The sequence below is a fragment of the Bacteroides sp. 224 genome, from assembly GCF_010500995.1.
Taxonomy (GTDB): Bacteria; Bacteroidota; Bacteroidia; order Bacteroidales; family Bacteroidaceae; genus Bacteroides.
This window is the reverse complement of record NZ_QVMK01000009.1, coordinates 577-99,032: the sequence shown is the minus strand read 5'-3', so window position 1 is coordinate 99,032 and position 98,456 is coordinate 577. Positions and strand designations below refer to the sequence as shown.

Here is a 98,456-nt window from a genome sequence, read left to right as displayed (position 1 = left end):
AAACAAAAATACTCAATTGAAAAATCCAATGTGAGCACGATAACTATGCCTTGTGATGTATTGAAGAGGAAGAGAAAATTATCCCGAATTCAGGTTATAGGTAAAGTTTTGATAATAAATAAGTTTTGATAAGCTTCTTTTTCCCCGCATAAAGCCCCGCTAATTGCTCATGGAAAAAGAAGTCCGGGCAAAGTTTCCCTGCCCGGACATAAGTTCTGAAAGTAGCTCCCATAGGTATTTACAGCCCATTTTCAACCATATATTGCAGCCGACCAGCTACCCAATGGGCAGAGGGACTGCGTGGATAATGGAACGTTCTACGCGCAATATTTTCGATTATAACAACATCCTGTCGGAGTTGTACCGTTTTACAGTCGGGGTCTATCTCGTGCAAAAGTTCCTCCAGTTCGTAATATTGTTCTTGCGTGACAATAACAGGATTGCCGATATATGCGTCAATCCTCATAGCTTTATTGGTCTTCTACGCTTAATCTCCCGCTTGTGGATGGTTTCAAACCGATAGCGATTTTCTTCGCACTTCGGGCAATAAAACGGATAATCCAATTGCGTTTCTTTCCTTATGGCGCAACCGCAAAACCTGCAAACTCTGTGTGTTTTCATACCTCATCGAATTTATCAAGTTCGCACTCAATGATAACTACTTCCACATCATGGGTATATAGCCCGATTCCTTTGGCGTGGTCTATCGCTCCCGCTTCGGTGCTGAACACTCCGCAAAATACACGACTTGCTCTTGTGCGGTAAATATCCGTCTGGAATAGTACAAATACTGTCATAATGATAAATTTATGGAGCGGGATTTCTCCCGCCCCTGTTAATACTCTGTTTATGCGGGTTGCGCTACTGCTACCGCTTTAACTTTCGGAATTACCGCTACGGCTGTGGTGGTCGCTTCGGTCGATTTCTCGGTTTTCTTCGGCTGTTTTCCGTCCGATTTAGCGGGTTGCTCGGCTTTGGCGGGTTGCTCTTGCTTTTTTGTCTTGGCTTCGGTTTTCGCCTTTTTATCAGCCTTTTTCAGTCCTGTGATGCGTTCGTCCAATCGTGCGTTCTTCTTGCCGTATTCCTCTTTGCGCTCCGTTTCTATCTTCGCCGTCTGTTCGGGCAAGTGTTGCTTTGCAAATGCTTGTAACATACTTCCTTTGGTGTCGGCTACGGTGGTCGTTCGGTCGGTTAGGTGGCTATACAGGTAGTCGCGCCGAATGATTGTTTTCTGCTCTTCGGTCAAGGTGGCGACTATTTTCAGCCGTTTCTCGTCCGTCAGATATCCGTAATAGTCGTTCTCTTTCAGTCCTACGGCTTTGTAATTGTGTCTGCGCAACTTGGCAAGCATAAAGAAATATACCGCCTGTTCTTCTTCGGGTGTGAACGCCGATTGCGGCAACTGCTCCGAACGTAACAGTTCCTTTATGTCGGTAGCGGTCTTTTCCGCTTGTATCTCGGTGTTGCGCTTCTTCTTGACGGTCAGTTCCTCAATTACTTGGGCGTTGGTCTTGGTATCTTTGGTTGCCACTTCCTTGTAATGGAGTTTTACGCCGTTATCGCCGATTTTGGCATACACACGGATTTTGCCCTGTTGTTTCAGTCTTTCAATTTCCTGTGTTTTATTCTCGAAATAGGTTTGTTCCTTTTCGTGCCGTATTTGCGCCTTGTCGAAATCTTCGGGTTTTGCGTACTCGGATACTTCGGGCGGTGTCGGTGCGGTCGGGTAGCTGTTCAGATTGTAGGTTTGTACATTCTTGAACTCATACCCGCCTTTACGGATTTTCTGCGTGGCTTCATTCTCATAACCGTATTGTTCGCCGACAAAAACAAGTTTGGGGTCTGCAAGGGCGACCGCTTCGGCTTGGGCTACGACAAACGCCATATTTTTGTCTTGCAAACATTTCTTATTGGTACACTTCCCGCACCCTGTACCCTCTGCGAACAGGTCGAAATTATTAGAGTTGTGAACGCATTTCAAACACGCCGTTTTGTCGAAGTCGTAATTTGAAAGGTCGTTTGTGTACCCGCTTTGTATCTTCCTGTCCAACACATGGGCGGAGACATGACACCATTCGCCGTTACCGTCCTCGCCTAAACGGTCTTTCAAAATTTCAGCCTGTATCTTCTTGTCGTACTTACTTACGACTATTCCCGCCGATGCTGTCAGCTTGCCCCCTCTTACGAGTTCGGCAATGCCTTTTATCAGGTCGCAAAGTTTGAGCGTTTGGTAAACGTGTTTTTCGCTCTTGCCGAATTGCAGGGCGAGGCTTGCCACATCGTACCGCTTTGTGTCGATAAGGCGTTTATAGGCTTTGGCAGCTTCCATTGGTGGCACGTCCTCACGCTGTAAGTTTTCCGTGATTGAAAGGTCATACGCCTGTTCGTCCGTTGCTTCCCGCACAATAGCAGGGATTTCTTTCATGTTCAGCATACGGCAGGCACGGAAACGGCGTTCCCCGCAAATGATTTCGTAATGTTCGTCTTTCTCGCCTTTACGCCGTACCGTTATGGGCTGTATCAGTCCATGAACGGAGATACTTTGCATCAACTCTTTCAGCGCATCGGCATCAAACGTTTTTCGGGCGTTGTAATTGCTCGGCTCTATGAGGTCTGACGGAATGTTTACGGCTTTCTCCACACTTTTAGCGGGTGCGCCTGTTGCTACTACTGCGTTTTCTGTTACGCTTTTGCTGTTCTCGGTTGTCTGTACTGCTATGGCAGTGTTTTTTACTTTCGTTGTCATAATTCTAATTATTTGATTATTAAAATGTTGTGATGATTTTCAGATGATTGTTTCGATTTCCTTTACAGGAGTATTTTTCATAAGCCACTCCCTTACATACTCCATGTTATATTCGGATGTGATAATGGCGCAATATTCGCCGATTTGCGTAAACCTGCTACTTTCATAGCTATCGCACCATTCTTTCAGATTGACTACGCCCCAAGTCTTGTAATCACTTGTAAACATTCGGTTTATCTCCCTTATGGACTTCTCAAATGCTACTTTGACGGTTTTATATTGGTCGTCTATGATTTCCAGATATTGGAGAGAGCCAAATTCATCATGTAGTCGGGCGTGTGCCCAATCATATTCGTATATCTCGTTTCCCCACGAGTGCGGTTCATCGAAACGTACCATTACCTCTGCGCTGTATTTGTTTACGTTTATGCTCTCGATTACCCCTGTAACCATTAAGCCTGTAAAAACGCATTTGCACCGCTTGCCGATTATGCTATCGTTTATTTCGTTCGTTTTCATCTCTTTAACCGTTTTAATGATTATTCTTATCCAAAAGCCACTTATCCCGCTCTTGTCTGCACCTTTCGAGGGTCGGCAATACGATAGAAAAAAGTTCGCCGTCTGTGTGGCGGTAGTCGTATTGATAAAACCACTTGCCCCGCCTTGCCTCGAAGCGTTCGTAATTCTCCTGTCCTGTGGCGCATACTGATACGCCGTTTACGGTCATTTTACTTGCTGTCATATTACTGTCTGTTTTTAGGGTGGTTTGCACAAATGGGGCATACTACAAGAATATCAAGTATATCATTGTCCTGCCTGTCCGTTACCTCGTATGCTATTCTTACCGTTTCACATTCACATGCTCTCGGCTGAGGGATTATAATAAAAGTGTGATGCGGGAAAATTTGCACATGGCTTTCAATAGAGCCTACCGAATTAAAATACTTTGCTTTCATACTGTTGATATTTAGAAAATTAATACTATTACAAGGCAGATAATGACAGCCAACACAAGAAGCGACACAAGGCACGAAAGCACCGTTTTTGCAATCTCCCAAAGGATGCAAGCACCCACTACCACCGCCACGAATGACCAACCCCAAAGGGCAAACCCTGCTACGGCAAAGGCTACTTTCAAAATCCACCACATGCTGATTGGAAGGAAGGTGAATCGCTGTTTCGATATTTTTTCTGTCTGTTTCATAATTTCTGACCTTTTTTTTAATCGTCATGCTGCTCGGAGCCGTCGGAGTTATCGAGTTTCGGGGGCAAGACAAGTCCATGTTCAGACCACGCAAGGTTTTCGGGAACAAATACGCTCGCCCGAAAGGGAAAGAGGAAGATTTTTCACGAAACCGAAGGCTCGACCTTGCGGGGGCTTTCCGAACATGGGAATACTTTCGCGCCTGAAATCGTATCACTCCCGTGGCGTTTCATCAGCGGCAGGTGTAGCTAAAAAGGGGAAGAAATTATAAAGAGAAACAGACTGGAAAAATCCACATTCACCACCGTAACATTTTATGGGCGGAGAATAAAATCGGCTCAAACGGATAGCCGTATAAAAGAAATCCGGCTTTTGACCAAGACAAAGCCGGACATAGGTACGCAGGACGTAAACGATTGATATACTGCTGGTATTATTACCATATCTTTGCTATCCCCGTGCAATAAGTACAAACGAATAAAGAAAAAAAGATATGGAAATAGTGAGTATAGAAGCCGGAACATACAGGGCGATGATGTTTCATTTTGAAGCGTTTGCCCGGAAAGTGGAAGCGTTGTGTGAACCGCACGTTGGCAAAAGGCTTGACGAATGGTTGGATAATCAGGACGTGTGCCTTATTCTGAATATCAGTCCACGCACCTTGCAGAACTTGCGTGAAACGGGAAAGTTGCCATACAGCCAAATCAACCGGAAAATGTATTACAAGCCGGAAGACGTGGAAAAAGTCATTAACAATGTTGGATTATAATGGTATGGAAAACAAAGTTATAACAAAAGAAAATGAGCAGATTAAGGCATTTTTCTGTTCACTCGACAAGATGCTGGATAAAATAGAAACAGCATTGGCAGATTATAGACCTACCCTGAAAGGGGAACGGTTTCTGACCGACACACAGGTTTCGGAGCGGCTTAAAGTGAGCCGCCGGACGTTGCAGGAATACAGGACGGAAGGACGAATCCCCTACACTCACTTCGGCGGTAAGACCTTGTACCGGGAATCGGATATTCAAAAGATTTTGGATAAGGGCTACCGCGAAGCATAGGAGTGGCTTACTTTTCAATTAGAATAATACCCCCGGATTCAAGCGAATTTCGGGGGTATTACTGTTTGGTGCTTCACGATACTTTTCTGCGGGCAATCAGTTTATCCATATCTTCCGATATTTTATCGTCTGTTACTCTGGCGTAAACCTGTGTAGTGGATATATTGGAATGCCCCATCATCTTGCTGATACTTTCAATGGGAATACCCGCCGAAAGTAGGAGCGTCCCGAAGGTATGGCGGCTTTGATGATAGCTTAAATTGCCCTTGACACCTGCAAGGAAGCCGATTTCATTAATGCAGTACCATATCTGGTTGCGGTTTGGCAAGGGAAATACGGGCTTCGTATCGTCCTCCGTATTGTAAAGAGACAGGATTTGTTCAGCGACCGGATGCAACGGGATAAATGCTTCGACCTCTGTCTTTTTACGGTAAATCCTTATGTAACGCCGCCCGTCGGCTGTCCGTCCGATATGCCGGGGGTATAATCCTTTCACGTCCACGTAGGCAAGTGCCGTGAACGCAGAAAATATAAAAGCTCTGCGTGTCAGTTCCTGCAACCTGTCGGACATAGGGTTCTCCATAATCGTTTTTAACTCATTGCGGCTAATGTGTTGTAGCTTGGGCGGTTCTTTTTTCTCATACGGAACATCGGCAATCGGATTGAAACGAAGTATTTCCCGGTCAACGGCAATATAAATCAATCGGTTCAGCCATGTGAAACAATGGTTGATATGCCCCGGTTTGTACTCTTTGCATTTCAAAAAGAGTTTATAGCCCGCTCCAAAATCTTCGGTAATATCTGTAAAGGCAATATCTTTCATCTTCAAGGTAAGAAGATATTCACGCAAATTCCTTTGGGAAATTTTCGATTGCCGGTAGGTGGAGGTTGAATCTATTTCGATAGAACGCAATCTTAACCGCTCCCGCTCAACTTCGCCAGCCTGTAAAAGCATGGTCGGAACTGTGTTTATTTCGGCAATCGTATTTTTGAGCAATTCCGCACTGATAACGCCCTGTTCTTTCAGTATGTGTTCATACGCCTGTTCAATGCTCTGGCGGAATTTTTCTAAGTTGCTGTTTGATACGCTGTCCCGGATTTCTCCTTTGCTGCTGTTCCAATCATTAGGACGACAATAGATACCTGTTGTGAGAACAGTCTGCTTATTATCGACTGTGATACGGCACAGGACGGGTGTAGTGCCGTCAGTTTTTACCTTACCCCGGTTGATATAGAATAATATTTTAAATGTACTACGCATAATATTTGTTATTAAAGGGTTAATACTAAATCTTGGGTTGCTTCGATATACTTGTCCATGTCCTCAAAAAGTTTCTTCGGGGTAACACGGGCGTAAATCTGCGTTGTCTTTATGTCGCTATGACCGAGCATTTTTGAAACGGTTTCAATGGGAACACCTGCTTCGAGCGTGATTAAACTTGAAAACGAGTGGCGTCCCATGTGATAACTCAAAGTTCCCGTCATGCCTATCATTTTACGTATGGTTTGAAGTTTCCATTTCAGGGCGTTGTATTCCATTTTAGGGAATAACGTCTCTCTTGACGGATCACTGTATTTTTCTATCAGTTCGATAGCTTCGGGCAATAATTTTACCCGACTGAGTTTACCGTTCTTTCCGCGTTGGTATTTGAGCCATAAAGCACCCGCATCATCTGTGGAAAGGTTGTCATTCGTAATGGCAACCACATCGACATATGAAGTTCCGGTATAACAGGCAAAAAGGAACATATCGCGGGTAATTATGTGGGACTGGTGGTGTTCCTCAAATTCTAAATCCCGTATCTTTTCAAAATCCTCCCGGCATAATGCTCGTGGCGGATTATTTTTTTGCTTTAAGAGCGGGTAAGTAGAAAAATAATGCCTGTCTGAATGCCCTTCTTTGAATGCAATTCGGCATATCTTTTTCAACAAAGCCAGATAATGCCGTGCTGTTTCCACGCCCAATCCTCTATCGATTATGACAAAATCCTGATATTCGCGGATAAACTGCTCGTTAAGTTGTCCGAAAGCAAGGTCGGAAGCATTGAATTTTTCTTTTATAAATTCACCCAATTTTTTCCGGGCATAATGGTATTTAGGCAGAGTGCGGTGGGATACATCTATACCGACACGGGTTTTGAGTTCTTCGATATGGCGGTCAAAGAGCCGGAGCAACGTCATTTGTTTTTCCATGCTTCCCTGAAACAGATTCTTGACCGCTTCGGCATCGAACGGATTATTACGCTCAATCAACGTGTTGTACGCTTCATTGATGGAGAGCAGCAACTTATCCAGTTTCGTATTGCATGTTACCGCTTCCCTGCTCTTTCCGTTCAAGCGGCTCTCGCGGGGATTCCACAGCGAGGGAGTACAGGATAGTTTGCTACTGAACTGTGCCATTGACTGGCCAACAGTGATGCGCCCCATAATCGGGGTCTTGCCCGACTTGTCGGGAGAACTCTTTTTCAGGTAGAGCAGAACCTTGAATTTTTCTACTTTCATACGCTTATAATTTTTATGGTCTTTGCCGTCAATTTCCTGACGGCAAAGTTACCTGTTTTATAAGCGCTCATTGCTATGCAAATCACAGCATATCAGAACATTAGAACCGTGTCTCGTAATTCTTCACTCTGCTGTTGTTACCCATTTACCTTCGGTAACTGGCAAGGTAACGATTTGGTAACTGAAACTCTTCGTAGAACTGCTTATGTTCCAAACTTCAATTTCACTCAAATCGCTGAATTACAATGGTATTATCCGATTCGCTTCTTACCTTCTCATACCTATTCTGACTACTAATTTCCCATGTCGCGCGGCACACAATGGCCACGACTATTGCCTTATCTAATGGTATGCCGATGGAAAGTCTTGCTAAATTATTAGGACATAAGAATGTACGAACAACACAGATCTATGCTCGAATTACGGATACAAAGCTTAATGCTGATATGGAATCGTTGGAGGAAAAGCTGGCAGATTTTCAGTTGTAAGCACGAAATAAACTATTTGTCTATTCTCAACTCACAAAAGTTTGAAAATAGCATGGATGCTTCAAGCTACAAATCCTCGTTCTTGTCTATATTTTAATGGCGATTAAAATAATCGCCATTAAAATAACCTGATATACATAGTGGCGGATTGAAATATTCTTCTTATTTTTGTAACCGCCATTAAGATAATGAGTATTAAATAACATGAGATATGAAGTTTTATAACAGAACAGCGGAGTTAGATATATTAGCCCGTACATTGGAGCAATCGAAGAGAAGTTCCTGTTTTACGGTGATGGTTGGTCGTCGTCGTATCGGCAAGACCTCCCTTTTACTTGAATCTGTAAAGGGACAGAAGTATCTTTATCTGTTTGTTTCCCGTAAAAGCGAACCGCTTCTTTGCGAACAGTTTCAGAAAGATGCAGCAGATGTTTTAGGATTGCAAATATTCGGCTCGATTACCCGATTCAAAGACCTTTTTGAACAGTTGTTGATTTTTGCCACAAAGGAACATTACACGCTTATCATTGATGAATTTCAAGAGTTTGATAATGTAAATTCGTCCATATTCAGCGATGTTCAGAATCTTTGGGATCAGTATAAAGACAAGACTAAGATCAACTTCATTGCTTCCGGTTCTATCTATTCGATGATGATGAAGATTTTTGAGAACAGGAAAGAACCGTTATTCGGGCGACTTACCTCAAAGATAACACTGCAACCTTTCGCCGTTAGCGTAATAAAAGAAATCCTGAACGATTATAACCCTAAATATACATCGGAAGATCTTCTGTGTCTCTATATGCTGACGGGTGGCGTTCCCAAATACATCGACCTACTGATGGAAGGCGGAGCTGTAACAAAGAATAAGATACTGGATGTGGTTACACGTCCTGATTCTCCCTTTATCGGGGAAGGCAAAGAATTGCTTATCTCTGAATTTGGAAAAGAGTATGGGACTTACTTTTCCATTCTGCAATTAATCGCTTCCGGGAAAACGACCCAAAGTGAAATAGATTCCATTATCGGAAAGAATACGGGGGCATATCTGGTTAATTTAGAAAAAGAATACTCTCTTATTACAAAGAACAAGCCCATGTTCTCGAAGCCGGAAAGCCGAAAAGCTCGTTGGAGTTTAAATGACAACTACCTTCGTTTCTGGTTTCGGTTCATTTATCCGAATCAGTCATTGATTGAAATGGGGAAATATGACTTGCTTCGTGAGTTTATTGATAAGAACTATGAGCAATATAGCGGTTTCACTTTGGAAAAATATTTTCGGGCTAAAATGGCGGAAGAGGAGAGGATAACCGCTATTGGTAGCTATTGGGACAGTAAAGGAGAAAATGAGATAGACCTGATTGCTCTGAATGATTTGGATAAAACGGCTATTGTTGCCGAGGTAAAGCGTAACCCCAAGAAAATTGACATGACTTTACTTCAGGGAAAAGCCGATTCAATCAAAAAAGAACTTGCAAAATATAAGATTGAATTAAGGGGCTTATCTATGAATGATATGTAAAGCTCAGTGCAAGGTGCAGCCTATATATAAATAGGCTGCACCTTGCACTGGAGAACGACTTGATATTCAATTAATTTTTGTAAGATTCAAAAAGTTCGTATATTTGAACCTGAAAGCTGATATGAAGCTTGTGGACAAGAAAAGACAGTCGAAAGTCAAGACTGGACAGAAATCAGTTACTAAATAGTTACTAAAGAAAAGGCGAAGTAGCCTTAACCTCGTATCATACAGGACAATCGGGATTTATCGTTCCGTTCCCTCTCTCCTTATCTGATATGAAAAATAAGATGGAAAAAAACCAATGGAGAACTATTTTCTATGAGTTCAAATAGTGTCTATTTCTATTTTGTGCTACATCTTATACTCAATAGTACGGGTTGGAGCCTGATTAATCCTTAATTATTTATCCGCTCACGTATTTTATTCCATGCATGAGTGTCAAACAAACTGCTTTCTCGCATGGTATAATACATTTCCTTAAATCGGGAAATAGGTATTACAAAACTTAGAATATTAGCTTCTACATGAGGGCGGACAGAAGGATCGAAAAGACCGATAAATGTTCTCTTTCCTCCCCTGCTATTCTCAATAACTGCATTGGTTGCCACAGCCGAACAGCCGGAGCCGAACATGGAAGTGACTGCATCTTCCGAATTGTTGTCGAAATAAGCCCATGTCGTTAGTCCGGATAAGATATCGGGAGTTGCCAAGAATAAGATGCCTTCCACTTCGTTAAAAGTTTCAACCCTGTCGATACGGACAAAATTCAGATACTTCCGGTTAGTAAGTGGTACGCCAAGCTGTTCTATAAACTCAACCACCATTTCAGGTGTCTTTTTATATTTTTCTTTCAGCGAAACGAAGTTGGGTACTCGTTCGGGCATTTCCGTAAATCCGGTATAGAACTTTCCTCCTCCGCAACCTATGACTTCGGCGTTCAAACTTATGGGATTTCCTTCTCTTACCGTTTTCAGCCCTTTGAAGAAACAACCGTTTATCTTTTCGGTATTGGCAAGCGGGGTGTCGGAATACCAAAACACTATCGGAAGTTCGGCTTTTTCGCCGAACGCTTCCCTGTAATTTTCAATAAATACTTTTACTTCCATAATTATGCTATTTTTTCTTTTTCCACGGTTTTTGTACGGATATAACAATGAGGGTTAATAACAGAAATGAAAAATTAGCTGATGTTCTGATAAAGCTTTTCAAGCACGCGGATTACAGCATTATATTCTTCATCACTTATACCTGCCAGGTAGGAATTCTTCGAGTTTTCGAGGTAAGATATAACGCGTGGCATCAGCTCCCGTCCTACCGGAGTGATAATCACGCTGTTCTTTTTCATATTGGCAGGAGCAGGAGTGCGTTTAATCAGGCCTTTTCCCTCCAATATATCCAATGTTCTTTTAACGGCAGCCGTATCTTTGAAAGCCCTCTCCGCTAACTCCTGCTGGCTTATACCATCTTCGAGGTAAAGCAAACGTAAGACCAAATATTGCGAATGAGGAAGGTCTATCCTCTCTTCCTGTAATAACTTATTCAAATGCACAGACATGGCTTTTGACGTCCGTGCCAATAAGAATCCCAAGGTATGCTGATTGTCTTTCATACCTGCAAAGATAGGGATTTTATTGATTAGTCAATAATGTAATAAAAAACATTCATAGTGTTAATTCATACTCCGAAATTCCATCGGGGTTTGCCCTGTTTTGCTTTTAAATAGACGACTGAAATAATGCGGGTATTCGAATCCGAGTGAAAAGGCTATCTCGTTAATTGAAAGTGAAGTTGTCAATAACAGGCTTTTTGCACGTTCAATCAAAAAGACGTGAATATGCTGTTGCGTATTCATGCCTGTAATATTGCGTAGAAGATCGCTCAAATAATGCGTGGACATAGCCAACTGGGAAGCAATATCGTTCGCCGTAATCAGTTTGTCTTTGTTATCTTCAAAATGATTGTGGAGTATGGATTGGAAGCGTGTCAAAATATCCGACTCTACGCTATTCCTTGTTCTGAACTGCCGTGTATAAAACCGTTCAGCATAATTCAGAAGGACATCCAGTTGAGATACGATTATATCCTGACTGTGTTCGTCAATGCTCCGCTTATCTTCACTTTCGATATTTTGCATAATACCTTCAAGCATCGACCGCTCGGAATCGGATATATGTAAGGCTTCGTTCGTTTCATACGAAAAGAACTTTAGCTTTCCGATTTTCGCTCCCAAAGGATATTTACGGATAAAGTCGGGATGAAATGTCAGCATCCAACCCCATCTACCGGAGTTTTCTGCTTTTACATCCCAAGAGTGTATTTGCCCCGGTGCAAAAAAGTTTATAGCTCCTTTCGTGAAATCATAATCACGCCAACCATATGTAGAAGTACAGTTTGTTCCGTCTTTCATTACGATTGAATATAGGTTTAGCTGTACGGGTTTGCCGATAGGAGTATAATCTATCACATCCTCCAAACGACAGATAGCTATTAGCGGATGATTGGCAGGCGGACACCCCAATAATTGTGTGTACCGCTCAATCGTATTTATTTTAATTATTTGGCTATCGCCGATTTTCAATTCGCTTGTTTCCATAAACTTAACTCATATGTTTGGCAACCACAAAAATACGGAGAATTATCTGTATTGTAAGTATATCATCAGATAATTGGATTTTGTCTTATCAGTTTCCATAACTGGCTGTCTGAATCCTGCTTTGGCATAAGAACAATATCAGAATCGTTTTCGTCAGATGTGGCAGTTAAATACAGTTCCGTATCTTTCAGGCGTATCAAATAGTTTTCGCCCAATTGCTTCACAAACTCCCAATATTGTAAACGGCTCCCGCCTAATGTTTGTTGCCACAGTGTTACGCCCGTTGCCGGAGCCGAAGAAGGCTCGAAACTCTTTTGCGTATATAGGTTTTTGAGTAAATATACATTTTCCTCCAGTCCTATTAACTGCCATGTAATACACTCCCAATTATTATGACTGTATAGGATGATTTTTGTCCCGTCCTCGTTTCCTGCATTATGCACCCGAATATCTTTACCATTTCCAATATTCTGTATTGCATAAGTGTTCTCATAGTTGCGCTTCTTCTGAATATCTTTATGTATTCGAGGGCCGAACATGAATGCGGCAACGCCTATCAGAGCAACTAATATGATAAAAGCTATTTTCATCGGTAATCCTCCGTTACTTTTAGACAATAATCCCAAATTATCTGTTCGTTTTGGGTAGAATAATATTTGTCGCTAACCTTTTCTTCGCCTTTAGGCCCGAAATACTTACCTGTAACACCTTCCAATTTCGGAGATACGCCAGCTTCGATACTGCTTTTAGCACCTTTGGCAAGGCTTATCAACATTGGTTTCCAAAGAAACATTATGATCCGAAACCGAAGCGAAGAAGAAGATTCTCGTGCAAGGTTTGTTTGTGTAGAAGCCGGATGCACGCAATTAAATGTGATATTGTTTATTCCTGCTTTTTTAGTTTCAGTTATGAAATGCCGCATGACCCATATCACATACAATTTTGAAAAGCCGTATGCTCTCGACATTGTATAGTTGTTTTTCAATTCTATATCGTTGAGATCGGGTTTCCCGCCCATTTTGTGAGAGGCGGACGAAACAGTTACGACCCTTGCAGACGGACTTTTTTTGAGCAAGTCGAGCAAAAGTGTAGTCAAAAGAAACGGAGCGAACACGTTTATCATCATTGTTTTTTCGTGTCCGTCAATGGTAGTTTCTCTTTTGTCGGTAAACTGCGCTCCCGCATTATTAACGAGTATATCCAAACGGTCGTATTTCTGCTTTATAGTATCTGCAAAGCGTTTTATTTCGGCAAACGACAGAAAATCGGCTGTGAACATATCAATATTGGTATTACCTGTTTCAGCCTTTATATCGTTATAAACAGCCTGCAATTTCTGCTTGTTACGCCCGTGAATGATAATCGTATGCCCCTGTTTTGCGAGCGTCATGGCGGTTTCTTTTCCTATACCGTCGGATGCTCCTGTAACCAGAATGATTTTACTATCCATTTTGTTCCTGTTTTAATGTTTATGCAAAGGTATGGAGTGGTCGTACCCTAACGACTATACAAAACGGAGATTATTCAACACAAAACGGAGATGTTATCAAAATAGATTCCAACGCCACACGCTGCCAAACCGAAGCCACATACTGCCAGCTGCCTAAAAACCTGTTTTTATACTATGGCTTGACTAAAATTACTCGGTGTTACTCCGTACTGTTTCTTAAATGCAGTAGAGAAATGAGAGAAGTTCTTAAAACCCACTTCAAGATATACATCCGAAACCGACTTTCCTGTTTCTTTTAGTTTATCATAAGCGGCTTCAAGCCGACGTTGAATCAGCCATTTTTCGGGAGACAAGTCACTTATCTTCTTAAAATCTCGCTTAAAAGTTGAAAGACTTCGTCCTGTAAAAGAAGCCATCTCTTCCATCGAGAGGTCGTACATATAATTCTTGTCCATAAACTCAATAATGTCTATTTTCCAAGGTTCGGCAAAGTCGAAAAGTGTTGCGTAAAATCGTTCATCAATACGCAACAAGGCATGAAGACCTTCCAGCATTTTCAAACACATGATATCATCCGAAGGCTTGATGGAAGAATCAAAGTAAGGAGTAATGGACAGGAATAGACCTTTAATATCGGGCGTTTCAGGCAATTTGATAACGCTCTGTTTATGTTTACTTGCTTCAATGGGTAGTTTGCCTTTCTCAAACTCCTGAAAAACTTTACGCAGAAAATCCCGTTTGTAACAGATGAATATTCCCATAAATGGTTCGCCGTTTTTCGGCTGTTTTGCCATCTCTACACGGTTATCTCTGCGCAAAAACACACATTCTCCCGGACGCACTATGGTTTTCTTTTTGCCTTCTTCCAACACATATTCGCCGGAGTAAACATAGACCAGAAAGTGGTCGCGCACCATCTTCGAACACATACAATCATCGCTGAAGTAGTAGCTATAAATGATGTCTGAATAGTTGAACGTAACGTATGTTTCTTTTCCTGTTTCCATAACGATTCTTTTCTACAAAGATACTATTTTGCTGAAATATAGTGAAAGCCGAGAGCAATCGAAAACTCGTTTTCAGATTGCCGAAGCGCATCCTATATTATGTAAAAGTCCAATTATTTAATTACTCCTATTTCTCGAAGCCATTTCTCAATAGCTGCTTTTGAAGAATTTGCTTGGCTTCCACTGAGACTTAGTCCCTCTTTATGGTTTGATTTTGGAGTTAAATTTTTCACATCATTAAAACCTTGGTCAACACCACCTCCGCCATGTGTACAAAATGGAATGATGGTTTTATTTTCCAGATTGTGTTTTTCAATGAAAGAAGCAATTGCCATCGGGTAAGTACCCCACCAGATAGGAAAACCAATAAAGAGAGTATCATATTGATTGATGTTCTCCACTTTCTCTTTTATCTCTGGGCGGGCATTATTGCTTTTCTCTTCCTTGGCAACCTCCGTAGTTTCTTGATAACCTTTGGGATACGCTTTTACCGTCTCCAAGCGAAAAATATCGGCATTTGTCAGCGTCTGTATTTGTTTTGCTACGGTTTCTGTGTTCCCTGTACGGGAGTAATAGACTACCAATGTTTTATTATTTTGCCCATAGGCAGAAATAGTTGTTGCCATGATAATAAATGATAGGATAATTGTTTTCATATTCTGTTGATTGTTTGTTATACATTCTTTCCGGCTTGATAGGCTTTCTCTACGGCAGGATTTCCGACAATATCTCCCTTGTTCCATGCTTCATAGCCAATGATATATTCTGCTTCCTCTACATTATCGAGACAATCCATAAATCCACGGAAAGCAGCAATAGTACCTGCCATCGATTCTTCGCCTTTATCGGCAAGGGTAGCTATAAGATAGGCTTTGCCCTTTAGCTCGGTATAGCGGGGAACGGTGCGGTCTATCAGGGTTTTAAGCTGCGCATTCATGGTATAGAAATAAACGGGAGTGGCTAAAACCAATACATCTGCATTGACCATTTTGTCCAGCACCTCTGCCATATCATCTTTCTGTACGCATTTGTGGGTTTTGTAACAGGCTCCGCAACCCAAACAATAGTTTATCTTTTTATCGTGGAAAAATATCTTTTCCGTTTCATGCCCGGCTTCTTTTGCCCCACGTATAAACTCATCACATAGATAATCGGAGTTTCCTTTCCGTCGGGGACTCGCCGACAGGACTAATACTTTTTTGCTCATAATATATCGTATTAAATATCAAATTTATAATTACCTAACCATTTTACAAACTCAACGTCGCGATGGTCGAAGAAGGCACTTTGCCCCATATCGAGTGTTTGGATGGCGGTCATATCGTCTGCCGATAGTTCAAAATCAAATACATCGAAGTTCTCCGCCATACGCTCTTTACGAACGGATTTTGGAATAACGACTACATCACGCTGTATCAGCCAACGAAGGATAACCTGTGCTACCGACTTTCCGTATTTGTCGCCGATAGATTTCAGAACGTTGTTATTGAACATATCGTTTTTCCCTTCAGCAAACGGCCCCCAAGACTCGATTTGCACACCGTTTTCTTTCAGAAACTGTCCGGTGGCGATTTGCTGATTAAACGGATGTGTTTCAATCTGATTAACGGCAGGAACTATTTCGTTGTGTTGAATAAGATCAAGCAACCTGTCGGGATAGAAGTTGCTGATACCGATAGCCCGTATCCGTCCCTCTTTATACAACTCTTCCATTGCCCGCCACGAACCGTAATAGTCGCCAAATGGTTGGTGGATAAGGTAGAGGTCGAGGTAATCCAGTTGTAATTTCTTTAAAGATACCTCAAATGCTTTTTTCGCATTGTCATATCCGGCATCCTGAATCCAGAGTTTGGTTGTAATAAATAGTTCTTCGCGAGGAATACCACTCCGTTTTATGGCACGCCCGACAGCCTCTTCATTCATATAAGCTGCCGCTGTATCAATCGAACGATAGCCCACTTGTAAGGCATCAAATACCACATTTTCTGTTTCAGAGGGTTCAACTTGATAAACACCGAATCCTAAGATTGGCATTTCTACTCCATTGTTTAATTTTACTGTTGTCATATCATTTTTCCTGTTTTCGACAACGTCTTTAATTATTTCTTCAACCTTCTGATTTTCAATTAATTAATTTTTCAAATTTGCTTATTTGGGTGTCCCGCCTTAAATTTGCACATGTTTATTCGTCAAAAGCGTAACAAATCCGGCAGTATCAGCATCCAGATCATCAGTAAATCCGGAGGTCGTTATAAGGTTGTTCAGAGTATCGGTTCAGGAAAGAGCGAGCAGGAGCTTTCCGTTTTGATGCTCAAGGCTCGTTCGGTCTTAAAACAGTTAGAGGGAAATTTGGAATTGTTTATCGACGAGGAAGAGTCCAACTATGAATATATTCTTTCTTCCATTAGCAACAATCAAATACAAGTGATAGGTCCGGAGCTAATTTACGGCCGGCTATTTGATAAAATTGGTTATAACCAAATAGAAGACAAGTTGTTCCGTCATCTGGTCATTACCCGTTTGTATAATCCCGGTAGCAAGCTGAAAACGATTGATTATCTTAGCAACTATCTGGGCGAGAATCACCAGATACAAGAAATATACCGTTTTCTAGATAAGCTAAGCGATCGGTTCAAACAAGAAGTTGAAGATATTACTTTTATCTACACCAAAGGCATTCTGGGTGGCAAGGTCGGTGTAGTATTCTACGATATGACTACTCTTTATTTTGAATCAAGCGATGAAGATGATCTTCGCAAGACAGGTTTTTCTAAAGATGGAAAGCACCAGTGCCCTCAGATATTTCTGGGGTTGTTGGTTGGTTACGGAGGTAATCCCATAGGCTACGACTTATTTGAGGGTAATATCTTTGAGGGGCATACGCTCATTCCTGTGTTAGAGAAATTTCAGCATCGCTTCGGATTGAATAAACCCATTGTCATTGCAGACTCCGGCCTTCTTTCTAAAAAGAACATAGACCTCTTATCGGAGAACAACTACGAATATATTTTGGGAGGTAGACCTAAAAACGAATCGAAAGAAATTCAAGCCCAAATACTAAAGTTGTCGCTTCAAAACGGACAAAGTGCTGTTATTCAAAGAACAGAATCTCAGCGTATAATTGTTTCTCTTTCTCAAAAGAGGGCATATAAAGATTTACAGAATCGTTTGCGAGGGCTCCGAAAATTAGAGAAGAAGATAGTAAGTGGAAAACTGACCAAGTCCAATATCAACAATCGTGGATACAATAAATACTTGCGAATGGAAGGTGAGGTCAAGGTAGAACTCGATTATGAAAAATTCAATGAGGACGCCAGGTGGGACGGTATAAAAACCTTTGTGACCAATAGTAAACTCAAACCGGATGAGATTATAAACAATTACCGGCAACTGTGGTTTATTGAAAGGGCTTTCCGCATGAACAAGACGGATTTAAGAATACGCCCCATATATCATAGACTCAGGCACAGGATTGAAGCACATATTTGCATATCCTTTACAGCATATACTATCTTGTTGGAATTGGAGCGTATTTTGAAAGCTAATGAATCCACAATAACACTCAGCAAAGCTGCAGAGTTGACTAAGAGGATGTATCAAATAAATGTAATGTTGCCATCTTCTGGGAAGGCTAGGAAGTACCCACTAACAATGGATGAACAGCAGAGGGAATTATACTTAATGGTACTCAAAAAAACGTAGGGTGTCCCATTGGCGAAAACAGGAGAGGGTTCAACTTGATAAACACCGAATCCTAAGATTGGCATTTCTACTCCATTGTTTAATTTTACTGTTGTCATATCATTTTTTATTTTAAGTGCTCTGTAAAGAAAGACTCTAACTTATCGAATGGAATAACATCCATACGGTCATATAAATCTACATGAACAGCATTAGGGATTATCATTAACTCTTTCGGTTCAGTAGCCGCTTTGTAAGCATCTTCGCTAAAATAACGTGAATGTGCATTCTCTCCGGCTATCAACAATATGGGTCTTGGGGAGATTTCGTTGATATAGGTCAGAATTGGCATATTCATAAACGATAGCGTATTAGTCGCTGTCCACGCACCATTTGAGTTGATTGAGCGCGGATGAAAGCCCCGATCCGTTTTGTAATAATCAAAATAATCTTTCACGAATTGAGGTTCGTTTCCTTCTATTTTGTCCGGCAATCCTTTGGGAGCTAAAGCAAACGTTTCGTCTTCCGCATCTTTCCAACGTTGTTCGCCTAATTGCTCCAACATTTCGCTTCGCTGCTCCGGTGTCATTGCATCAAAATACCCCCTTGCGTTCACTCTCGACATATCGTACATACTTGCGGTCGCTACTGCTTTGATGCGTTTATCAACGGCGGGTATAAGACGGGTCAAAAGCAAGCGTAACAAACCCCTGTTCTGCCATCCGGTTGGCGTACAATCCCGATGATTGCTCTTTTACAGCACCGAAGGGACCGCTAACGGCAATAGCAGGAAAAGTTTCACTACCTGATTTTTGGGGAATGTATAAATCTCCCGTTAGTGCTATTCCATAACGGTTTGTGAAAGTTACTTTCCGGCGTGTTACATTATCACTTAGTTCAAAAGTATATTGTTCTTGTTTTTCTGTGCCGTTCATAGTATAACTGTTGTATTCTTCATCTGAAACGGCTCCATACCAAATGGCTGCGCCTTTATCTGCCTGCGTAGTAATGCCTATATGAACAAATTCGCTATCGGGAGTAGCACCGTGCCAGTGAACAATATCGGGTTTTATCTCTACTACATCGCCCGGTTGGAGCAGTTGTATCGGTTTGCCTTTCTCCTGATAATAACCTTTGCCGGAAGTTATCAGTAATAATTGTCCACCCGGATGTGAGTGCCAGTAATTGCGGCAGCCCGGTTCAAAGCTTACATTATAAACCTGCGTATTAAAGGTTGTGTCGTCTGTCACTAACATTTCAACATAAGCCGTACCTGTGAAATTGGCCTCCGCTTTCTGCCCTTTCGGGAAAATTTCGTTTGCGGTCATATTATTATTGTTATTAGAATTATTGCTGTTGCAGCCTGTAAGGAATAAAGCCATACAAGCTATTGTGAAGTTGAATAGTGTTTTCATTCCTTTATCGTTTTACATTATACCTTAATCATTAGTTATTCATCTGAATTTACAATGCAAAGATAAAGTGAAAGTCGTTAAGCGAATTTGTTCAACGGCTCAAATTGTTTTGCTCAAAAGGTCAATATTGTTTTTGTCAAAAAACGCTGTTGATTTTGATTCTTAATTCGCTTACAACGCCACATGCTGCCAAATCGAAGCCACAAGCGTCCACCTGACACCAAATCCTTGATTGTTATGCACAGTGCATTGTTTGTTTTTTACCTGCGGAGGAATACAAAAATACAATTATTTATTATATGTCTGATAAATATCTCTTTAGATTATCTTTATTTGATTGGCGAAGATACAAAGTAGAACATTCAAAGGGCAGAGTGAAGTTTCTAAAGAGTCTTTAAGGTGTTTGTTCCTTTTATTATTCAATTTTATACAATGCCAAATACGAGGCACAAATATGATAGTTCAGTACAAAAAGTTCCTTTTTCCCATTTTTATCCAAATCATATTCAAAAAAACAAAGGTTTCCAATGTTGGTAAACATTAAGCTGTTGCCATTATGTTGTATTTCAAAAGGATTTTTACCTGTATCGTCGCATCCACCGCTCTCTCGTTTAAGTTCGAGTGTTCCAACGTCTGTTTGAAAATACTTTTTTCCTAAATCATAGTTTACTTTAGAAGTTCCGTCGGGAAGTTTCTGCATACTGCGATTTGTCGTGAAAACATGAGTATCAATGACTTTTTTCTCAATTAAAAGTGTTGGTTTTTCTTTTATTTCCAACCTATCGGGAAATACTAACAAGCAACTTTCATCAATGTAAATTTTCAAAGGATTTCCCTCAAAGACACGAATGTTGGCATGGTCGCCAATAATTTTTGGGGCAAGACTATCGGTAATATTATTGAAAAGACAATATACATCCAATAAGGTGTTATTTGTAATCACTGCATTGGCAAAGTTGTCGCTATCATTTACAAGCAATTCGGGGAAACAGGTATAGGAGATTGAATTTTTCTGTGTACATGAACATATTATTGTTGAAATGGATATGATAATTACTGATTTTATAATATTCATTTTTTGTTGATTTATTTGTTGTAAAATTGAACAATAATTCAATACTGTAATACGAGATAATATAAGAATGAGAAAGCCTAATATTTTTACTTTCATTTTTTATTTCTTCGATAATCAAAAATAATTCCCCAAACAACTGTTCCGATAAATGCTACGGGCACTGCTATGAGAAAAGAAAAATCATTGGACATATCATAATCTTCCGACCCGCGAACTAAATCGACCATCGCACTGATTAACAGATTTTGCAATATCAAAACTGAAATTATAAAAGGAATGAGTTTATAATGAAAAAATCGAAATAATAGATACGATACAATTAATAATGCAATTAATATAAAATTAACATAATATGGAAATTCATTTGTTGACAAGTTAACACCAAAAGTGTTAAACAATACATTACTCATAAAAATAAGAAGTAATGTAACAATAGCAAGAATAACTCCAATATGTTTATTTTGTTTTTTTAGAGGTCGCTTCATTTTACTGTATATTGCAATTGTCTTTTGTTTGTTTTTCCGATTCTTCAAGTTTCGAAGACAACGGATTATTTCAGGATTTTTATTTTTCAATTTTGAAAGGACGTTTCGGGTTGCACACGCATTGTGCATAACGTCCGTCAGCTTGGTGCAGTATCCCGAAGGGTATTGCACCAAACTGACAGTTGGGTGCAGGCATTTCAACCAATTTTCTTAAACATATAATCAGGTATTTTCCATTTTATAGGTTTTACTTCTTTGTTAGGGTCGTAAGCCAATATCTCCTTATATTCGTTGTTTTCTAATTTATGTACAATTTTCTCAAGCACTGGTTTAATAATCAGCCAATCTGTGGCATACAATGAAGAATTGCTATATTTATCAAGAAGCCAATAAATGATAAGAGCAATAGCTTTGTCACACAAAGGGTGTTCAAGGATTTTTTCATAAACATTGATTTCTCTGTGTTTGAGAGATACTGCGATATTATAAAGTTCAATAGTCGTATCACAACGGTTTATTTTGCTGACTAAATAATCGCCAAACCATGAATGTACTTCCTCTTTGTCTATGTAAATGTATGGTTCTTCGCCTTTACTGGCTTGTAAAACAACTTCCGGAATAAATTTTGTTTTGGATATTACCTCACTTGGGTCATACTTAATATCTGTTTTCAAATAAAATCCTTTTTCAAAATTATTGATAACAGTTCGAATAATATTGAATACATCTATGTCATTACCTGTTTTCTTATTCCAACTATAATTTAAAAAGTCTGCAGGACAAGCATTCCAAAAAATCATCAATGCAGTAGCCTCGCTACATAAGTCGCTCTCAACAATCCATTGTTTAATTTCGTACAAACATCGACTTGCTATATCATGCAATTCACAAGGTGTTGAGAATTTTTGAAATTCTTCAAATGTTAATCTCGAATAATCTGAATAAATTTGTTTCTCCATATTTATTTCTCATTTTACGCTTTACCTCATTCTGCTCACTGTCCCCGCATTGCCACCAACTTATAAATAAATGCAATAGTTATCCGAAATACACATTGCATAAAAAGAATAACTGTATCAGCCGACAAATTTAGCAAATATTTAAGATACAGGAAACTATCTCCCCATGAACGCCACATATATCCAAATGTCTCAAGTTGGGTAAACTTGGGAAGTTCTATCTTCCTTTTTTATAGTATAAGTGAATTATAGATTGATCCCTGCTTTGCGAGCTTGTGAGTGTTGCAGCCGGCGATTAATATTGTATAGTTTGTTGTCTTTAATGAATTTGGCTCCGGTTTGCTTGAACCAGAAAGATACGTTTTGCTCTACACACAAATTATGTAACTCCATTATCCAATCGAAATTGCAAGGGCGGGCATTATAGCCGGATTCTCCTCCAACAACAACCTGTTCCACCCATGAACCGATATTGTATGGCGTAAGGTCTATACGTTCTAATAGCGGTTCGCAGATAATGATTTTGTGTTTTATAGGTGCCTCTTTATAGATGGGTAGGCGGTAATCGGCACGGTCTTGATTCTCAACAGTACAGCAGATGGTTACATGCTCGTATCCATCACCCCAATCATCGGGCAGGGAGACTTGCAAGCGGTCGATGCGTTTGGTAATCATCATAAAGCGTAAATCGCTGCGAAGACGTATCATCTCCCATGCCTCCCTGCGCCACTCATCGGCATCTTCTACAAAGAAATCGGAAGTGAAACAGGTATAGACCAACGAACCGGATGGGATCTTATACTCACCGTTCCGCTTCTTTTGTATGGGTAGGTCGAAGTTCTTGGTTTTGGTAACGATATTACTATCAACACCCCGTTTGGCATCGCCACGGTAAACGTAGCAATGCTGGCAACCTGCGCTTAACTTATGACAGCCATGCCACAGGTTCCACATCTTCGATTTGGGTTCGATAGCGTTTTTAGGCATAAGTACTTAAAGTGGCATGCAAAGATACAATACCTATTTCGGATATGGTTGTCCAAAATAGGCATCTTTTTCCTTACAATGGCTTCACCGGGATGCAGATATCGACGATATGCTTCTGCTCGGGATGCGTTGTGTAGTCATTGTGATAAAGCTCGTAGGTACAGCCGTCGCCTTGTTGATAGCCGCTTTCTACAAACCAGTTGCACATGGAGTTCCATGCTTTCTCAAAGTCGGCAAAGCCCAGTTCAAAGTGTCCGACGGCATACTTCCCGCCGGGAATGGTGAGTTTACCGATTTCGCCATCGACTTTCACGTCTTCTTCGATAATGATACAGGCGCTTTGGCGTACTTTCTCCAGTTCGGTTACTGAAGGATCGTCATGGGTGATGGATGCGGACTTCGATACATTTGGGGTGTACAACCCACGGGGGTATGCCCATTTGAATAGCTTTTCGTAGGCCTGACCGATTTGATTGAATGCTCCGATGTGGCGCACATACACTGCCTTCATTTCAGGCATTTCCTTTACTTCAATGTTTGCTTTCATAAAATAAAATTGATTTGATTCGACGATACAAAGGTCGGCGTTCTCGCCTGTATCGCTTTTCAAATTCTTGCGGAGCATTTGTCCATTCTTGCTAAACAGCTTTCCGTTTTGCGAATAGACGGGTTTATCGGCTTTGCTGAACTGACTGGGCGTCATGCCGAAGTGTTTTTTGAAAGTCCGGCTGAATAAAGAAACGCTTCCAAAGCCACAACTGTAGGCAATTTCGGTGATGGTTTCAGGAACAGCTTCGCGGAGTTTCCAGGCGGCTTTCTCCACCCGCAGGCGTTGGATGTAGTCGATGGGCGTTTCGCCAATCAGGAAAGAGAAAATCCGGTGAAAATGAAATGGGGAGAAGTTGGCAACGTCGGCGATGGTTTTCAACTCCAACGGTTTGTCGAGGTGTTGGTCGATATAATCCATCACCCGGTTAATACGTGCACGGTATTCTATACGGCTGTTTTCCTGTATATTCATAATCGGCAAAGGTAGTCGGAAGGGAGGAGATAGAGTGTTCTATTCTTGCTACTTTTTGAGTATCCTCTTTAAGTTCTCAACACTCAACAGATTCACCGTTTCGAATTGTTCTTTATAAAACACCGCCCAGTTGTTGAAAACGCAAGGCAATTCTTTCGCTTTTTGCAGTGTATCCACTTGAATTAAAGAGGCGGGAATATCGTGCGTGTCGCAATACTGCCTTAACACTTCAATGGTTTGGTAGACAAACGGACACTGCATACTATAGTAAATAATCAGTTCTTTATTGTTTATTTCTTGTGTCTTAACGTTTTGTGCGAACTTCGGTGTTGTTCCGTCGAAAGAGAGTGCAAGTAATTCATAGCCGTTATCAGTCGTATCAACCACTTCAAATCCAAACCTCTTGGCAAACGATTGGTCGGAAAGCCAAGCCTTTTGCTTTGTTGATCCGAGCATACAAATGCCTGATTTGCCTTTCGCTTTGGCATCAGCCACGCAATACTCCAACAGCGATTTTGCATATCCTTTTCCTTTGTAATCACCCAAGACCCACAAGCAATAGAGATAAATGTAGTTGTCGCCGACGATGGGAACCCAAGCTGTTTCGAGCGGAGCGTATTCGATGAAAACTGTTGCTTTTACATTCAATTTTCTAAATACATGACCTTCGGTTAGTCGATCAGTAAGCCATTGTCGCTTTGCTTCTATACCCGGGTGAGTTACTTTGCTACGGATAATACAGCATAGATGCTCGTCGGCAAGGTTTTCGGGTGTTATGTTTATGAAATCGGCATTCATATTATTGCTTTTCTATAATCTCCGTCTTTCTTTTTCATAAATCCATTACTTAATAATGCCTTTATGGAGAAAGTGTTTTCTTCCAAAGGGTCTGCTGTTATCTCACGTCCGCCTAAAGCTGTGATTTTTTCTTCTAACTGCTGAATAACAATTTTGCTGATGCCTTTATTCAGATACTCCTCTTCCCCAATCAGGTAACCTATTTCAAAGGTATGGTTTTTCTCTGTTACATCCCCATATAAGCTTTCAAAATCATGCCCTTCCTCTTCTAAATCTTTCAGAAAGAAACAGTCAGCATAAAGGCAGTAGCCTATTTTACGCTCGTTGTGGTAGACAATAAAGTGGGTTAGAAAATTGTACTTGCCGTCTTTGTTGTTAACTTCTTCTAACCAAGCTTTGCGTTGTTCTTCTCCATCGGGACAGAGCCATTTATAAACATAGCCTTTATTGAGCCATTCCTCAAATAAAGGCATATCTTCTTTAAGTAGAGGCTTTAATAGGATGTTTCTTTTGTTTATTACCATGCATTCTATTCTTTTATTGCATCTCTTATTTCTTTTATCAATTCATAGAAGCTTTCTTCTGTCGATTTACCTGCTGTATCAATCAGGATTCTATCTGTCGCCCATGCATGATACTCCCTACTTTGGATTTCATTCCATGTAGGGAGTTTTAAACCTTTCACTTCAGTGCATCGGTTTTCAGCTCGTTTTTTATGTTCTTCTTTATCCGAACAGATTACTTCGATATTAATGTACCGGCTATTGCTTTGTATAGTTACTTCTTCCCATTCTCTACGGGTAAGGTCTATCGGATTGCATGAATCGGCAACTACATTATGCCCCAAGTCCAGATTGTTGCTTGCTATGCGGTAAGCCAAACGGTATCCTTCGCTTTGTACATTGTAGTTGCATAAATCTCGCAATGCTTGTTCTATGGTATCAATTCTCAGATAGGCAGCATTGTACTCCTTGACAATCAGTTTTGCCAGACTTGATTTTCCCGAAGCGGGCAATCCCGATAGAATAAACAGTATGGGTTCTGAAGCCTTCATTTTTCGATTATTAATTTTTATAGCTCTGATTGATTCAGTGGAGAATACAACTCTATCAGATTCTCTTCCGGGTCGTACAGATGAACAACACGCATTCCCCAACCGGGCATATCTGTTGGTTTATTAATAAATTTAATTCCTTTTGCTGAAAGTACTTGATAAGTCTCATCTACATTATCAACTTCAAAGGATATCATCGACTTCTCACGATAGCCAACGGGTTGTGTTTTGTCGGCATTACCAACGGCAGGAGCCATATAGTCGGATGTAAACAGGGCAAGGCCCTCTATTCCGTCGGCTACTTTGAAGCTGGCATAACATTCTCCAACATCCCAAGCGGCTTCCAAACCAAGTTGCTCGGTGTAAAAATTGAAACATTTGCGATAGTCTTTGACTAATAGTCTTACGTTGCTGAATTTCATAATTCTTCTGTTATTAATTTATTAATCTCTTTTATAGTCTGTGAATCCTAATCTATTGCCCGAAGGGTCGTTCAATTCTACCGCCCAACCTGTTCGTATCTTAAATGGTTCGGATAGAAAGACAATGCCTTTGGCTTTCATCTTTTCGTAAACCGCTTTAGTATCTTCAACCTCTATCCAAATGGCAGGTATTGTGTTCGGCATCTTAGTTTTGTCTTTCAGGATGATTGCCGGCTCTTCGTTGCCAACCTTGAAGGCTATCATACCCTGCTCTGCAAACTCGAATTTCTTTTCCAATCCCAATACTTCAGAATAAAAATGTACGCTCTCTTGATAATTGTTAGCTGGCAGGAAGTAGTTATCATAGCTCTTGATTGCGGTAGGTTCTACTGTATCTTCCGTTATCGTCAGGATATGTCCGTTGTTATCGAAGATGGCGAATTCGTCGGCTCCATAGAATGTTTTATGCATCTCTTTGGCGATAGATTCTGTTCCCTGAAGCTTTTCGTACAGTGTTTGCATACCTTTCATCTTTACATAAAAGGTCATAATACCCAACACTGGGCGACCGGCTAACTGTGGGTACTCTTCGGTTAGGTTATCCATTTCCTGAAACATAAATGTTGTTCCGCCATTAGCAACCATGACCCATTGCAAGCTTCCGGTTGGAGCGGGAACACTCATAATCAGATTGAAACCTAATGTTTCGGTATAGAACTGTACTGTTTCATCGACGCTCTTTACGCCAATGTTGGGAGATAGAGTTTGATATTCCATGGCTTTCATCTTTTTTGAGTACAAAAATACAATACTTGTTTGATCTGTTTCGTGTAAAAAATCGACATTCTACACAATGTGTTCCGATGGAGAGATACTTCCCAAACGCTGAAACTCTTTATTCATGTGCGAGTGATCGTGATATCCGCAAGCAATGGCTATTTCGTACATGCTTTCATTGGGATGGGCTTTCATATAACTGCGGACAAACCGGAAACGCATGATGTTACTGAATACTTTGGGCGTCATACCGATGGTTGTTTTGAATTTACGCTCGAATTGTCGTTCCGACAGGCAGACCTCTCCGGCTATTTTGCTGACAGACAAAAGACCGTTATTGCTTTGAATAATGGAAACGGCATGTCTGATTTGCCTGTCGGGCAGGTATAACTTATGTATACGTGTCAGAAAATAGGAATTGATATAAGTAATACGTTCCTGCATACACTCCATATCAGGTAATCGCTCATAGAAACTGTTATCAAACAGCGTTTCGGTGAGAGGCAGTTCTATGTTTTGGTTGGTAATCATGGAGACGGGCATACGGGTGAATGCGGTGATTCCTGCCGGAGCAAAGCGGATTCCCATCATTTGCACCCGCCCCGGCTGATAGGAGATTTCCAATAAAGAGGTCATTGTACCAACCAATTTGGGTAATCCGGTTTGTACGGAGTGACTTCCGAAATCAAAGATAATATCCACACAACCATCCGGCAGAATCCGCTGTGCGATTGCATTCTCAACCAGTCCATCGGCAACCCAATAGGTTTCTATCAAATGCTGTAAATGTAGGTCGGGTGGATATTCTTTATACATACATATTATTTCGGCAAGAACCCATTTTTATAATATTGGTAGCTCTCTTCTATAATTTCAGGCGCATCCGCATCTAATACATACAGGATTTCACGGCAAAATTCCAATGGAGCCGTTCCGGGGGCAGTAACAATGTTGCCGTCTCTGACAGCTTGTTCGTTGATATAGTTGGCATCGCCGGTATATTTTTCTCCGGCATACTGTTTCAGATAGTCCAGTCCGTTGCTTGTATGCTTCACATTATTGAGAATACCATTGGCTCCGAGAAATACCGAGGCATTGCATATTCCGGCAACCAACTTATTTTCCTTCACTGCTTTCTCTACGAGTGGAACAATTTGCGCAGCTTCGGGCGAAAACCAATGCATGCCACCAATCAATATTAGCCCCGCATGGTCTTCCGGCATATCGTTCAGGTCGTAGTCGGGCAATACTTTGAAGCCGCCTATCGACATGACAGGGTCTTTTGTTACAGACATGGTTTTCACTGTGTATTTGATTGGGCCTCCGGGCTTAACGCCTATATTCAAGCAGGTGGAGATATAAGCCCCTTCCCAATCGGCAAACTCGTTTAAGAGTACAAAAATTACTTCTTTCTTGTTCATGCTATTTATAATTCTTTATTCATATATCGTTGTGTCCATGGGCAATGAACCATACATTTCAAGCAGGTAGTGCATTTATCGACATCAATTATCTTTTCACGTTCTATACCTGATTGCCAAACAGTACCTTTCAGGGCTTTAGGCTCGCAAACATCCAAACAAATCTGGCAGTTGCCACACTGAACAGCTGGCAAACTATTTAACACTGTGTTCAATGGCATATCGGTCAATACTCCGCCCCATGTTTGACAACAACCGTATTCTTTATTTACCAACAGGTTATTCCTCCCGATCCAACCCAGTCCCGCATGGGTGGCTAATGTTTTCAGAGGGAGCATCGACTTGTTGCCTTCGAAGTTGTTCGTTGTTATCTGATTGTCATCAGAGAGTGAATAAGCACTGTACCCATTCTTCTCAATGAAGTCCGCAAGCAAGTCGGATATGCGGTACATGTCCATTTCATGAGCATAATGCTCATCGTCATCGAAATAGTTGCGGGCAACCATATCGGGCACATAATTAGGATTATCGCTAACTCTTTTCAAGTATTCAGGAGAGCATTTAACGCCAAATAGTATAGCAGACGAAAATCCCCGATTTTGCTTTTCTACTAAACCGGAGATATCAACAAAGTGGATAAATTCTATCTCATGTTGCTTTAGTTCATTTGTGATCGTTTCGTTTAGATTCATTTTTTCATTGCTTCCGTCCTTAAATCCGCAGGCATTTTTTCAATCGCATAGCGTAAAGCCGTGCGAGGCATTACCGTTTTCTTCGACACTACATAATCGAACACTTCTTGCCGGTAGGCTTCACTGGCGGCTTTAAGCATCCATCCGTAACCCTTTTGCACTAAATCGTCTTTGTCGAGTAGCAGAATATCGGCTATCTCAAAAATATCTTTTAGGAACAATCCTTTACGAGCGGGGATAATCAATGTAACAGCAGCGGCCCGTTTTACCCAACGATTGGATGAGGTTGCCCACTTCTTCAGTTCGGCAACATATTCGGGATACATCATCATAAAATTTCCGATTGTATGATTACACAGCGTGTCGCAATCTGCCCAATTGGTCAAATAATTATGCACCCAATACTCGAATGTACTAAAGTCGGACGGTTCATATTGCTTATATAATGATTCGGCCCAGACACAAGCAATTACCCCCTCTTCAAGATAACCTGACTGCCAAAGTTCGTCACATAGTTTAAATATCTCTTGTTTGGGTAGTTCCTTTATTTGCCTGAAACTCAGTTTGCCTATTTTGCTCACTTCGCCCATTCCTACGCCACGAACCTTTGCTGCTTCGCCTGTTTTGAAAAAACGATCGGAAGAAGCAAGCACCTTGGGATTAATGCTGTCTGTTAGCGTTTGACGGATATCTGATAATATAGCAATATTATTTTTTGTCATAATACGTTTTATCTTTCGGAAGCCTATTGTCCAATAGCAAAGATACTATCTTATTCCACAGTAACATAGATTTCAGTTTTTATTTTTTCGGGTTCTGTCTTGTCCGAGTGATTCAGGTATTTCTAGAAACAATGATAGCCCTGAAGCGTCTACCCGATTCCCTTCCGAATCGACAAAGCCGGCGAAATTGTAAAAAAGGATATTTATTCTCTTTTATCCTTATAAGCCCCCTTCACCATCTTGGTAAATGACCTCTCTTGCTTCCGTTTTTCATGCACAGAAGCTGTATAATGCCAAGCTTCCCGGCGGAGTTTGAGGTAGCTTTCATATACGCTACGGTCTATATCTCCATTCTCTACCGCTTCGATTACGGCACATCCTTTCTCGTTGACGTGCTGACAATCAGTAAATCGGCACAGGCCTTCGTAGTCGGATATATCCAGGATGTCGGACAAATTATCAGTATTGTCATTTGTAACACCGAAGAGCTTTATACCCGGAGTGTCGATTAGTACACCCGAGTCTGCCATCAAAACCATCTCCCGGCGGGTTGAAGTATGACGACCTTTCCCGGTCGAATCACTGATCGTTCCCGTCTGCAACACTTCTTGTCCGCAAAGAGCATTGATTAAGGTACTTTTGCCTACGCCCGACATGCCGGTAAAGACAATAGTCTCTCCTGGAGAGATAGATGCCCGAAGGTTGTCGATACTTTCCTGCGATTCCACGCTGGTATAGAAAACAGGCATCTTGCCAGAAATGTGTTTCAGAGCATTTTCTGTTTCTTCTCGGTTGAAGCCCAAGTCTGTTTTAGTTAATACTAATACGGGGCGAATACCTTCGTCTGCGGTTTGCAACATGAAACGTTCAATTCGGCGGACATTAAAGTTTTCATCCAGACTTTGCACAATGAAGGCTTTGTCGATAAACGAAGCGATAGCCTGCCTTTCTGATACACTGCCGCTTTTTAGCCGATAAAGCGCCTTTTGGCGGGGGAGCAAGTCGAGGATAATGCCTTTGCATGTATCGATAGGCTGAAAAATAATCCAGTCTCCTGTGCATGGATATTCGGACGAACTCTTGCCATAGAGCATATTTCCGGCAAGTTCGCAGGTGTAGAATCTATCTTCGGCAACTACTTCGTAACAGGTTTTATGGGTCACTGTTACTCGTCCGTGCGGAAGGTCTTTGAAATTGGAATGTTGTTTTTGTTGGAATAGTTCTTCGCTCCAGCCGTATTGTTGTAAGTTGTTCATTGTATTTAATATATGATAGCATACACAGAAATCATAATGATGCTTTCGTGTTGTACGCAAATTAAAAACTGAAATTATAATAATAGAGAAACTACTCCCGAAAAGAGCTATTCGAGAGCAAGCGAATGGACAATCTGTACGGATAGCGCAGATTGTTTACTAAACCAAATCCTTCTTTGTAATTGTCATAGGTTGCAAAGATATGATATTTTTTTCTATATCTCACTAAAATGCACTACTTTTGCATTTCAACTCCTGAAGAAGAATCAATTCACGAATCCTATGAAGTGGCAACGTTGTATATGAGTTTTTAGTGGACACTAATGGATTTGCTTTATAAATAGCATATTTTTATCTAATTTTACCTCATGATTCCCAATAATATAAGCCCAAAAGAACTTTGGTCAAGACAGCAGATTAGTAGTCTTGACGTTGACTATGATTGGTGGAATAAGAAACGAGAATCGATACAGAGTTTCTCGCAAATGAGCCAAAGTTGCATCTTTACAGTTGATGTATTCAAGGCTAGATATGACTTTGCTTCTGATAATTTTTCTACTATTTTGGGGTATAATCCCACATGGATAAGAACAATACGGGAGCAGGGCGATGTGTTGGAAGAAAGGATACATCCGGATGATCGCTCTCAGTTGTTGGAATACCAAATTGAGCATGGACAGTTTATCTATTCGCTTCCACAGGCGGAAAGAAACGATTATCGGCAGGTGTTTCAATACCGGATACTGAATGGCAGAGGGGAGTATGTAAATGTAATCAGCCGTCAGCAGGTTCTTGAAAAGGATAGAAACGGAAAGGCATGGATTATTATGGGGGTTGTGGATATATCTCCCGATCAACTATTTACGGAAAAATCAAGCGGACGGTTATTAATAGTAAGACGGGCGAGATACTTGCACCGATGCTCATTCCGGCAGAGAAACAATTAACTAACCGGGAAAAAGAAATTCTGTTATTAATACGCCAAGGTTTCTTGAGTAAAGAGATTGCGCATAAATTGAGTCTTAGTATTCATACGGTTAATAATCACCGAAAGAATATATTGGCTAAACTCGATGTGGACAATGTAATGGAGGCAATCAATATTGCCCGCGGCCTTGGGATCATCTATTAAGGCAGCCAATCTAAACTATTAGTCAGTGGATTGCTTTTTCGCCATTGCTCCAGTTCTTCATACGTTTTCACTCCACCGGTAAAAACGGCATGGTATATTTCTATCCCCGGGATAAGCATACCCTGCGGCACATCGTATTTGATTTGAAGAATTGTTTGGCGAAGCTCAGGAGTTAGTTGTTTGATGATAGCACTGGTAGCCCGCTCTACTGTGCCATCGTACTTTGATCCCCGGCGGATATGAATCATGTCGAACTTCCATGTGTTCCGTTCTTTATCCTCATACAGGGCATGCCATTCGATACACTCTTCTTCTGTGTCAATTCCGTTGATGTAATGGATTTCTTTCAGAGGTAGTCTTTTTGCTAACTCTTGCATAACAGAGAAACTTTCTGCTATATCAAGTTTACCCGTATAGATGTGCATATCTATATCCCGGCTTTTCATCAGCAAGCCGGATTTAAGTGAGCCAACTAGGTTGACGGTTGCTCCAACGCTTTCCCACGCCGGAATAATGCGGGTCTCTTTCAGCACATTCCATGCCGACTGCTGATTCTTTTCTGCAAGTTTAAGGATATTCATCTTGTTTTATTGAGCATGCAAAGATACACAATCGACCTGAAAATAGCTATAAATAGCCATTTTATCCGCCGCCAGAATGCCGTAATTTTGTGCACCCTTTTGTGTCTTTATTAATGTAATAACAAGAAGTGCTTTATGGTATTTAATAAAACAGAAGAACAAGAACGTGAGTATTTGCAGCAGGTTATCAACTTGCTGAATAAGACTATCAGTAATGCAGACGCGTCAGTAAAAGAGCGAGTGGAAACCCTGAATGATCAAAAACAATACCTTTGGGATAACCGCGATATCGATCCTCACGAAATAACCCAGGTTAGGGGAAATATTTTGAATGTCTTTGCGATTGGCGAAGAGGTTTTTGCAAGACGCAGGCGCCTGAGGAAGATATTAGACATTCCCTATTTCGGGCGGATTGACTTCAAGGAAAGATATAAGGGAAAAGAAGTTATGCCTCTATACATAGGTATACATTCGTTCTACGAATCAGAGAGTCTGAAGAATATTATTTATGATTGGCGCGCTCCCATCTCTGCCATGTTCTACGACTATGAACTAGGAGTGGCTTCTTATCTCTCTCCCGCAGGAAAGATTGAGGGAGATATTTTCCTCAAACGTCAATACCGCATCAGAAAAGGGCGCATGGAATTTATGATTGAAAGTTCCGTAACCGTTCACGATGATATTCTACAAAAAGAACTCAGCTCCAATGCAGATGATAAAATGAAGAATATTGTTGCCACTATCCAGCGGGAGCAAAACCGGATTATTCGTAATGAAGATGCTTTAGCGCTTATCATTCAGGGGGTGGCCGGCTCGGGCAAAACATCCATCGCCCTGCACCGCATCGCCTATCTGCTTTATACTTTCAAGGAAACCCTATCTTCGAAAGATATTTTGATTATTTCGCCCAACAAGGTGTTTGCCGATTATATCTCGAACGTACTTCCCGAACTCGGTGAGGAAACCGTACCCGAAACCGGCATCGAGCAAATCCTATCAGGCGTATTAAGTAACAAATACAAATACCAAACTTTTTTTGAGCAGGTCAATGAATTGCTCGGTAAGCCTGCCACAGACTTTATCGAACGGATACAGTATAAGGCTTCTTTCGGTTTTATTTCTCAACTCAATCGGTTTATCCTGCATATTGAGAATACTTATTTCAAGGCTACAGATGTAAAATTGACTAAATTTGTTGCCATCCCTGCCGAATACATCGAAGAACAATTCCGCCGTTTCAACCGCTATCCCATGCGGCTGAGATTTGAAACGATGACGGATTATATTCTGGAAATGGCACAAATTCAATACCATATCACCGTTACCACTGCCCAGCGGAACATGCTTAAGAAAGAGATTCGAAATATGTTTGCCGGGAATAACGATATGCAGGTCTACAAAGATTTTTTTGAATGGATTGGCAAACCGGAACTGTTCAAGATGCGCAAGAACCGCACCCTCGAATATGCGGATCTCGCTCCGCTGGTCTATCTGCATATTGCTTTAGACGGAAATAATATGCAATCCCCGGTCAAACACCTCTTGGTAGATGAGATGCAGGATTATTCGCCCATCCAGTATAAAGTTTTACAGAAGCTTTATCCCTGTAGAAAAACCATTCTGGGCGATGCCAGCCAGTCGGTAAATCCTTACGGCTCATCTACTGCGGAGATGATCCGGGAAGCCTTTGCTTCGGGTGAAGTGATGAAGTTGTGTAAGAGCTATCGTTCAACCTACGAGATTACCGAGTTTGCACAAAACATCCGGAAAAACGAAGATTTAGAACCCATCGCTCGACATGGTGAGAAACCGCAAGTCCTGAAGTGCAAGAATGAGGAAGAAGAAATTGCTGCAATAGTGAAGCTGATAAGCACTTTTAAGCAAACCGACTATAAATCGCTTGGAATTATTTGTAAAACCGAATCGCAAGCACAAGAACTATCGGATAAGTTAAAAGCCTATGTAGATGATGTTTATTTCCTTTCCAGCCAAAGTTTCGCTTTTGTACAAGGCACCATTATTACCTCTGCTCACATGGCAAAGGGCTTGGAGTTTGATGAAGCAATTGTTCCGCAAGTAAGCAATAAGAATTACAATTCAGAAATTGATAGAAGTATGCTTTATGTGGCGGTGACAAGGGCAATGCATAAACTGACGTTGACTTACAATGATTGTTTAACGGGTTTTGTTCAAACGTGAATAGAAATTGTCTAACTCGGATTATTCATCCTTTGTCTTATACTGGAATAGGTTGACAGCTTGGGCAAACAAGACAAGTCCGTAGGACTTCAGACGTGGATAACCCCTTGCAAGGCGAAGCCGCAGCTCGGGGGAAGCAGTAGAAATATCCATCAAACAGGAGCTCCGTAGGAGGTCTATGATAGGATTCCCGGGTTTAACTCCCTGATTCAGACAGGTAGCCAATCCAAACTATTTGTCAGCGGATTGGTTCTTCGCCATTGTTCCAATTCAGGGCAACCGCATCAAATTTTCAATAGTTTCCTTAGATATATATGGAGTATAGCACTTGTTTGACAGATAAATAGTATTTTTGGGCGAAATAGAAAGTATTAATTAACAATCGCTTCTTTTGAAGTATAAAAATAGAAAGATGATACCTGTTCCAAAACATTTAAAAAGTATCTTAAAACCGATAGGAGATAATAACAGTGAGTTTGAAATCACGGGGAAAATCACTTGTGATTGTGGGTCTGAAAATTTTGCAATTGAAATCGTTGCTGATGATTCCGATTACTCTAAAGAACAAGTAGTCAAAGTAACTGAAATTGACGGAAACTATTTCTTGATAGTAAAAGTAAAGTGTAATAGTTGCAATAAAGAGCATTTGATTTTCGACAATGACTTTCACGGTTGGAATGGATTTGTTTGTGGAGGCGATTCAAAAGACCAACCAAGACCAAGCACTAAAAAATGGCATTGTAACAAATGTTGTAAATCTGAACATTCAATGATAGTCAATATTCATTCTCAAGGACAAGAAGATTTTATAGAAGAATGTGGAGATGAATTTGATCAAGATGATTGGGCAGAAGGTTTTGATTGGATTACAATAAAGACAATATGTAATGCTTGTGAAGAAGTTAATGATGAGTGGATTTCTTATGAAACAATGTAATATTAAAATATATCAGTAAGACAAAAAATAATAGGCAAGCCGCCGGACGTTGTGTGTAAGCAACAGAGAAAGGTGAGAACGATGAATTTAGCAGAGATTCTAACATATAAAATACAAACAGCCCCAGACGGCTTTGGGGTAGAAGAAGTTTCTGAATGGTTGAAAGATATTCCTCAACTAATATCTTTTGATGATTTTGGAGATTTGTTTGATAAAAGTGAGTTTACACAAAAAGATTTGTTTGCTCTTGTTGTAATCATTCGAAATAAATATATAAATACAATTCCTGTGAATGCCGAGTTCTTTTTAAAATATGAAGATTTTTCAGCGGCAAATCATTTGAAAAAAGAATATCTTGAGTTAAACATTCAAGAAGACAAAAGCAGGGTTTTGGATTTGTCAAATATGTTGCAATTAAAAAAACTTGTACTAAGTTCTAATCGAGTTTGCGAAACGGTTATTCTCCCCGATAACTCGAATCTTGAATTAATAGAAATTGTCAATATGCCTCGTTTAACACGAATCGAAAATCTTGAAACAAATAAAAAGCTCAAACATTTAGCCCTGCGAAAGTGCAATAAGTTTGCTGATTTTAATTCACTAAGAGGACACGAAAAACTTACAGTATTGGACTTGTCTTTAAACAATAGCATAACCGATTTCAATTTTCTAAGCAAGTGCGGAAATATTCGGATTTTACATTTGATAAATACAAATGCAGTAAAACAGAAGAATATAACTGAAATTCTTTCTGACTTGAAAATGTTAAGAATCTTGAGTATTAAAGCAAATCAATCAGAATTAAAAAAACTCAGAAGTGATTTGCCGAATTGTTTTATAAACTAAATGATACTTTGGAAACGAGAATAAAATCTATATAATGACAGCATTAGAAATAAAAAAAGAGCTAATAAAGAAAATTGTGGTACCTTTTTTCAAGCGAAATAATTTTCAGAAGAAAGGAGTGAGATTTTATCGGGATTTATCATTCTTTCAAATTGAGGTGGACATTCAAAGTCAGCGATATTACAAGGAAGAAAATGAGGAAAACTTCCGAATCAATTATCTGATTTTATGCGGACGCTTTTCTTTACTTTTTGGAGGAAAGGGTGTTTTTGGAGGAGGTGCAATTCAACAGGAAAATTCTTGGATAACTATAACAAATAAGACTGACATAAATAAATTGTCGAATTGGTTGGAGAATGAGTTGGAAAACATAGTAAAGCTGATAGATATATTTTCAGATATAAATAAAGTAATTGCTTATCGAGGGCAACAAGATGTTGAATATGCCTTTCTCTTGAAAGAACTGGCGAAAAGCAAAGAATTATCAGAATGGATAATATCACACAAAAAAGAGAAAGAAGCCTACTTCTGTCAGCTCAAAGAAATTGAAAAAGAAAATCAAGAATTATTGGCGTCTCCGGATTCGTTAGACAAGAGCATTAGACTTGATGGAATCAGAATGCGATTAGATAATCTGAATAGTAAAATTAGAGAGATAGATAGAGAAATAAAATTAATTGAAAGGTAAATACCTAAGGCAGACTATTCACCCCTTGGATGAATTCTATTCCATATTGTTTTAATTCATTTGCGACTGTTTCGTTTAACGAGGGCATTCTAAAGCAATTTTACTATCTTATACCACTCGCAGAAATACTAAATATTTAAGAAACAATTTGAATTACATCCTAAAACCTCTCTTATTACCCAATTCTGTTTTGTTTTTGCCATTGAGACTTAAACTTACCGTGAGTATTTGGAAAAACTATTGTTGCAACTGGTAAAACAAAGATTGCAGACAAAAGAAATAAAACTTAAACAGATAGCTAATGAGTTTGGATTTACGGACATCAGTCATTTGTCTAAGTTCTTTAAAAAACATGAGGGGATAAATCCGTCGGAGTTTAAATGAAATGCGAGAGAGGTTTCATGCGTTTTGCGCTAACTACCTTATAATCAAAACTTATAGAATCGTAAATCTTTGATGCTAGCGATTTTCCATCGTCGGCTTTTCAGTGTTTTTCGTCGAAATTCACACTTTGCAGAGTTAATAGATAAATTCAAATTTACAATAGCCGCACTATCTCATTGTACGTTATTAGCGTATAGCACTTTGTCTTGAAAATAGATATGCAAGGTTTTCGCAGAAATCGCAAAGCGACCTGACCTTTCAGATCTTATTTCAAGACGAAACCTTTGCGAACAACGGGCAATGGGACTTTCGACATTGATTCTCATTCTTTTTTCTGTTCTTTTTTGACAATGTAATTATCCTCAATATCACTCCAACGTGGGATCTTCAACTTCTCATTAAATTGCTTTTCATAGCTTCGCAAAAAGAGTTTCAACCATTCCCCACTCTTTTCTCTTGTTTTAGGATTCTGATACACGGTCTGTTCCATAGCAGATATAAAATCTTCTATGTTTTCAAATGGTCTATACTTGATGTTTTTGCCATTTGAATACCACGTGCAAGGGCGTATTTTATGAACTACTTTGTCTTTTATCTGTAAGTTGAGTGGCCAATTTTCCATTCGGCGACAAATTTCCCAAACACTTTGTAACCACAACTTCTTGATGACCACATAACCATCTTCCTGCATTTGATAACCAAATATCAGATATTTAGTATGTAACATATATGGCTTTTCAATAATTTCAGATTGAAAAGCATTAAAATCCGCAATATCAAACCCTGGTGATGCGCCATAATTAAAAGCTTTGACTTCTAATAGCTCTGAAGTTAAGTCATCAGGGTTAAGATAAAAATCAGGAGGCATTTGGGTATTTGAATTTAGTTTGTATGATATTTCATTCTGCTTTAGCCACCCCTCAAGCCATTCCTGCATTATATTTCCAACAACATCGCGTTGTTTTACAACGATGCTGACATCTCCAAGATAAAACTTTATTTGCCCTTTTACTTCAAGAATTTTGTCTTCAAGCATTAATTTGTCGTAGACTTCTTGCGCTGTTAATTTCATACTTCGTAGTGTGATTTTTTATCCAAATATTAAAAAGTCTTTCTGCTACGGCTTTCACAACAGGAACAGTTACGGTATTTCCTAATAGATCATAGCCTTCATCTATTCCTATATCAAACTTATAGTAGTCAGGAAACCCAAAAAGCTTTAGCCCTTCTCGTAAAGTTAATGTTCTTAGCCCCCCGTTGTCTGCGACAAAAAGTTTCTTCATATCCATTGCAACCAAAGTTGGGGCAATGTCATTGGGACATAAGATTTTATTAATCTCAAAACTTAATTTGCCGGAAACAATATTGTAACCTAAAGGCAAAGTTGGATCTTGTTGCCTATGTGTTTTTGTTTCTCCAAACATATTAGTTTCTGTAATCAACCTTTTTGGATGTTCTTTTTTTAAATAACCTTTTCTTACAAGATCTTCAAGCAATTCCTTCAAATTCTCATGTTGAAAGAAGCTCGAGATTTGCGTAAGAGTTAATGGCATTCCGTCCATCCAATCAATTCCAAATTCTTCCGCCCATTTTTTCTTTCTACGTTCTTTAAATAGAATATTCAGCAGATTTCGTTGTTCGTTTGACACAATTCCTTTCAATTCAATATCCCAGCTATGTATATTATTATCACCTCCTCGCTTATCCTTAATTGATTTACCGTAAAGCTGTTCAATGCTATAATGTGATAGTAACAATTCGGTAAATTTACTTTTAATTGTTGGCTTGCCTTGCTCAATTATAGAATCCAATGTAGCACTACATTCTATAAAATTATCTAAGGATGGGACTTCAACTCTGGTCCCAACAATGTAAACCCTTTTTCTTTCTTGTGCTAATCCAAATTTGTTAGAGTGAAGCAATTTCCACTCAACTTTATATCCAAGATCTTTTAAATGCTCAATAATTATATTTAGAGTTCGCCCTGTTTTTGCGTTTTTATCTACTTTGTCGTGGTTTATTAATCCTTCAACATTTTCTAAAATAAATCCAAAAGGCTTTTTATCCTTTAAAATTCTTTCTATTTCAAAAAACAAAGTACCACGAGTATCTGAAAATCCTAAACGTTTCCCTGCGGCAGAAAATGCCTGACAAGGAAAACCTGCGAGAAGAAAATCAAAATCGGGAATCTCGGCAGATGGAATCTTTGTTATGTCACCACTTATTTTTTCATTTGGGTAGTTTTGCTTCAATATTTCAATTGCATGAGGCTTTATTTCAGAAGTCAAGACACACTCTGTTTTCCATCCAAACTCCTTGGCGGCTTGCTCAAAACCACATCTAATACCACCTATTCCTGCGAAAAGGTCGACAAAACGAATTTTTTGATTAGAAGCTATATTATTGTCTATTTTCATGCCTTTTAATGTTTTCATGCGCCAAACTCAGTACATCTTTATCTACTTTCTCATCCTTAACAATATAACAAACTTAGTCTGTAAGCCACGTTTTTAAGGTTGCGGTTCAATATCCAAAGCTGCGGCAACTTGTCTTTGTCGCATTTGTCGTTCATCTCTAAGAGTTTTATTTTCTCAGCAAACAGCATATTGATAATCCATGCCTTAGCATTATTTGGCAAATATAGTGAGAATATGTGATATATTTCCCTTTTAAGTACATCTCTTTGTTGCTGGATTTAGCAAATTGGAATTATAGGTTTTAATAATTTTTGCCATTGAGACCTAAACTCATGCGGCTAAATCAGTCAACTCATACGGTTAAGTCGACCAACTCATGCGGCTAAATCAGCTGTCGCATACGGTTAAATCAATCGTTTCGACCGTATAAGTTGGCCGGATTTTACATGTAAAATCTGACCAATTTGTACATGATTCAAAAAAACAAAAGCATCTATGTTGTTGCCACGAAATAAAACGAAAGTAATTTATTCACACGTCGAGTTGAAACGTTCGAGTCGGCCAAAGTGCCCGTGAAGGGGCTGTAGGGGGTGTTGTTGCACATCGATTTGCCTTTGCGGCAAAGGCAGGTCGACGTTTGCCGCAAAGATGATGTTGCGTTTGCCGCAAAGGCAAGTCGACGTTTGCGGCAAAGGCAAAAGGGACTGAATAATTATTGACTTTTGGGTTTTCATGTTATCTTATAAATCAAGGATTTTTTGCGCTATTGCTTTGCAATGATTCAATACAAGGTCTTTATCTCCTGTCATTCCCATGTTAACAGTTATCAGCTGATATAAATGTTGAGTAATCTTATGAAGATCTGCACCCTTTTTCTTTAATTTGAAGACTTGAGGGGTATAACCTTGGTATTCGTCTCTGATATTCTCATTGTCGTTCACGCCTATTGGATCCCAATCTTTCCATAAGATTTCGTCAATGGCTATATATAGATCTTTATCTGTTTGATTCATTCTATAGGTTAGTTTGTATTTTTATTTTAGGGTCGCCCTCCTACGGAGAGCAGGATGTGGATTGCGCCTCGTTTTCCCCGAGCTGCGCCTGTCGGCTTGCAAGGGGGAAGCAGTAGGAATATCCATCAAATAGGATCTTTTCTTTTTATTAGGGTGCATCTCAATTCATCTTTTTATATTTAGTAGTATGTCCTACTCCAAAATTCACATCTGATTCTTCAAATACCATTTCATTTTTATTTATTGATATAATTTTAACTGTAAAATCATCTATCAGGGGTAGATTTGATCTAATTATTAAAATATTATCATCTAATGACCAACGACTAAAATCAGTTTTATTTTCACAGGCATCATAGAATATAGCTGTTCCACCTTTTTTAAACTCTATATAACCTTTATAATCACACTCTTTAGAATATTTATGATGTGAATATTCTTTTTCTTGCCACTTTCCTATAAGTAATTCACTTATAGAATCATTACAACCATATACCACAAATGAGAAAGAAAGTAATATACCAAATAATAACTTCGTCATAATATTTTAATTAGTTTGAATGTAATTAACTTATCCTGTCTTATCCCGATATCCCCACTACTACCTTATCAAATCGGCTATCCATGCAAGTACTAAGGTCGGTAGTGACGAACTTCCCGTTATAATACAAACTGAATATAGTTGCCGGAGTAGGGGAGTCTTTAGCTTCTTCCATGCCGGTAAATTTAATGACTTTCACCGGGAGATTTCTTTTCTGTGCCGTTTCTTGCAATGAATTTTGGATATGGTATTCCGTAAACGGGCAACGGTTGGAATAATAAACCACGATGCCATTTTTATCGGGACATTCTCCGCTTAAGGTGTTCTCATTGAACGATGGAGTATCGGCCTCCGGCTTTAATTTCAGTGCGAGCAAACTGAATCCGTAAGGGAGTGTTTGAACGGTTTCAAATCCTTGTCGGATAAGCCATTTAGGATCGCTCATAAAATGAAACTTCTTTGTCCCGACAATAGTCACTAAGCCCTCTTTTCCTTGTTGCTTTGCATCGTCGATGGCTGTTTGAAGCAGGGCTTTGGCATATCCCTTCCCTTTATATTGTCCCGATACCCAGAAGCAATTTATCATGAGCCAATTAGGAGCCTCGACAGGAACCCATGCTTTCTCCGCAGGAGTGTATTCGATGAACACCTTTGCGCGCTCGTTCAATCGCCTGAAAACATACCCGTTGTCGAACTCCTTTTTCAACCATTCCTTTTTCAACTCGTAGCTGTCTTTACATTTTTTGTCGGAAAAGGCGCAGCAGATATGTTCTTTCCCGATATTCTCTTTGTTGAGTGTAATAAAGGTTGCTTCCATGGTATTTTATTGGTATTTGTTTCTTGTCTACAAAAATATCGATAAAAAAAGACTTGGCAAAATAGCTTGACAGGTGCTCATATCAAATTTCTCCTTCTTCTCTTTCTAAGTAAATTATAAATTAATTCCTGCTTTACGAGCCTGTGAGTGTTGCAAAGAGCTTACTTATCGGAATAAAGACCGACCCTGTTTCCCTCGCTGTCGATGAAGACTGAGAAATAACCTCTGTTCTCTGTTTCAATCTTTGTCTTAGAAATGAGGATTCGTCCACCTCCCTTTTCGACAGACTGAATAGCAGCTTCCATCGACTCAATATTCAAGCTCAACAATACGCCTTGATCAGAAGGTTTGAAATTGAATGCCGACGACCATGAAATAGCTCCGGGACATAGTCCGTTCTCTTCCGGGAAGAAAGCCATCTTCTCGTGACCACAGTCCATCGAAGTCAGTTTAACACTAAATACTGTTTCGTAAAACTTTACTGCCCGCTCGAAGTCTGCGGCAGGAATCTCGAAAAATGCTACTAATGTTTTCATTGTTTTTACTTTTATTGATTTGACAATGCAAAGGTAGATGATGGAAGCATGTCGGAATCGTAAAAAAGGGACATTAACTACCTGTCCGATTCGTCGTCCCTCCAATGTTCCGGTTTGTTTAATTCATCGCAACACCGCATCTTTCCTTTGCCTACTTCAAATCCTTTCGGACCGATTGCCTGAACCATCCAGTAGTCACTGTATTCTTCCGCGATCGGATAAGGAGCCGGATAACCCAACCGGGCGGCATCGGGCAGGAAGCCATACTTCGGATAGTATTCCGCATGGCCTAATACAAACACCAGGTTTGAACCTTTCTCCTGCAATTTCTCGATACCTGCCTTAATCAGCATCCCACCGATACCTTGCCGCTGATATTCCGGTTTGACTGCCAAAGGGGCGAGTATGTGCATCATCGGCTGTGTTTCCTGATTATCAAAGTAAGCTCTGGTAAAAAGGATATGCCCGACAGCTTCACCCTGGTGAAAAGCCAATAACGAAACGATGGGTTCTGCCGTTTTATCTGCCAATAGCTTGGCTACTAATTGGGCTTCTTTGTCGTAGCCAAAGGCTTGTTTTTCGACAGTCATGATGTCATTGAAGTCGTTCGCGTTTGTTTCTCTGATCTGTATGTTTTTTGGATATGTCATTTCTTTGTTTTTTTGAGCACGTATATATATGCAGATATCTGCTATCTATATCATTGGTGTGCGATTTACTTGATTATAAAATATAGAAATAACTCGGGCAAGAATATGCCTGAGTACAAATTGATGGGATAACCTTTGATTTGCATCAAGGGTTATTTACTTCACGGACTCCTTCTTAGCTTTACACATAGACTGCAAAGGTAATTTATGTTTTAAAAATATGGCACAAAGGTAGGTAAGTTAAAGGGGATAAAAAAAGGAATATGCATTTCTACTTGTAAAATACAAAAACGGAGCAATATTATGACTGTTTATTTAGTATAAATACTGATAGCTTTTAACCCTACAGCCATTGTACCCCATTCCCCCATTCCCCCATTCCCCCTTGACTACTCCGACATATTCTTAATATAAGGCAGCTCTATCAACTCACTAAACCGATAAAACCCCTGCGCATTCATCCCCAGAAACTGCGCTTTTTCTTCTTCAGTCAGTAGCTGAGACTTCACAATGAAATCGTAAGACATGCGATAGGTGATGGCTGTTATCGTTCTTGGGTAATCCGATCCCCACATCAGTTTGTCCATACCCACCAGTGACGCCGCTTCTTTGATGGCCCATACGGCTCCCGTGAAAGGATAAAACTCGTCATTAAACAGCCATGTAATACCGCCTGATTCGATCATTACGTTTTTGTTTCGGGCAAGTTTTATCTGCTCCTGCCACTGGGGACGGGTAACCATTCCGAAATGACCAATCGCAATTCTGAGGTTGGGATATTCGGCTATAATTTCTTCCATTTCGCCCACCTGCGTATCTCCGTCGGCTAAGTCGATGGATAGAATGATGTTATTTTCTTCCATCGTCCTGAATATATCCATCATTTCGTCTGAGGTGAGATATACACGTCCTTCGGGTAAGAAAAAGCGTTGTGCGGGAACTTTCAAGGCCTTAAATCCGTTTTCGATCAGTTCTTTGGCATGGTTTGTATAGCCGGCTTGTCTCACGTCGAACATTCCGCAACACAAGAAGCGCTCGGGATATTTCTTTTCGACTTCTGATAGATATGTGTTTTGCACGCCATCGATGTATTCCTGAGTGATGACGGCGGCTGATACTTGCGCATAGTTCATGTTCGAAAGGAATATCTCGGCGGTATTCTTTCCGTCTACAATAAATGGAGGAACCATTTGGCGTATTTCTCCCATGAAGAGGGATTTACCTCCCTCTTCTGTCTTTATCTTCTGTCCATTTACTTCTGTATCCTGAGTAAGCCAAAGGTGTGCATGGGCATCTATGATTTTAAAGTCCATCTCTATTCTGTTATTAAAATTCGATAAGTATTCTGAATACTTTAGCGGGGTCTTTCGCCCAGTCGTTGAGTGCCTGTTGCGCTTGTTCGGGTTGATATATACCACTGATTAGCTCATCGAAAGGGCACGTTCCTCGTTTTATATATTCCATTACTGCGCGGAAGTCTTCGGGCATGGCGTTTCTTGATCCTCTGATGTCCAGTTCTTTTTGTACAAAGTATTTGGTTTCAAAGGCTATTTCTGTTTTGGCGTAACCGATGCAGACTACGCGTCCGGTAAAGGCTACTTCGTTTATGGCTGTCTGATAGGTGATTGGCGCTCCTACGGCTTCGATTACGACATCGGGACCTGCATTGTTGGTTATTTCCTGCAATCGGCTGTGTACATCTTCTGTTTTGGAATTGATGGTGTAATTTGCTCCCAGCCTTTTTGCCAGATTCAACTTATCGTTATCCACGTCCATCGCAATAACTCTTGCGCCTCTTAATGCGGCGCGAACAATGGCTCCGATGCCTATCATTCCGCAGCCGATTACTAACACTACGTCCAGATCTGTTACTTCGGCACGAGAGATAGCGTGGAAACCCACACTCATGGGTTCTACCAATGCAAATTCCCGGGGTGTTATGCTGTTATCTACAATTACTTTTTGCCAAGGTACAGCTATATATTCGCACATGGCACCATCTCGCTGTACGCCGAATGTTTGGTTGAACCGGCAGGCATTGGGGCGTCCGTTACGGCACGAAGGACAGTGTCCGCAATTGGTATATGGATTTATTGTGCACGACATTTGAGGCTTTATGTTCTCGGGAACGCTTTCTGTTACTTCTTCTACTACGGCTCCTATTTCGTGTCCCGGTATCACGGGTAGCTTTACCATCGGGTTTTTTCCTAAGAAGGTATTCAAGTCCGATCCGCAAAATCCTACATGTTTTATTTTAACAAGGACTTCGCCCTGCTTGGGTGTTGGCTTATCCCGTTCAATAACGGCGACTTTACCTTCTTCTACTATTGTGATAGCTCTCATCTTATTTATAATAGTTTAAATATTCGATCCATTAGTTTCCATAAATCAACTGTTTAACCATGTGTCGCGAAGACGAGGTTTCAGTATGGTTTGCACTTCTTTCAATAGCTCTTCGTTTAAGGGTGCTTCTGCCCATTTAATGTTTTGCAATACGGCTTCGGGGCGCGATGTGCTGAATAGCGTGGTTGCAATACGAGGGTTGGAAACGGAGTACTTAACTGCCAATTGTTCTATGGATTCGCCTTTGGCTTTGCAGTGGTTTACTGCTTTTTTGCATAGGTCTTGCAGAGGTTTTGGTGCGGGATGCCAGTCGGGTGCTCCACGTTCGGTAAGCAGTCCCATCGAAAAAGGAGAAGCATTAATGACACCTATTCCTCTTTCTTCAAAATAATCGAGGTAATCGGTCAACGCATCATCGTTGAGGCAATAGTGGCAAAAAGAAAGTACGCTTTCTACCGTTCCTGCGGGAACATGGTCTATTACATATTTAAAATGATGGAGGGTTAGGTTGGTAATACCTACGTGTTTTACGATTCCTTTGTTTCTTAGTTCTACCAAAGCGGGAAGGGTTTCTTTACAAACCTGCTCAAGATCGGCAAACTCAATGTCGTGGATATTAATGAGGTCGATATAGTCGACATTTAACCGTTCCATGCTTTCGTAAACGCTTTCGGTAGCTCTCTGTGCCGAATAGTCCCAATAGTTTACTCCGTCTTTTCCGTAACGTCCTACTTTGGTGGATAGATAGTATTTGCTCCGGTTGATTTCTTTTAATGCTTTACCCAGTACCAACTCGGCTTTGAGATGTCCGTAATAAGGTGATACATCAATGAAATTGATTCCGTTTTCTACTGTTGTAAATACTGCCTTTATGGCTTCGTCTTCTTTGATTGAATGAAAGACTCCTCCTAATGACGAGGCTCCGAAGCTAAGGTTAGAGACTTTCATGCCGGTTTTTCCAATTTCTCTGTATTCCATGATATGTATTATAGTATATATGTTTGCAAAGCTATGAATTATGGTGGTAGTTTTTTTATTCTTTATCGACCAAAATATGTACTTTATCGACTTTTCTGTGGGCTTTCTGAAAATCAGCTGGATAAGGATGGCGCAGGGGAATACGAAGCTAAATAAATCGTAAAAGCTTGCTTAATATACAAATGTATATTATCTTTGTGTTGTGTTCATTGAAGTATGTCGAATCATGAAGAGCTAAAAGCTCATATAGAACATGTGAAGAGGATTCTACGGTTCTATACCCTTTATGGTGGAGAAGTCGTTCGCGATGGTTTCTCCCGAAGGGAATTGGAGAAGCTGATTGATATTCAGTTGGATAAATTGATTGAACTGCTTCGACAATTGAAAGATTGACAAGCTCCCCATTTGGGGAGCGCTTCATGAACCACAAAAACAAAGATTATGGCAGATATTGAAAAAGAAAAAAAACAATTGGAAGATTTGCTGGATGAATTCTGTAAGCTTTCAACACCTGATGAGGAAGCGGCTTTTTCAATGAAGATGAAAAAAGTAGTAGCTTCGAAAAGTGAAGAAGAAAAAGAACTTTTTAGTCAGGCATTTCTCGGAGGTGGAAAGAAAGCCATTGAAGAGTCCGAAAAAACAATTTCAGATGTAAACCTGCGTTTGGTACTGGATAGAATTTACCCAGCCGTTTCGTGGTCATACATTGCATCTCGTTATTTTGGTAAGTCGCGTTCGTGGCTTAATCAGCGAATTAATGGTTATCAGGTTAATGGTGAGCCTGCCACTTTTACCGAAAATGAGAAGAAAAAATTGATAACCGCCCTTACAGATTTGGGGCAAATACTCCAAAAGTCAGCTCGACAGATAGAGCATACTTTATAATGAACACACCCGTAAAAGCCTCATGATTTTCTCATGGGGCTTTTCTTTATCGACCAAAATATGTACTCCATCGACTTTATTGCTTACTTTTACTTTCAAATAGCACTGATAATGAACAAGGAAGAGCTTAAAAGAAATTTCATTTTATTGAATGTGGGCTATGCCTATCATAATGCCGACTGGAACTGGAAGGACATACATAGTCCTTTTGCAAGGATTCATTATGTGAAGCGGGGGAGTGCCAAAATAATCCGCGAAGACGGCGTAGTTGAGTTAAAGGAAAACTGTCTTTACCTTACTCCTTCTTATGTAAAGCATGGATATGAGTGCAACGATATTCTGGAATTGTACTATATCCATATTTACGAGGCACCCGGTAAAGATCTGAGTATTTTTGATTTGGTTGATTTCCCTATGGAAGTGGAGAGTGATTTTCTGGATATTCATCTTATTGAACGGTTGATGAAAATAAATCCCGCAAGCGAACTTCAGTATTATGATCCGGATTGGTATGATAATTCTGCCACAGTTGCTCAAAATATGGCGCTTCAGCAAAGAAGTCCGCTGGCTTTTGAAATGGAGACGCAGAGTATTATTCAGCTACTCATTTCCCGCTTTTTGGCAAAGGCCGGATTTAAAAAGGTGCATTTGGAGGATCGCATTTTAAAAAGCCTTTATTATATCCATAAAAACATTGATAATCCCATCAATATTGATCATCTGGCCGGTCTGTGTTTCCTTACGAAAGATCATTTTATTCGCCTTTTCCATAAGGAGATGAATTGTACTCCGGGTAAGTATATCAACAGGAAAAAGATAGAGACGGCGCAATTGAGAATGCTGATTGATAGTACTAAAAGCATTAAGGATATAGCTTATGGATTGGGCTTCGAGAATATTTCTTATTTCAGCCGGCTTTTTACAAAGATGACGGGAGAAAGACCGGGGGGGTATAGGAAGAGGGTGGGGGGATGACACACGATAATTGTGCCACGCCTGTGGCACAACTGTGCCATGCTTGTGGCACAACTGTGCCATGCCTGTGGCACAAACGTGCCATGCCTGTGGCACAAACATGCCATACCTGTGGCACAATGCTGTGACTACTACCATTCATAATCATACACGTAAGCATCAAATTCTTTAGGTTCAGTAACTCCGCAGTTTTTAAGTATATTCATTACCTTTTGTTGTTCGGTTGGAGAAAGCAAGCGTTCTCCTTTGCGAATCCGGTAATAAGTTCTCCGGCTAAAATGGCCGATGAGGTGAGAGATAGCAATTTGCATCTGTTTATGAGGCAGAGCTTCTAACAGCTTGATGAAGCCTTTAGCATAACGCACTTTTGTAGAAGATCGATAATATGGGCAAGTGCCTTCTAAGGAGGCCAGATATTTGGGACTGATAATTGCCCAACAGTAGATGTCTGCCGGCACACTTTGCTCCATGAGTTGCCTTAAACAAGTGCTTGCCTGAGGGCATTCGCGTTTCAGGCAGATCGTATAATTATGAGGGGCTTGCGAGTAGTTGATTTCTGGGGTCATTTTATAAATTGTTTAGAAAGATTAAACGTGAAAGGCACGATCATAGCAGTTTTATCTACATATAGGTAGTCTCCTGTACGTATTTTCTCAAAAGTTTGTATCCCAATGGGAAGATTGCGGTTGGCTGTAGTCATAATATCTAATTTTTATAATACAAATGTACATAAAATGATGATAAATAAGCGCATCCGATAAAAAACGAAAATAATTATTCTGTGGAAAATTTAAACAGGCTTTTAATAAACTGTTATCTTTGTCCCCTTCAAAACTACAATATGAATATTATACATAGCATGATTCTGCACTTGCCATGCTTTATCTCATTATGCTGGGCAGTGCTTCTACTGTTGAATAAAAGAAACAATAACAGACCTCAAAATATTTGGATGGTATGCATGTTTGTGTTGGGTGCCTGCTCATTTATATGGATTATGCTTTTCGGAGGTATTGAAGATTATAAGCTTTATTATAAATTAGATGTAGTTGATATAACCCTAACCTTGTTTATATTCCCACTTCTCTATCTTTATTTTTGGGCATTGAACACCAAAGAGAAATTAACGTGGAAACAATATATATGGTTTCTGCCCGGGCTTGTTCTCGGAGGTGTTTCCGCTCTTCTTTATTTGTGCATGGGCGAAGAACGGTCTATCGAATACATACAAACAGTAATCGAAAATCAGGATACTTACCAATTTACACCGGGAACACTCCAATGGTTGCTTTACTTAGTGAGTCTGCAAATATTCTATGTCGTTTTTTTCATCCAAACAATAGCTGTATTATTTCTTTCTACATTAAATGTTATCCGTTATAAAAAGGGGATTCAAAACTTCTTTTCCAATTTAGAAGGAAAATCCATAGAGAACAACCAAGCAGTGTTGATTGGGCTTTTTGTTTTTCTGTTCATCGGGCTTGCGGCTGCTTTTTTATGGGGAGCTTCTCCCGAAACCTATTATTTGGCCAAGTACATAATTATGGGTCTGACAGGTATATGTGTTTTCTACATGGGGTATCATGTGTACAACACCAAGTTCATTTCCCAATACATTTCCTATACAGAAAGAGAACTACCCACAGAAGAGAACGAACCTCTTGAAGAAGTAAATGAGGCTCATATAAATAAAATGTTTTTGCTGTTCAATCAGTTGATTGACGAAAAACAAATGTTTCTTCACTCTGCACTTACTTTAGACGATATTGCCCTCGAACTTAATACGAACCGCACCTATGTTTCGCGTATAATCAATGAAGAGTTTCAATGCAATTTCTATGAATTTATCAATCACAAACGCATTGAATACGCTAAAGAGTTGATGATAGAAAACCCACTCTTTACCCAAGAACAAATAGCCGAAATGTCAGGCTTTACTCACGCTTCTACTTTTAGTCGTACTTTTAAAAAACAAACGGGTTTAACGTTTCGCCAGTGGAGAAAACGCTGAACCAATAGGCTAAACCCTCCTTTTTTTACGCATTGCTAAATACTTTTACGCATTGCTAACAAATACATGGCAACTGTTGATGTCATATCTGTTTTGTGTTTTTAATTTTGAAGACATTTTAAAAAGAACATATAGATATGAAGAATTTAACTTGCAAGCAAGTCTACTTGCAACCTCAAATAGAGGTGATTGAAGTACAAAACGAAGCCAGTGTAATGACTGGAAGTAATACACTGCCCGGCGTTGGAGTCGGAGGAGGTATTTTTCAAAGCAGCAGATCCAGAGCTACACACATCGGAACCAAACACCAGCAAACAAACTCATTGCAAGAGCTGGAAGATATGCTGAACGATCTATTAACTTTCTAAACAACCTTACGATGAAAAAGAATAATTTATTTACCCATGCACTGGCCATAATAGCCATAGCAACAACAGTGGCATGTACAAACGATGACGTACTGAACCAACAGCCACAAACCCCCAACACCAAAGCAACCATTACAGCAACCATGTCAGCACCGGCCGATACACGCATGAGCGTTACCGACACCGGAGTATTTGGAGCCGAAAAGCTGGAACTAAGATGGGAGGTAGGAGACGAAATATTTGTGCGCGCAGAATACGGCAACGCCATAAAAGCAACCTACAAAATTGAAGCCGCCACTGATATTACCAACGAGGGCAAAACAGCAAACTTTACAGCGGTAGGCGATGTAAGTGGAGTGAACGTTACGAACGGGAAAATATACTTTGCCGATATAAATCTAGGTAAAGAAGTCGTTGTACCCAGTACCCAATCGGCTAACAGCGCCCAACCCTTTGCAGGGCTAAAGCTACCCATGATAGCCAAAGGCATTACCATCGAAAACGGCGAATGTCCCAGCACCATCGCCTTCGAGCACATGGCGTATGTACTCAAGTTTACATTCAGAGTAAAAGAGCCCTCGTTAGATGTAGCTCCACAGAAAGTTGTGCTGGCAGCAGGAAGCACATGCTTCTCGCAGTCCTCTACTACTCAAAAAACCAGTATCGAATATACATTAACCGACTACAGCTTCCCGGCAGGAAGTACAAACACCTTCGATGTATATATCCCCTTGTTTCCGGTAGCAAATAAACCTTTGGGATCTATACAAGTGGCATTAGAAGAAGAAGGTGGTTTTAGAGGGCAATTCAATGCAGCAACCAATAGCACCACCAACCCATTTCAGGCAGGGCTGATGTACACAGCCAGAATACAATTTGATAACTTGGGCGATGGCTCAATCATACCACACAATGATATTTGAACAATGATGGTTCAGCCAACACATGCTACTGGCAACACAGCAGTTTAACCGAAGGTGTAGGTGCAAATACAAATGCCGCCACCGACTCCACAGCTAAAGAATATTTAGCCGATTGCTACACTACCATGAACACAGCCTTAGTCGGCACCGCCGCCGATGGCATTGTAAGCTGGGGTGCCACCGGTTTGGTTTATCCTTAATCTTTCTTTGCCCGTGGCATAACTGCTCCCGGCAAAATATAATAGCGGCATAAACGACTTCCAGAAAGAGTGGAAGGCGTTTATGCCGCTTGTTTTTGGGGGGCTTATTAGAGAGGATAATCCTCAAAAGCATATAATACAGTCGATAAATACCTTTCTCCTGTATCCGGTAATATAACTACAATATTTTTTCCTCTACTTTCTGTTAGTTTAGCTATTTCCATGGCAGCGAAGGCGGCTGCTCCGGAAGAAATTCCTACCAATAAACCTTCTCTTTTAGCAAGCTCTCTGCTTGTGGCTATGGCATCATCGTTGCTTACGGTTATGATTTGATCTATAATGGAGCGGTCGAAGTTCTTAGGCACAAATCCCGCACCAATACCTTGTATCTTATGAGAACCCGGGGCTCCTCCCGATAATACCGGAGAGTCGGCCGGTTCTACTGCGATAATTTTGATTGCAGGATTAAGCTCTTTCAAACGTTTTCCTACTCCGCTGATGGTGCCGCCTGTTCCTACTCCTGCTACAAAAATATCTACTTTGCCTGCTGTGTCTCTCCAAATTTCCTCGGCTGTGGTCCACGTGTGTATTTGTGGATTGGCCGGGTTGTCGAATTGTTGTAAGATAATGGAACCATCTATTTCTTTGTGTAATGCTTCGGCTTTCTCTATGGCACCTTTCATGCCCGAAGCACCGGGAGTAAGCACTAATTCGGCTCCCAAGGCTTTTAACAGATTTCTTCGTTCAAGACTCATGGTATCGGGCATGGTAAGAATTAACTTATAGCCTTTGGAAGCAGATACGAAAGCAAGCCCAATGCCCGTATTCCCGCTGGTTGGTTCTATAATCGTATCTCCGGGAGAGAGATGCCCTTTCTTTTCTGCATCTTCAACCATGGCAAGGGCAACCCGATCTTTGACGCTTCCTAATGGATTGAAATATTCTAATTTACCGATGATTCTACTATTATTCCCTACCCATTCGCTCAAACTCTCCAGTTCAAGGAGGGGGGTGTTACCTATTAAATCTGTTAACCTTTTAGCAATCCTTTCCATAACGTTAGTTTATTAGTATGATGGCAAAGTAACAAATTTGTAGACTATTTCGTTCTGATTGATGTCGTTTTTTTATGGAACAGGCAAAAAAAAATACCATCCGGTATAAGTTGGATGGTATTTAGATTTCATATTATAAGAATTATATTCTGCCTACAACACTCATTATCTGTTCTCCAAGTCCAATTGTATAACCCTGAGATACAAATACAACTCTTCCGAAGGTATCTGCGATAATAAATATCGGAAGCGTATCTTTGGATGACAGTTTCACGCCGCCGGCAATCATTTTAGTGATAACTTGGTTAGTATCAATACCATAAGTAATGGTAGTAGGCAATGTGCCGAACTCTTTTGTATCAAACTTCTTCCAATCCTGTTCATCCTTAAACAGTAGAATCATGCTGCGTCCCCAATCATTAAACTTGTTAGCAACAGCAGCAATGTCTCTCATAGCGTGGTTGGTTGGTTCCTGACGAGAACCGAGAATACCTATAATGAAGTAACCGCGCCCTGTGGTTGCTAAAATGCTTGTTTCTTTGCCGGTGTCGGCTAAGTTGAATTTGGCTTCCGCATCAATGTTACCAATTACACGAATATCGTCGGTGTTTTCGCGCATAACCAAATCTATCTTAGTAGTTTGCTGCTGATTTACTTGGAAGGATATAACTTTCGTCAATACATTACCTTTGGCCATACGGGTACCGGTTACAAGGATATAATTTCCTTTATCCAACGTGTAGGGCTTTTTAAGTAGTTCGCTCCAACCATTTCCTTTACCGTAACTGGCAAGGTTTTGAGTTTGAAGTTTTCCGTTTGGAAGAATCTTTGCAATGGTAAAATGAGTACCTTCTTTGGGATCTTCCAACACCTTGCTGGCTTTGTAAGAAGCTACAACATCGCCTTGAAAGTTTATGCTAAGAGTACCTTCTTCAAAATCTACATTTATCCAGCTATCTGTTTTCATGTATTGCACCTTACCGGTTACCGGTTCGAGCCGTGCAGGGATATCCAGACTGCGTGCCATTGAAACAAAGAGAATATTGCGCGAGTGTCTGTCTGCCACACGAGTTTTCCATACCCCAATAGGTGTAATAGGTATTCTTTGAGGGTTGAGAGTGTCGTCTATTTTTATAGAATCGTTTACCCACATAATTAATTTGTATGATGCATCACCGAGAGTAGCAGTCTGTATTTTTCTGTCAATAACTTCTTTAAAGAAAGAGCGGTAGGCAGTAAGCATTTCATTGCTCACACGTGGATTAGAAGTATGAAGGTGATCTAATAGAATATCAGTTGGGATATCTCTTAAATCTTTATCCGAAATAACACTTAACAGATGCATCGCTTTGGAGCGGTCTTCTTCGGATACAGTACGAAGGAAAGTTTCTATAGACGACCAGTTGCCACGGCTTCCTATCATAAAGCGAATGGTTTGATCGGTATCTATATTTAATTCTTTAGCCAGTTCTTTGGCTTTTTCTTCTGTATAGAAAGTAGATACATAAATGTTACGAATGGAGTCTTCCTCGTTTAAACGATAGCTGTTATACTTTTTTTGTTTATCTGTAACTTCTACCTTGATTGCTCCTTCTACGGGTGGGATAATTTCCATTTCAAGGTTGATAGGAGTAAAGTCTGAAGCATTTTCGCTTAATGTAATTACTACGCTATCGTTTTTTCCGAAGGATACTTGTTGATAACCAAACTTATTGTCTTTAGTTACCCATACCAAGGCATCGCCTTTTCCGGCAGACAAGAAGGCTTTACCTTCCTCATTACTTGTTTTTTGGGCAACGGTATAGAACTCTGCATGATTATATAGCTTGAATTCAACGGAAGCGTTGGGTACGGGATTGCCTTCTTTATCCTGTACATTTACTGATAACATAGAAACCGGTGCATAATTCTCTGTTACGTTGATTTCTGTGAAACAGTTAGTTACCTCCATAATATCCTCGGGGCCATTGTATTTACCAAATACTTTGGTGTGCATAAGCATACCACGAGCTACGGGTTCGTTGAACCAAGCCATGTTTAAAACGGGCTCGGGTTCGCAAGCACCCAGGAAGTACCATTTGCCATCTACCCACGCTTCTACCCATGCGTGGTTATTGTCTGTATGCGCCCAACGAGGAGTATATACCTGGCGAGCAGGAATACCTACAGCACGAAGAGCAGCTACTGTAAATACCGATTCCTCTCCGCAACGGCCGTAAGCTGTACGAACCGAAGCCAATGGAGAACTGGTGCGGGAATCCGAAGGAGTATATATAACTTTTTCATGACACCAATGGTTTACTTCCAGAACTGCATCATATAAAGAAAGATTCTTTACCCGATCTTTGAGTTCTTTATAGAATACCATACGGCTTTCGTCCATATTTTCATTATTCACACGTACGGGAAGTACAAAATGACGGAAGAGTACTTCGGGTATGGAGCGCCCCCAAGGCATTTCGCGTTGAGCTTGGAAAGAAGCTTGTATGTTTTGCCGATAGAAATCGCCGCTGTAATCGGCAATATCTCCTATAGGCATATAGGCATAAAGGAACTGAAGGGCTTCCTTTTCCTTTGTTGTCATTTCTTGGTTAAGAACATTGAATAGGTCGCCGTGTGGTAAAGCTTGTTGCTTGGCGAGAAGATCATTTTCTATCTGCTGACGAGTCGCTTCGTCAGTAATAAAATGAGGATCATTGTTACATGCTATACAAATCACGCATGCACATAAGGTAAGAAGTAAATTTCTGAGATTCATAGAGTGTTATTATTAATAATATACAAAACTACTAATAATCCACAGTAAAATCAAAAAGAGTTCATTTAAAATAGTTGTCTGTATGGTGTCTTTATTCCATGAGTTCCAATTTTCGCATGTTTACTAACTTATTTTTTCTCTTAAACCTCCTTTTACTATATAGCAAACTCATTAAATGAAGTAATCATTTGAATGAAATGCTTATTGCATTTGATCCAAGTACTATATAGCATTTCACTGAAATGATTGTTTTTGGGGAATAAAAAGATGATTTTGTATACTTAGTAGGTATTCAAAATTAATTCATCTATTAATTAAACTGCAAGCATTTACCCCGACAGGGGTAATATGTGCATAACCCCTATCGGGGTGACTGCTCAGATATGAATTAATTCTGAACACTTAATAAATATTCTGCCGGAATTCTGGAATGCTGTGAGAAATGAGGTGAATTATTTTGTTAATATGGTTGCTGTTTTTAGTGAAATATGGATATTTGGTTCTATATTTGCTTTAATATCTTTCTTCTGATCGTGTTTTCTTTTGAAATAAAAGAAAAGTGATAACTTTAAATCGCTCTATTTTGCGTTGAAAGTTATCACCTCCTCTTTAGGTACGGAATAATGAAATCTACACCCTGTTTTTGATAACTAAAATCTTCTTGGCAGAGTCGATTTACAATATGCAAGTTGCTATGTCTTATTTTTCAATTATAGTAATTCCATCTATACAGAAATAAGCAGGAGTTTTCATTCCATACTCATTATTGTCTGTTGAGGTAAGCTCAAATTCTAAATAATTAGTATTTGCAAGGTCGGATAGATCAAGCCTTACCCAATCATTAACAATTGCTGATTTGCCATTTCGAAAATCAGCTAAATAGAATTCTTTATGGCCAATGCTACTATCGGCATCGCTATAAGCCTTTATAGTGAGTAGAAATGTATCTTCTTTTCCGTCTACTCCAAACTTGGTATTATTCAGATAACCATCGTTTCCATCTTTCATAGCTAAATAGGCATAAGTGGAGTTTGTAATCCACATTTCTTTTAGGGCATACTTTGCAGGATTAAGAATCGTAAGGCGGGCTTTTGTGAAATTATCCGTTTTAATAGTCAAATAAGTATCTTCGTATTTACCGGTTCCGGTTATTGCACTGAGGTTTAGATATCCGGGAGTGGTTTTATTGGTAGTATTGGTATAGGTAAATCCACCTCCAAATCCGTATTCGCTGTAATAGTGGTTGAAGCGAATGTAGCTTTGGGTATCTTGAAAATCTTCTTTTAGATACATGCCTTCTTCAACTCCGTTTTTGCCAAGAAAGGATGTTTCCTTTTCGCTTAATAGGTTATTAAAGGAAATAATGTATTCTTCTTTGTCTTTGTTGTTTCCATTATTTCCATTGTTTTCGTTGTTTCCATTGTCATCATCGCTACTACATCCTGTGAATACGAGTGCTGCAATCAGCATCATCCATAAAGGTAACTTTTTCATAAAACTCATTTTAATGTATTGATTATTATTCGAAATGTAAATCTTCTATGGTAGATATTTCGGTAGAGATCTCTCCCGTCCATCCGCACACCTGATTAATGGCGCTGTAGATGCGCACAAAGTCTATGCCATCCAAATGTACCGATTGGCCATTTTGATCTACAGCCCAATCAATTTTGAATTGACTAAACTCCGAGTTATTAGGCATATTATCGGCATATCCCCAGGGGAATGGGTATTGCACCCAGTTTTCGGCTGAGCCGGTTCCTTCGTTAATACCGTTATCGGGGAGGCGTGTGCCTTTGTATGTTATTTCGTCGGCTTCTATCCATGCAGGATAATAAGAGTTACTTGAGTGGAAGCCATTTCGAGGTATTACACCTTCCGAATTTTGATTATCTTTCCATTGTATTTCGGAAAGCAGCGTTTTAGGTCGATAATAAGTAATTTCGTAATTCCGGATTACCTTATCAGAATAATATTCGCTTCCTGCCAGTTCATACCATTCATCATCGGGGAGACCATTCTCATTACTATCTTTAGAAACCAATACAATGCCAGGCTCCGAACTACCTCCTTTACCCAACGAATTGTAATAGGAATTACCATAAATCTTGAAATCATACGCACCAGTTACATTGGGGATGGTATGATCGAATCCGATTGTTATGTATCCTCCGAATCCTCCTAATGATAGAATGGATTTTTTCTTTATAAGTTCGTCGGCATAAGTCAATACATCTTTGGTGGTGAAGCCATCTTTATATGCCGTGGCAGAAGTGTTCATAAACTGTCCGGGGGCCGGATAATATTCTAAAACTTTGGTTGCATAAGCCGATGCTTTTCCCGGTTCTTCCGGTTCATCAATGTTGCTTTGCGAGCTTTCGTTGCTAAAAACAACGGTATTGGGGTTAATACCTACATCATTTAAACGAAACAAAAGCTGACCATGCGGACTGAAACACAAAACATCTCCGGTAACCTGATAATTATAAGCCTCTGTGATATACACATTACCGCTGTATGGGTTTACATGGATGCCGAAGGGAGTTTCTAATATTGTGCCGTCTGTGATGAATTGATCGCGGATGGTTGTTTGAGTATTTAAATCGTAGACTTTTATCCGGGATTCGTTCGTACTATAATTATAGTTATATAAGTAAGCGATATGATCGTCAATATCGAAGTTCAAAACTTGCTCATTCATTGTTTCTATTACTTCATCGGTCTGACTATCAATACGCTTAAACGCATAATTACCGTCTGTAATGTTGCCCCGTACTACGACATAAACATTTCCGTATTTGTCTGCTTTAATTCTGCCCGGATTACTTCCCACAGAGATCTTTTTAGTTTCGGAGAAAGAAGATAAGTCTATAACAGAAACTGTATTGTCATAGTTTGGATTATCTAATCCGCCGGAGTTTGATACATAAAGTTTGTTGTTTTGTACACAAATACCGTCAGGGTTTCGTCCAACTTTCACTATTCCGTCAATGTCAAGAGAGGTGGTGTCAATGCGGGCTACTGTGCCATCAAAGGAGCATACATAAGCTTTATTCTTGTGGAACGCAATATTGCGTGGCTGCCTTGCACTGCCGTTTTCCTTCAACATGGGTATACGTTTTATCGACTGTCCGGTTTGAAGGTCAATGACTTCTATTTGACTGGATACATTGACTACGATGTATAATTTGGAACCATAAATAGCCATGTCATTCGCTGTGTCGCCTAATCCGCGGCGGTTAATGGTTCTGAAATATTCTTGTATGCGTTTGTTGTCTTTAAATGTATAGCGCATCAGGGTGCTATTATTCAGGTTGAATAATCCTTCCGAGAGTATGTATAATTCTTCGGTGCCCGTTTCTTGTACTGTTCCGTTTTCTTGTTGATTGGTGTCTATGTCTTCCATATCATCACAGGAGGAGAAACAGGCGAGGAATAGTAAGATTAATGGCAGATAACAAATCTTCTTCATACTTCCATATCTATATATTAGTATACAACTTTGAGAGTAGCGCGCACCGAACGCCCCGGCATGGGGTAGTAGCGGACAATATTATAAGTTTCGTCCAGAAAGTTAAGCACTTCTACCTGGAGCGAGGTTTTTACTTTCTTAATCATCCAGTCTTTACTTAATGACAGGCTATGCTCGCTATAACTGGCTATTCGGTTGGCTGGTTTGTTTTCACCCATTACATATCGTTTCCCCGAGTGAAGCAAGGAGTAGGAGAGTGTAGCCCAAGGCGTTGCCAGACTTGCATGTCCCGAACCAAAAACGCGGGGAGTATAGGCAAGCTGATGCTTATAGGTTTTGCTATCAGAAGCAGTTACGTCCAAAACCCGTTGGTAGGTATAATTTCCGGAGAGATTTAGTTGGATATCTTTATAAAGTTCCAGAGAAACAGAGGCCGTGGCATCTATCCCTTTGATATCTACTTCGCCGACATTTACAATGGTCCAGATGGCAGTACTCTTATTGGGGATAGCTACAATTTTGTCTGTTACCTTATTATAATAGGCATCTATGGTTGCACTTATAAAAGGAATAAAATCATTGATTTCCTTAGAGTAAGTCACTCCCAGATTAAACTGCGAAGTGTTCTCGGGATTGAGCTTTTTATTTCCTACCTGGAGATAATAAAGATCATTAAAGCTCGGTAAACGGAAAATGTGTTTATAGAAAAAGCGAACCCGGAGCTCTTCTTCTTCAAAAGGCTTAATGGAGATGCCTGTGTACGGAGACAGTTTCCGGCGATTCCGGGCAGCTTCCCCTGTCTTAACTTCCTCGTTAACTACGGTAGCCAACAAAGAAGCGGAAGCAGTTATTTGTTCGTTTACATATTTCCCGGCTATCGCCGTAAGCCATGAATATCGTTTGGGATAGGCAAAACCTTCCTGGCTGGCATTCAACGTATTTATGCTGCCATCGGTTGATAAGGAGAAAGACAGATTGTTAAAAGCACGGTACAGAAGAGAGCCGGAAAGGTAGTATTCTTGCTGATAATACTTATTCTCTTGTGTTCCGGATTCATTATTATAATCAGGATTCGAATATCTCTGATAGCTCCAATTCCATTTAGCAGCCGTTTGGAATACCCATTTAGGACTGAATTCTTTCTTGTAAAAGCTTTGTATAAAAGTCTCCTTATCCCATAAATGTTCTGTACTAAAATTATAATACATAATGGTAGCGCCAGGTATTCCTCTGGATGCCTGATAGTAGTATGCCTTTACTCGCCATTGTTCTGTATCGGATAGATTACCAAACAGTCCAACTTCCGTTCGGAGCTTTTTAACAGACGAGTTGATTCGCTTTTCGCCGGAGGTACTGTCATTCTTATCTGCATAATACATAGTATAGGGATATCGACCGTTTGAAGACATCCATTCCCCATTAAGTGATAAAGCCCACTTGTTATTAACCTTTTGCTCTACCAATAAAGATGGGTTGATTAACTCCCAGGAGCCTGCTTTAAGAGAGGTACTTATATTAGTATTCTTTCCTTCCGAAAAAGAGGGAGTTAATGTTTGAATATTCAGAACTCCGGCCGAAGCAAAAGAACGGGCAGGCTGAAATATATTATCGCTTTGTCCGTTATTAAGTACTAAACGGTCTACATTATCCAAAGAAAAGCGGCCGATATCTGTTTGGCCTGATTGCATATTGCCTACACTAATTCCGTCGTATGTAATACCGGTATGGGCTGATCCTAAACTTCGCAAAGAAACCGTTTTTAGTCCGCCAATGCCTCCGTAATCTTTTACGGTTACGCCGGCAAAATGCTTCACCGCATCAGATAACTGTAAAGCATTCAGGCTTTTAAGCTGTTCTTTGTTTAATGTTTGGGTAGGAGAGGCAGCTCTTACTTCTTGTGTACGATATCTTTCAGAAACCACCACTTCGGGGATCTTATAAGCTTGCAATGTATCCTCGCTTTGTTGCGCACACAGTTCGCTTGTAGCCATGAGACTACAAAATGCTCCCCATACTAAAAATACTTTGATTGAATGATTTCTTCCCATACCTTTCTTGCTCTTTCCTCGAAAGCAGTAATTAATGTATGCATGGCAGGTCTTCTGACTCGTTTCTGTTTATGAACGCCTTCCCGGATTCTTCATCCAGTGGCCTTAGTTCTGTTCATAACATTTTCCGAAACTTACAGCAGCGGGACTGTTCAGGACTTTCACCTGATTCCCTTTTAATCAGTACTCTGTAAATGAGAGTATTTGAACCAATGCGGAGCAAAGGTAGAAAGAATATTTATATCTACAATAAAAGAGGTCTTTGATTTATTTATTCTTTAAATATGCTTCAATAGCCGATACTGTTGTATCTTTTAATAATACTTTCTTTTCTTTATCTAAGAGGTATAAACTGGGCATAGCTCTCAGATTATAAAGTCTCTTACTTTCAATGATGAATGATTTATCGTATCCGTTAATCCATTCTTTAGGAATGTCTTTTTTATGTTTACTCCATTCTTCCTTGTCTTCGTCTGCATACATAGCAAGAATGGTTATTTTTTTGTCCATTACTCCTTGTAGAATAGGAAGAGAGAATTTCATTTGATCAATAGCTTCTAAACAAGCACTGCAACCGGGATTATTAAAGAATACGAGTGTATACTCTGTTTTAATGCTGTATAGCGTACCTTGTTTACCCGATTCCAAAGTATAGGTAAAATTAGTAGCTTTTGTTCCAAGCCTGTTTTTAAAAGCCATATTCAAACGATCTTTGGGACGAATTTTTTCAATATCTTCCAATACATCGCCATTGATCATACTTTCCAGCACCGATATATAATATTCTTCGTTACGGAAGGGAGAGTTAGGATCATATAGATATTTATCGGCTAAGTCGATGAAATGGCGATACATTTTTTTGTCAACAGCTGCTTTCTTAAATACTGTTTCGATAGCTTCTCCGGCAGTATCGGGCGAAGTAATAGGAAGAATATTCAAGAAGTCAGCCCATGCTTGTTCTGTAACCTCCGGTAGATTGATATAGTTGGTATCTGCAAAATTGAAGTTCTCCCAATAGTGCTTCGCCAGAAAGTTTGCTCGTTGTTCTGGCTCTGTATACATCGTAGGAATCTCAGTATATACAAATTTGCGTATGGAGTCTTTTACTTCTGCCTTTTCTTGTCCGGATGCATTTCCGCTTTTACATGAGCATAGAATAATAAGAGTAATTAATACAAAATAGTTAATAGTTTTCATTGTTTATTTATCTTTAGCAAGTGTGAAGATGAATTCCAGTCCACCTCCTTGGTTTTGTTTAGCCGATATTTTTCCCCCGTGTATAAGAATGGCATTTTTCACAATGGCTAATCCTAAGCCTGTGCCACCTAATTTGCGTGATCTACCTTTGTCTATGCGGTAAAAACGTTCAAAAAGGCGCTGTAAGTGTTCACTGCCAACTCCTATTCCCGTATCGGCGAAGCTAAAGTAGTAAAAACTGTCGTCCTCACGAAAACAATTAACTATAATTTGTATTTCAGTACCTGCATAAGCAATAGAATTATCCATAAGATTTCGGAATGCGGAGTAGATTAAAGAATAGTTACCCCGTATATGAATATCCTTTCTGATATGATTGGTAGCAGTGATTTTCTTTCTTTCCAACTCTAACGAAACCTCATTTATAATAGTATCCACTACCTGCGAAATATCTACTTTCTCCATTTCCAGCATGTTGGCAGCTTCGTCCATGCGGGTTAATACGGATATATCGCGAAGCAGACGCGTTAGACGATTGCTTTGCTCATAACAACGGGTTAGAAATGCTTTCTGCTTTTCCGGATCTACATCTTGGTATATAATAGTCTCCAGATAGGCCTGTATACTGCTTACGGGGGTTTTTAGCTCATGAGCAATATTTTGTGTTAGTTGTCGTTTCAGTATGGTTTGTTCTTCTTCCTGGGTAACGTCATTGATGGATATCTCAAAACTCTGGTCTTGAAAAATGATACATTCTATCATAAAGGTTCGTCCGCTTTTATTAATGGTGAGCGACATTCGTTTCTCGTCCTTTCCCATTCGCCGCTTTTGTCCTTTGTTTATAAAGTCGGTAACGGGTTGCAATTCAAGAATACCAAACACTTCTTCTGTTGTCTCCATATTATAATCGGAAATGATATTGGTATACTGAATAAACAAGTTATTTACCAGAATCTCCTTCTTGTCTTTATCAAAAACGCCTAATCCTTCGCGAGATGTTTGGAGGTGTGCTATAAGCTTATCCCGTTCAATGTATAATTCTTCTTTGGTTTCATGCAATCTTTGGTAGATCTGCATAATATGTTGGGAGATTTCGCCTAATTCATCCGAAGAACTCGATTGCATGGGCAAATTGAACGGCTCATTATGCTCTATGCGCAGGGCAAATTCTTTCAATTTACTGATGGAGTTTCCTAATCTTCGGGTTAATTTGTAGAATATTAAAATGAGAGTTAACGCTATTACAATAGAAAACCAAATATAGTGCATGTCTATTTTCAGACTCTCCTGCACCTGACTACTGTATGGAAGTGCCGTACGAACAACGTAATTCTGATACCGTGTAGCCGAGTAAAAGTATTGAATGCCGGTAGTCTCGGATAAGCGGCGAACATCATATCCTTTTCCTGACTTTAATGCTTGTGAAACTTCTTTTCTTTCTTGGTGATTATCTGGTATGTGAGCGCCTTCGAAGCTGTCATAAAGAACATCACCGTTAAAGTTGATGATGGTAATTCTAAGATGTTGTATGTTCGGAACATTAGCATAGTCTTCAAATTGCAATGAATCCTGGTGATGTTGCTGGATTTCCAGATTGATCAAGTTATTATAATCTTGTAAGCGAATATCCAACAATGCTATTTTGTAGATTTTTTCCCGTTGGTACTGATAGGCAATAAAACAACCTACAAAGATGATAAATATGCCGATTACAGAGAAAAATAGTTTTCTGTCTAAAGAAAAGAATTGTTTGAAGCTTTTAGACATAAATAGTCCGGATCTTATTATTTAGTTTCAAAACAATAACCGTAGCCCAATCTTGTCACGATACATTTACCGTATTTACCAATTTTTTTTCGCAATCGGGTAATGTTAACGTCAATGGTTCGGTCTAATACATACACTTCCTCGCTCCATATTTTGGCAAGAATATCTTCGCGGGAAAATACGCGTCCTTTATTCTGAAGGAGAAGAAAGAGTATCTCAAATTCTTTTTTGGTAAGGGCTATCTCTTTGTTATCAATGCTTACTTTCTTTTGAGTAACATCAATGATTAATGTTTCATGAATTAATTGTTCCGGAGCCTTTTCCGTATTTTCTTTGGAAGTGCGCCTGAGCACTGCTTTGATACGGGCAATGACTTCGCGTAATGAAAATGGTTTGGAGATATAATCATCGGCTCCCAGATTAAATCCGGTGATGGTGTCATTCTCTGTATCTTTAGCTGTGATGAAGATAATAGGTATACTGGATGTTTTCTTGTCTTTTTTTAATATGTTGGCCATTTTGAATCCGGAGATTTCTCCCATCATTACATCCAGCAACAGCAAGTCGTAACTTATAATGTTCATTTTGAGAGCTTCCTCGGCAGAGTTGGCGGTATCTACTTCATAACCTTCGTTTTCCAAATTGAATTTCAAGATTTCACATAAATCTTCTTCATCATCTACTACTAAAATGCGATAATCACTCATTTTGTTTTCTTATTTGTCTGTATATAATGGGGTGGTAAAAGCGTATTTCTCTATTTATTCTATTCTCTTACAAGAATTTGCATGGAAAAAATCATTCAAGATGTCTACGCAATCCCCTTGTATAACAATGTGGTGATTGCCCAACGGATTTTTTAAATAATACCCGGCAGAGTTGTTTAACTTAATGCGTACCTGCGTGCGACACATATTTATATAGTTCGTGTTTTCTGTAAGCATGCCGGATGCCAAATAATATTCATCTAATGATTCGCCCCCACATTTTACAATGGTAACAACTCCCGTAGGTAGAATTCCTTGTATGGCAATTCCGGTTTCGGATTCAAAATGATTGCGAATGATATATTGCTCGGCTTGTTTAACACCTATTGTGCAATGGGCAAAGATCACCTCATTTGTTTTCGAATTTATCATTGATGGGTTTGCCATGAATCCGGTTTTACCTGTTAATGCCTGAATAACCAGAAGGGTGAATATGGACTGAAGATCTCCTTCGCATCCGGCAAGAATGCCTTCGTCATTCAATAGCGAAAGTGCCAGGCAGCCGGTTGTTTCAGTAAGATCCATTAACTTAAAGCAACTGAGGGTTATTGCATCAAGATTCTCTTCCGTACAAATTTGCTTGATAGCACGGTATAAGCGCATGGCTTTTATTAAATCTTCGGGAGAACCTTCTCTGCAAGCCAAAGCTTTATTGGTAAAAACAACACAAGCTTCTCCCACTTCATCATCGGAAATTTGGGCGAATCTTTCTTGTACGTTTTCTAAAGAAATATCAATATACTGTACTCCCCAGCGTCGTTTAGCCAGCAAATAATCTACATTGCTTGAGATAAGCCAGGAAGAAGGAGTACCGATAACTCCCACGCGCTTTTTCGCTAATGAGCGCTCTGCCTGAAAGTTTTTAGATAATGCCTGAATACGGCGAATGATTGCTTTCACTTCTCCATGAAGAATCTCACTCTTGATTCCGCGACTACGTAGCCAGGATGAAATCTCTAATGCGGCTGCCAATGAATTCTGCATGCCATCGGCCAACATTACTACGGGTCTTGGCAGAAACTCAAAAGACTGCATCACTAAACGTTCTACGCCTCCGGTTGCTATGAAGATAATCGAAAAATCGTCTTGGGTGAGCTTTTGGATATCTTTGTGGTCGACAAAGTTTATCGAGAAATGATTTTCAAGCTCGCTTAATATTAATTCGTGCGCTGTTTGCACTGTTACATTCTTGTTTAGTGCGGAAGCAAACGTAATGAGGTTTAAAGTCATTATGGTATTTTAATTAAGATTCTAAGTGACAAATTTATCGTTTTTCTTTTGAAAAAACACCTTAATATCTCTAAAAGTTCTTTCATCTATTACAATCCTTTAAAATGTTAAGTATTTGTTTGCTTCGTAATAGGCTAAACTCTATCTTTGCACCTCTAACATAGTATTTCATAGTAACATTTTTATAAACATGCCAACTATATCAATTCGCGGTAATGAGATGCCTGCATCTCCTATACGGAAGTTAGCGCCTCTGGCTGATGCTGCTAAACAAAGAGGAACTCATGTGTTTCACTTGAATATCGGTCAACCCGATCTTCCTACTCCTCAAACCGCCATTGATGCGATACGCAAAATAGACCGTAGTATTTTGGAATATAGCCCGAGTGGCGGATACAGAAGTTATCGTGAGAAGTTGACACATTATTATAATAAGTTTAATATCAGTCTGACTGCGGATGACATTATCATTACCACCGGCGGATCGGAGGCAGTGCTTTTTGCCTTTATGTCTTGCTTGAACCCTGGTGATGAAATTATTGTTCCGGAGCCGGCTTATGCCAACTATATGGCTTTTGCTATTTCGGCCGGAGCCAAGATTCGTACCATAACCACTACCATCGAAGAAGGATTCTCGCTACCCAAAGTAGAGAAGTTTGAAGAGCTAATTAATGAACGTACCAAAGGTATATTGATTTGCAACCCGAACAATCCTACCGGATATTTATATTCTCGTAAAGAGATGAATCAGATTCGGGATATGGTGAAGAAGCATGATTTATTCTTGTTCTCGGATGAAGTATACCGTGAATTCATTTATACCGGATCTCCTTATATATCTGCTTTCCATTTAGAAGGTATTGAAGAGAATGTGGTATTGATAGACTCTGTGTCTAAAAGATATTCCGAATGTGGAATACGTATTGGTATGCTCATTACTAAGAACAAGTCGGTACGTGATGCTGTGATGAAATTCTGTCAGGCCCGTTTGAGTCCACCGCTTATCGGACAAATAGCTGCCGAAGCTTCTTTGGATGCTCCGGAAGAATATGCTCGCGAGATGTATGACGAATATGTGGAACGGCGTAAGTACTTAATTGACGGATTAAATCGTATTCCCGGAGTCTATTCTCCAATTCCAATGGGAGCCTTTTACACGGTTGCCAAATTGCCGGTTGATGATTCTGATAAGTTCTGTGCCTGGTGTTTGTCCGAGTTTGAATATGAAGGGCAGACTGTCTTTATGGCTCCTGCATCCGGTTTCTACACTACACCGGGATTGGGTCATAATGAGGTTCGTATTGCTTATGTACTTAAAAAAGAAGATCTGATGCGTGCATTGGTTGTTCTTGAAAAAGCTTTGGAAGCTTATCCGGGCAGAACACTCTAATTGCTAAATTAAACTCCTAACTCCTGTGTTTGAACTTTTTATAGCCAGGCGAATATATCGGGATAATGATGGGAACAAACAAGTTTCTCGTCCTGCTGTATTAATAGCTATGGCCGGTATTGCTATCGGGCTGGCTGTAATGATTATTGCGGTTGCTGTGGTAATCGGGTTTAAGAAAGAGGTGAGTAGTAAAGTAATTGGTTTCGGCTCTCATATTCAAATTAGTAATTTTGATGCGGTTCGCTCTTTCGAAACCTATCCCATTTTTGTGGCAGATAGTATGATAAATGCTTTGTACGGTGATCCTGAGGTAGATCAGGTACAGCGATACTCTACTAAGCCCGGAATGATAAAGACGGATGATTCGTTTCAGGGAATGATTTTAAAAGGAGTAGGGCAGGAGTATGATTATGAATTCTTTCGTATTCATTTGTTGGAAGGAGAAATACCGGCTTTTACCGATTCGGTGGCAAGCAATGAGGTGCTTATATCCAAAACACTGGCCAATAAACTTAAACTTCAGTTAGAAGATAAGATATATACGTATTATTTTGAAAATGATATTCGTGCCCGTAGATTAACCATTAAAGGTATTTATCAAACCAACTCTTCTGAATATGATAACTACTTTTTGCTGACTGATATTTATACCGTTAATCGTCTTTACGGATGGCAACGCGGGCAGGTGAGCGGTCTTGAAATACAAATCAAAGATTATAATCAATTGAGTATTGTTACCGATCGGATTGCAGAAGCTACAGATCAGCAAGAAGATAGGTATGGCAATTACTATTTCGTTCGGAATATAGAGCAACTGAATCCTCAAATTTTTGATTGGCTCGGCTTTCTTGATATGAATGTGTGGCTAATTCTGGTTTTAATGCTTGGGGTAGCAGGCTTTACTATGATATCGGGATTACTTATTATTATTTTGGAGCGTACTAATATGATTGGAATCCTTAAAGCATTGGGAGCTTCTAACTATAATATCCGTAAGGTCTTCTTATGGCTTTCTGTCTTCTTGATAGGGAAAGGGATGCTTTGGGGGAATGCCATTGCATTGACAATCTATTTTTTGCAAACACAGTTTCATCTGTTGAAATTAGATCCGGAGACGTATTATACAGATTCTGTTCCCATGTCTATCAATATATGGATCTTCCTTCTGATTAATATAGGTACTCTATTGGCTTCTGTATTGATGATGCTTGGACCTTCTTTCCTGATTACCAAGATAAATCCGGCTACTTCTATGAGATATGAATAGCAATAACAATTTATTTGTTATCTTCTCATGAAATCTCCTCTTCCTTGTGATTTTCGATAAAGCTTGAATTGTAGCGACTGTATGGGTTGTAGCAAATCAAAGAAAGGCAATGTCAGGTAATATCTGCGTTTTTCTCCCAACTCTTTGGCCGTTTTGTTTATAATGACAGCCTGGAATGCATACCGTATGATCCATGCAAGTAGGGCAATGCCTACCAACAACCAGTGTTTAGTCATACTGCCGTAAATGATGGTAGCTATGATTATTAAATAGAATAGTACTCTTGAGAATGTTTCGAACCCAAGTATATAGCGTTGCATACCTCTAAAATAGCTTGAAGTGGCCATATAGCTCATTTTTTCCTCTTTCCAATCTTTATAATAACCGGAATGATTGATATGCATAATGGCTTGCTGATCTGTTTCTACCCTTGTATTTCTACTATTGGCAATCTGATTGATGAATAAATCATCATCTCCTCTTTGTAAATTGAGGTGAGCCGAATATCCTTTATTCTTAAAAAAGAGTTCTTTGCGATAGGCCATGTTTCTGCCAATTCCCATATAAGGATTCTTGGCTAATGCAAATCCTAAATACCGCAAAGAGAAAAACAAAGTATCGAAAGAGATTCGTTTATTAAACCATCCTTTTACACGTTCGTATCCGCTGTGCCCTAATACAACTTCGGTGCCGGGAGTGAAATTACGAACCATTAGTCTAAGCCAGTTTTTACTTGCAGGAGTACAATTTGCCTCGGTAAATATTACCCAATCATATTTACTTGCTTTTATACCTAATGTTAAAGCTAACTTCTTGTGACTGATGTAACGAGATCCGGCTGGTGTAAAGCTATGATACAAATGAGGATATCTTTCTTCAAGAACTGTGAGAAGCTCTTCGCTCTCATCGGTGGAGCCGTCATTAATAACAATTACTTCGAATTGCGGGTAGTCTTGTTCCAAAATGGCTGGCAAATATCTGCGTATATTTTCCGATTCGTTTTTGGCACAGATAACAACAGATACAGGCGGCAGTTCTTCCGAGAACCGGATATTTCCTTTTTTTCGGGCATTGTTATGGCGGAGTATCCGGTTATATAATCCTAAATAATAGAACAATTGTATAAGTAAGAGAATACCAATAATTGATAAAATAATAATTTCAAGTATATCTGTTGTTAACGATTCCATATCTCAATTTGTTATGCAGTGCAAAAGTACACATTTTTTTGGTAGAAAGGTTTTGTTTATCCTTTTTCAATCATTATTATTCCCCAGATATTCCTTTTTAAAGATATTGAAAAGAAGAATGAACATTGACAAAAGTAAAGGACCAAAAATAACTCCCATAAAACCAAATAAAGTTAACCCAATTACAACCCCGAATATAGTGATGAGAGGGTGAGTATCTGCCATTTTCTTTTGAAGAATAAAACGGATCAGATTATCAACCTGGGTAATAATAAGAACTGCAAATATCATTAAACCAATGGCGTTGGTCCAATTGCCGGTTAATGCCATGTACACAACCACCGGTAGCCAGACAATAGTTGTTCCTACCATCGGTATAATAGTAGCAAAAGCAGTTAATATGCCAAGTAGCCATGGAGCCGGAGCATCGAATATGTAGTATCCTACAAGGGCAATACCTCCTTGTATAATAGCAAGCAGAGGGATGCCAATGGCATTGGATGTAACAATTAGATTGGTTTCTCTAAGTACTTCTTTTTTGTTTTCATTGCTGAAAGGGAGTATTTCGTAGATGTATTGTTCCATCTTTTTTCCGCCTATCAACATGAAAAATAATACAAATATGAGTACGAATATATTGATGGCAAAGCTACTGATTCCATTCATTAAATACTGACCAATACGTGGTATCAATGATACTACGGAACTCATATTCTTTACTTCGAATAAGTTGTACCCTGTTTTTTCTTTTATAAAATCGACTATTCTTTGTGCCGGATCAATAATAAATTGAGCATCAATTTCCATGCTACTGATTTTTCCTACCAATAGAATAACAATAACAGACAGGGGAATCAGGAAGAACAAAATTGTTTCTATTAATAACAAGATTGCGGCCCAGCTTTTTCTGAACTTTTTCTTTTCTACCAAAAAACTCATTTGTTTTCGTAGTAAGATGTAGATGGTCATAGCGCCCAGCAAACCACCCAAATAAGGAATCGATTCTGTAAAGATAGCGATTCCTGTAATGAGAAGCATTGCTATCAGAGAGTATTTTCGGTATTGATATTTGAATTCCATATTGTATAATTGTTATTATCTTATAGTATAAACAAAAAAGAGAAACTCCGGTTCAATAATGTTAAATCATAATTAGGTTACTACGCTTTTTCTGTGACCTATTTCGGAAAACTTGTATTTTTTTTATAACTATCCGAACAAAAAAGGTTTAGGCTTGTTATATTCTTAGTTTTTCACTGTATTAGATATAGGATTAATTGGAGGGTTATACTCGCTTGCGATGAGTAAGTATACCTATCACAGAAGCGTCTGTGACTAAATAAAAGTATAAAGCATTGGTCTGATAAGATCAGTGCTTTTTACTTACTTAATTAAATATAACCAAGTCTAAACCTTCTTTTTTAGTTAACTACAAATAAAGTTACTCTTGACAAATTAGTTATATTTGCCGCAAATTCAAATTCATTAAATAACATGAAGGCTATTTATTTCTTTTTGATGATATCAATAATGCTTGGTATGAATGTGTATGTCATCTATCGATTGGTGTACCTCTTGCCAAGAGTACTACCTGCCCGTGGAATTGTTTTAGGGCTTGGCATACTTGCCATATTAAGTTTGTTTATTTTCTTTTTTGCAGGTAAATCATTACCCTTCGGCATAACTTCATTTGTTTATAATTTGGGTACTTCATGGATTATTACTTCTGCTTATTTCTTCTTGATATTTCTTGTGTTGGATGTCATTCGTATTTTCAATATTATTCCAATGGGCAATATCTTGTATAATAATTGGATAAGCTTTGGAGTAATTGTTGGGTTAGTAGGTGTTGTATTACTTGTAGGAAATATTACCTACCATAACAAGAAGCGGGTAGAGCTGGATATTGCATTGAATAAAACCGTTTCTTCAACTAAACCACTGAAAATCGTTGCTTTTAGCGATATGCATTTGGGCTATAGTATCGGAAAGAAAGAGTTTGGCAGATGGATTGAATTAATCAATAAAGAAAATCCGGATATTGTACTGATAGCAGGAGATTTGATCGACAATGATGTTCGTCCGTTAAATGAACGTGAATTAGCTCCCATGTTTAAAGATATAAAGTCGAAATATGGTATCTATGCGGTACCGGGCAATCATGAATACATTTCTGACATCAATGCAAGCAAAGAATTTATGGAGAAAGCGGGTGTTCATTTTTTGATGGATAAGGCTGTACTTATAGATGACAGTTTTTACATTGTGGGTCGTGACGATAGATCTTATCATGGAAGAAAACAGTTAGCCGATTTGACCGAAGGACTTGATATGTCGAAACCTGTTATTGTGCTGGATCATCAACCTTATGAATTGGAAGAGGTTGAAAGAAAAAAAATAGATTTGCAAATCTCCGGGCACACACATCACGGGCAGATATGGCCTTTTTCATGGGTAACCGATGCCATTTATGAAGATGCATACGGATATTTGAAGAAAGGAGACAGTCATATTTATGTAAGTTCGGGTATGGGTATTTGGGGAGGTAAATTCCGTGTAGGTACTCGTTCCGAATATGTGGTGATTAACCTTTCTTTATGATCCAACCAGTCATCATATCAACCTCCAATGAGCTTTTCAGAGTGCTTCCCAACCGAATTGTGTATATCTCTTCGGACGGGAATTACTCAACCATGATATTGCATGACAATACAAAGCATCTGTTTACATTCAATCTATCTCATTTTCAGAAATTGCTTGAAAATCAGTTGGGTGAGCAAGCTTCGATATTTATTCGCATTGGTAAAAGTGTTATTATCAACCGGGAATATCTTTTCAGAATTAATATAGGAAAACAACAATTGGTTTTATCTGATATCTCTCTGAATGAATCTTTTGTATTAACGGCTTCCAGAGAGGCTTTAAAACAACTCAAATCGTTAATTGAAAAAGAAATTTGAAGATTATTACAATGCGCAACGAAGAAGATGAAATACAGGTTTTAGGAAATTCTTCCAAGAAGAGGAAGAATGGTTTATTGATATGGGTAATCTTAGTTGGTATATTAATGCTGGTAGGAGTCATATTTTTAATATTCCACACAAGGAAGAACCCTGTTGTTCTTGAAGACGGAATTAAAAAACAGGTAGAATCAATGCTTGTTTCCGACAGCCTTTGCAATGATATTATTCAAAAAGAAAGTCGGATACTCATTACGAATGACACCATCAATGATGTTTCTTTAAAAATCTATTCTTTAATCAACTTGCGGGCTGAGTTATCTATAGGCTGGCCGCAAGTAGACGACGATTTATATATGGCAGTTGAAGCGGCTGACATAAGAAAAGATAATGGAGAAATTTTGGGAGACTATGTGATAAAAGGAAAGCAAATAGCCAGAGGTAAAAGAAAAAGCGGTTATGTGGCTATTATTGAAGGAAACATCTTAATGGGTAATTCAATAACAGATGAGGTTAAAGACTATTGTACAGAACATCAAGGTGACTTTTTCAGGCAATATATTTTAGTAGCAGACGGAGAAGTAGCCGAGAATAAATTAAAAGGAAAAGCTTTAAGGCGCGCGTTAGCCCAACAAGGTGATAACCTGTTTTTTATAGAAAGCACTCAAAGAGAATCACTGTATGACTTTTCGGAAGGAATGGCAGATATGGGAATTACAAATGCTATTTATCTGACAGGAGGAGAGGCTTATGGAATTTACAAAGATGAAGAAGGCGATTTGCATGAGCTTGGTGTTTCGGAACGTTTGAAACGAGAAAATACAAACTTCCTGATTTTCCGGAAAAAATAATGTTTGTGGAGTGATTTCACAAACCGGTTCTGCTGAAAGGTCGGACTTAACGCTACATTAGGTCGGACCTTTTCAATAATTAGGTCCGACCTTTTGCCTCGTTAGGTCTGACCAAACTAAATTTTATTTTCCCTGCAAACTACCTTTACCGACCAGTACTGCTCGGTACTCCCCACCAGTACTGCTCGGTGTTACCCACCAGTACTGGTCGGTAACACTTTTTGCAGCAAAACAAAAAAATATATTGCAGGGAACTTATCAAGCACTTTGGTGGAGATACAAAATCTTATTCTTCTTAAAGAAAAATGAAACTTACGAAAGTGCTTTGTTTTGCATTTCATACAATAAAACCCCCATTTCATACAAATCAAATTCCTTTTTATCATTTGTAGCTTTCTGTTTTCTAACTTTACGTGAAAATATAGAAAGAACATGATGTATCGAATACTTATTTTTATACTGATCGCTTTTTTGTCGTCTTCTTGCAGGCAGAAAACTAAGATTGTTTCAATGCATAAGGATGAGACAGTTGATTCTTGTATAAATATTGCCTCTGTTTATTATTGGAAAACCGTGTTTTCTCTAAATGAATATGAACAGAAGTTTTTGCAAAAGAATCATATTCGGAAAATATACCTTCGTTTCTTTGATGTTGATTATGAATATGATGAGAGAATGGTTAAGAGTACCATACCTGTAGGTACTTTAATATTTAAAGATAGCATTCCGGAGAATATCGAGATAGTACCTACCATTTTTATCACTAACGAGGCTATGAGGATAGGAGATCCTCAATTATTGGTTGCAAAAATTCTGAACCGCATAGAAAAAATGGCAAACACCAATGACTTGCCCCAGATTAGAGAAATTCAATTTGATTGCGATTGGACAAGGAGTACACAGCAAAACTACTTCGATTTTTTGCAAAATGCAAAAGAGGAGTTAATGCAAAAAACAATTTCTTTATCGGTCACTATCAGGCTGCATCAACTTAAAATGCCGGTTCCTCCTGTAGATAAAGGAGTGTTGATGTGCTATAATACAGGGAATATTAAAGCAAAAGATACTGAAAATTCTATTTTGGATGTGAATGATGTACAGCCTTATGTCAAAGGTTTAAGTCAATATAATCTCCCTTTGGCTATAGCTTATCCTACTTTCTCGTGGGTGATAGGCTTTAGGAATGAAGAATTTCTGTCTTTGTTTCGTAAAGTAAATGTAAAGGATAGTACTCTTTACGAAAACACCGTTGCTTCCGCTTACAAGGTGGTAAAAGATCATTATTTAGAGGATAAGTGGGTGAGAAGCGGAGATATGTTGCGTCTTGAAGAATCTTCTTATGAAACGCTTCGGAAGGTAAAAGAAACAGTGAAGGAATACTATCCTTCCCTAATGAATGAAGTTATTTTGTATCACCTTGATTCTATAAATCTATCAAAATATACCGACCATGAAATACAAACACTATATAGCAATTAGTTTATTGATAGCTGCTTTATCGGGTAAAATATATGCTTGCGGACCGATGTATTACCCAAGTCCGTCTGATTATGCTTTCTTTCAGATAGTTCCCGTTGAACAATCGGCTTCCGAAAAAGAGAAAACAGATGAGAATATTCGTCTATGGCATGAATATGTCAATCGGAAAGTAGAAGCCGATGAAATTGTAGAAGCTGTGTATACACTTTATGCGGAAGTAAATGATGTCTTCGAAAACTTTGAAGAATGGCAACGGATAAATAAAGACACAGGCAATAAGTTCTTGAATTATCTGCTGAAAACCAACGATAAGGAGGCTGTGGCTTATTTGCTTTTGGCTAAGCAATGCGAGATGGCTCGTTTCAAGCGTACAGATTCTTGGTATTATCCTACCAAAGAAGATTTGAAATATCTGGATTTAAAAGAAATTTACGAGGAAGCCGTGGCCTATAAAGGAGAGAAGCTGAAACTTCGCTACTTGCTTCAGGCTATCAGAGCAGCCTATACGATGCTGGCCTACGATGATTGTATAAGGCTGTGGGAAGAGGAAGTACTTGCTTTGCCTCAAAACTATATTACTATAATGTGTAGTTCTTACATTGGAAGCATCTATTTTAAGCGAGAGGAATATGAAAAGGCTGCTCTTATTTATTCACTGACCAATGATTTGCAAAGCTTGAATTGGTGTCTTTCCAAGTTGGGCGAACCCGATAGTGAGATAGGGAAGATTGAACTAATTTATAAATATATGCCCGGCTATAAGGAATTACCAAAGTTGATAGCCCCTATAATTCGCAGGGCAGAATATGGAACTATACAAAAATGGATTCCGCATGGTTCTTACATAGCATGGTATGAAAATACTGATTATGAGAAAGAACGAGAAAGCTTTCAGCAATTAGTTCGGTTGGCCCATAAAGTAGTAAAAGAGAATAAAACACCTGAACCGGCTTATTGGCAATCCGTGGCTTCCTATCTAATCTTTCTGGATGGAGATTATAAGGAAGCCAACCGGATGCTTTTGAAAGCAGAACAAATGAAAGGAAGTGTGCCGGTGCATAACAATATACGCGTGTTGCGAATGTTGTATGACGCAGTGCTGTGCAAATACGATCGAGGGTTCGAAGAGAAATTGTTGACGCAGCTTCAATGGTTGTTTGAAATGGTAGAGCAAACACCCTTTGCTGAAGAAAGAATCTATGGATATAGAAACAGGTACACAGATGTATTGGAACGTTTGGTCGATTATCATTGGGTGCCCGGTTTCCAAGAGAATGAAGACACCAACCGGGTTTGTGGGCTCATCGGATTAAAAACAGAGATCAGAGGCAGGCATTTTCAGTATCGTACAGAAAAAGCAGATTCGGTAAGTTGGTTTTGGAATGATGATTATTCAACTCCCATATTCTCTCATCTTGATACCATTCCTTTAAACAATGTGCTGGCTTATAAACAGTATTTGTATAGTAAGCCTAAAACAAAGCTTGATAAATTTATAGTAGCCCATTGCTATAAGAATGAAAACTATTACGATGAACTGATAGCTACTAAGTATATAAGGCTGGCAGAGTTTAAAAAAGCAATACCTTACCTTGAACGCTTAGGCGAAGAGTTTCTTTCTCGCCAGAATATACTAAGTTATTTGGTAGACCGGAGTACATTTACAGAGGTTTGGAATTATAATCCCGATGCTTACAGCTCTTGGAGTGAAATAGACAGGAAGAATTTCTTAGGTAGATATGATAATAAACTTCAATTCTGCAAAAGAATGATTGAACTGAAAAAACAAATAGAGAGCAGCAAGAGTAATCCTTTGAAAAGCTCTTTGGCTTATCAGTATGCTACCGCATTGTATCATGCATCTTATAGAGGAAAGCTCTGGGCTATAACCCATTACGCCAAAGGTTTAGGATGTGGTGGCGGAGAATATGGGCCTCTTTGGGGCAGAAGCAGGCAACTGGATGAACTGCAAGAGTTTGCCATGAGTTATTTAAAACTTTCCGAGGAATTGGCAGACACTTCCGAAAAGGAAGCAAAAAGCATTTATACACAAGCCTATATAGCAAAAGACAAATGCATTGAACGTACATACGACTGGAAAGAAAATAAATGGAATACTACTGTAAACTGGCAGAGTGAACAGTGTAAACTGTATAACAAATTATTATTGAATGCTTATAAGCCGGAATTTAGCCATTACATTATGCGGTGTGATAAGCTAATTGATTATTCATTAGTGTTAAGTGACTTGTGGTAACAACATAATTCGAAACAGTTTCTTATATTTGTGTATAAATTTAATATATGCTCGAAGATATACTGTTTTGGGAACGCAAGTGGTTCCTCGCCATCAATAATGCTCATAGTTCATTTCTGGATCAGGGGATGTTGCTGTATTCGGGAATGATAGCTTGGATACCTTTTGTAGTCTTTCTGTTCTTTTTATTAGTTTATAAAAAGGACAGAAAGGAATATTTGCCTGTGATTATTGCTATTATTACCGTAGTACTTGTAGGAAATCTGGTTTCAGGACTTATATTTAAGCCTTTTTTTCAGCGCTTAAGGCCAACTTTTCACCCCGATTTTGTAAATGAGGTAAAAACCGTATTAGGATATACCGGCGGAGGGTTGTACGGATTTATATCCGGTCATTCTACTTTCTCTTTCGGTATAGCCACATTTACCACCCTTTTATTTAGATACAAACCATACGGGTGGACTGTTTTTGCCTGGGCCATTATAATGGTTTATTCCCGACTTTATTTGGGGGTACATTTCTTATCAGATGTATTGCCCGGTATGATTACAGGTATGCTGATAGGGTGGGGCGTTTATGCAGGTTTTCTGTATTTCCGTAGAAAACAATATCCCGAACAACAAGATCATGAACTATCTTCTTATTCGGGATATCGAAAGAGATTGCTGACTATTGTTTTGGCCGGCTATATCTTATTAATTTTCCTGATTGGGTTGATACAGCGTTAGAATCTTACCTGTATTTGTGCTTGTATCATGTTGGCATATCCTTCAAATTTACTGTCTTTGTAAGTGTACTGTGCTTGTACACGACAGCGAGGATAAAACCAATATTGCACGCCTGCCACATAATTGGTTTGTTTGTAGCTCATGTCTTTATTCTTGTTCAGATAATCATAAGAGGCAATGATGTCCAGTTTGGGCGCTACATGGTAGGAAGCTGTAACATAATAACCGTCGCTTTTTACTTTATTGTCTTTTCCTCCTAAGTATTCCGAACGAATGCTAATGGGTTTAGTTTCGATAACCGTACCTACTGCCCAGCGGTCGCGCGTATAGTTGTCTCCGATTTTAATGTCGGGGTTTACAATGGAAGTCCCAATGGCATGCCCCTTTCCTTTTATATAAGATCCGCCCAGCGATAACCAAGTAAGAGGTCTTACCATTAAATTTCCTACGAAATCTTTTTGGCTGTTTTTATCTTTATTATTAATTCCCTGACCATTAAAAGCTCCGATATTGTATGTCAGCTTTTTCTCGAACAAATCGCCGTAAAGCATAAATCCTAAATCGCGACCGCCGGTGGAACCACGTAATGGGTCGTGAGAACCACCAATGGCTGCCAGGTAGTTGGTAGCCTGAGAGTAACAATCAATAAGTTCCACAACGGTAGTCGATAGCGGACTTTCTATTGTGTACGGTATCTTGAATTGTCCTAAGCGAGCAGATAATCCGGGGAGGAAGTGATAATCTGTATACATTTCGAGAAGATTACCGCCACTGTTAAAATTGTACATAAAGTAGAGTGACCATTCTTTGGTAATCTTTCCTTCGGCCATGAGAATGATTCTTTTGATATCGAAATTGTTATCGGCTTCATCGGCATCATTGTATGTGTATCCTACTTGTGCATATCCCATTAATCGGATGCGCTCTTTAAGAGTGTTTACAACTTTATTGATGTCGGCTTTGGTTTCTTCGGTTTCTTGCGCAGAAACAGTACTTAATGCTACACAGCAAACTAATAGAAATAAAATTCGTTTCATTTTTAATTTAAAGTCATTTATAGGTTTGATTTCCATTTACATAACGTATTCCGTAGACATTCAGATGTATGTATACTTACCGTACTCACTTTCCGAATTTTATGCCTTTAATTGTATCGACCAGATTCTCTCCCAAATAGTCAGGAGCTATCAGATTCTTGCCTTTTAGCCATTCTATGGTATAAGTCAGGTCTTTTTCAGAAGGAAGAGTCGCTTCTTTGTATTTGGGAAGTGTTACACTGTTGGTTAATCCTTCGGGTATTCCTGCGTCTTCTATCAATATATTAGCCCACTCGCTTTGTGCGTGGCTATTCATATATTCTACAGCTTCGTTATATCCTTTAATTAATACTTCTATTTCTCTTCTTTTATCTTGGAGGGCTTTTGCAGTAAACATGGTTCCTGTGACGGAAATACCCAAATTTTGTGTGGTAGTTAATGAACTGTGCCCATTCTTAATAGCAATGGTAGCAAAAGGATCGGGGAAGATAGAAGCATCAATTTGTCCGTTTTGAAGCATTTCAAGTCGGAGAGGAATCTTGTTTATTTCGGGTTTATTTATGTCGTTGACAGGAATACCGGCTTGGGCTAATACCTGATCTGTACTGTATTCAATAACCGTATTACGAGATACTGCTACATTTTTCCCTTTTAATTCCTCTACTGTATGAATGTTCTTATTCTTTCCTGCGATAAGATGAAAGTAACCATCATTCTTCATCACAATCCCAAGAGGAATACCATTGGCATGTTGTAAGGCTGCTCCCGTGTAATCTATAACAGTTCCGTCTATACTCCCGGATTGAAAGGCGGCATCACGTTCATTGGCAGAGAAGAATTTGACAATGGTTAAGTCTAATCCCAATGAATCATACATACCTTGTTTTTCTGCGATAACAAATGGAAGGTAGTCCATGGAGGACATTGCACCTAATTTAAGCGGTTTTAAGTCTGTGTATCTTTCTTCCTTGGTCTTTGGGGTTTGACAAGAGAAGAATAAAATAATAAGAGAGAATATAAAGCCAGATCTTTTCATGATTGCTATATAACCGAAAGACATTTGATAAAAGGGAAAGGCAACCTCAATTGGGGTTGCCTTTCTGTATAAGTAAAGAATAAAATTACTCTTCGATAGCGGCAATACCTGGAAGTTTTTTGCCTTCGATAGCTTCGAGCAATGCACCACCACCGGTAGATACATAAGAAACCTGATCGGCCAAACCGAATTTGTTTACACAAGCTACAGAGTCACCACCACCTACAAGTGAGAATGCTCCATTCTTAGTAGCTTCGGCAACTGCCAAACCAATTGCTTTTGAACCTTCGGCAAATTTATCGAATTCGAATACGCCGGCAGGACCATTCCAAAGAATTGTTTTTGATTCATTAATTACTTTGGCAAATAATACTTCTGATTTAGGGCCGATGTCAAGACCTTGCCATCCATCAGGAATTTCATTAGATTCTGCTAATTTCACATTCGCGTCATTAGAGAATTTATCGGCAATTCTGGCATCGGTAGCCAATACAAGGTTTACACCTTTTTCTTTGGCTTTTTTCATGAGGTCAAGTGCCAGATCTAATTTGTCTTCTTCGCAAAGTGAAAGACCAATTTGTCCGCCCATGGCTTTCTCGAAGGTGAAAGTCATCCCGCCGGTAATAATTAGGTTATCCACCTTGTCCATCAGGTTTTCAATGATTTCAATCTTAGAAGATACTTTAGAACCTCCCATGATAGCAGTAAACGGACGTTTGATGTCGTTCAATACTTTGTTTACAGCTGTCACTTCTTTCTCCATCAAATAACCAAACATTTTGTTGTTGACATCGAAGTATTGTGCGATAAGAGCTGTAGAAGCATGTGCACGGTGTGCAGTTCCGAATGCATCATTTACATAACAGTCGGCATAAGAAGCCAATTTCTTAGTGAATTCTTTTTGGCTTTCTTTTACAGCTTTCTTAGCAGCAGCTTTTTCTTCGTCTGTAGCGTCGTCGGCAAGTCCTCTTGGTTTGCCTTCTTCTTCCGCATAGAAACGAAGATTTTCGAGCACTAATACTTCGCCCGGTTGAAGAGCAGCAGCTTTAACAGCAGCTTCTTCACTCATGCAGTCATTGGCAAACTGAACATCTACTCCCAACAATTCGGATACATGACCGGTAATATGTTTCAAGGAGAATTTATCAGTAGGTCCTTTAGGACGACCTAAGTGTGAACCGATGATTATGCTACCGCCATCTTTTAAGATTTTCTTTAAAGTAGGAAGAGCAGCACGGATACGGGTGTCATCCGTAATGTTGAAATTTTCGTCCAAAGGTACATTGAAGTCAACTCTGACGAATGCCTTTTTGCCTGCAAAGTTGTAATTGTCAATTGTCTGCATAATACTCTATTGTTTATTTAAAAATGTAATTCCATTTTGATTAACAGTCCGCAAAGTTAATGTTTATTTCTATTTTTTGCTATGAATTTATTATTTTCTTCGCAGCTTTTGGCTTCTCTTTATGTACTTTATAAGTGTCACAGTAATATTTACACATCATTTGCAAACCACACTTGTCACATTTTGGAGTTCTTGCCTGACAGATATATCTTCCATGCAGAATCAGCCAGTGATGCGCAATGGACACCAATTCGGTTGGAATGTATTTTATTAATTCCTTTTCGGTAGCCAGCGGAGTTTTGGAGTTGGTGGTAAGTCCTATACGGTTTGATACGCGAAAAACGTGAGTATCTACCGCCATTGCTGCTTTATTAAATACCACGGATTGAATAACGTTGGCTGTTTTTCTACCTACTCCCGGTAGTTTTATTAATTCTTCCAGTGTGTCCGGTACTTCGCCATTGAAGTCGTTTACCAGCATACATGCCATTCCTACCAGGTGTTTCGATTTGTTATTAGGATAAGATATGCTTTTAATATATTCATAAATAACTTCAGGGGTAGCCGCTGCCATTGCTTCCGCAGTAGGGTAATCTTTAAGAAGTGGGGGAGTAATCATATTTACTCGCTTGTCTGTGCATTGGGCAGAGAGAATTACAGCTACCAATAATTCATAAGGATTGTGGTAGTGAAGTTCTGTTTTGGCTACAGGCATATTGGTCTGAAACCAAGCAATCACTTTTTGGTAACGTTCTTTCTTTGTCATAATTATCTCAACTTATTTTTATGAAAGTGAGGAGCCACTTTCAGGTTGAAGAAAATAGCAGAAACTACCGTCAGGCAAGCTCCGAAGAAATAAGTCATATCAAAAGAAGTATATTGAGCCAGGTAACCTCCGGCGGTTAGTCCGATACCTATTCCCACATCCCAAGAGGTTAGGTAAGTAGAGGTAGCTGTTCCGCGTTTGCTGTTTGGAGCCAGATTAACGAATAAAGAATTAAATGCAGGAAACATCGTACCGAAACCAATTCCAAGTAATAAAGCTATCAGGAAAAACAGTACAGTGGTAATTTGTTCGTTGACTGCCATAAGTGAGCCACAAGCTGCAAGTAAGAAATAGCAAATACAAACTAAATAAAGTCCCAGTTTGATTACCTGGGTAATCCGCCCTTTATCTACTTGTCGACCGGAAAACATACGAGATACCGCCATGCCCACCGCCATACAGGTAAAGAAAAGTCCACTGCTGATGGATATTCCAATTTCTTTGGCATACATGGCTACATACGTAGAAGTCATTCCGTATGGTACAGATAGCAATAATAAGGAAACTCCGGCCGGAATTCCTTTTAATAGAATAAAACGATCTAACGAAATAGGTTCTCGCGGTACGGGTACTTTTTCCGGAGTCTTTACCAGGCAAGCCATAACAAAGCCAAGGGTACCCGATATTAACGAACAAAGGAAAATCGTTTGAAATGAATAAATATCATGCATAAAAAGCCCTACCATCGGTCCAAAGCTCATGGCCATGTTATTCATTAATCCATAATAGCCAATTGCTTCGCCCCGACGGGAAGAGGGGGTGATATCAATAACAATTGTATTACCTGCCACAGTAACCATTCCAAAAGCCAATCCGTGCACTACCCGAAACATGATGAATAAGGTTAATACTCCGGCCAGCATGTATCCGGCAAATATGGAAGTGAAGATAAAGTAAGCAATCAGATAAAGCGGCTTACGCGAAAATGTATCCAGTAAATACCCGGAAAATGGGCGAATACACAGTGCTGCCACTGTATAGGAGGATAAAATAACTCCAACCAAGGCATGTCCTGTTTCAAAGACTTCTGTGAGATAGAACGGGAGAATGGGTAGTATCAGATAGAAGGCAAAGAACAGAAGGAAATTGGCTGCTAATATAAAACAATATCCCGGGGTTAGAAGTTGAGAGTTGAGAGTTGAGAGTTGAGAGTTGTTTGGGTTGCTGTTTATTTCATTTTCAGGGGTTTCCATGATTGCTGAATTATTGTTTAAGATATTGAAATACGAAAATTGAGAGCAAAGAATTATCCATAAGATAACTCTCAACTCTCAACTCTTAACTCTCAACTATTTAGTATGCGCTTTCGAACTCTTTTAGGAAACGAATATCATTTTCCGAGAACATTCGAAGGTCTTTTACCTGATATTTCAGATTGGTAATACGCTCAATACCCATGCCAAGTGCATAACCGGTATATACTTTACTGTCGATACCTGATGCTTCCAATACATTAGGGTCAACCATACCACAACCCAGAATCTCAACCCAGCCTGTGTGCTTACAGAATGGACAACCTTTTCCACCACAGATGTTACAGCTGATATCCATTTCGGCACTTGGCTCTGTGAAAGGAAAATAAGAAGGGCGCAAGCGTATTTGCGTTTCGCTTCCGAACATTTCTTTGGCAAACAACAAAAGAACTTGTTTTAAATCGGTGAATGATACATCTTTATCTATATACAAAGCTTCGATCTGATGAAAGAAACAGTGTGCACGGTAGCTGATAGCTTCGTTACGATATACACGTCCCGGACAGATAATACGGATAGGAGGTTCCATCTTGTCCATCACGCGAACTTGTACGGAAGAAGTATGAGTACGCAATACAATATCCGGATGTGCTTCGATAAAGAATGTATCCTGCATATCACGTGCCGGATGATCTTCGGCAAAGTTCAAAGCAGAGAACACATGCCAGTCATCTTCAATTTCAGGACCTTCGGCTATGCTGAATCCTAAACGGTTGAATATATCGATTGCTTCGTTTCTGACGATTGTAATCGGATGGCGCGTTCCTAATTTAACGGGATAGGCCGAACGGGTTAAATCCAATTCGTCTTTTCCGCTGTCGTTGCTTTCGAATTGTTCTTTTAATACGTTGATTCTCTCCTGTGCTTTGGTCTTCAGCTCGTTCAACCTCATACCGACTTCTTTCTTTTGATCGGCAGCTACATTTCGAAAATCGGCCATCAAGTCATTAATGGCTCCCTTTTTACTAAGGTACTTAATGCGCAGAGCTTCAAGCTCTTCAGCACTAGAAGCTTTTAGTGCTTCTACTTCTTCGAGAAGTTGTTTAATCTTAGTTATCATATCTTTTTGAATGCTTGTTCAGTTCTGATTAAAAAAAAAGTTATGCAAAGATAACATCAACTAACTGATTTTACCCAATCTTCGTTGAATAATTTTCCCCTGCGGCATATTTTTAATTGCTTTAGCAAGATTTTGCTACGGCCGTAACGAGATTTTGCCAAGGCCGTAACAAGATTCTGCTGCGGCCGCAACAAGAGTTTTCCACGGCCGTGACAAAACTTTGCTGCGGCCGTGGAAAAACCAGGCATAAGAAGCATCATATATTATGTGTTACAACCATGCAACGAATGAATTATAGAATTAACTGGGGATGCTTTTTTTGCTATTCTTTTTTAGACTGCTTTTTTCTTATTTTGCCGGGTGAAATGCCAAATTTTCCTTGGCAAAAAGTGCTGAAAGAAGATACGGATGAAAATTGATATTTATCGGCCAGCTCTTTTATGTTTAATGAAGAGTTATTTAGATCCTGAAAAATTAGCGCGGCTTTTTGTTCTCTTAACCATTCTGAAGCAGATGTTCCAAATACTTTGCTAAATTGTTTCTTAAATCCTGATGAGCTATACATGGATATCTGAGCAAGTTCTTGTACATTTTTCACCTTTCGATGGTTTTTATACATTAAATCCATAAATCGAGAGTTGGGACTCATAAGAGGTTCGAAAAAGGCAGCTAAGTCTTCTTTACTGTAGTAGGCTCTTAAAAGAAAGAAAAGTTCCTTTATCTTAGTGCTAAAATAGTAGGTGCAGTACAAACCGTCGTTTACACATTGTACAAAGTCGTCTATATAACGATAAATCCTTTCATTAATATCAAGCATTTGAAAACGATTGCTTTTCTTGTTTCCGTATGTGTTATAAAGATATTCTATGGGTAGGCACTCACATAATTGAAATATTCCTCTGGTTCGGCAAATAATTAGATGTGTTTCATCTGTGAAATCTGCTTTTATATGACTTCCCGGAGGGAAGAATAATATTTTTCCTTTAGGAATATCCAAGTCTACAAACTTGGAGAACGATAGTTTAAAATGTCCATCAACAACAAACACAATCTCTGTGTCGACTAAGTCTCTTTCGATGGTGGATTCTGTGGGTTGCATTAAAATTTCAAGTGCCGCATTTTGTCCTTTATCGTAATTGTAACAAGAAAAATGTTCTTGGGGGGATAGAAGTTTCATTGGTTGTATTTCTTTCTTTAGCCATGCAAAGGTAGAAACAGATAACCCCCAGTTTTTTATGCTGAGGGTTACTTTTTTATAGCAGATAGCTACTTTTTGATTTTACGGCTTTCTATCAGCTGGTTTTCTTATTCGCCCGGGCGAAATACCGAATTTATTCTGGCAGAAATTAGTGAACGAGGATACCGAAGAGAATCCGTGCTTATCAGCCAACTCTTTGATATGCAAATCAGAATTGTTTAGGTCTTGAAATACTAATGCCGCTTTTTGATCACTAAGCCATTCTGATGCAGATGTTCCGAATACTCGGTTGAATTGTTTTTTAAATCCGGATGAACTGTACATGGCAATATCTGCAAGCTCTTGTACGCTTTTTACATTGCGATAGTTCTTATACATTAGATTCATAAATTTGGCATCGCGACTCATTAATGGTGCAAAGAATGCTGCAAGCTCTTCTTTTTGGTAATAGGCTCTTAAAAGGAAAAATAACTCTTTCATTTTAGTAGCAAAGAAGTGATTACAACGTAGACCATCATTTACATAGTCAACAAAATTTTCTATAAAACTATAGATGCGTTTGTTTATATCCAACATGTAGAACTCATTGTTTTTCTTTTCTTCATATTCTTTATGAAGATGTTCCAATGGCAAACATTCACACAGTTGGAGAATTCCCCTTACTCTACATATAATAAGATGTGCATCTTCTGTCACTTCTGCTTTTACATGACTTCCTGGGGGGAAAAACAAAATCTTTCCTTTGGTGATATCTAAGTTTACAAATTTAGAGTATGATAATTTAAAGTGTCCATCAATAATAAAAACAATTTCAGTGTCTACCAAGTCTCTTACAATGGTATAACCAGCTTCTCGTTTCAAAATTTCAAGTGCGGCATTCTGCCCTTTTTCATAATTGTAGCAGGAAAAATGCTCCTGCGGATATAAAATAGTCATAAATATAGGTTCTTTCTTGCTTGTCTTCGTTTTTAGGGTTTACAAAGTTACAGAAAGTGCAATGAATAACAAGTTAATTAATTTTATTAAATATTAGAATGTGTGTAAATTTGATTTTGTTGCATGTTGTGGTTGTAGTTGATTGAGTGATAGTGTTTTACAAAATATTTAAATGAAAAATTTTAGATATACCTGTTACCATGATTTGCAAACCAATGCAAAATGTAAAGAAGGCTACCATCTTATTAATAACCAAATTTCCAGACTTTCCAATCTTTTTCATCATGCGTTGTCCTCCCGTAAGGAATAGGTAAAGAATAACACATAGTGCAACAATAACTAAGGCTATTAATACATAATTAATACTTGTTGCCAATAAGTTATCTTTTACAGTAGAAGAAGCTATGAGAGTGAGGATAACAGATATACTTCCAGGTCCCAAGCTAATAGGGAAGGAGATGGGATAAAATATTTTCTTTTCTATTTCTTCCAGATTAATTTTATTGATAGCATCTTCTTTGGTATCATCTTTCGATGATGAAGTGTCTGATAGCCATTCCAAACCTGTTTTACAAATTAATATTCCCCCAGCAAGCTGTACAACTGGTATAGCAAGGTTAAATATTAAGAGGATGAGTCGGCCTATCAGCAAACTGCCTATACCTATAACTAAACAATTAATAATAATTTTCTTGATGACAATTTTGCGCTGATCATCGTTTAGGTCAGAAATAAAGCCATTAATAATAAAACCACTGCTTATAGGGTTGGTTACAGGAAACAGGGCTACAAAAGCTGATACGAAAGTGTATATAAAATCGTGTATTGACATGGTATGGTTTTGATGTTATTGGTAATAAACAAGGGGAGGGGAGGAAATGTTTTTGATGGGTTGTTATTTTATCTAAATGAGAACAAAATGTTTATCTTTGTTCCATTAGGAACAGCTCCTGATTCTGATAGTGAATAGGGTTGATCGTTGTGTATAGCTTTCAAATGTTTATCTTTGTTCCATTAGGAACAGCGGGCATACGAGAGAAGTACACATAATCTCGGTTGTGTATAGCTTTCAAATGTTTATCTTTGTTCCATTAGGAACAGCAAAAAAATCAATTATTATTCTTCCACAACGTTGTGTATAGCTTTCAAATGTTTATCTTTGTTCCATTAGGAACAGCAGTTAAACGTGGCTATGTGTTAAGTAAACTGTTGTGTATAGCTTTCAAATGTTTATCTTTGTTCCATTAGGAACAGCGCATATCGCACACTGTTACAGCGCGCGTAGTTGTGTATAGCTTTCAAATGTTTATCTTTGTTCCATTAGGAACAGCCCATCATCTTTTTGTTCCATATAATTTGTTGTTGTGTATAGCTTTCAAATGTTTATCTTTGTTCCATTAGGAACAGCGACTATAGATAGCCTGCGGTCGGCAAAATGTTGTGTATAGCTTTCAAATGTTTATCTTTGTTCCATTAGGAACAGCAACGAGTTCAGAACTACAACGGGGAGAATGTTGTGTATAGCTTTCAAATGTTTATCTTTGTTCCATTAGGAACAGCTAATAGGAGCCATATCCGCAAACAGATCAAGTTGTGTATAGCTTTCAAATGTTTATCTTTGTTCCATTAGGAACAGCAATGTCTTATATAGTATACATTGATCGAACGTTGTGTATAGCTTTCAAATGTTTATCTTTGTTCCATTAGGAACAGCTGAATGGGTGGATAGTGGTGTTCTTGAAAGTTGTGTATAGCTTTCAAATGTTTATCTTTGTTCCATTAGGAACAGCAGTACCTCGCAAGTAGAGACTATCGCTATAGTTGTGTATAGCTTTCAAATGTTTATCTTTGTTCCATTAGGAACAGCCTCCAGCTAACACTTGGACTACAGCAGCATGTTGTGTATAGCTTTCAAATGTTTATCTTTGTTCCATTAGGAACAGCATTACTCGCGAAATAGTAATGGAGGCTGCAGTTGTGTATAGCTTTCAAATGTTTATCTTTGTTCCATTAGGAACAGCTTTTTTGATTAATTTCTTTTTGTTGTTCATGTTGTGTATAGCTTTCAAATGTTTATCTTTGTTCCATTAGGAACAGCCTTGCATCAATTCACGTGGTGTGAATGCAGGTTGTGTATAGCTTTCAAATGTTTATCTTTGTTCCATTAGGAACAGCTGAAGCGGCAGGACGCCACACGCTCTGAGTGTTGTGTATAGCTTTCAAATGTTTATCTTTGTTCCATTAGGAACAGCACAAGTTGATTAATCGCTTGTTATTCAGGTTTTTATGAAGGGTTTTACAATTATAAAATGAGGCTGTTCTTTAATGTAAATCTGATCTTTTAGATCAGATTTCTTTTTATATAGAAGCTTTGTATGTGTCATGTTGAATTTAAAACTTTAAACCCAAATAGACGTTTATGTAAAATTAACAATTCTATTTTTGTTAGAATAGTTCAAGTTGTTGATAAGGGGTACTTACCTTTTCCTCCTTTTTCCCATAGAATAATTCAATGTCTCCAAATTGCTTATCTGTAATACATAAAATTCCTATATGACCTTTTTCTGGTAATAATTTCTTTACTCGTTTTATATGAACATCTGCATTCTCTCTGCTAGCACAGTGCCTTACGTAAATGGAAAATTGGAACATAGTGAAGCCGTCAGCCATTATTTTCTTGCGAAAGTCTGAATAGATTTTTCGTTCTTTTTTAGTCTCTGTTGGTAAGTCAAAAAATACAAGTACCCACATAACACGATATTCACTAAAACGTTCCATAAAACTCTAAGTCATAGTAGGATAGATTATTTTCCTAATCTCTCCAGAAAAACACTTATATAGTGATGCTGTAGTCTGACCTACTGCAATCATTAAAGGGCTTCGTTTGCCATTAATCTTAACATCAAGCACAGGGATGCTTAATAATTTGCTTTTCACATCTGTGGTTAATACTTGATAATCTGGTGTGTTGTTTATGATATCAATAACAAGTTGATCTACAAACGGACGATAAGGTTCCATTATATCATCAGCCAAGCAGTAAGCATTATATTTGTTGTGATGATGAATACCTAAAGTTGGCAACAAACCACTTGAAACAAGAGAACGAGCTACTACTGCACGAAGGATAGCATAACCATAATTTAGCAAATTGTTGGGAGGTATTCCTTCTCGGTCTCTTGTGAATTCAGGTATATTAGGGAATATTGTTTTCCAGTAATAAGCAGCAGCACGTGCTTCGTAATTATCTGGGTCTCCACTTTTTACATCTTTAGCCCAAACCAGCATGTTTTTAATCGTTATTTTTCTGTTTTTATGAAGAACGACGGCTTGGTTTTCTATTTTTTGTTTAATAGTTTGTTGCCATAATTGTTTTTTTATGGGGAGAGAAGCGTTTATTTGATCTGTAAATCTTTCATTTTGAGTATTATTTCCACATAATGGTAATAGGAGACCAATAGGCATTCTATTGCTGCTGCAAGTTATTACAGCACAATTATTATCCAGAAGTTTCTCTAATAAGCCTTGAGTGATAGTAATTTGCTTATGATCCAAGATAATAACTCCAATATCTTCAATAGGAATTGTTTTTATCATTTCTTTTTTGAATGATTCGGGGACTGTATTATTTTTCTCTACTTCTGGCAATTTTATTATAAGTTGCTCATTTGTTAGAGATAAGTAGGTTGGATTTCCAAAATAGAGCGTTTTCTTTATCATAATTTTTGTTTTATGTTGCCTAATCTATCGATTAAAATGGGAATACAGTTTTGCTTGATCATTTCTCCGCTCCATGCTCTTTCAGATTTATTGTTGGAGCCTAATTCGATATTTTTAATAATAGGAGTTGCTATGTGATAAGGTATACAATGGAACTCTCCTTGAGTACAACTAACCATCTTATAAACCCTTTCCGCCACTTTCTTTTTATCTGCCCAATCAATTTGTCCAACTTCTACTTCTTCTACTGTAGGTACATAAACTAAATCATTAGGAGATAATGAAAATAATAGTGTGGCTCCTTTCTCATTTCGTTCAGGTACAGAAGTTAACCCTTGTTTTTGTCTTTCAATTACAAGATTGAGAGGAATGGTTTCATAACTTCGTTTGCCATTTTCATTTTGATAAATAGCAAAGAAGAGATTAGTCCCTTTAGCTGCTTCTACATAATTATTTTTCTTGTTTCCATTATAACCTACTCTAAATTTATTTCCAATAGGTTCGTATGTACGGACTTTATGAATAGGTTTGTGATGTTTCCCATTATTTAATTCAAGAATATTTCTATTTAATTCATCTATACCATCTGGAGAGAACGCAAGTTCAGGATGCTCTATCGTTTTTCCATTTTTTATTTCATTATAAGTAGAGAGGTGTTTTGATAGAATCTTTTGGATTCCCTCATTAACTACAGATTCTATTTTCTTTGAATTAAAATCAGTATTTAAGGAGGTTCTTGATACAGCGTTTTCAGAATTGAAGATATATATCTTTACTTTGGAAATATCTTTTCCATTCAGTTTATTCTCTCTATCCTTAAAATACTTGAGTATTGTTTTCTTGTCGAATTTCCCATAGGCTGCGATGAGTCTTTTAATCTCGGTCTTTAATATTTTATCTACCAACGATTTCCAATCATCTAAAGCAACTGATAAGTTCACTTCCTTTTTATTACGCAATGTGATTCTTCCATACAAAGTTTCTTTATGCATGGGCTTGCGTATAGCCCAGGAATCTCCTTTTATTTGCCGTTGGAGTGTTTTCTTGTAAACTCCGTTTTCATCTTTCTCCCATTTATAATAGTGGTTAACTGTTTTATTAATAATACGGAGATTTTGTTTGAAGCTTACAATGGAAGATAGTATTGTTTCTTTGGTTTCTTGTGTGAAAGACAACCATGGCTTTTTAAACTTACCCTTTTCGCATAGTGAGTTTTTTAAGTCATATCGTTTTTTATCACTTTTTGCATATTGATTATTCAGGAAATTTACATGATTCCGAGTGGCACAAGCTATAATGATAGAATCCGCGATATGATGCCTGTGATCGATTCTTTTTTTATTAAATCCTTTCTGTTGGAGTAATGGAACTTGTATTTGAAAGACTCTTTTTCCATCCTTATTTTTCCATTCTCCATATTGATTGCTATTTGTAAGCTGGTTTAATCTTTCAAATCTGAGAGTAATAATGCTATTCCAAACATCATTTATACCCCAATCTTGTTTTAACCTAGAAGTTATACTTCCATTGCAGGATACAATGTTTTTGGATATAAGTTCTTGTTCTTCTTTTTCACGAACGATAGCAGATAATAGCCCCTGAACTGCTTTGCTTATGTAACGACTGTCATTTAACTGTCGGGCAATAAATGATTCAGGAATATCTTCTAAAAGCATTTTTTTCATTTTAGCTTTATTATGGCTAAATCTGTTTTTTATAAATTCTTCATATTCAGTTGGAGAAAAGATCTTTGCTGTTCGACCAAAACCTATATCAATAATTCTTCCCTTGTTCTCTTTAATGTATTCATATCCTAGTTTATTAGCTTTGTCTTTGTTAACGGCTGCTTCGCAGATTACTTTGTTACTTAATGAATCATCAAAATAGCGTGATTGGGGGATCACATGTTCTATCTCATAATCTGAGGTAAATAACCTGCTTAATGGAATAACTATTCCTGTATAAGGAGAACAGTATTTCTGTTCCAGCCATAATTTATATTTTATGATTTCGCTTTTGGAAGGTTGAGCCGATCGGGCTATTTTTTGAATATCATCGGGTATTTCTATACCGGAGTTCAAGATATCCTCTTCAAAAATCTTAAATATTTCCAGCTGATTAGGAGAGTAGGGGCGTACATTCTCTATATCTCCGCTTTCTTTAAATTCAGCCAGTAATGTTTTTATCCGTAGATTGGTATTTTCGTTGGTTGCATTTCTGTCTGCTATTTTTTTTCTTTTTTCAGCAGTGTTTTTCATTTCACGACCTAATTCTATGTGAATTTCATGAAAGAAGTTTTCCTGCCCTTTTCCATAGTAAGTCCAAATATCTTTTACTACTCGAAGGGTCTCTGTAATAACTTGCTCTACGATTGGATTTCTTAAAGAGTGTTGTTTATAGTGCTGTAGATAACTTTCAATATCATCAGGAGTGTTCCATTTTAATATCTCTCCAGCTTCCGAATGTCTGTCATATATAATATAGGAAGCCAACCAAAGGGGGAGCCCTTTAAAATCTTCTACAGTATTTAGGTTAATGGCTTTTTCTCGTACTCGGTTTCGAATATTTTCATCATATTCCCCATCTATAATTTTGTTTATTCGTAGCATGGTTTTTTTGTCAATGTTATTGGCCGACCAATACTCTCCCAAACGCATTAGTGAAAGTAATTTTTTGATAGCGTGCTCAGAATAAGCACCATATTCTTTTTTTAATGGTGGAAATTTCTTGAATATTTCCACAAATGTGTCTGGCAAATGTTTCTTTTTGGCAAAGCTAATTAGGGCTTTTGTTAGGTCTATGCGGTCATCTATTGAGTACAAAATATGCCATAAAGCCAGCTCATCTTCTTTATTAAAATTGGGTATTCCGGCTTTTTGTAAACGTGAATGAACAGTGCTATGAAATTCATTGCAAGGATATATTTTTTCTTCTACATAATTCCACCGATATTGATTTACTTTGTTTTTTAGTCCGAACTTAGGATATTTAAGTAATATGTCTTGTTTGATCTCCGCTTTTTCGCATAGCCAATCGTATAAATCCTGCCAATCTTTTTCTGTGGGTAATAATTGGGAAGTAACATCTATATCAGTAGTAAGTTTACCATCTATTTCACCTTCTCTTTGATAAATTTTCAGATACTGAATAAATTGCCATAGCCTAAATTCTTGAAAAAGAGGATGTGATTTTGGAATACATTTAATTGGCACTTTTTGATATTTTCCCTCTTTATCTTTATAAATCCGGTATTCTAGGGCACAAGTTGCAATGGACGATTTTTTGCTTTTTAAAGGACGTTGATAAAAGAGGATGTCATCAACAAATAAGTAAGTAAAGTCTTTTTCTTTAATACTTTCTTTATGGTTTTCGTTACGAGGATACAATTCTTCGATACAAGCACTATATAATGAACGATTTTTTAATTCCTCATGAAATTCTTTTTGTTTGTCTAATATTTGTTTTAATTCTTCTCTGTAGAATTTTCTTTCAATAGTTCTAACCAAATTCCCTTTGATTTTAACTTCCGGATTATTAAGTAATGAGTGATAAATGTAAGTACCTACAGTTTGCTGGCTGTTCTCAATATCTTTTTCTGTTTTCTTTTTTAGTAAAGTCCAGTCATTCTCAGAAGGTGCACGAAAGCTTCTTTTCTTTATGTTTCCTTCTTTGTCATAGTGTGTGGTAACAATAAAGTCTTTTGTCTTTCCTTTCCAATCTAAGAAAACCTTACTTTGTCGACGATATACCCAATCATTTTCCAATATAACATCATACCAAATGTTGTCTTTGTTTCTGTCTCCACTATCTATTACATCTACAACTTTTAAAGAGAAAAACTCCTCAGTTTGTCCTTCTTTCTCATTTTCATCATCTTCTCCTCTAAGTTGATAATATCCACGTTTTTGGTTGAAGTTTAAAATAATCCAGGCTAATTCTTCTTTTTCTATTTTGTGAGTAAGAGCTTTGTTCCTTAAATAATAAATAGTCCAGTCGTAGGGTATTTTTTTATTATCTGCAATGAGTAATGAATTGTTTTTTGCAAAATCATTCAACATCTCTTCAAAAGAAGATCTAAAAAGAAAAATGTTTTTTCCTTGTTCTTGTATGTAGTTTATTTTAGGCTCAGCATAATTTTTAAATTGACCTAACTTTTTTTCGAAATCAATTTCATTAGCATAGTGGATAGGAAGAAAATATAGAACATGTAGTACTCGATGTAAACGTTCACGGCGAAGTAAACTTCTTTCTCTTATTCGTCTGGTTCCTCTGTATTGGGTACGATCTGCTGTTTGTGATATGGAATTACCTCTGTCGAAGTCACCTATAATTCCTTGATCCATAGGGATTATTCTGCTGTTGGCAGCTATGATTTTTCCTGTATTGGATTTTTCATCTGATTGAACCAATGCCCACCCTATTGAGTTTGTACCTAAATCTAATCCTAAGATATTTTTCATATTTTGAAGTTTTTCTTTTTTTGATTCGAAATATAAGAATAGTTTTTCTTTAATCAAATTTTGAAATTAGAAAAAAAAGTATTATGTTTGTGTAAACATTTGAAGCTAGTCACAATAAGGATTATTCCGTTGTGAAAACATTTAAGGCGGGGCGACTCGCCTTCTTTTTTTACTCACCCCATATAATTCCTCACAGTTTCCCTTAGCAAATCTCCATACCCATAAATATCATCCAATGACTCAATATGATTCTTTGTTTCTTTTTTATCTTTATCAAATGTTGCTATATACTTCTTATTTCCATTAAAATATAACCGGCAAATCGGTTTCCTATTATTGTCATCAAACAGAATTGCAAAATAAGTTTGAGCATCCCTGTAAACTACTCTGGATATATCAACCACCTCTCGTAAGATAGCTCTGACAATCATATACCCTTCCAACTCTTCGGCTGTGGTAACTATTCCATTATCATTCTCTGGGTTTTCTTCTTGCAGATCAGTTCTTTTTTCTTTTTCTTCTTGAGCAGCTTCCGATTTTAAAGCCGATTTTAACCTTTCAGATATAGTATCACTGATTAAGCTACTGATTGATCTTCTAACTAATGCTGTAAATTGTTCCAGAAGTTTTGGGGTAATCATCCCATCATAAACCTGTTTGGATAACAACTTAACAAACTCAGGAGAGGGATTGGCAAATTCTTTAGAGAGTATTGCTTTTAGCTGACTTGTATATTTCAATTCACTAGCCGAACTTAATATACTGTCCACATTAAAGTAAGCTTTATGGAATTTTTTAAGTTCATCAATATGGTGAGATTTTAGATCTTGGAGATTAATTTCCAAAAAGGGTTTCTCATCCATTTTATTAGGCGTTTCTAAATCAGTATAGAATCTATAAACGATACCATTGGTTAGTAATCCGAATTTAGCTTTTGATACATGAAAGTAACGAAGAAGCTGATTATCATGAAGAGTTAACTCTTGATTCCAATGTTTACATTCTATCAATAAGATAGGTTCATTATCGCTCATGATGGCATAGTCTATCTTTTCTCCTTTCTTAGTTCCAATATCACATATAAACTCAGGCATCACTTCGAGTGGATTGAATACATCATATCCTAATGATTTAAGAAGGGGAAGAATAAGAGCATTTTTAGTTGCTTCTTCAGTGAAGAGGTTGCTTTTCAGTTTTTCAACTCTCTCGGATAGTTGTCTAATTTCATCTTTAAAATCCATAGTATTATTGTTTTAAATATCACTTCACACAAATTTATCAATAATTACTATTTGTTCCAAGAATCAGACATAGACAAATGATCAGATTTGTAAAGTTGTTATTTGTTGATAATCAGGTAGTTGTGGTTTTGGTGGATAGACAAATGCATTTTATACCTAATTATAGGTAGGTATTGTATTGGTTTTATTCATATGGCGAAAACGGTTGATATCCACCCACAAAAAACGGTGATACCCGTTCACTTTCCTGTCTTATACTGATGGCGATGTAAAATTAGTCTTTTTCTTCTATCTCAGTCTTTTTAGTATTATTTTTTTGTCTCATACTGGCTCCTTTGAGTTCGAATCGCACACTGGTATGCACCAAGCGGTCTAATATGGCATCCGCTGCAGTCGTATTTCCCTTCATCACATCATACCAGTTTGCCACTGGTAGTTGGGAGATAATAATCGTAGCTTTCTGTCCATGCCTTTCTTCTATGATTTCCATAAAATCAAGTAGCTGTTGTCCGTCTAATACCCTGATGCCAAAGTCATCCAAGATGAGTAGATCCATTTGCGCAAGTTTTGCGAAGAACCGATGTAATGTGCTGGATATGCGAGCTAGTGTAATTTCCTCAAAGAGTCGATACACATTGTAGTATGCAACCCGTAGTCCATTCATACAGGCTTGATAGCCCAATGCTGTTCCTATCCAACTCTTGCCTGTACCTGCCGCTCCTGTAATGAGTACCGCTACTCCTTTTCTTACATAGTCGCATGTGGCCAGGTTGAGTACCTTCTGTTTTTCTACTCCTCTTTTGCTGTCGTAAATGACTTGACTGATAGAAGCCTGATAACGGAAGCGGGCATTTTTAACAAGCCGCGAGTTACGACTCTGTGTACGGTTATCCAACTCGGCCTGTATAAGCAGCTGCAGACCATCCTTAAGAGAGAGTGCGTCAGCTTGACGTGTTTCCTGCATAGTAGTCCAGTAATGCGCCATTCCGGGCATTCTAAGACTTTTTAGCGCATTTGTAATTTCATCCATAATGATAATTGTTTTAGTGGGTTAATAATAATTTGGATTATAATGTGCAGCTTATTATTTAAACTGCTCTTTTCCGCGTATGTTCTCATGTTCGCCAGGAGAGAAAAGGTCGGGCTGTGAGGCGGATACCCCG

The 98,456-nt window shown here is 38.8% G+C and carries 94 protein-coding genes, 5 pseudogenes, 1 CRISPR repeat array and 1 riboswitch; of the genes and pseudogenes, 28 read left to right on the top strand and 71 right to left on the bottom strand.

Going from position 1 to position 98,456, the window contains the following annotated elements; genetic code table 11:
• Positions 1-238: 238 nt before the first annotated feature.
• From D0T60_RS06625 to D0T60_RS06600, 6 genes are all read right to left on the bottom strand, one after another.
• A complete protein-coding gene (locus D0T60_RS06625; protein WP_163217362.1) occupies positions 239-466 on the bottom strand; it encodes a hypothetical protein in 228 nt (75 codons plus the stop codon).
• A 151-nt stretch (positions 467-617) separates the two neighbouring features.
• Positions 618-797 carry a hypothetical protein gene (locus D0T60_RS06620; protein WP_203558295.1) on the bottom strand — a complete coding sequence of 60 codons (180 nt, stop codon included), beginning with the start codon at positions 795-797 and terminating at the stop codon, positions 618-620.
• Between the two features lie 50 nt (positions 798-847).
• A complete protein-coding gene (locus tag D0T60_RS06615; RefSeq protein ID WP_163217361.1) occupies positions 848-2,746 on the bottom strand; it encodes a ParB/RepB/Spo0J family partition protein in 1,899 nt (632 codons plus the stop codon).
• 39 nt (positions 2,747-2,785) lie between these two features.
• The gene (locus D0T60_RS06610; protein WP_163217360.1) at positions 2,786-3,265 is read right to left on the bottom strand and encodes a DUF6956 domain-containing protein; all 480 of its coding nucleotides are present in this window, start codon (positions 3,263-3,265) and stop codon (positions 2,786-2,788) included.
• A 13-nt stretch (positions 3,266-3,278) separates the two neighbouring features.
• The gene (locus tag D0T60_RS06605) at positions 3,279-3,488 is read right to left on the bottom strand and encodes a DUF3873 family protein (protein ID WP_239059510.1); all 210 of its coding nucleotides are present in this window, start codon (positions 3,486-3,488) and stop codon (positions 3,279-3,281) included.
• Positions 3,489-3,713: 225 nt separating this feature from the next.
• Complete coding sequence (locus D0T60_RS06600; protein WP_203558294.1) at positions 3,714-3,950, bottom strand: hypothetical protein; 237 nt, start codon at positions 3,948-3,950, stop codon at positions 3,714-3,716.
• Positions 3,951-4,443: 493 nt separating this feature from the next.
• On the opposite strand from D0T60_RS06600, the gene D0T60_RS06595 reads away from it, so the two are divergent.
• Positions 4,444-4,719 carry a helix-turn-helix domain-containing protein gene (locus tag D0T60_RS06595; protein WP_163217359.1) on the top strand — a complete coding sequence of 92 codons (276 nt, stop codon included), beginning with the start codon at positions 4,444-4,446 and terminating at the stop codon, positions 4,717-4,719.
• Entirely contained in the window at positions 4,706-5,014 is a 309-nt protein-coding gene (locus D0T60_RS06590; RefSeq protein ID WP_370524396.1) for a helix-turn-helix domain-containing protein, read from the top strand. Before D0T60_RS06595 ends, D0T60_RS06590 begins: the two co-directional genes overlap by 14 nt.
• A 73-nt stretch (positions 5,015-5,087) precedes the next feature.
• On the opposite strand, the gene D0T60_RS06585 is transcribed toward D0T60_RS06590, so the two are convergent.
• Positions 5,088-6,275: a site-specific integrase gene (locus D0T60_RS06585; protein ID WP_163217358.1), complete on the bottom strand. Its 1,188-nt coding sequence runs from the start codon at positions 6,273-6,275 to the stop codon at positions 5,088-5,090.
• Between the two features lie 11 nt (positions 6,276-6,286).
• Positions 6,287-7,516 (bottom strand): site-specific integrase, encoded by a 1,230-nt coding sequence (locus D0T60_RS06580; RefSeq protein ID WP_163217357.1) that lies wholly within the window; start codon positions 7,514-7,516, stop codon positions 6,287-6,289.
• Between the two features lie 75 nt (positions 7,517-7,591).
• On the opposite strand from D0T60_RS06580, the gene D0T60_RS06575 reads away from it, so the two are divergent.
• The 3 genes from D0T60_RS06575 (at position 7,592) to D0T60_RS06565 (ending at position 9,526) form a co-directional block, all read left to right on the top strand.
• On the top strand, positions 7,592-7,813 hold the full coding sequence (locus D0T60_RS06575; RefSeq protein ID WP_163217356.1) for a hypothetical protein: 222 nt from the start codon (positions 7,592-7,594) through the stop codon (positions 7,811-7,813).
• Complete coding sequence (locus tag D0T60_RS06570) at positions 7,813-8,004, top strand: tyrosine-type recombinase/integrase (RefSeq protein ID WP_370524397.1); 192 nt, start codon at positions 7,813-7,815, stop codon at positions 8,002-8,004. The genes D0T60_RS06575 and D0T60_RS06570 overlap by 1 nt, the downstream gene beginning before the upstream one ends.
• Positions 8,005-8,215: 211 nt before the next feature.
• Positions 8,216-9,526: an ATP-binding protein gene (locus D0T60_RS06565; RefSeq protein ID WP_163217355.1), complete on the top strand. Its 1,311-nt coding sequence runs from the start codon at positions 8,216-8,218 to the stop codon at positions 9,524-9,526.
• A gap of 395 nt (positions 9,527-9,921) precedes the next feature.
• Here D0T60_RS06565 and D0T60_RS06560 read toward each other — a convergent pair whose 3' ends face one another.
• From D0T60_RS06560 to D0T60_RS06520, 9 genes are all read right to left on the bottom strand, one after another.
• Positions 9,922-10,632 carry a DUF169 domain-containing protein gene (locus D0T60_RS06560; RefSeq protein WP_163217354.1) on the bottom strand — a complete coding sequence of 237 codons (711 nt, stop codon included), beginning with the start codon at positions 10,630-10,632 and terminating at the stop codon, positions 9,922-9,924.
• A gap of 74 nt (positions 10,633-10,706) precedes the next feature.
• A complete protein-coding gene (locus D0T60_RS06555; RefSeq protein WP_163217353.1) occupies positions 10,707-11,135 on the bottom strand; it encodes a MarR family winged helix-turn-helix transcriptional regulator in 429 nt (142 codons plus the stop codon).
• Positions 11,136-11,195: 60 nt separating this feature from the next.
• Positions 11,196-12,119, bottom strand: coding sequence for an AraC family transcriptional regulator (locus D0T60_RS06550; protein WP_203558293.1), 924 nt, complete (start codon positions 12,117-12,119; stop codon positions 11,196-11,198).
• Positions 12,120-12,184: 65 nt separating this feature from the next.
• Positions 12,185-12,709 carry an RICIN domain-containing protein gene (locus D0T60_RS06545; RefSeq protein WP_163217352.1) on the bottom strand — a complete coding sequence of 175 codons (525 nt, stop codon included), beginning with the start codon at positions 12,707-12,709 and terminating at the stop codon, positions 12,185-12,187.
• Entirely contained in the window at positions 12,706-13,569 is an 864-nt protein-coding gene (locus tag D0T60_RS06540; protein WP_163217351.1) for an SDR family NAD(P)-dependent oxidoreductase, read from the bottom strand. The genes D0T60_RS06545 and D0T60_RS06540 overlap by 4 nt, the downstream gene beginning before the upstream one ends.
• Positions 13,570-13,736: 167 nt before the next feature.
• Entirely contained in the window at positions 13,737-14,576 is an 840-nt protein-coding gene (locus D0T60_RS06535) for a helix-turn-helix domain-containing protein (protein WP_163217350.1), read from the bottom strand.
• Between the two features lie 113 nt (positions 14,577-14,689).
• Positions 14,690-15,232 (bottom strand): flavodoxin, encoded by a 543-nt coding sequence (locus D0T60_RS06530; RefSeq protein WP_239059509.1) that lies wholly within the window; start codon positions 15,230-15,232, stop codon positions 14,690-14,692.
• 17 nt (positions 15,233-15,249) lie between these two features.
• On the bottom strand, positions 15,250-15,783 hold the full coding sequence (locus tag D0T60_RS06525; protein WP_163217349.1) for a flavodoxin family protein: 534 nt from the start codon (positions 15,781-15,783) through the stop codon (positions 15,250-15,252).
• Positions 15,784-15,794: 11 nt separating this feature from the next.
• Positions 15,795-16,643, bottom strand: a complete 849-nt coding sequence (locus D0T60_RS06520; protein ID WP_163217348.1) for an aldo/keto reductase — start codon at positions 16,641-16,643, stop codon at positions 15,795-15,797.
• A gap of 111 nt (positions 16,644-16,754) precedes the next feature.
• Between D0T60_RS06520 and D0T60_RS06515 the strand changes: the two genes are divergently transcribed.
• A complete protein-coding gene (locus tag D0T60_RS06515; RefSeq protein ID WP_163217347.1) occupies positions 16,755-18,278 on the top strand; it encodes an IS1634 family transposase in 1,524 nt (507 codons plus the stop codon).
• Between the two features lie 106 nt (positions 18,279-18,384).
• Here the strand turns inward: D0T60_RS06515 and D0T60_RS06510 are convergent.
• The 16 genes and pseudogenes from D0T60_RS06510 to rsgA all read right to left on the bottom strand — a co-directional run bounded on the left by D0T60_RS06510 (position 18,385) and on the right by rsgA (position 31,341).
• Positions 18,385-19,237 (bottom strand): annotated as a pseudogene (locus D0T60_RS06510) (alpha/beta hydrolase).
• Between the two features lie 51 nt (positions 19,238-19,288).
• Positions 19,289-19,513 (bottom strand): annotated as a pseudogene (locus tag D0T60_RS19040) (cupin domain-containing protein); the annotation flags it as partial.
• A gap of 574 nt (positions 19,514-20,087) precedes the next feature.
• Positions 20,088-20,747 carry a hypothetical protein gene (locus D0T60_RS06500; protein ID WP_163217345.1) on the bottom strand — a complete coding sequence of 220 codons (660 nt, stop codon included), beginning with the start codon at positions 20,745-20,747 and terminating at the stop codon, positions 20,088-20,090.
• 682 nt (positions 20,748-21,429) lie between these two features.
• On the bottom strand, positions 21,430-22,191 hold the full coding sequence (locus tag D0T60_RS06495) for a DUF4274 domain-containing protein (RefSeq protein WP_163217344.1): 762 nt from the start codon (positions 22,189-22,191) through the stop codon (positions 21,430-21,432).
• A gap of 246 nt (positions 22,192-22,437) precedes the next feature.
• A complete protein-coding gene (locus tag D0T60_RS06490; RefSeq protein ID WP_163217343.1) occupies positions 22,438-23,178 on the bottom strand; it encodes a DUF5131 family protein in 741 nt (246 codons plus the stop codon).
• A gap of 73 nt (positions 23,179-23,251) precedes the next feature.
• Entirely contained in the window at positions 23,252-24,199 is a 948-nt protein-coding gene (locus tag D0T60_RS06485) for a GyrI-like domain-containing protein (RefSeq protein ID WP_163217342.1), read from the bottom strand.
• A 48-nt stretch (positions 24,200-24,247) separates the two neighbouring features.
• Complete coding sequence (locus tag D0T60_RS06480) at positions 24,248-24,997, bottom strand: N-acetyltransferase (RefSeq protein ID WP_163217341.1); 750 nt, start codon at positions 24,995-24,997, stop codon at positions 24,248-24,250.
• Positions 24,994-25,521: a GNAT family N-acetyltransferase gene (locus D0T60_RS06475; RefSeq protein WP_163217340.1), complete on the bottom strand. Its 528-nt coding sequence runs from the start codon at positions 25,519-25,521 to the stop codon at positions 24,994-24,996. The genes D0T60_RS06480 and D0T60_RS06475 overlap by 4 nt, the downstream gene beginning before the upstream one ends.
• Before the next feature lie 5 nt (positions 25,522-25,526).
• Complete coding sequence (locus D0T60_RS06470) at positions 25,527-26,051, bottom strand: AAA family ATPase (RefSeq protein WP_163217339.1); 525 nt, start codon at positions 26,049-26,051, stop codon at positions 25,527-25,529.
• 17 nt (positions 26,052-26,068) lie between these two features.
• Positions 26,069-26,473 (bottom strand): VOC family protein, encoded by a 405-nt coding sequence (locus tag D0T60_RS06465; RefSeq protein WP_163217338.1) that lies wholly within the window; start codon positions 26,471-26,473, stop codon positions 26,069-26,071.
• A gap of 21 nt (positions 26,474-26,494) precedes the next feature.
• Entirely contained in the window at positions 26,495-27,250 is a 756-nt protein-coding gene (locus tag D0T60_RS18785) for a VOC family protein (protein WP_239059508.1), read from the bottom strand.
• A 69-nt stretch (positions 27,251-27,319) separates the two neighbouring features.
• Complete coding sequence (locus D0T60_RS06455) at positions 27,320-28,066, bottom strand: helix-turn-helix domain-containing protein (protein ID WP_163217337.1); 747 nt, start codon at positions 28,064-28,066, stop codon at positions 27,320-27,322.
• A 5-nt stretch (positions 28,067-28,071) separates the two neighbouring features.
• On the bottom strand, positions 28,072-28,671 hold the full coding sequence (locus D0T60_RS06450; RefSeq protein ID WP_163217336.1) for a type 1 glutamine amidotransferase family protein: 600 nt from the start codon (positions 28,669-28,671) through the stop codon (positions 28,072-28,074).
• A gap of 5 nt (positions 28,672-28,676) precedes the next feature.
• A complete protein-coding gene (locus tag D0T60_RS06445; RefSeq protein ID WP_163217335.1) occupies positions 28,677-29,363 on the bottom strand; it encodes a 4Fe-4S dicluster domain-containing protein in 687 nt (228 codons plus the stop codon).
• The gene (locus tag D0T60_RS06440; RefSeq protein ID WP_163217334.1) at positions 29,360-30,085 is read right to left on the bottom strand and encodes a DNA alkylation repair protein; all 726 of its coding nucleotides are present in this window, start codon (positions 30,083-30,085) and stop codon (positions 29,360-29,362) included. Before D0T60_RS06440 ends, D0T60_RS06445 begins: the two co-directional genes overlap by 4 nt.
• Before the next feature lie 203 nt (positions 30,086-30,288).
• Complete coding sequence (gene rsgA / locus D0T60_RS06435; protein ID WP_163217333.1) at positions 30,289-31,341, bottom strand: ribosome small subunit-dependent GTPase A; 1,053 nt, start codon at positions 31,339-31,341, stop codon at positions 30,289-30,291.
• A gap of 368 nt (positions 31,342-31,709) precedes the next feature.
• On the opposite strand from rsgA, the pseudogene D0T60_RS06430 reads away from it, so the two are divergent.
• Positions 31,710-32,473 (top strand): annotated as a pseudogene (locus tag D0T60_RS06430) (LuxR C-terminal-related transcriptional regulator).
• Here D0T60_RS06430 and D0T60_RS06425 read toward each other — a convergent pair.
• Positions 32,470-33,054, bottom strand: a complete 585-nt coding sequence (locus D0T60_RS06425; RefSeq protein ID WP_163217332.1) for a phosphoglycerate mutase family protein — start codon at positions 33,052-33,054, stop codon at positions 32,470-32,472. The pseudogene D0T60_RS06430 and the gene D0T60_RS06425 sit on opposite strands and share 4 nt — an antisense overlap.
• Before the next feature lie 135 nt (positions 33,055-33,189).
• Between D0T60_RS06425 and D0T60_RS06420 the strand changes: the two genes are divergently transcribed.
• From D0T60_RS06420 to D0T60_RS19035, 5 genes and pseudogenes are all read left to right on the top strand, one after another.
• Positions 33,190-35,253 carry a UvrD-helicase domain-containing protein gene (locus D0T60_RS06420; RefSeq protein WP_163217331.1) on the top strand — a complete coding sequence of 688 codons (2,064 nt, stop codon included), beginning with the start codon at positions 33,190-33,192 and terminating at the stop codon, positions 35,251-35,253.
• 391 nt (positions 35,254-35,644) lie between these two features.
• On the top strand, positions 35,645-36,190 hold the full coding sequence (locus tag D0T60_RS06415) for a hypothetical protein (protein ID WP_163217330.1): 546 nt from the start codon (positions 35,645-35,647) through the stop codon (positions 36,188-36,190).
• Positions 36,191-36,271: 81 nt separating this feature from the next.
• Positions 36,272-37,036, top strand: a complete 765-nt coding sequence (locus tag D0T60_RS06410; protein ID WP_163217329.1) for a hypothetical protein — start codon at positions 36,272-36,274, stop codon at positions 37,034-37,036.
• Between the two features lie 34 nt (positions 37,037-37,070).
• Positions 37,071-37,724: a hypothetical protein gene (locus D0T60_RS06405; RefSeq protein WP_163217328.1), complete on the top strand. Its 654-nt coding sequence runs from the start codon at positions 37,071-37,073 to the stop codon at positions 37,722-37,724.
• 225 nt (positions 37,725-37,949) lie between these two features.
• Positions 37,950-38,108: pseudogene (locus tag D0T60_RS19035) on the top strand (helix-turn-helix domain-containing protein); the annotation flags it as partial.
• Positions 38,109-38,430: 322 nt separating this feature from the next.
• Here D0T60_RS19035 and D0T60_RS06395 read toward each other — a convergent pair.
• From D0T60_RS06395 to D0T60_RS06350, 10 genes are all read right to left on the bottom strand, one after another.
• Complete coding sequence (locus D0T60_RS06395; RefSeq protein WP_163217326.1) at positions 38,431-39,180, bottom strand: NgoBV family restriction endonuclease; 750 nt, start codon at positions 39,178-39,180, stop codon at positions 38,431-38,433.
• The gene (dcm, locus tag D0T60_RS06390; protein ID WP_239059507.1) at positions 39,137-40,543 is read right to left on the bottom strand and encodes a DNA (cytosine-5-)-methyltransferase; all 1,407 of its coding nucleotides are present in this window, start codon (positions 40,541-40,543) and stop codon (positions 39,137-39,139) included. The genes D0T60_RS06395 and dcm overlap by 44 nt, the downstream gene beginning before the upstream one ends.
• A gap of 722 nt (positions 40,544-41,265) precedes the next feature.
• Positions 41,266-41,538 carry a hypothetical protein gene (locus D0T60_RS06385; RefSeq protein WP_163217325.1) on the bottom strand — a complete coding sequence of 91 codons (273 nt, stop codon included), beginning with the start codon at positions 41,536-41,538 and terminating at the stop codon, positions 41,266-41,268.
• Between the two features lie 160 nt (positions 41,539-41,698).
• On the bottom strand, positions 41,699-42,079 hold the full coding sequence (locus D0T60_RS06380) for a lipocalin family protein (RefSeq protein WP_163217324.1): 381 nt from the start codon (positions 42,077-42,079) through the stop codon (positions 41,699-41,701).
• 40 nt (positions 42,080-42,119) lie between these two features.
• Entirely contained in the window at positions 42,120-42,896 is a 777-nt protein-coding gene (locus D0T60_RS06375) for an N-acetyltransferase (protein ID WP_163217323.1), read from the bottom strand.
• Positions 42,897-43,057: 161 nt separating this feature from the next.
• Entirely contained in the window at positions 43,058-43,432 is a 375-nt protein-coding gene (locus D0T60_RS06370; protein WP_163217322.1) for a VOC family protein, read from the bottom strand.
• Positions 43,433-43,509: 77 nt separating this feature from the next.
• The gene (locus tag D0T60_RS06365; RefSeq protein ID WP_163217321.1) at positions 43,510-44,082 is read right to left on the bottom strand and encodes a GNAT family N-acetyltransferase; all 573 of its coding nucleotides are present in this window, start codon (positions 44,080-44,082) and stop codon (positions 43,510-43,512) included.
• A gap of 389 nt (positions 44,083-44,471) precedes the next feature.
• Entirely contained in the window at positions 44,472-45,395 is a 924-nt protein-coding gene (locus D0T60_RS06360; protein ID WP_163217320.1) for an amidohydrolase, read from the bottom strand.
• 13 nt (positions 45,396-45,408) lie between these two features.
• Positions 45,409-46,425 (bottom strand): zinc-binding alcohol dehydrogenase family protein, encoded by a 1,017-nt coding sequence (locus D0T60_RS06355; protein ID WP_163217319.1) that lies wholly within the window; start codon positions 46,423-46,425, stop codon positions 45,409-45,411.
• 45 nt (positions 46,426-46,470) lie between these two features.
• Positions 46,471-47,403 (bottom strand): aldo/keto reductase, encoded by a 933-nt coding sequence (locus D0T60_RS06350; protein ID WP_163217318.1) that lies wholly within the window; start codon positions 47,401-47,403, stop codon positions 46,471-46,473.
• A 216-nt stretch (positions 47,404-47,619) separates the two neighbouring features.
• Here D0T60_RS06350 and D0T60_RS06345 point away from each other — a divergent pair, with 216 nt between their 5' ends.
• From D0T60_RS06345 to D0T60_RS18930, 4 genes are all read left to right on the top strand, one after another.
• Positions 47,620-47,796, top strand: coding sequence for a hypothetical protein (locus D0T60_RS06345; RefSeq protein WP_239059506.1), 177 nt, complete (start codon positions 47,620-47,622; stop codon positions 47,794-47,796).
• Positions 47,797-47,844: 48 nt separating this feature from the next.
• Complete coding sequence (locus D0T60_RS06340; RefSeq protein ID WP_163217317.1) at positions 47,845-48,288, top strand: DUF5053 domain-containing protein; 444 nt, start codon at positions 47,845-47,847, stop codon at positions 48,286-48,288.
• 111 nt (positions 48,289-48,399) lie between these two features.
• Positions 48,400-49,263 (top strand): AraC family transcriptional regulator, encoded by an 864-nt coding sequence (locus tag D0T60_RS06335; RefSeq protein WP_163217316.1) that lies wholly within the window; start codon positions 48,400-48,402, stop codon positions 49,261-49,263.
• Positions 49,260-49,391: a hypothetical protein gene (locus D0T60_RS18930; RefSeq protein ID WP_255491613.1), complete on the top strand. Its 132-nt coding sequence runs from the start codon at positions 49,260-49,262 to the stop codon at positions 49,389-49,391. Before D0T60_RS06335 ends, D0T60_RS18930 begins: the two co-directional genes overlap by 4 nt.
• Before the next feature lie 3 nt (positions 49,392-49,394).
• On the opposite strand, the gene D0T60_RS06330 is transcribed toward D0T60_RS18930, so the two are convergent.
• On the bottom strand, positions 49,395-49,829 hold the full coding sequence (locus tag D0T60_RS06330) for a DUF6078 family protein (RefSeq protein WP_163217315.1): 435 nt from the start codon (positions 49,827-49,829) through the stop codon (positions 49,395-49,397).
• Between the two features lie 43 nt (positions 49,830-49,872).
• A pseudogene (locus D0T60_RS06325) lies at positions 49,873-49,963 on the bottom strand (AAA family ATPase); the annotation flags it as partial.
• Between the two features lie 141 nt (positions 49,964-50,104).
• Between D0T60_RS06325 and D0T60_RS06320 the strand changes: the two are divergent.
• From D0T60_RS06320 to D0T60_RS06305, 4 genes are all read left to right on the top strand, one after another.
• Positions 50,105-51,274 carry an AraC family transcriptional regulator gene (locus D0T60_RS06320; protein WP_163217314.1) on the top strand — a complete coding sequence of 390 codons (1,170 nt, stop codon included), beginning with the start codon at positions 50,105-50,107 and terminating at the stop codon, positions 51,272-51,274.
• 137 nt (positions 51,275-51,411) lie between these two features.
• Positions 51,412-51,642, top strand: coding sequence for a hypothetical protein (locus D0T60_RS06315; RefSeq protein ID WP_163217313.1), 231 nt, complete (start codon positions 51,412-51,414; stop codon positions 51,640-51,642).
• Between the two features lie 11 nt (positions 51,643-51,653).
• Positions 51,654-52,565 (top strand): hypothetical protein, encoded by a 912-nt coding sequence (locus D0T60_RS06310; RefSeq protein WP_163217312.1) that lies wholly within the window; start codon positions 51,654-51,656, stop codon positions 52,563-52,565.
• Positions 52,562-52,765: a hypothetical protein gene (locus D0T60_RS06305; RefSeq protein ID WP_163217311.1), complete on the top strand. Its 204-nt coding sequence runs from the start codon at positions 52,562-52,564 to the stop codon at positions 52,763-52,765. The genes D0T60_RS06310 and D0T60_RS06305 overlap by 4 nt, the downstream gene beginning before the upstream one ends.
• Before the next feature lie 107 nt (positions 52,766-52,872).
• On the opposite strand, the gene cysK is transcribed toward D0T60_RS06305, so the two are convergent.
• From cysK to D0T60_RS06260, 9 genes are all read right to left on the bottom strand, one after another.
• On the bottom strand, positions 52,873-53,820 hold the full coding sequence (gene cysK / locus D0T60_RS06300) for a cysteine synthase A (RefSeq protein WP_163217310.1): 948 nt from the start codon (positions 53,818-53,820) through the stop codon (positions 52,873-52,875).
• 142 nt (positions 53,821-53,962) lie between these two features.
• A complete protein-coding gene (locus tag D0T60_RS06295) occupies positions 53,963-56,578 on the bottom strand; it encodes a transglutaminase domain-containing protein (protein WP_163217309.1) in 2,616 nt (871 codons plus the stop codon).
• A gap of 699 nt (positions 56,579-57,277) precedes the next feature.
• The gene (locus D0T60_RS06290) at positions 57,278-58,072 is read right to left on the bottom strand and encodes a DUF4465 domain-containing protein (protein ID WP_239059505.1); all 795 of its coding nucleotides are present in this window, start codon (positions 58,070-58,072) and stop codon (positions 57,278-57,280) included.
• Positions 58,073-58,097: 25 nt separating this feature from the next.
• Positions 58,098-60,050 (bottom strand): YncE family protein, encoded by a 1,953-nt coding sequence (locus D0T60_RS06285; RefSeq protein ID WP_163217307.1) that lies wholly within the window; start codon positions 60,048-60,050, stop codon positions 58,098-58,100.
• A gap of 17 nt (positions 60,051-60,067) precedes the next feature.
• The gene (locus D0T60_RS06280; RefSeq protein WP_163217306.1) at positions 60,068-62,098 is read right to left on the bottom strand and encodes a TonB-dependent receptor plug domain-containing protein; all 2,031 of its coding nucleotides are present in this window, start codon (positions 62,096-62,098) and stop codon (positions 60,068-60,070) included.
• A 26-nt stretch (positions 62,099-62,124) separates the two neighbouring features.
• Positions 62,125-62,327, bottom strand: a riboswitch (cobalamin riboswitch).
• Between the two features lie 38 nt (positions 62,328-62,365).
• Positions 62,366-63,295 carry a DUF5106 domain-containing protein gene (locus D0T60_RS06275; RefSeq protein ID WP_163217305.1) on the bottom strand — a complete coding sequence of 310 codons (930 nt, stop codon included), beginning with the start codon at positions 63,293-63,295 and terminating at the stop codon, positions 62,366-62,368.
• Between the two features lie 3 nt (positions 63,296-63,298).
• The gene (locus D0T60_RS06270; RefSeq protein ID WP_163217304.1) at positions 63,299-65,062 is read right to left on the bottom strand and encodes a HAMP domain-containing sensor histidine kinase; all 1,764 of its coding nucleotides are present in this window, start codon (positions 65,060-65,062) and stop codon (positions 63,299-63,301) included.
• Between the two features lie 17 nt (positions 65,063-65,079).
• Complete coding sequence (locus tag D0T60_RS06265; RefSeq protein ID WP_163217303.1) at positions 65,080-65,769, bottom strand: response regulator transcription factor; 690 nt, start codon at positions 65,767-65,769, stop codon at positions 65,080-65,082.
• Positions 65,770-65,823: 54 nt separating this feature from the next.
• Complete coding sequence (locus D0T60_RS06260) at positions 65,824-67,059, bottom strand: fucose isomerase (protein ID WP_163217302.1); 1,236 nt, start codon at positions 67,057-67,059, stop codon at positions 65,824-65,826.
• 190 nt (positions 67,060-67,249) lie between these two features.
• Here D0T60_RS06260 and D0T60_RS06255 point away from each other — a divergent pair, with 190 nt between their 5' ends.
• Both D0T60_RS06255 and D0T60_RS06250 read left to right on the top strand, forming a co-directional pair.
• Positions 67,250-68,449 carry a pyridoxal phosphate-dependent aminotransferase gene (locus D0T60_RS06255; protein ID WP_163217301.1) on the top strand — a complete coding sequence of 400 codons (1,200 nt, stop codon included), beginning with the start codon at positions 67,250-67,252 and terminating at the stop codon, positions 68,447-68,449.
• A 25-nt stretch (positions 68,450-68,474) separates the two neighbouring features.
• Positions 68,475-69,716, top strand: a complete 1,242-nt coding sequence (locus D0T60_RS06250) for an ABC transporter permease (RefSeq protein WP_370524395.1) — start codon at positions 68,475-68,477, stop codon at positions 69,714-69,716.
• 17 nt (positions 69,717-69,733) lie between these two features.
• On the opposite strand, the gene D0T60_RS06245 is transcribed toward D0T60_RS06250, so the two are convergent.
• Both D0T60_RS06245 and D0T60_RS06240 read right to left on the bottom strand, forming a co-directional pair.
• Positions 69,734-70,906 carry a glycosyltransferase gene (locus D0T60_RS06245; RefSeq protein ID WP_163217300.1) on the bottom strand — a complete coding sequence of 391 codons (1,173 nt, stop codon included), beginning with the start codon at positions 70,904-70,906 and terminating at the stop codon, positions 69,734-69,736.
• 66 nt (positions 70,907-70,972) lie between these two features.
• Positions 70,973-71,986: an AI-2E family transporter gene (locus tag D0T60_RS06240; protein ID WP_163217299.1), complete on the bottom strand. Its 1,014-nt coding sequence runs from the start codon at positions 71,984-71,986 to the stop codon at positions 70,973-70,975.
• A 414-nt stretch (positions 71,987-72,400) separates the two neighbouring features.
• On the opposite strand from D0T60_RS06240, the gene D0T60_RS06235 reads away from it, so the two are divergent.
• The 6 genes from D0T60_RS06235 to D0T60_RS06210 all read left to right on the top strand — a co-directional run bounded on the left by D0T60_RS06235 (position 72,401) and on the right by D0T60_RS06210 (position 79,181).
• The gene (locus tag D0T60_RS06235) at positions 72,401-73,507 is read left to right on the top strand and encodes a metallophosphoesterase (RefSeq protein ID WP_163217298.1); all 1,107 of its coding nucleotides are present in this window, start codon (positions 72,401-72,403) and stop codon (positions 73,505-73,507) included.
• Complete coding sequence (locus tag D0T60_RS06230; protein ID WP_163217297.1) at positions 73,504-73,866, top strand: LytTR family DNA-binding domain-containing protein; 363 nt, start codon at positions 73,504-73,506, stop codon at positions 73,864-73,866. Before D0T60_RS06235 ends, D0T60_RS06230 begins: the two co-directional genes overlap by 4 nt.
• A complete protein-coding gene (locus D0T60_RS06225; protein ID WP_163217296.1) occupies positions 73,863-74,717 on the top strand; it encodes a phosphodiester glycosidase family protein in 855 nt (284 codons plus the stop codon). The genes D0T60_RS06230 and D0T60_RS06225 overlap by 4 nt, the downstream gene beginning before the upstream one ends.
• A 510-nt stretch (positions 74,718-75,227) precedes the next feature.
• Entirely contained in the window at positions 75,228-76,196 is a 969-nt protein-coding gene (locus D0T60_RS06220) for a hypothetical protein (RefSeq protein ID WP_163217295.1), read from the top strand.
• Positions 76,168-78,453: a hypothetical protein gene (locus tag D0T60_RS06215; RefSeq protein ID WP_163217294.1), complete on the top strand. Its 2,286-nt coding sequence runs from the start codon at positions 76,168-76,170 to the stop codon at positions 78,451-78,453. Before D0T60_RS06220 ends, D0T60_RS06215 begins: the two co-directional genes overlap by 29 nt.
• A 47-nt stretch (positions 78,454-78,500) precedes the next feature.
• Positions 78,501-79,181 (top strand): phosphatase PAP2 family protein, encoded by a 681-nt coding sequence (locus D0T60_RS06210; RefSeq protein WP_163217293.1) that lies wholly within the window; start codon positions 78,501-78,503, stop codon positions 79,179-79,181.
• Here D0T60_RS06210 and D0T60_RS06205 read toward each other — a convergent pair.
• From D0T60_RS06205 to istB, 14 genes are all read right to left on the bottom strand, one after another.
• Positions 79,178-80,218, bottom strand: coding sequence for a porin (locus tag D0T60_RS06205; protein ID WP_163217292.1), 1,041 nt, complete (start codon positions 80,216-80,218; stop codon positions 79,178-79,180). The two genes, D0T60_RS06210 and D0T60_RS06205, sit on opposite strands and share 4 nt — an antisense overlap.
• Positions 80,219-80,303: 85 nt before the next feature.
• Positions 80,304-81,254, bottom strand: a complete 951-nt coding sequence (locus D0T60_RS06200; RefSeq protein WP_163217291.1) for an ABC transporter substrate-binding protein — start codon at positions 81,252-81,254, stop codon at positions 80,304-80,306.
• A gap of 85 nt (positions 81,255-81,339) precedes the next feature.
• Entirely contained in the window at positions 81,340-82,599 is a 1,260-nt protein-coding gene (locus D0T60_RS06195) for a phosphoglycerate kinase (protein ID WP_163217290.1), read from the bottom strand.
• 79 nt (positions 82,600-82,678) lie between these two features.
• Entirely contained in the window at positions 82,679-83,365 is a 687-nt protein-coding gene (gene nth, locus D0T60_RS06190) for an endonuclease III (RefSeq protein ID WP_163217289.1), read from the bottom strand.
• Between the two features lie 2 nt (positions 83,366-83,367).
• Positions 83,368-84,618, bottom strand: coding sequence for an MFS transporter (locus D0T60_RS06185; RefSeq protein ID WP_163217288.1), 1,251 nt, complete (start codon positions 84,616-84,618; stop codon positions 83,368-83,370).
• Between the two features lie 100 nt (positions 84,619-84,718).
• A complete protein-coding gene (gene pheS, locus D0T60_RS06180; protein ID WP_163217287.1) occupies positions 84,719-85,738 on the bottom strand; it encodes a phenylalanine--tRNA ligase subunit alpha in 1,020 nt (339 codons plus the stop codon).
• 322 nt (positions 85,739-86,060) lie between these two features.
• A complete protein-coding gene (locus D0T60_RS06175) occupies positions 86,061-86,915 on the bottom strand; it encodes a helix-turn-helix domain-containing protein (RefSeq protein ID WP_163217286.1) in 855 nt (284 codons plus the stop codon).
• A gap of 102 nt (positions 86,916-87,017) precedes the next feature.
• Complete coding sequence (locus D0T60_RS06170; RefSeq protein WP_163217285.1) at positions 87,018-87,872, bottom strand: AraC family transcriptional regulator; 855 nt, start codon at positions 87,870-87,872, stop codon at positions 87,018-87,020.
• Positions 87,873-88,029: 157 nt separating this feature from the next.
• The gene (locus D0T60_RS06165) at positions 88,030-88,704 is read right to left on the bottom strand and encodes a MarC family protein (protein ID WP_163217284.1); all 675 of its coding nucleotides are present in this window, start codon (positions 88,702-88,704) and stop codon (positions 88,030-88,032) included.
• Positions 88,705-88,850: 146 nt separating this feature from the next.
• Positions 88,851-90,124: direct repeats of the CRISPR family, unit length 47 nt; unit sequence GTTGTGTATAGCTTTCAAATGTTTATCTTTGTTCCATTAGGAACAGC.
• A gap of 193 nt (positions 90,125-90,317) precedes the next feature.
• A complete protein-coding gene (cas2, locus tag D0T60_RS06160) occupies positions 90,318-90,650 on the bottom strand; it encodes a CRISPR-associated endonuclease Cas2 (RefSeq protein ID WP_163217283.1) in 333 nt (110 codons plus the stop codon).
• 6 nt (positions 90,651-90,656) lie between these two features.
• Positions 90,657-91,592 (bottom strand): type II CRISPR-associated endonuclease Cas1, encoded by a 936-nt coding sequence (cas1, locus tag D0T60_RS06155; RefSeq protein ID WP_163217282.1) that lies wholly within the window; start codon positions 91,590-91,592, stop codon positions 90,657-90,659.
• The gene (gene cas9, locus D0T60_RS06150) at positions 91,589-96,052 is read right to left on the bottom strand and encodes a type II CRISPR RNA-guided endonuclease Cas9 (RefSeq protein ID WP_163217281.1); all 4,464 of its coding nucleotides are present in this window, start codon (positions 96,050-96,052) and stop codon (positions 91,589-91,591) included. Before cas9 ends, cas1 begins: the two co-directional genes overlap by 4 nt.
• A gap of 173 nt (positions 96,053-96,225) precedes the next feature.
• Positions 96,226-97,293 (bottom strand): type I restriction endonuclease, encoded by a 1,068-nt coding sequence (locus D0T60_RS06145; protein ID WP_163217280.1) that lies wholly within the window; start codon positions 97,291-97,293, stop codon positions 96,226-96,228.
• A 274-nt stretch (positions 97,294-97,567) separates the two neighbouring features.
• Positions 97,568-98,323 (bottom strand): IS21-like element helper ATPase IstB, encoded by a 756-nt coding sequence (istB, locus tag D0T60_RS06140; RefSeq protein ID WP_163217279.1) that lies wholly within the window; start codon positions 98,321-98,323, stop codon positions 97,568-97,570.
• Between the last annotated feature and the right edge of the window lie 133 nt (positions 98,324-98,456).

Bases quoted from the DNA above. Each gene is read 5' to 3' on its own strand.
- D0T60_RS06315 (WP_163217313.1), top strand. From the start codon at position 51,412: ATGAAGAATTTAACTTGCAAGCAAGTCTACTTGCAACCTCAAATAGAG.
- D0T60_RS06385 (WP_163217325.1), bottom strand. From the start codon at position 41,538: ATGAATCAAACAGATAAAGATCTATATATAGCCATTGACGAAATCTTA.
- D0T60_RS06330 (WP_163217315.1), bottom strand. From the start codon at position 49,829: ATGACCCCAGAAATCAACTACTCGCAAGCCCCTCATAATTATACGATC.
- D0T60_RS06600 (WP_203558294.1), bottom strand. From the start codon at position 3,950: ATGAAACAGACAGAAAAAATATCGAAACAGCGATTCACCTTCCTTCCA.
- D0T60_RS06200 (WP_163217291.1), bottom strand. From the start codon at position 81,254: ATGAAAAGATCTGGCTTTATATTCTCTCTTATTATTTTATTCTTCTCT.
- dcm (WP_239059507.1), bottom strand. From the start codon at position 40,543: ATGAAAACATTAAAAGGCATGAAAATAGACAATAATATAGCTTCTAAT.
- D0T60_RS06495 (WP_163217344.1), bottom strand. From the start codon at position 22,191: ATGGAGAAACAAATTTATTCAGATTATTCGAGATTAACATTTGAAGAA.
- D0T60_RS06255 (WP_163217301.1), top strand. From the start codon at position 67,250: ATGCCAACTATATCAATTCGCGGTAATGAGATGCCTGCATCTCCTATA.
- D0T60_RS06260 (WP_163217302.1), bottom strand. From the start codon at position 67,059: ATGACTTTAAACCTCATTACGTTTGCTTCCGCACTAAACAAGAATGTA.
- D0T60_RS06380 (WP_163217324.1), bottom strand. From the start codon at position 42,079: ATGACGAAGTTATTATTTGGTATATTACTTTCTTTCTCATTTGTGGTA.
- D0T60_RS06410 (WP_163217329.1), top strand. From the start codon at position 36,272: ATGAATTTAGCAGAGATTCTAACATATAAAATACAAACAGCCCCAGAC.
- D0T60_RS06540 (WP_163217351.1), bottom strand. From the start codon at position 13,569: ATGGATAGTAAAATCATTCTGGTTACAGGAGCATCCGACGGTATAGGA.
- D0T60_RS18785 (WP_239059508.1), bottom strand. From the start codon at position 27,250: ATGGAATATCAAACTCTATCTCCCAACATTGGCGTAAAGAGCGTCGAT.
- D0T60_RS06235 (WP_163217298.1), top strand. From the start codon at position 72,401: ATGAAGGCTATTTATTTCTTTTTGATGATATCAATAATGCTTGGTATG.
- D0T60_RS06605 (WP_239059510.1), bottom strand. From the start codon at position 3,488: ATGACAGCAAGTAAAATGACCGTAAACGGCGTATCAGTATGCGCCACA.
- D0T60_RS06245 (WP_163217300.1), bottom strand. From the start codon at position 70,906: ATGGAATCGTTAACAACAGATATACTTGAAATTATTATTTTATCAATT.
- D0T60_RS06345 (WP_239059506.1), top strand. From the start codon at position 47,620: ATGTCGAATCATGAAGAGCTAAAAGCTCATATAGAACATGTGAAGAGG.
- rsgA (WP_163217333.1), bottom strand. From the start codon at position 31,341: ATGAACAACTTACAACAATACGGCTGGAGCGAAGAACTATTCCAACAA.
- D0T60_RS06280 (WP_163217306.1), bottom strand. From the start codon at position 62,098: ATGGGAAGAAATCATTCAATCAAAGTATTTTTAGTATGGGGAGCATTT.
- cas1 (WP_163217282.1), bottom strand. From the start codon at position 91,592: ATGATAAAGAAAACGCTCTATTTTGGAAATCCAACCTACTTATCTCTA.
- D0T60_RS06550 (WP_203558293.1), bottom strand. From the start codon at position 12,119: ATGGAAACAAGCGAATTGAAAATCGGCGATAGCCAAATAATTAAAATA.
- D0T60_RS06340 (WP_163217317.1), top strand. From the start codon at position 47,845: ATGGCAGATATTGAAAAAGAAAAAAAACAATTGGAAGATTTGCTGGAT.
- D0T60_RS06530 (WP_239059509.1), bottom strand. From the start codon at position 15,232: ATGAAAACAATTATCCTATCATTTATTATCATGGCAACAACTATTTCT.
- D0T60_RS06500 (WP_163217345.1), bottom strand. From the start codon at position 20,747: ATGAATATTATAAAATCAGTAATTATCATATCCATTTCAACAATAATA.
- D0T60_RS06375 (WP_163217323.1), bottom strand. From the start codon at position 42,896: ATGGAAGCAACCTTTATTACACTCAACAAAGAGAATATCGGGAAAGAA.
- D0T60_RS06425 (WP_163217332.1), bottom strand. From the start codon at position 33,054: ATGAATATCCTTAAACTTGCAGAAAAGAATCAGCAGTCGGCATGGAAT.
- D0T60_RS06360 (WP_163217320.1), bottom strand. From the start codon at position 45,395: ATGGACTTTAAAATCATAGATGCCCATGCACACCTTTGGCTTACTCAG.
- D0T60_RS06440 (WP_163217334.1), bottom strand. From the start codon at position 30,085: ATGACAAAAAATAATATTGCTATATTATCAGATATCCGTCAAACGCTA.
- D0T60_RS06535 (WP_163217350.1), bottom strand. From the start codon at position 14,576: ATGGAAACAGGAAAAGAAACATACGTTACGTTCAACTATTCAGACATC.
- D0T60_RS06585 (WP_163217358.1), bottom strand. From the start codon at position 6,275: ATGCGTAGTACATTTAAAATATTATTCTATATCAACCGGGGTAAGGTA.
- D0T60_RS06580 (WP_163217357.1), bottom strand. From the start codon at position 7,516: ATGAAAGTAGAAAAATTCAAGGTTCTGCTCTACCTGAAAAAGAGTTCT.
- D0T60_RS06350 (WP_163217318.1), bottom strand. From the start codon at position 47,403: ATGGAATACAGAGAAATTGGAAAAACCGGCATGAAAGTCTCTAACCTT.
- D0T60_RS06195 (WP_163217290.1), bottom strand. From the start codon at position 82,599: ATGCAGACAATTGACAATTACAACTTTGCAGGCAAAAAGGCATTCGTC.
- D0T60_RS06165 (WP_163217284.1), bottom strand. From the start codon at position 88,704: ATGTCAATACACGATTTTATATACACTTTCGTATCAGCTTTTGTAGCC.
- D0T60_RS06445 (WP_163217335.1), bottom strand. From the start codon at position 29,363: ATGAATCTAAACGAAACGATCACAAATGAACTAAAGCAACATGAGATA.
- D0T60_RS06575 (WP_163217356.1), top strand. From the start codon at position 7,592: ATGCAAATCACAGCATATCAGAACATTAGAACCGTGTCTCGTAATTCT.
- D0T60_RS06220 (WP_163217295.1), top strand. From the start codon at position 75,228: ATGCATAAGGATGAGACAGTTGATTCTTGTATAAATATTGCCTCTGTT.
- D0T60_RS06455 (WP_163217337.1), bottom strand. From the start codon at position 28,066: ATGTATAAAGAATATCCACCCGACCTACATTTACAGCATTTGATAGAA.
- D0T60_RS06370 (WP_163217322.1), bottom strand. From the start codon at position 43,432: ATGAAAACATTAGTAGCATTTTTCGAGATTCCTGCCGCAGACTTCGAG.
- D0T60_RS06615 (WP_163217361.1), bottom strand. From the start codon at position 2,746: ATGACAACGAAAGTAAAAAACACTGCCATAGCAGTACAGACAACCGAG.
- nth (WP_163217289.1), bottom strand. From the start codon at position 83,365: ATGACAAAGAAAGAACGTTACCAAAAAGTGATTGCTTGGTTTCAGACC.
- D0T60_RS06480 (WP_163217341.1), bottom strand. From the start codon at position 24,997: ATGAATGCCGATTTCATAAACATAACACCCGAAAACCTTGCCGACGAG.
- D0T60_RS06515 (WP_163217347.1), top strand. From the start codon at position 16,755: ATGTTTATTCGTCAAAAGCGTAACAAATCCGGCAGTATCAGCATCCAG.
- D0T60_RS06290 (WP_239059505.1), bottom strand. From the start codon at position 58,072: ATGAAAAAGTTACCTTTATGGATGATGCTGATTGCAGCACTCGTATTC.
- D0T60_RS06555 (WP_163217353.1), bottom strand. From the start codon at position 11,135: ATGAAAGACAATCAGCATACCTTGGGATTCTTATTGGCACGGACGTCA.
- D0T60_RS06240 (WP_163217299.1), bottom strand. From the start codon at position 71,986: ATGGAATTCAAATATCAATACCGAAAATACTCTCTGATAGCAATGCTT.
- D0T60_RS06365 (WP_163217321.1), bottom strand. From the start codon at position 44,082: ATGACATATCCAAAAAACATACAGATCAGAGAAACAAACGCGAACGAC.
- D0T60_RS06520 (WP_163217348.1), bottom strand. From the start codon at position 16,643: ATGACAACAGTAAAATTAAACAATGGAGTAGAAATGCCAATCTTAGGA.
- D0T60_RS06625 (WP_163217362.1), bottom strand. From the start codon at position 466: ATGAGGATTGACGCATATATCGGCAATCCTGTTATTGTCACGCAAGAA.
- cysK (WP_163217310.1), bottom strand. From the start codon at position 53,820: ATGGAAAGGATTGCTAAAAGGTTAACAGATTTAATAGGTAACACCCCC.
- D0T60_RS06475 (WP_163217340.1), bottom strand. From the start codon at position 25,521: ATGGTAATAAACAAAAGAAACATCCTATTAAAGCCTCTACTTAAAGAA.
- D0T60_RS06465 (WP_163217338.1), bottom strand. From the start codon at position 26,473: ATGAAATTCAGCAACGTAAGACTATTAGTCAAAGACTATCGCAAATGT.
- D0T60_RS06470 (WP_163217339.1), bottom strand. From the start codon at position 26,051: ATGAAGGCTTCAGAACCCATACTGTTTATTCTATCGGGATTGCCCGCT.
- D0T60_RS06620 (WP_203558295.1), bottom strand. From the start codon at position 797: ATGACAGTATTTGTACTATTCCAGACGGATATTTACCGCACAAGAGCA.
- D0T60_RS06590 (WP_370524396.1), top strand. From the start codon at position 4,706: ATGTTGGATTATAATGGTATGGAAAACAAAGTTATAACAAAAGAAAAT.
- D0T60_RS06595 (WP_163217359.1), top strand. From the start codon at position 4,444: ATGGAAATAGTGAGTATAGAAGCCGGAACATACAGGGCGATGATGTTT.
- D0T60_RS06295 (WP_163217309.1), bottom strand. From the start codon at position 56,578: ATGAATCTCAGAAATTTACTTCTTACCTTATGTGCATGCGTGATTTGT.
- D0T60_RS06270 (WP_163217304.1), bottom strand. From the start codon at position 65,062: ATGTCTAAAAGCTTCAAACAATTCTTTTCTTTAGACAGAAAACTATTT.
- pheS (WP_163217287.1), bottom strand. From the start codon at position 85,738: ATGATAACTAAGATTAAACAACTTCTCGAAGAAGTAGAAGCACTAAAA.
- D0T60_RS06560 (WP_163217354.1), bottom strand. From the start codon at position 10,632: ATGGAAGTAAAAGTATTTATTGAAAATTACAGGGAAGCGTTCGGCGAA.
- D0T60_RS06355 (WP_163217319.1), bottom strand. From the start codon at position 46,425: ATGAGAGCTATCACAATAGTAGAAGAAGGTAAAGTCGCCGTTATTGAA.
- D0T60_RS06320 (WP_163217314.1), top strand. From the start codon at position 50,105: ATGAATATTATACATAGCATGATTCTGCACTTGCCATGCTTTATCTCA.
- D0T60_RS06310 (WP_163217312.1), top strand. From the start codon at position 51,654: ATGAAAAAGAATAATTTATTTACCCATGCACTGGCCATAATAGCCATA.
- D0T60_RS06145 (WP_163217280.1), bottom strand. From the start codon at position 97,293: ATGGATTTTAAAGATGAAATTAGACAACTATCCGAGAGAGTTGAAAAA.
- D0T60_RS06395 (WP_163217326.1), bottom strand. From the start codon at position 39,180: ATGAAATTAACAGCGCAAGAAGTCTACGACAAATTAATGCTTGAAGAC.
- D0T60_RS06230 (WP_163217297.1), top strand. From the start codon at position 73,504: ATGATCCAACCAGTCATCATATCAACCTCCAATGAGCTTTTCAGAGTG.
- D0T60_RS06210 (WP_163217293.1), top strand. From the start codon at position 78,501: ATGCTCGAAGATATACTGTTTTGGGAACGCAAGTGGTTCCTCGCCATC.
- D0T60_RS06265 (WP_163217303.1), bottom strand. From the start codon at position 65,769: ATGAGTGATTATCGCATTTTAGTAGTAGATGATGAAGAAGATTTATGT.
- D0T60_RS06205 (WP_163217292.1), bottom strand. From the start codon at position 80,218: ATGAAACGAATTTTATTTCTATTAGTTTGCTGTGTAGCATTAAGTACT.
- istB (WP_163217279.1), bottom strand. From the start codon at position 98,323: ATGGATGAAATTACAAATGCGCTAAAAAGTCTTAGAATGCCCGGAATG.
- D0T60_RS18930 (WP_255491613.1), top strand. From the start codon at position 49,260: ATGACACACGATAATTGTGCCACGCCTGTGGCACAACTGTGCCATGCT.
- D0T60_RS06285 (WP_163217307.1), bottom strand. From the start codon at position 60,050: ATGAAGAAGATTTGTTATCTGCCATTAATCTTACTATTCCTCGCCTGT.
- D0T60_RS06525 (WP_163217349.1), bottom strand. From the start codon at position 15,783: ATGAGCAAAAAAGTATTAGTCCTGTCGGCGAGTCCCCGACGGAAAGGA.
- D0T60_RS06565 (WP_163217355.1), top strand. From the start codon at position 8,216: ATGAAGTTTTATAACAGAACAGCGGAGTTAGATATATTAGCCCGTACA.
- D0T60_RS06275 (WP_163217305.1), bottom strand. From the start codon at position 63,295: ATGAAAACTATTAACTATTTTGTATTAATTACTCTTATTATTCTATGC.
- D0T60_RS06335 (WP_163217316.1), top strand. From the start codon at position 48,400: ATGAACAAGGAAGAGCTTAAAAGAAATTTCATTTTATTGAATGTGGGC.
- D0T60_RS06450 (WP_163217336.1), bottom strand. From the start codon at position 28,671: ATGAACAAGAAAGAAGTAATTTTTGTACTCTTAAACGAGTTTGCCGAT.
- D0T60_RS06215 (WP_163217294.1), top strand. From the start codon at position 76,168: ATGAAATACAAACACTATATAGCAATTAGTTTATTGATAGCTGCTTTA.
- D0T60_RS06185 (WP_163217288.1), bottom strand. From the start codon at position 84,618: ATGGAAACCCCTGAAAATGAAATAAACAGCAACCCAAACAACTCTCAA.
- D0T60_RS06405 (WP_163217328.1), top strand. From the start codon at position 37,071: ATGACAGCATTAGAAATAAAAAAAGAGCTAATAAAGAAAATTGTGGTA.
- D0T60_RS06545 (WP_163217352.1), bottom strand. From the start codon at position 12,709: ATGAAAATAGCTTTTATCATATTAGTTGCTCTGATAGGCGTTGCCGCA.
- cas9 (WP_163217281.1), bottom strand. From the start codon at position 96,052: ATGAAAAATATCTTAGGATTAGATTTAGGTACAAACTCAATAGGGTGG.
- D0T60_RS06420 (WP_163217331.1), top strand. From the start codon at position 33,190: ATGGTATTTAATAAAACAGAAGAACAAGAACGTGAGTATTTGCAGCAG.
- D0T60_RS06485 (WP_163217342.1), bottom strand. From the start codon at position 24,199: ATGAATATACAGGAAAACAGCCGTATAGAATACCGTGCACGTATTAAC.
- cas2 (WP_163217283.1), bottom strand. From the start codon at position 90,650: ATGGAACGTTTTAGTGAATATCGTGTTATGTGGGTACTTGTATTTTTT.
- D0T60_RS06490 (WP_163217343.1), bottom strand. From the start codon at position 23,178: ATGCCTAAAAACGCTATCGAACCCAAATCGAAGATGTGGAACCTGTGG.
- D0T60_RS06175 (WP_163217286.1), bottom strand. From the start codon at position 86,915: ATGAAACTTCTATCCCCCCAAGAACATTTTTCTTGTTACAATTACGAT.
- D0T60_RS06610 (WP_163217360.1), bottom strand. From the start codon at position 3,265: ATGAAAACGAACGAAATAAACGATAGCATAATCGGCAAGCGGTGCAAA.
- D0T60_RS06170 (WP_163217285.1), bottom strand. From the start codon at position 87,872: ATGACTATTTTATATCCGCAGGAGCATTTTTCCTGCTACAATTATGAA.